Here is a 115,343-nt window from a genome sequence, read left to right on the forward strand (position 1 = left end):
CCGGGTTGTCAGAGGTCATGGAATGGATGGACATCGTGACGGTATCTGCTGCGGAAATGCTCTCGGAACATACGTACACGTCCATGCACTCGGTCAGCCTGAATGGGCCCGATGCATGATCCAAAAAGCCCGCGCGTACCGACAACGGAAATAGCAGTTCATTCCAATGCGCTTTAAAGGAGTAACACTCTGGGAACCTTTTTTGTAAATGGATTATGTCCTTAGTTCAGTCTGAGAGTCAGTTAGAAATTCGGATGTTCCTGGTCCGGCGGATTGGGGCCAATGTGGATCGGGTAGGGGCATCCCTTGTGGGTGCCCGGTAGCGACCGGCCTCCGTGCCGGTCATCCGGGACGGGCAGGCACGAGGAAAGTGTCTCAAAATTCATGAATGGACAAAGAATCGTGCCACGATCCAGGGTAAATTTTGACTTTTGAGACAGTCTCCGAGACCCGAGACCTGCCCCTACGGCGGCTGCGCCAGCAATGCCGAATGACAGTTGATAGAGCCGATGCTTTCGATTCGGAACTGAGCTAACGGCACAATCCATTGTAAAAAGATTTCCCTGATTTTACTTCTTTGATTACGCAGCGGGATGAACTGTATCTGGGGCGAAGGAACGAAATGGAAGTTCGCGCACAAATAGAAGAGATTCTCGGCAGAGACGGGATTCTGGCCCGATCCATGGAAGGCTATGAATTACGAAAACAGCAATTGGACATGGCATATGCTGTCTTCGATGCACTGGAATCCGACGACAGGCTGATTATCGAAGCACCCACAGGTACGGGGAAGACGCTCGCGTACCTTATTGCTGCCGCACTATCCGGAAAGAAGGTGGCAATCTCGACAGGAACCAAGAACCTTCAAGAGCAGCTCTTTTTCAAGGATATACCGTTTGTTCGAGAGAAAATCTTTCCCGATCTGAAAGCCGCGCTCCTCAAAGGTCGCGGCAATTTCGTATGCCATACCCGACTCAAAAAGTTTCTCAGGCAGCCGTATCTTGAAGGCTTTGCCCCGGAGGATTCGTTACAGAAGATTCTCAAGTGGTACAGAGCTACCCGGGATCATGGGGACGGAGACAGGGCGGAAATTGAAAACCTCCCGGATGACGACCCAATCTGGCCGGAGATCTGCTCCACTACCGAAAGTTGTCTCGGTCGCAAATGTGCGGATCGGGACGATTGTTTCGTCGTGAAAATGAAGGCGAAGGCTTATGACGTTCATGTGATGATCGTCAATCATCATCTGCTTACGTCGGATCTTGTCGTGAAGGAGTCCGGATACGCAGAGGTTATCCCGAGGTACGAAGCTCTGATAGTAGATGAAGCCCACGGACTGGAAGATGCAGCCACGCAACACTTCGGGTTTCATATCAGTCTTTTCAGGATCACCCGGCTCATCAAGGACATACGATCCGAACTTCCGCCTGTGGAGGCGGAAAAGTTTGCGAAACCTCTGTCGGAACTCGATGCTCTTGCTCGACAACTCTTTGCCCGATGCGCGGAGCTTTTTCCGTTTCGGTCACGTCTGGGCAGGCTCGGGCCGGAAATCGGCGAGCTAAAAGACAAGATTTGTTTGGGATTGGATTCCATTTCTCAGCGTCTGATGAATCTCCCGGCACCTTCCGACGACCTGAAAAGCTTAGCGCGGCGGACGAAGGCAGTCGGCTCTGAACTCTCCACAGTGCTTGCGGCGGAAGCAAACCAGGAATACGCGTGCTGGGCCGAGCGAAGAGATCGCAGTTTGATCCTCCATGCTTCGCCAATCAACGTGGGAGATCGATTTCAGGAATTGCTATACGACAAAGTGCCGGGAATCGTGTTCACTTCTGCCACACTCTCGTCCGGAGGCACGCTCGATTATTTTAAGTCCAGGTTGGGACTGAAGAGCGATCCGAGTCCCTCGGAGACGATACTCGATTCGCCTTTTGACTATGCCCGCCAGACACTCCTTTATATTCCCCGGTCTATTCCGGAACCCAATTCGCACAATTTTGCAGAAGCAACAGCGAAGCACGTGCACGAGATTCTTGAACGAAGCCGAGGGCGTGCGTTCGTGCTGTTCACCTCATACAAGAATATGGAAGAGGTACACCGGAGAGTGGCGTCCAAGCTTCCGTTCCCTGTGTTGATCCAGGGCGCAAAACCGAAAACGAAGCTACTTGAGGAATTTCGGGAAAAAACAGGTTCCGTGTTGTTCGCAACATCGTCGTTCTGGGAAGGAGTAGATGTTCAAGGAGAAGCTCTTTCCTGTGTCGTGGTAGACCGGCTCCCCTTTGCTCCACCGGACGAACCGATTGTAGCAGCCCGCATGGAGAAGCTCCGGAATGAGGGGACCGAACCGTTCTTTTCTTTTCAGGTGCCCATGGCGGTGATTTCTCTGAAGCAGGGCCTGGGACGGCTCATACGCACCCGTTCGGATAAAGGAGTGCTCTGCATTTTGGACATCCGTATACTAACCAAGCAATATGGCCGTACCTTCAGAAAAAGTCTTCACCAGAGCCCTCTCAGCAGAGAATTGTCGGATTTGGAAGCTTTTTTCGCTGTCCCCTGATTTTGTTTGCAGGAAATTAGTTTTTCGGCCGGTAAGCATCCATTCCTTCGCGAACTTTGCCATAATGGTGAAAGAATAATTCATCTTTGTTATTGCACGTACGGGCCGCACGTGATTGAAGTTATGCAGCCGGTGCTTCATCATAGTAGGAAGTTCCGGGATCTGAGGACGATTACCGACCTCAAATCGCAAGCTTGACAGCAGGTCCATGGCGCTCGACCGGAAGCACAGGAGTGCCTCGCTGCGGCTGCTGAACAAGCGACCATCCGGTAACAGGAAAAGCTTTCAGGTGGAGGCAGGAATCCGATAACACAGGGCAAACGTATCCATTCAGTTATTCGTGGGAAAAATCCCCCCTTCCCCCCTTTACAAAAGGGGGGTAAAGAAGGCACGTGCAATTCCCCCCTTAATAAAGGGGGGTTAGGGGGGATTTAGAAAGTGAGTGGTATTGTATCGCAGGAGAAGATCTTCTTTAATCCCGCGTGGCTGAACGGTTACGGTCAAACACATTCAGATCCTGAGAGCATGGAGTTACTTTTGAAGGAAGACTTCTCAGTTACACGCGAAGAAAAGGCATTCGATCGATTGCATCTGGTTATCTCCGGAAAGATCTGGATGAATAACGCGGACACGGTCCGTCGAACATTGATTGAACAGGTGCGGTCCGAACCATTGAAAAACATTGTCGTGGATCTGAAAAACGTCGAATATTTTGATAGCTCGGGGGCCGCAATTCTGTCGGAATTGAGTCTTCTGTGTAAGGAACTGGGAAACACTCTGAAGCTGAGTAATGTGCCTTCAAGAATCCAGAGTCTTCTGGATTTGATGGAATATCGACCTGTAGAATCTGAAGGAATTCTGTATCCTCCAAAAGAACCTAACATCATTGAACAATTTGGAGAGGGTGCACTCGTATTTCTAGAGAATGCACGTAATATCATAACCTTCATCGGCTCTGCCGCTGCTGGTTTTGTGGGGGATATATTAAGACCGAGAAAGCTGCAATGGGATGATTTGTGGAAACTTATCGAACGAAGCGGATCCGACGCCATACCCATTGTGACGATTCTCAGTTTTCTGACTGGTGGAGTCCTCGCTTTTCAGGCAGCGATTCAGTTGCGAAAATTCGGTGCGAACATCTTTGTCGCGGATCTGGTGAGCTTGTCCATCTTTCTTGAAATGGGGCCTCTCATAACCGCAATGATAGTCTCGGGGAGATCGGGCGCGGCATTTGCCGCTCAGATCGGTACGATGCAGGTGACGGAGGAAATCGATGCTTTGAGGATCATGGGCATCGATCCCATCCGGTATCTGGTTGTCCCTCGAATATTGGCTATAGCTTTGATAATGCCTTGTTTGACTTTGATTGCGGACATCGTCGGTATGGCAGGGGGGTGTTTTGTCGCAATCTTGTACCTTGATTTGACTCCCACGGCGTACTTCGATCAAGTTCAGAAGGTGCTTGAGATTTCCGATGTATTGAAAGGACTCACAAAGAGTCTTGCCTATGGCATCGAAATTGCCATGATCGGCTGTCAGCGAGGGTTTCAGGTCCGAGGCGGTGCCGAAAGCGTTGGTAATGCAACTACTTCTGCCGTTGTCACGTGTATCTTTGTGATCACGGTGACTGACGCGGTGTTTTCGGTAATTTTCTACTATCTTCCCTCCATTGGGTCTTGAGAATGAGCAGGGGTAATTTTGGAGCCTAAAGACACACTGATTTCCGTACGGAATCTCACGATGGGATATGGAAACGGAGTGGTGGTCAGAGACGTATCGTTCGATATTTCCGAAGGAGACATCTTTGCTATTCTCGGCCGCTCAGGATGCGGGAAAACCACCTTATTCAAAGCGATAATCGGACTTTTGAATCCCATCGAGGGCGAGGTGATCATCGACGGCGACAGAGTTCTTCCTGTTTTGGAAGGCGGTTCAGACCGGGTATTACGCAAAATAGGAGTCCTGTTCCAGTCGGGCGCTTTGTTCAGTTCCATGACCGTGGCCGAGAACCTGGCCTTTCCTTTGCGGCAATACACGTCACTCCCTGAAGGGCTGATTGAAAAGATAATTACGATGCGGCTTTCCGAAGTCGGACTCGATCATGCGGCACGGATGTTGCCGTCTGAATTGAGCGGGGGAATGCAAAAACGTGCCGCTCTTGCCCGTGCGATGGTTTTGGACCCCAAGATACTTTTTTTTGACGAACCTTCGGCTGGTTTGGACCCCGTGACCAGCGCGGAACTCGACAACATGATTCTCAAGATAAATGAGACGCTGGGTACAACCATCGTTCTTGTAACTCACGAATTACCGAGTATTTTCAAAATAGTGCGGCGTGCCGTGATGCTCGATCCGGAAGAGAAGACCATAATAGCTGACGGAAAGCCGTCAGATCTTCGTAAGTCCGAGGATTCCAGAGTCAGAGATTTTTTCACCCGTTTAGGGTCCGAAGAATAAGATACAGCATAGGCATGGACACCGTTCGCCCAAGCAGCTCGATTGAAGGAGAATAAGAGATGGCCGGCAGGGCCGATAAATTCAAAATAGGTCTCTTTGTGATCGGTGCCCTGATTCTGGGCATCGGTTTGATGATTTGGCTGGGAGCTTCACGCTATTTCGAAGAAACGCAAATGGTCGTAGCATACTTCAGCGAAAGCGTGCAGGGACTGCAGACGGACAGTCCGGTAAAATTTCGCGGAGTTCCCGTAGGGCGAATTAAAGCGATACGCCTGGCTCCGAACGGAAGACTTATCGAAGTCGTCATGAGCCTGGATAAGACTTTCCAGGTGACTCCGGATCTGGGCATCAAAATGAACCTGCTGGGACTGACCGGTCTGAAGTACCTTGAAATGGATACCATCAAACCTGAGCAACAACGAGAAGTCGTCCAGTTGGGTTTCGAACCGAAATACCCGGTAATTGCCACGTATCCGTCTGATATCAGCGAGATTGGAAGCGCACTTGATAACATTTTCCAGAAGATAAAAGGTGTGGACGTGGAGAGGATTTCAGATAACCTTATCCGCGTGTCTGGAAGGCTCGACAAGATGCTGGCCGATCCCAAGCTGGATCATCTGGGGACAGACACTGCCGATGCGATGAGAGAAGTAAAAGAAACTGCAAGGAAGCTCAATGAGGAAATCGGCAGGGCGCAGATAGCCAAAAATATGAACAAAGTGACGGAAAAGGCCTCGGAATTGCTCCAGGAAAGCGCGGAAACCGCACGAAGCGCAGATCGCATGATTCGAAGAACAGATAATAATCTTAACCGATTAACGCAGAAGCTCGATCGCAGTGCAGATAATCTTATTGATTTTACTCGAATGATTCGGCTAAAGCCGTCCAGTATTATCTTCGGTCCGGATGAGAAAACCGCCCCAAACCGGTAATGGGAAATGGGATGGTTGTGTTATGGTTCCCGGGGGATTCCCGTTGCATAGCAATGATCCTCCGGAATCATTGGCAGTCTCGGCAAGCTTTTGGCACGAGCGTAAATATGAAGATTCCCAAGCGGCTCTCTTTAAATACTGCACGCACTCTTTTTCTCATCCTGAGTATGTTTTTCCTGCAAGTAGGGTGCGCGCTCACAACACGGGACGCCATTACCTACCACACTTTTAATTATCCAAGCCCGCCCACGGAAAAGACCAGTGTTTCACCGGATACCCTCATGGTCTACCATTTTCTTCTGGATCCGGAGATAGAGATGCACACTCTCGCGATTTCATGCGAGAAAGGAAGCGAAAAATCGATCCTGAAGCACCGATGGCAAGAGAATCCCGCGGACATGATAACCGAGCTGGTACTCAGGGATCTGAAAGCTTCCGGTCTGTTCGCCCGAACCGTAGATCAGCTCAGCACCGCCCGCTATCGATATGCTCTGGAAGGACTGATTCGGCAGTTGCAGGGTGAAATCAAGAATGGAAAAGCTTTTGCACGCTTGGTAATTGAAGTGTCGCTCATGGATTTTGATGCACCATTGGGAATGGATAAGAGTCTTATGAGAGAGACGTACCGTTTTGAGGTGCCAAGTGTCGACAGCAAACCGGAATCGATTGTTGCCGCATTAAACCAGGCGCTAAAAGACTTCTCGACCAGGCTGAGAACCGATATCAGAGCGGCACTCGATCGCCATTCCGCCAAATCTAAAAGATAGCATCGCACGATAGCGAGAATGCCTGGAGCATGGAGAATCCATAGGTAGTTGAATCGCCGATACACTCTCCTGAATTCGTGAAAAAGTTGCTCTTTGGGGGCATCATTTGATATTCTGAATCCGCTGTTACATTGCAGAGTGACCGAAGTGAATGCGATCTTTCGCGAGGCTGGGACTATGAAGCACATTTTAGTAGTGGATGACGAAAAACATATATGCGAGCTTTACAGAAGTGAACTTGAAGATGAAGGCTATGCGGTCACAATAGCACATTCCGGGATAGAGGCTCTTGAAAAAGTTGAATCCGATCCTCCCGACCTTGTCGTTCTCGATATTCAAATGCCGGGTATGGATGGAATCGAGACTCTAGAGAAATTACTCGGCCGCGATAAAGGTATACCCGTAATCCTCAATACGGCGTACAGCCACTATAAAGATGACTTTACTACCTGGGGAGCGGATGCGTACGTTGTCAAATCATCGGATACAACTGTCCTCAAGCAAGAAATAAAAAGGTTGCTTGGTGATGAATCTTAGAAGTGAGATGAAAAAGACTTTATGCATTTTGATGGCGGGAGGGAAAGGCGAGCGCCTGTATCCGTTGACCAAGGCCCGAGCCAAGCCATCCGTCAGATTTGGCGGGATTTACAGAATTGTGGATTTTACCTTATCGAATTGCTTGAACTCAGATATCCGCAGGGTTTACGTTCTCACCCAGTACAGGTCGGTTTCACTGGATCGACATATACGGCTGGGATGGAATATTTTCAACCACGAGTTGGGTGAATTCATCGAATGCATTCCGCCTCAGCAGAGAAACGTAGACCGTTGGTATCGCGGCACTGCAGACAGTATCTACCAGAACATCCATATTCTCCAACGGGAACGACCCGAACGAGTCCTCATACTCTCCGGCGATCATGTTTACAAAATGAACTACAACGATATGCTCGCTTTTCATATCGAGAAAAACGCGCAGCTTACCGTTGCCGGCGTGGAAGTGGATCGCTCTGAGGCATCTGCGTTCGGTGTGATAGGAAGCGATGACCGATTCAGGATTGTGGATTGGGAGGAGAAGCCGAAGAATCCGAAACCCGTTCCCGGAAATCCTGATAAAGCGTTCGTTTCCATGGGAGTATACATTTTCAACACCGACATGCTGGTGAAGAGTGTCATAGCGGATGCCAAGAATTCAGCATCCTCCCATGATTTTGGGAAGGACGTAGTACCTTCCGCTATCACCAAGAGCGGTGTATTCGTCCACAGTTTCAAAGAAGCAAACAATGAGGAAGGCCGATATTGGAGAGATATAGGAACTCTGGACGCATACTGGCAGGCCAATATGGATCTCTGCAAGAAAGATCCTCCTGTTAACCTGTACGACCCCGAATGGCCTATCCGTACGTACCAGGAACAAGTGCCTCCAGCCAAGACCGTGTCAACGGATGATTCGGAAGGAGTCCTCAATGGAGCCGCATTGAACTCTATTATTTCCGGAGGATGCATTGTGTCCGGAGCAACCGTTCGCCGCTCGGTTCTGTCGTTAAACGTATCGGTTGGCCCCAAAAGCCTTGTGGAAGATTCGGTCATCCTGGAAAACGTGAAAATAGGGTCACGGGTGAAGATCAAGAAAGCGATTATAGATCAGGACGTGCATGTTCCCGATGATTTCGTGATCGGACACGATCCCGAGGCAGATAAGGCTCGCTTTACCATATCTAACGCGGGCGTGGTGATAGTCCCCAGAGGTATGAGTCTTTGATGCATCGGTGAGAGTGGCTTTGAAACCTTTTATCCAAAGCCTCTGAGATATTTCGAAAGAAAAGACAATCCTACTTGAATCGGGAAAAAACGTTTTTTCCTCGATAAGGTTTTTTATTCTTTGTAATTGAGGGACACTCCCATGCCCGAACGTACAATAAACGGAAGAAGACTCGGATTTGAGATTCAGCCCGAAAGCTTCGACAAAAACGGGCTTACGGTCGTGTTCATTCATGGAACCGGCGGTGACAGAGAGCACTGGCGGGATCAACTGAACGGATTATCTTCGACTGCTAGCATGTTGGCTCTGGAACTGCCGGGACATGGTACTTCGGAAGGTCCGGGTGAAGCAACTGTTCAGGGTTTTTCCCGGTGGGTAATCGATTTCATAGATGCAGTGGATCTCCGAAAAGTAATGCTTGTGGGATGTTCTCTGGGCAGTGCTATTACTCAATGGATTGCGCTGAATGCTCGTCAGCCCTGGCTTGTGGCTCTCGGTCTTGTTGGAGCGGGTGCCCGATTGAAGGTGCATCCGGCTTTTCTTGAGGGGCTCAGAGACAATAAGAATAAAGCACTGTCAATGTTGGCCGATTTTTGCCTGTCGGACAGTCCGGACCCCGTTCTTCATGCAAAACTACGGGAAAAGTTTCTGGATGCCGACGCTGAACTGATACTGGGCGATCTCGGTGCGTGCAACGAATTCGATGTAATGGGCAGGCTATCGGAAATCGATCTACCGACCTGTATTATCGTCGGTCAAGAAGACAAGCTCACTCCGGTGAAGTACGCCAAGTTTCTCAGTGAATCTATAAAAAATTCGTCATTACAGATTATTCCTGCAGCAGGACACCTGGTATCGATGGAACAACCGCTGAAGTTCAACGAGATCCTTTCAGACTTCATCCGTCGACTATAGCGTTTCCCGAAAGTCTTGAAAGAGTCGGCCTTATTCTTAGTCCGCTTCCGTCTTTGGCCGAACCCCGGCGAAGGAGGGCAGGAATATATAATTGAGCGTCTCTTTTACCAGCCTGATATATTCTTCTTTGGAAATCTTGAGCATGGATCTGAAAAAGTCTTCGCCTGAAACGAAATTGTGCATGGCGTTCATGAGTGCAAGCACCAGCATACGTACTTCGTTGGGCACATTTTTTCTATCTTTTGCCATACCCATGGACCGAGCGATATCGGTAATCACTTCCGGAACATGAAAATCCAGAGCGGATTCGTCCCGGGTTTTCGTAAAATAGCGAAATAGAATCAAATTGGAAATCTCCGAGTGCTCGAAAAGATAATCGATCATGATGTCGAAAGAGATTTCGATTCTTTTCGCCAGAGGCATTCCGTGTATGATATTTTCTACTTCCAATAGCTTGGTTTTGAGGTCTTCATTTATATCGAGAACGACTGCTTCGTACAGATCGCTTTTTTCACCCCAATGATAGTACATGGTGGAGATATCAATCCCAACCTCTTCTGCAATCATTCTCGTCGTAGCGCCATGAAACCCGTATTGACCGAAAATGATCCGTGCTTTATTGAGAATCCTGGCCTTCATGGAATCAGGATCTTTTCGGGCTTTTTCAAGAGGTGTTGGCATCGTAATGTTCCATCTTATTATTCCATCGATTGTTGGAATCACAATGCGGTATATCACAAAATAAGTCAAGGGAAAAATTACCCACTGTTTGTGCTGGTTTCCTTGTGTTCGCGGAACGTCAAGCCAGAGGCGCCGGGGGAGATGACGTACGCTATGCTTCTTCTCGACTCTACTGTACCTGTAGCGATTCATATAAAAATCTGACGTTTATCCCATGCTTCAAGACAAGATACTAGTGGGGACCGACGTCTCCCTGCCGAACCCATAGTTTATTATAGCAGTAGACATAATTTCCGACCTTTTGAAGACCGTTCCTTCTACAAGGAAGGGTAGAGTCCGGCGTCTCTGCCGGACCGAACCGGTCGGTTCATTATGAAAAATGTGCCGGCACGGAGGCACGGCACCCACCGATTATCCAGAAGCGCTTTTCGCAATCGGACAAAAAATGTGACATTTGCTATAACTCATCAACGAAATGGTATTAGATGGGAGTAAAAGAACCCGCTCGTCATTCCAACGTGTAGAATGACGAGACGTGGTTTTCGGACTCTCTCAGAGGGGGGAGGCGAATGATTCGATGAATTCCTGTCTCGTGTTGTCGCGATGGTCCACGAAATAAAGCACGGTACCCTTCTCCCTCATTTCAGCGAGCATTGCAGGTACTTGACTACGTTCGATGGAATGAGCCCTTATGTACACATGGCGATACCCGGCTGGTGCCCGCTCGCAGGAAGTGAGAATACTGACGAGTCGACCGCAGTGGACCCTGATTATTTCCAGAACTTCGCCTATTGCCCCGGGACGGTCTTCCAGTTGAAAGGCGAACTGCACACCCCGTTGTTCCAGTCCGCTTAGAGAAATCAGCGCTTGGAACAGCTCGTGATTGGAAATCAGGCCAATCACTTTTCCATCGCCATTGATTACGGGAGCTCCGGAAAAGTTGTTCTTCAGAAGAATCGATGCAGCCTCTTCCAACGTGAGATCCGGAGCCAGGGTTACGGGTTTTCGGCTCATGATATCTGAAACTTTGATTCTTGAAAGGAGATAGATGAGCTCGTGAATATCCAGAGAAGTTGCATCCGAAGCGGACGCCCTCTTCAAGTCTCTATCCGTCACTACTCCTATGAGTTGATTCTTCTGCATTACCGGCAAAAGAGCGACCTTATGCTCTTTCATACACACCATTGCATCCTGCATCGAAGCATTTACATCGATTGTCGGAACATCTTTTCGCATCCAATACTTAACTAACATCTTCGTACTCCTCTCCACATGAAATGCCCACGCACGATCGCTTCGCAGTGTCAGCAGATGCAGTCCTGATTTTCCTCACTCGAATCCCCCTTTCGACTCCAGGAGTGCTAACACTCTTGCATCTCAATGATCCAATTTTCGTGCCAATTCCCGGTAGGATTTACATTAACCTCTATGGGTAAGATAATTCTGAGGTTTATCCAGCGCTTCAATACGAGATATTAGTGGATGTCAGCACGGAGAAACGGTCTCAACATTCTCGATTCCACAAGAAGCGTGACACGATTCTCTATCTTCGTAGGGGTAGGCCTAGTGCCTACCCTTATTTGGACGGACACGAGGCCCGCTCCTACAATCAGGCCAGCAGGACCATGAGGACTTCGTTCCACGATCTGGGATAAATTTCGATTTTTGAGACAGTTTCCGGAGGCTGGCACCCCACCAGTACTTCTATCCACAACCAGAGATCAATTTTGATAATTCCTATATGTATCGGGAGGATATTCGAATATATGTTCTCGGGGGATTTTAGGGATTCCGGGGCGGGAACCGGGAAAAATGAGATCATATGGAGGGCGATATATGAAAAGTTCCCTCTCGCGTGTGGCCTTTCTCGTGAGCCCTCCACAATCTCTGTCCATTCGAAGAAGCAACAGTTGTGCCAAGTTAAGGCAGAAATGCAAGACCGTTCGCGTCCTCTCGCAGCGCTCCGGAAAGATCACTGCATTATATTGCTCCAATCATTCTTTGTATCAGGGATGTCAGTGTTCTTTACAACCTGTAAAAAAGCCTGCCAAAAAGCTCATTGACTCGTTTGGAAATCACAGATAGTCTGATTCATCTTCATCCTTTTTTACGAGTAGAATAAGAGACTGCTCTGAAGAGCCTGTCTCAAAGCGGTTCCGCTTTATAATCTACGGAGAAGCTCATGTGGAATCGAATAAGTCTGCGCACGCGTATCATATGTATGCTCGCGCTGCTGGTTCTGGTCACGGTTGGCGGTGGTATCACTTCCATGTGGTACACGTACATGATGGACAGATTCTTCGCGGCATTGGTCGAATCGGATATTGGAGCATTTCGTACGTCTCAAGAGCTCGAGAATGCCATTGTTATGCAGAAGGGCTACGTTACGTATTTCTTCCAGGACGGAGACCCTCAATGGCTCGAGAAACTCGACAAATATCGAAATTCCTTCGAATCGATACTCCTGAAAGCCCGTAAATCAACCGATTCAGATAAAGAAAGAGAAATACTCAATCGTATTGAATCACTCTATATAAAATACTCGTACTATCGGGACCAGGTCCTGGACTTGTATAAAGAAGGCAAGAAGGCTGAGGGCTTCAAATTACATAAAGAAATCCGAGATCAGTTTTTTGCCATTATTGATTTATGTCAGGAATTCACCCGAAAATATGAAGAACGTATCGCTGCTTCCCGCATGCAAATAGCAGATGAAGCACAATTGATTACTGTCCTTGCGTTTGCCGCGCTTGTCTGCGTGCTGGTATTAAGTCTGGTGCTCGCTTACATTCTTTTAATACAGGTGCTCGGACCAATTCGCCAGTTGACGCTGACCACCCAGGCAACCACCGATAACGTGGAGGATGAAGTCAAGGCGCTCAGTCTCAGATTCAGAGATCTCATTGAGGACGTGGATCAAACGAAAACGAAACTGAAATGGAGCCGTGAACACCTCCTCCAGGCAGAAAAATGGGCTCTTGTAGGAAAACTGGCCGCGGGCGTTGCTCACAGTGTCCGAAATCCCCTCACTTCAGTGAAAATGAGACTCTTCTCCATGGAGCGCACATTGGCTCTTTCTCCCAGTCAAAAAGAAGACTTCGAAGTCATCTCTGAAGAGATCAGACACATCGATACTATAGTGGGGAATTTCCTGGAATTTTCCAGGCCGCCCAAACTCAAGATGCAGACAGTAAGCCCGTCCGATGCTGTCGACATGGCGATTCAGTTGTTGCGGCATCGTCTGGAATCGTACGATGTAAAAGTGACAGTTCAGCGAGAAGAGCGCTTGCCTGAAATTCCCGCTGATCCCGATCAGTTGAAAGAAGTATTCGTAAATCTTATAGTAAATGCATGCGAGGCAATGGTGGATGGAGGATCCATCGACATCTCCGAAAAGCTGAATACATCAGAGAATATGGGGCGCTTCATCACCATTGCGGTCAGCGACAAAGGTCCGGGCGTTCCGGATGCCATTCAGGAAAAGCTTTTTCAACCATTTTTCAGTACTAAGGAAGAAGGAACGGGTTTGGGGCTGAGCATAGCAACTCGCATCGTGGAAGAACACGGAGGGTGGCTCGACCTGAAATCAAGAGAGAGTGAAGGTGCCACTTTCATCATCACTCTTCCGATCCGGGAGGAGGGCGCGTGGGAACAATCGTTATCGTAGACGATGACGCTCAGCTCAGGCACAGTTTTGAAAAGCTGTTGACTTCAGAAGGGCATGTCGTCCGCACTTCTGCCACAGGAGAAACCGGTCTAGAGCTTATCAAGGCAAAGCTCCCGGATCTCGTCATCATGGATGTGCGCCTGCCCGGGATGGACGGCCTGGAAACATTCCGAGCCATGCACGACATCGAGCCGAAGCTGCCGGTCATCATCATGACTGCGTACGGCAGTACGGATACAGCGATAGAAGCAACAAAGCTGGGGGCCTATGATTACGTCCTGAAACCGTTCGAAATTCCGGAGATGTTGAACACTATCGAGAAAGCTCTCGAAGCCGGAAGGTTTATGCGGTCCCGCGTATCAGTGGACGCGACCGCGGTGAACGATTCCTCAGATGCTATTCTCGGGCGCAGCAAGGCTATGCAGGAAGTCTTCAAAGCGATAGGCAGGGTTGCTTCGACTGATGCCACGGTTCTCATCCGGGGAGAATCGGGAACAGGTAAAGAACTCGTCGCACGAGCGATTTATCAGCACGGAATTCGCTCTGACAAACCTTTCCTGGTGATAAATTGTGTGGCCATTCCCGAAACACTCCTGGAGAGCGAGTTGTTCGGGTATGAAAAAGGCGCATTTACCGGCGCTGTCACCAGGAGAGTCGGGAAAATCGAACAGGCCAATGGCGGTACTGTTTTCCTTGATGAAATCGGAGATATGCCATTCAGCATTCAGGCAAAGATTCTCCGTCTTCTTCAGGAAAAGAGCATAGAGAGACTGGGCGGACGAGCCCCGATTCCCGTGGATGTTCGCGTCATTGCCGCAACGAATCGGGATTTGGAAGCGGCCCTTGCCGAAGGCAGATTCCGCGAAGATCTCTACTACCGGCTAAAGGTGGTGACTCTGCGACTGCCGCCTTTACGCGATCGCTCCGGTGACACCATCGTACTTGCCGATTATTTTCTCAAGAAATATGCGTCCGAAATGAACGTCAACAGTCCCGGTGTCACAGCGGAAGCCAAGACTATTCTCAACAATTACGCATGGCCGGGAAATGTGCGCGAACTGGGGAACACGATGCAAAAAGCTCTCATTTTCAGCAGAGGAGCCCCCATCAGCGCAGAGGAGATTTCACAGGCAATCAAGGGGGAGACTGCACGACGTGAGCCGATACAGAGTTCCGAAGACGAGCCTATACGGGATTGGGTTCGAAAAGTCCTGGCTTTGGGCGGCGGTGAAAAGACGTTCAACGATCTCATCGATAAGTTCGCTGAATTGCTTATCACTGAAGCCTTGAATCTCACCAGTGGGAATCGATCCCAGGCGGCAAAGCTTCTGGGGTTGTCCAGACCCACGCTTCTTGCACGTATTGAGAAATACGGCATCAAGATCGAAACCGCCATCAGGAGTGAGTAAGTTGTTTGCAGGGAGCCAGACGTGCGGAGCATTCCATTACGTTAGATATGGCTGATGATGGAAGGGTTTTCTGTGGGAACTCTTTTATATAAAGGATTTTCCCTTAGCTCCATCGTCCGACTCTTTCGAGTTAAAATAGTTTCGGGAGCCCCGGCGGGGGCGACCCAAAAGTAGCCGTGGGTGCGAACCCACGGAAAGGATCGTGACGGAACTATAGTCAAGACCCTGGAGGGGTCATACTTCGGGACGTTGTAGCAATGTCGACGTACACCCAAATTTTGTATCACATCGTCTTCTCGACAAAGGGCAGGGCACCGGTACTGGTCGCCACAGAGAGAGAGGCCATGTTTCGATATATCTGGGGTATTATCCGATTCAGAGACTGCCATTTATACCGTGTGAATGGAACCTTGGACCATATACACATCCTGATCCGTCTGCATCCAACCCAGGCGCTATCAAATTTGATCCGGGAAATTAAAGTGTCTTCATCTAATTGGATCAAAACAAACCGAATTTTCACGGAGTTTTCTGGCTGGCAAGCCGGATACGGCGCCTTCACCCATTCAGAGAAGGATAAGGAACGACTGATTCTTTATATCAAGAACCAAGAACAGCACCATAAGGCCCTCTCTTTTGGAGAAGAATTGAGGAATCTTCTGAATGAAGCAGGCATTCAGTTTGACGAGAAGTATCTTCTGAAATAGGGCACCTGTAGGTTGACCCCTTCAGGGTCCGGTTTCTTACGTTGTTATGCCATTTGACCACGGGTTTGCACCCGTGGCTACACTGGTTCGTCCCTATAGGACGATCAGAGTCTGTAAAGCGCTCAAAACCGTTTTGGGGAGAGAGCAGGTTACGCGAAAATCAGTTTGAGGGGGACGATGTCCCAGAGCTTCACCTCGGGATGCTTAGTGTTGTCGATTGCAAGATAAACGGAAACGGATTGTTCATCTAGCTCAGCTTTTAGCGCCATCCTGGCTGGGACGTGTTGGCCGGAGCCCCAAAGGGGGCGATCCAAAGGGTAGCCATTGGGTGCAACCCATGGAAAGGATTGCAGCAAAATCAGGCGGTGAGGACCCTGGCGGGATCCACCATCGTCTAACTCGAATTCAGATGCACCCAATGGTGGACCCTTTCAGGGACCAAGCCGTTATTGTGTGGCGGTAATTAGAGTGTAAAGTATTACATGGCACCCTTCCTTCAAGACATAGCCTTTTCCGACCTCCCTGTCGATCCATTTCGAGGACTCGATGCTTCGTTGCGGGAATCCATACTGCAAAAAAGCTCACTGAAGAAATACCCGAGAGATGCCGTTATTGCCGAGGCCGGTGACCCGGGAGATACCATCCGTTTCCTGATCTCGGGTCGAGCGCTGATCACAGTGCGAGAAGAAGCTGGACAGGATATTGCCGTGGAGACAATACAACCCGGAGACATGATCGGTGAGATCAGTCATCTCATCGGACGCCCCGCGCCGGTCCAGTCCGAAGTGGTGGCACAGGAACCGTGTACTCTCCTGGAATTGCCGTCCGCAGAATTCGATCGCATACTCCAGGATAATCCTGCAGCAGCAGTTACTGTGCTGAAAAATCTCGCGCGAAAGGTGATCCGGCTCGACGGCAGCGTGTATCGGAATATCCGTAAAAAGAGGGCCTTACAGCAGCTCATCAGCCGTCAGGAGCACCTGTTCCCGGACTTCTTCGTCAGTCAAACAGTCCTCCGGAGAACCAGCAAACGTCTTGAGGAACTTGCAGAATCCCGCAAGCCGGTCCTGGTGACCGGTGAAACGGGAGTTGGCAAAGAATTTGTGGCGCATGCCTTATACGATCTCAGCACCCATCACAAACGCATTTTCCTCTGCCTCGATCTCTTGAGACCGGTTCAAGGTTCATCTGTTTTGGATGCCTCCGAACTCCCCGACAGTCCGAGAAATCCCACGAGCGAACAGATGAAACTGTTCTTCGGCTCGGAAACCAATTCCTTAGGCAGGTCGCGGTCCGAGACTCCCGGATACCTGGAACTCACTGAAGAAGGCACGCTGCTCGTGCGGAGCGTCGAACAGTTAACCACCCCAGTGCAGAGAGAACTCCTTAAGACGCTTCAGACAGGGAGTTTCAAAAGGATTGGAGGAGAAGCGGAATATGCCCTGGATTTTCGCCTGATCGGGACCACCAATCTGGAACGGCATGAGATTTCCGAGGAAAAGCATCCGCTGCTGCATTGGCTCCTGGGGAATTCCCTCGATATTCCGCCGTTACGAAAGCGTCGCAAGGAAATTCCGACTCTGGCTCAGCATTATCTCAATCAGTACTGCCAGGAACTCCACAAGGAGGTGCCCCAGCTTTCAAAGGAAACGCTGAAATCGCTGGTGAGCTATTCGTGGCCGGGAAACGACAGGGAATTGGCTACTACGCTGAAACGGGCGGTTCTCCTCAGCGAAAATGGGGTGCTGAGACCTCAGGATATCTATTTCGACGTCCGCAAAATCGAGGACCGCGGCAAAGTCAACCTGCTGCGCATCTCGACCCTAGCTTCAGCCCTGCGAAGCCCCTTGTTCCCCGCCATATTTCAAAGCGCCGCCATGCCGTTCTTCTTTATTCTTCTGATCTTGCTCTTCCTGGGACCTGCAGATCCGTCAAAGAATCTCGGCGGACTGTTCAGTTGGGCTGTGGGTTGGCCCATGATGATCTTCGGCGCCTTTTTGTGGGCTCGATTCTGGTGCGCAATATGTCCCATGGGAACTGTGAGCAGTCTGGCAAAGCGGCTCGTGTCGTTCGACATTCCGTTCCCTCCATTTCTCAAGAATCACAGCGATGTCATTGTGGCAGGTTCCGCACTGTTCATCATATGGCTGGAGACAGCGACGGATATCAGGAACTCACCCCTGAACACGGGATTGCTCCTGCTGGTGATTTTCGGGATGGCAATAATTGTGTCGGTACTCTTTGAACGCCAATCCTGGTGCAGGTACATGTGTCCTCTGGGCGGAATGATGGGAGTCTTCGCCAAAGTGTCGCCCATCGAACTCCGGGCGGACCGCAATGTGTGCGGCTCCCAGTGCACCTCGAACGAATGCTACACCGGCACTGCCGATCACGAGGGCTGTCCCTTCGGGCAAATGGTTCCGACCCTCAGGAGCAACCGGTTCTGTAAGCTGTGTTTGTCCTGCTACAAGAATTGCCCTCACGGTGCGATCAATATCAATTTGCGCATTCCGGGCAGGGAGATCTGGGAAATCCGGCACGCTTTCGTCATAACGGCCTTTCTGGTTATCGGAATGCTTGGCGGATTGCTCAGCGATCTCTTGCACAAGAACGTACATTCCTGGTTCACAGCGAACGTACCCGGAATGCCGGAGATCGTCGGATTCACGATCTTCTTCATAGGGATGCTGGCCTGCACGAATCTACTCGTGCTGGCTGCTGCGGCAGTCTCCAGCCGCATTTCCGCGGACGACCTCAAAGAGAACTTTGCTCGATACGGACTGGCGCTGCTGCCTTTGGTGCTTACGGGATACATGGCTTTTCACCTGTACTATCTGATCAACTTGGGCGTGCACTTTCCACTTGTACTATGGCAGATGTTCCAGTTCGAAGTGTTCCATCAACTGGTGATTGAAGTCCCGCCCTCATGGACGCACTTTTTTCAAGAATTGTTGATCTGGACCGGAACCGCAGGATCGCTCGCTGTGGCGTATCGCGTGAGCCGAGGCAGGCAGGGGACCTTGAAGGATTCCCTCGGGGAGTTCATTCCGCATGGGATAGTAGCCCTGGGTCTCTCTCTTGTGCTTCTGCGGGCCATTGAGGACTTCTTCTATTAGTCCCGATTTCTGAATTCTTGCTGGTGTAGGATGCCGGTGAGCGTCAGCGAACCGCATCGGTCGCGAAATCACTCGAATGATGCGGTTCGCTCACACTCATCAGCATCCTATGTGAACCATTTGATCAGCAACTAGAGCGATTGAAAATTCTGACGTTTATCCCACGCTCCAATACAAGATGTTAGTGGGGATCGGCATCTCGAAACTGTCTCAAAATTCAAAATTTATCCCAGATCGTAGCACGAATTCCCCATCATCTTCTCGGCCTGATTGTAGGGGCGCCCCTCGTGGGTGCCCGGTAGTGACCGGCCTCCGTGCCGGTCATTGCGGGAGGGCAGGCACGAGACCTACCCCTACAAAGAAGGTGAATCGTGGCACGATTTCTTGTCCATCTGTAAATTTTGAGACACTTTCTTCTCCCTGTCGGTCCATTCTATTCGATATCATTGATTATATTGAAGATGTGCCGGCACGGAGGCACGGCACCCACCAATACTCCTATCCTCAATCGGACATTAATTCTGGCAATTGCTGTAAATCCGATTGGCTATAGCACCTTATTCAAAGAATACTCGATAATTCCTCGTGCGCCGGCTTTGAGCAGCTTGGGGATGAGGGATCTCACCACTTCTTCCGACACCACGGATTCCACTGCAAACCAGTCGGATTTGTACAGGCCTGCAACAGTTGGAGCGTCCAGCGACGGGAGAAGACCCACGATCATGTCGAGGTTCTCCTTGGAGACATTCATCTTTAAGCCAACCATTTTGCGGGCTTCAAGAGCAGCCTGGAGCAGCATATGAATCTGCTCGATCTTCTCGCGCTTGAAGGGGTCCTTGTAAGACCTCGGATTGCAGATGAATTGGGTATTCGTGGTCAACAGATTGTGGATAATCCGAAGACCGTTCGCCCTCAGCGTGCTTCCGGTTTCGGTGACATCAACGATGGCATCCACCACGCCTTCTTTTACTTTTGCTTCAGTGCTGCCCCAGGAAAACTCCACTTCCACGGGGACTCCCCGGTCAGCGAAGAATCGTGTGGTGAACCGTAGTAATTCAGTGGCTATCTTCTTCCCGGCAAGATCCTCCGGCGTGTGATAATCGGATTCGCCGTCCACGGCAAGAACCCATCGGGCAGGATTCTGCGACACTTTTGAATACACGAGATCGTCTATTACCTGCACATCCGATCCGTTTTCCAGTATCCAGTCCTTACCGGTGAGCCCAGCATCGAAGGTCCCGGCTTCCACGTATCGGGAAATCTCCTGGGCCCGGAGACGCGCCATTACTATTTCGTCGTCGTCAACCGTGGGAAAATAGTTACGCGGGGAAATGGAAATGTTCCAACCGGCTCGTTTGAATAGATCTATCGTTGCCTGTTCCAGACTACCTTTGGGAATAACCAGTTTCAAAGCTTCCTTATTCATCTATCTCCTGCAAATCTCCTTCTCGTGTGAATCTCCGAAAAAAACAACTCCACTTTTTTGTGTGGCATGCGCCATCTCCCTGCTGTTCCACAAGCAACAGTATCGTATCCAAATCACAGTCCACAAGCACGTCTTTCACGATCTGAATGTCGCCTGAAGTGTCGCCTTTCCGCCATAGCTCTTTCCTGGAGCGGCTCCAATAGCAAGCGCGGCCTTCTTTCAAGGTGGTTTCCAGTGCTTCCCTGTTCATGTACGCCATCATGAGCACTTTGCCCGTACGGACATCCTGGGCTATGGCCGGAACGAGCCCGTTTCCTTTTGCAAAATCGACCTGCGATATATCCTTAAATTGTTGGGGATTCCCCATTATTCCTCCTCAGACTCGGTCATGAACTCCTGTTCCATTGCGCGAAGAATCGCCATGACAAGCTGTGTGGATACTTCCGCGACCTTGGGATCGACGGTCCCGTTCAGCACCCCATCGAGAAGCTGATTGAGCAGGCGAACCGCATCTGAAGGATTGTTGACAAGCACGTTTTCGGCCCCTTTCTCTGCTGGTGGTCGAGCCTGATCCATCATGGAATTGCGAATCCGATCATATCCCCACGTATGCGCAGGGGCTGACGAATCTGTTTTTGCCGAACGGGCGTGTTGAACTCCGCTCTTCACGGAAACTCCGCGTTGGGAAAGGATTTCCTCGAATATCGTAATAGCTTCCGGAGCATAGTCATCGCGTTCTGTTCGCAGAATTCTGAGAATCTCTTCGGTAGATTTGGCCTCGAGAAGGGATCTATCGATTTTATACTCCATGAGAAACCTCCTGAACAACTTCAACGATCCGGCAAACACCGGAGTCAGTACCCTTAATTGTCCGGTGAATCGACTGATGCAACCAGTGACAGGATGGGGGAATAAGAACGAAGTATAAGTTATTTCGGCAAGAAGTCCATAATCCGTATGGTCTGATCGTCTCTCTCCCATTCCATTTCGTCAATCCACTTCCATATCTTTTTTGTGGAACAGCCGGAAATCATGATCAGTGCAAGGGCAAGAACGAGCCATTTTTTCATGTGATTCCTCGTGGAGCGTCATTCCCGGTATAGCCCGGAAAGCAAGGGAATTCATGATACATCCGTATTTGTTCCAGGGCAAGCGTGATATTTAATGAAAGTGATTTCTAGATAAAATATTCACCAAATTGAAATAAGGATCTTTTTATTGCTTTTTGCGATTCACTGTGATAGGATCGGCCCAGAGTAAGCGTACGTTCGGCAACAAACGATTCGTACTGAATGAGAATATTCCGGAGCAATAAAGGCAAACGGCGTTCCGATGTGGAGGATGCAACTATGAAGAAAATGCTGATTATGCACGCGGCCGTGCTCATAGCCCTGGCAATGGTATCGGCGACGTGGGCTTTTGAAACCGATTTTGACGATCTGCAGAAATTCGATCGCAGCCTGCCCGCGTGGAAATTCGGCAGAGGCCTGACCAATATATTCACTGCCCCTTACGAACTGCTGGTCAATCCCTCAAATGAAGCCATTCAGGGCGGTTATCACGGTGCGTACGACAATGGGCTTCAGGGATGGCTTGCCGGATCATTCAACGGGTTTATCGCAGGTACATTCTCCGGAACACTCAAGGCATTCCGCAGGATGACAACAGGCGCGCTGGAGATGGCGACCTTCTGGAAACCCGAGTACGGACCGACTGTGGAACCGGAATACGGGACAAGAAACATGGCATTCGGTTACACGGACTATTTCAACCCCGACCCCTTCTGGTACTGGGGACCTGAACGGATGGATCCCTGAGAATTGCTCGGGTTTGCATATACGTGCTAGCTTCTTTTTGAATCTTTTCTGCTGAAATAGGGTATGGATATAATAAAAGAGCACGAACATTCGTGCTCTTCTTTTTTCCATAACTGACTTTCAGATCTTGCGGTGCAAACTCAGCCGAGGCTCTCCGAAATAATCAAAAACAGCAAAAGCCGTTGGAAGATTTATGAAGCGCGATTACTGGTTCTGCGAAGGGATGAGGCGCCATGTTCCAAATAGTGCTGAGCACTATAAGCTGCTATTGCTCCATCTCCTATTGCGGTGCTGATCTGCCTGAGTATTTTTGACCTCACGTCCCCTGCCGCGAAAAATCCGGGAACAGATGTGACCATGCGTTCATCCGTGACGATAAATCCCCTTTGATCGGTCTCTACAAGGTTGGCGTACGCGGAGCTATTAGGATTGAGACCTACATAGAAGAATACGCCCGAGATCGGCAACACCGACTCTGTCTGGTCCGAGGCGGACCGTAATCTGATGCCGGTGACTTCTTTATTTCCGAGAATCTCAACGGGAATCGTATTCCAATGCACCAAGATCTTAGGTTCGCTGAACGCTTTTTCCTGAATTTCATGGCAGGCCCGCAACTGATCTCTGCGGTGGATAAGGTGAACCTTGGAAGCGAAACGGGTAAGGTACACAGCTTCTTCTACCGCGGAATCTCCGCCTCCTACGACTGCGAGCTCTGTTTCGCGGAAGAAGGGCCCGTCGCAGACGGCACAATAACTCACTCCGCGGCCCGCCAGTTCCAATTCACCAGGAATACCAAGCTTCATAGGAGACGCGCCGGTAGCCGCAATCACAGCCCGACAATGGAACGTCTCATCGGAATCGGTGATAATGGAAAATCCATCATCCACCTGGAGAACCGATTTGACGTCTCCATACCGAATATCGAGCCCGAACTTGACAGCTTGCGCTTCCATTTTCTTGGACAGATCCATTCCGAGGATAGGCTCTGGAAATCCCGGATAATTGTCCACATACTCGGTGGCAGTCATCTGGCCGCCGGGAATTCCTTTTTCCAGCAGCATAGTCGAAATACGCGCCCGAGTGCTGTAAATGCCGGCCGTTAATCCAGCCGGCCCGCCACCCAAGATAATAAGTTCTGTTGTCATGGGCATCAGACCTTGTCGAGTAACTCCTTGATGCGGCTTTTGGGGACAGCCCCCACGATCTGGTCCACTACCTGACCATTATGGAACAGCATGAGTGTAGGTATACCTCTGACCCCATATTTCATGGGAGTGTCTTTGTTTTCATCCACATTGAGCTTTGCAACTTTGATTTTTCCCGCATACTCCGTTGCCAATTCTTCGACAACGGGCCCTACGGTACGGCAGGGACCGCACCAGGCAGCCCAGAAATCCACGAGTGCAGGAACTTCCGATTTAAGGATTTCCTGATCGAAATCGCCATCCGAGACATTGAGAAGGTTCGGGTTATCCGACATTTATCAAACTCCTTTCTTAGGTTCACATGAATCTTGCCCGCAATGTTCCCTCAGGAAACGTCTTAGATTTTCCCTCACGTCATCCGGTATTTCCGCCGGCATCGATTTGGAACAAATCTCAACAGTGGTGGCAAGAGATTGATACATGAGCTGGCAAGGAGGACACCTGTCAAGATGGTCTTCCAGCAATCTGCACATATCCTCGCTCATATCTCCATCCAAATAGTCAGATATGCAATCGCAAAACTCTTTGCAGGTTTTCATAATTTAGGCCTCTCGTCGGTCCGAGGAAAGGTTTCTCTCCATATAATATGAAGTCAAGGTTTCCCGAACCGAATTCCTTGCACGATGCAGTCGAGATTTTATGGCAGCGATGGAAGAATCCATGATTTTTGACACTTCCTCGAGAGAGAATCCCTCAACGTCTCTGAGGACAATCACCGATCGATACAGTGCTGGAAGTTCGTCAATTGCTTCTTCAATTTTCTTTCTGCCTTCATTCGAAAGAAGAATTTCGAGTGGCGTGTTTACGAATTCCGAAGAAATCGGAGGGAGAGGAGAATTCGATTGATTACGAATTTCATCGTCATATTCGATACTGTCCGGCCTGTTTTTCCTAAGATACATTAAAGCCGTATTTGTAGCTATCCTGAAAAGCCAGGTGGAAAACGACGACGACCCCGTGAACCCGGGTAATCCTTTGTAGGCGCTGAGAAAAGTTTCCTGGAGCAGATCTTGAGCCAGATGGCCGTCTTTTACCATTTTTTTCAAATGTCGGTATATTCTGGCCTGGTATTTTTCCACCAGCCCCTCAAAAGCATCGTAATCGCCGTTCAGAACTTTTTCTATTGTTTCCCGATCTTCGTACATAGGCATTTCTTGTTCCTATCCGGAACGGACACAAATTCTTTACTTATCTTTTGAACATAATCTTGACCTCGCGCCTGTGTCAAGGGGTAACCATCTCTGCTGAAGCCTTCCTTCAAGAGAATCCGTATTGTGATAACGCGAATGCATCCAACAGTATACTTCCAACAGGTACAAAAATCTGATAACGTGGAAACAGTATTCTCATGGTCCGAGTGCCGTTTGAACGGGGTTTTCCGCGTATTATCGGGAAACGGATTTTTTCAAAAAAGAATAAAAACTATCTCATCGCACGTGATTGACTTTTGAATTTAAGTTACGTGCAAGGAGTTCTTATGGAAACAATAATACAGGAAGTTGCAGATTGCCTCGCCACCTCTGTCAATGCCGTTGTGCTCACTGGTGCCGGCATAAGCACGGAATCGGGAATTCCGGATTTCAGAAGTCCGGGCGGACTTTGGTCGCGAGTGGACCCGGGCGAATTCTCCATAGATCGGTTCTTGCAGAATCCCGGCCGATTTTGGCGTCTGCACCTTCAAATGAAGGCATCCGGTGATTTCGATCTCGCTTCGGCAGAACCGAATGCCGCGCATTTCGCTTTGGCCAAACTGGAGCAAATGGGAATCGTCAAATGCATTATCACGCAGAATGTGGACAACCTGCACCAGAAAGCCGGTTCGGTTGAAGTCGTAGAATTTCATGGTAATTTTCTCAGAGCCATCTGCATGAAATGCAAAATGGTCGAGCCGATTTCAAATGTGGAAAGCAGGCTGGATAATGGCGATGAGGATGTGCCCCGATGTACCCGATGTGGGGGATTGCTCAAACCCGATGCAGTTTTCTTCGGGGAGCCGATTGGCTCAAAATCGCTCATGATGTCTCAGGTACAATCACAAAAGTGTGACGTGCTGCTGGTAATCGGGACATCGCTGCAGGTGTTTCCCGCTGCCCAGATTCCTCTTACCGTAAAGCTCAAGTATCCGCCCGCCAAAGTCATTGAGATCAATATGGAACCATCGGCTATGCACAAACAGGTTACCGATATACTCATGCTGGGTAGCGCAGGTGAGATATTGACGCGGGTTTTCAACTGCGTCCAGGAAAGAATCCTGCAGCAAGGCGCTATGCAATCCGGAAGGAATTGAAGCAATCCTACGACAGAGGATCGCTAAGCTGATAGACACCGCTGAAATCATTCATTCCAGAGCATACAGCACCAGAAGGACAGCGGATACATTGTAGAATGCGCAACTCCGGACGACTCTCCTTGAGCAGTTGTCCGGAAAAACTCTCAGGTTGTTATCTGCGATTATTTTCAGAGAAAAAAGCGGGAAATCTCAAGATAATCATTGTCTGCTGAAGATACGAGGAAAGGCGTATACGCTGGCGGCTCAGAAGAGCAAAGTTGTCTCGAGAAAGAAGCCGTTGCGGTTCAAATCAACCGTATCCACCTCTCTTTTCATCTTGTTGTGCCAGAATCTGAATCCTCCGCTGAGTCCCCACGTCCACAGACGATTTATCGGAATATCTACCGCTGCTGCAATCTCCCAATCCCAGGACTCCAGACTTTCGTAATTCCACCATCCGAATCGACTTGAAAATTGAGGCCTTAAGGCGATGGAATCCATGACCGGGAAGAACGTGCCGTGAAGCCCTAACAAAGGAACAGCGCGAGTGCGTTTCTCGTTGTAATTGTAGGTAATGCCTCCGACGATCGCATCACTCACGTTGGTTTCCAGCGACAGAGCCGATACCTCGATGTTGCCGCCGAAAAGGATCTGAGGAGACATAAAGAAATCCAGATCATACCCGAACCGAAAATCCCGAATGGCCTGGTAAGAACCGTTGCTGGACTCATATTTGGTGAACGGTTCCGCGCGGAATCTGAAGACGTGGATATTGTCAATGCGCAAACTGCCGAATATTTCCCAGGCCAGCCGTTCTGTGCTCAGTCCCAACGCATCCGAGAAATCGATTTTGGAACGGTTTGGCTGGATCAAGTCGCCCTGGAGATTTGAAAACCACATACGAGCACCTGAGTTGATCCTCAGGTACGGGGGGATTTCCCAGGCGTGGACATTGCCCATGAGCATAAAGCACAGGAAGGTGAGCCAGATTGTTATGAGTAGTTTTTTCATCTTCATTTAAAGCGTTAGCGTGCTTTTGCTATAACCTACATAAGCAAAGTTGGCTAACCTATATATGATCCTAATATTTTTGTCAAGAAAAAGCCGGTAGATAACCCAACCATTCGAATCCCCCGAAAAAACAGTCAGAGACGGGAAATCTGGCAAGGATCACGAATCTAGCGAAACGCGATGCAAATCCGGTGTCTCTGCCAACGCCTGGTTTGAATTTCCTCGTGGTTTCCCTTGACGCACACCCTTTGCGACGCTAATGTTGTATGAACGTGGAAAAGCGAGGATGATTTCATGGGCCGTCTTGAAAACCGTTCGGAGCAGATCCTGAAAGCGATCGTTTCCGAATACGTTGCCACCGGAGAACCCGTAGGTTCCCGCACTCTTTCAAAGAGGCGGGAAATAGGGTTATCCGCGGCCTCTATTCGCAATATCATGAGCGACCTTACTGACTCGGGGTTTATCACTCAACCCCATGTGAGTGCGGGCCGTGTTCCAACCGATCTCGGGTACAGGTTCTACGTGGATGTCCTGCTGCGACCGGGAAAACTGGAAACCGAAGAAGAAGCCATGATCGAGACTCTGCTGGGCAATGCCGGTCTCGACATACGCGACGTCTTGAGGAAGTCTTCAGGGGTTCTGGCAGGCTTTTCGCGGCAGGCAGGCGTTGTTGCTTCTCCTCCTGCTGATTACACATTCAAATCTATTGATTTCATAAAAGTTGCCGAAGACAAAATTCTGGTGGTTCTCGTATCCACCGCGGGAATTATTCACAATAAGATTATTTTCGATGAGGACGGGATCAAGCAGGAGACTCTGGAGCGTTACAGCCGCATGTTGTGCGATATGCTGAAGGATCTGGACTTGCGGCAAGCCAGGGAGCGCATAGAGAATGAACTGAACCTGGAACGAACGAGAGTCGATGCCATGCTGGCAAAGGTTCTTCGTTTGGGACATTCCATTCTAATGGTGGGCGCAACCAGAGAGGTATTTATAGAGGGCCAGATCAACATTCTCGAAGACCCGGAATTTGCTCATATCGAAAAACTGAAAGCCGTGTTGGTCGCATTCGAGGAAAAGAGCAATTTTCTAAAAATTTTGGATAAGACCTTACAGGCAAAGGGAATTCAGATACTGATCGGTTCAGAGCACGGAGTCGGCGAGCTGGACACATGCTCTATCGTCGCTTACCCCATACGAACAAAGAAATCGTGTCTGGGAAGCATTGCCGTGGTGGGGCCGAAAAGGATGGACTACCAGAAGGTAGTTCCGGTTGTAAGCGCGACAGCGAGAATTATCACGAAAATAGTGAAACGCATTGTAGAGAGTGACGTATAGAGTGATTGCCGAAAATTTTTGAGGTTTATCCGATCTTCAATAGAAGCTACAGGTGGGGACCGGCGTCCCTGCCGGTCCATTCTATTGATATCATTGGTCATGTTGAAGATGTGTCGGCACTGAGGCACGGCACCTACCATTATTCCTAATCTTCAAGCCGTCACTAATTTTGGCAACTGCCACAATTGCCCATATCATGAGACGCAATTCTCGCTCCCCTGTACATACCGTCTTATCACGAATTGCCGTTCAAGAATGCTGCGGTCCGCAATTCCGACCAATACTGACGTGACGCGTTGAATGCTACGAACCCCACGTGGCCGCCATGCCGCGTAATCTCGAAAAAGAAGTTTTCGTTGCGCGCAGCTTCTTCCAGCGGATAACATTCCGGGGTAAGAAACGGATCGTCCTGCGCATTCACGAGCAAAGTGGGGACGCTGATTTCAGGAATGTACTGCTTGCAGGACGACTGGAGCCAATAATCTTCGGCATCCTTGAATCCGTGTAAGGGTGCAGTGTAGCGGTTGTCGAAATCCTCAAAGTCTTTGATGGATTCGTATCCGTTATCGTTAATGCGACCGGGCATGATCGCCATTTTGGCGCGAATCTTTTCTCGTAACATGCGGAGGAATCTACTCATATAAGGCCGGTTGCCCGAAGAACCGATCTTTCTCGCTCCTGCACACAAATCGCAGGGTACGGAAAAGACCGCCGATCGCTTGACTGTTTCGTGAACATTGGTTCCGCGCTCCCCAAGATATTTGAGGATGAGGTTGCCTCCCAGGCTGAATCCGATGAGAGCAAGCTCTTCGTATGCATCGATCTCTTCCACATTTGTTAAGACCGTGCTCAGGTCATCGGTATCTCCACTATGGTAAAACCGGGGAAGCTTGTTGGATTCTCCGCTGCAGCCGCGGAAATTCATAGCTATGGCGTCCCAGCCGTTCCTGGTGAGCACCCGTGCCATTCCCAGGACGTAGCTTCTGCCGGAATTCCCTTCCAGGCCGTGGAGTATTATTCCCGCTTTCCGAGCTCCCACGGAAGCAATATCGATGTCGATGAAATCATCATCGGGCGTAGTAATCCTTCTCCTGGTGTATTCAACACCGGTAACTCGACGAAACAGAGAAGGATATACTGTTTGCACATGAGCATTCCTGAATAAAAGCGGCGCGGTATAGGTGGAATTGGAGACAACAGGCATTCTGGCTTCGCATTCTCCCCCGTTGGAAAAACATACCGTATCAAAGGTGCAATTTAAGGAACGTTCCTGCGAAAAGGAGATTTCCCGATGTAATTCTTGAAACGAACGATCGGATTAATAGTGACCCAGGATGTGTTCCATAAGCGTATTACCGAGCTCGTGAAAGATAACGCGGTAACCGCCCGGCCAGGTATGTCGTATGGGGGCAGGAGGTATGTATCCGTAAAACATTTTTTGTTGCGCTGCCGTATTACCCGTGACTCTCTGAGGCTGATTCGACTGCTGATCGGGAAAATTCTGGGCCCACACAGTTGAGCCTGCGGCGAAAATCGCAATCACGAGTATAAGTACGGCACGTCTCATTATCACACCTCGTGGACGGTATTCTATCTATGGAATGAAGAAAAATCAAGTCAGAACTGATTTAATCGTAACCATACAATATCCATTCAGCTATGCGTGGGAAAAATCCCCCCTCCCGTAAGCATTCAGTTACGCGTGGAAAAGAGTTCTATAGCCCCGAAGGGGCTACTCAACAGTAGCCGTGGGTGCAAACCCACGGAAGTGATACGGCAAGTCCTTTGTCTTCAGGACCCTGAAAGGGTCTAACAATGACATTCGAGAATCCTTGCCTTTTGGTCGACCCTTTCAGGGTCGTTGAACCATGCCTGTGGGCGTGCCGGTGTCCACGGGTTGACCACCCGTGGCTACTATCGGGCCGCCCTTTCAGGGCGCAGAATTGCTAGTGCCCGCTTACAACTGAATGGTTACCCCCTCCCCTCTTTATAAAAGGGGGGGTTAAGAAGGCACGTGCCAATCCCCCCTTAATAAAGGGGGGGATTTTGAAAGTCAGTGTTATCATGAGCACAGGAGAAGATCTTCTCTACCCCGCGTAACTATTAGGTTTGTGAGAGTCGCGAAGAGGTGAAACACTACTCGCGTTCCCCGGGCAATTGCCCGAACATGTCGTAATTGGACTTTTACCAACAGACTACCAGTCCCGATCAGGAACCAATCTTCAACAAAACCTTCATACTTGAGGGTTCCTGCGATTTCACGAATGCGGTTTCCGCCTCAGTCAACAGAAATGTTCCGCTTATCAGGGGGGTCGGATCCACGAGGCCCTGGCTCATGACTCTCAATGCAGGGGCAAGCTGACCGCACCTCGATCCGACAACGGTGATTTCGTCGATCACCAGGGGCGCTGTGTTGAATTCCAGGGACCCGTGGTACGTGCTTTTCAGGACCAGGGTACCGCGAGGTTTCACTCGATCGAGAGCAAGCTTCCATCCTCCGGGACTTCCGGAAGCTTCAACGACAACATCGAATTTGTCCCGAGTGTCGGCCAATTCGTGAAGAAGCGCGGTTGAACCGCCCAGATCTTGAAAGTACTTCAGCTTCTCCGGATGCTTGCCCACGAGGAGCAGCTTGCATCCGGTCAATCTCAATACCATACAGACGAGCAGCCCGAGCTTTCCATCTCCAATGACGAGCACCTCATCTGCCGGTTTGACGTGGACCTGCTCCAGGATCTCAAGGGCAGCGGCAAGGGGTTCGGCAAAAACCGCCCTTTCGGTGGCAAGGTTCTCGGGAACGGAGATGAGATTGGATGGTGGCAGCGTCAGGTATTCTGCCATTGCGCCGTTCCGCCCGAGAATACCGAGGCACGTCCTGTTGGGGCAGTGCCGTTCCATGCCTGCTTTGCACCACGAGCAGGTTCCGCATCCGGCATTGATCTCGCCCACAACGCGCTCTCCCAGTTGTTCAGGGTCGGGAGACTGTTCCACAGTGCCGACGAATTCGTGGCCCAAAACCCCTTGAAAATCCATGTACCCGCGGCTGATTTCAACATCAGTCTTGCAAATACCTGCCGTGAGCACTTTGACGAGTGCCTCGTTAGGCGAAGGTTCGGGTACCGGCAGGTCTTTCAAAGAAAGATTTCCGTCGAAAACAAGTGCTTTCACGCTTGTGCTCCTTGCGCGCACGTACGGCTGTTGCGAACCATTATTTTCCCATCACCTGAATCATCACGGACCTGTTTCGAGGCCGGTTATCAAAATCCATGAGCACGATCTGCTGCCATGTGCCCAGGCACAATGTACCTTCGGTTATCGGAACACTGAGAGAAGGCTTCATGAGAGCTGCCCTCACATGGGAAAATCCATTTCCATCATGCCATCTCAGGTTGTGCGCGTATTCAATGTCTGTCGGAGCAAGTCGTTCCAAAGCTTGCTTCAAGTCGCTTATTGCTCCGGACTCGAATTCTATGGTAGTGATCGCGCCTGTGGAACCTGTCACCATTACTGTAGCCAGGCCTTCCCGAACACCCGAAGCATGCACTGCTTTTTCCACTTCCTCGGTGATATTCCGGCAATCCGAGAACCCTTCGGTCCGAAGACTGATTGAACTGTTATGAACGATCATACTTGTACTCCGTTCGAATGTGTACGCTATGCTACTCGATCACGACCGCCGGGAACAAGTCCGAGGCCTCGAATTTCCTTCTTTGCTTGCGGGACACAAGATGCGTATGATACACGACCACCAAAACGAATGAACGAACATGATTTCGAGAGGTTTGCAGTGATCATCGTAACCGGAGGCGCCGGATTCATAGGAAGCAACATAGTGAGAGCCCTGAACGAAGCAGGAGAAGACGACATCCTCATTGTCGATCGTCTCGGCCAAACTGAGAAATGGAAGAATCTCCTGGACTTGAAATTTGTCGATTACGAACACAAGGATGATTTTCTCGTGCGGCTCGAAAGGGGTCTCTACGACCATGGAATCTGGGCGGTTTTTCATCTGGGAGCGTGCAGTTCCACAACCGAAAAGAATGCCGATTATCTCATGGAAAACAACTTTCAGTTTTCTCAGAAATTAGCTTCCAGATTTGCCGGAAAGCGCGGCGTGAGATTCATCTACGCGTCAAGCGCGGCAACCTATGGTGACGGCGCTCAGGGATATTCCGACGATCATGAAGCCGTGGCCCGATTGCTCCCCTTGAATATGTACGGCTACTCAAAGCAGCTTTTCGACTGGTGGGCTCTCAGGACGGGAATCCTGAAGACAGCGGTGGGGATCAAATATTTCAACGTATACGGACCGTACGAGTATCACAAAGCCGATATGCGCAGCGTTGTCATCCGTTCCTTTTTTCAGATCAAGAAGACAGGAAAAGTGAAGCTCTTCAAATCATACAGGCCCGAATATAAAGACGGCGAGCAGGTAAGGGATTTCATCTACGTCAAGGACGCGGTGAAAATTACGCTCCATTTTCTGGAACGTCCCGAAGTAAATGGCATTTTCAATGCGGGAACCGGCACGCCGCGAAGCTTCAACGATCTGGCGGCAGGCGTATTCTCTGCGCTCGATCTGCCGGTGAATATTGAATACATAGATATGCCTGAAGGGCTGGAAAAGAAATATCAGTACCATACCTGTGCAGAAACAACGAAGCTGAAGTTTGCCGGTTTTCGAGACAAGCTCTTTACCCTGGAAAGCGGTATTCGCGATTACGTCTTGAACTATCTCGAAAAGGCAGATGCCGAGGCCTGATCGAAGACCGCTATCAGACGGTGGCGGCCGGCCTCCGTGCCGGCCGATTTTGGTCCTTATGAAGGATGCATATTAACTGACTGATACTTTCAAAGCATTAGATTTGGAGAACTTTTCTTGTAAATGGATTGTACTTTTTGCTCAGCCATTGTAATTTGGACGTGGGCGAGCAAATGGGCCGGCAAGAGCCCCAGAGGGGCGGTCTAATGGTAGTCCCGCGGGACGCGGGATGCAACCCATGGAAAAAAGTCGGTTTAACCAGCTCTGTGGAACCCTGGAAGGGTTCACAAACCATCAACATTCATGGATGCCAATCCACATCAAAATGTCCAGCTTGATGAAAATCCAGAATGGTCGACCCCTTTAGGGTCTCCGTCCTTCAGCGCCCAATGCCCACGGGTTTGCGAAACTGTCTCAAAAGTCTCGAACGCACAAAAATCGTGCCACGATTCATCATCCTTGTAGGGGCAGGTCTCGTGCCTGCCCTCCCGCAATGACCGGCACGGAGGCCGGTCACTACCGGGCACCCACGAGAGGCGCCCCTACAATCAGGCCGTGAAGATGATAAGAATTTCGTGCCACGATCTGGGACAAATTTCGACTTCTGAGACAGTCTCTTGCACCCGTGGCTACCGGTGGTACGTCCCTTCAGGACGTTAATACCTCGGCAAAACTTCATAACAAAGCTGTCATTGAAACTTGCTGAGGCAAAGAAAAAAGGTTCCCCGAATTTTCCTTCTTTGATTTCGAATCAGTATGAGGTCCGGCCCAACAGGCCTACTCATACGGCGAATGGGAACTCAGAGGAGTGCTGTGCAGCACTTGGACGCTGACCGAATCCCCTGCGGAAAAAGGTGAGCGCTCTGAAGGCAGCACCAACAAACCATCAGCGAGGACCATCGACCGCAACGCCCCGGAGCTTTGCGTTCCAGTGGCCACAGCCATCATTGTTCCATCCTTGTCGAAAAGCTTGCAGCGAACGAGATGGAGCCGCCCAGGGGATACTTTGATATCCTGAGCAAGAACCGCATTTACCAGAGGTCTGTACAGATTCGTGTGACCCATCATTTTGAGAAGTGCGGGCCTCACGAACTGTTCGAATGAGATCATGGCAGATGTCGGGTTGCCGGGAAGCCCGAATACCGGCTTGTTACCTATGGTCCCGAAGACAAGAGGTTTTCCCGGTTTCATGGCGACTTTCCAGAATTTGACGCGCATTCCAAGCTGGGTAAGCGTATCTTTCACCAGATCGTATTTACCAACCGAAACGCCGCCCGAAGTGAGGATCACGTCAGCTCGCAAACCTTCTGAAATCCGGGCACGCTGATCGGATTCGTTGTCCGTCGCTATTCCCAGGGAAAGGGGAATCCCTCCACACTCCGCAACCTGCGCTGCTAGACTGTAGGAATTAGAGCAGACCACTTTGCCGTCAGTGAAGGGTTCGTCCAGGTCGACCAGTTCATCGCCCGTAGAGAGAATTGCGACAAGAGGCCTTTGATGCACTTGCACGTATGCATGCCCCAGGGTTGCCAGCATACCGACTTCAGGCGGCCTGACAATAGTTCCTGCCGGCAAGACCACTTCGCCTGCTTGCACGTCTTCGCCACGAGGTCTGACGTGTGCGCCATTGCCCGGATCGTTGGAACAAATCACATAATCGCCGTCCCTGTCGGTATCTTCCAGCATTATCACCGTGTCCGCGCCCGGAGGTATCAGGCCCCCCGTCATAATGCGAACGGCTTCACCCGGTCCTATGGGTTCCAGGTAAGGTCTTCCTGCCGGAGAATCTCCTATGAGCTTCACTCTTTTAGGATTGGACGCTTCCGCCCCCGCGATATCTTCGTGGCGTAATGCATAACCATCCATTGCGGAATTGTTTGCAGAGGGAACATCCCTGATTGCTGCCACTTCCTGCGCGAGCACCCTTCCGAGTGCCTCGAGAATATGGATCCGTTCCCTGCCCAAGACCGGGATTTCTTCCAATACTTTCTGCTGGGCTTCTCCAATAGGTATCACTGCTACCTCTGTAAGCGTCATATGAGTTTTTTCAAATGGATTATGCCCTTAGTTCAGCCCGACTCAGTGAGAAGTTCGGGCGCAACGGCTGTTCCTGTACCGAGGATCCCTCCCGATGCGCATCTGTAGGGGCATCCCTTGTGGGTGCCCGGCAACGAACCGGCCTCCGTGACGGTCATCCCGGGAAGGGCAGGCATCCCCCGTGTTCGCGGGACCCCTACCGTGGCCGTGCCCGCCATGTCAAGATCACGTATGGCGGTTGGCAAAGCCGATGCTTTCATTCTGACCTGAGCTGACGGAATAAACCATTTTCTCATGAGATTACTACAAATCTGTTATTCGTGCAAAACCGACCGGCTGACCGGTGTGTCAATATATGATAATAGAATGAATAAATTCCTGGCTACGGGCACATACAATACTGCGCGAATCAAGCATCCCCCGGAAATCTCTGATCGCGTAGAGCCCCCCAAAGGATTAAGCACAGTGAGGAGGCACTTCATATGAGATGGTCATTCAGAATCGGCTCCATTATGGGAATACCCGTTAAGGTTCATCTGACGTTCGTATTATTGCTGATTCTCATCTATTTTGTGGGAGTTTCCGTGATCGGAATCGGCGGACTCGCGGGAGTAGTATTCGTCGTTCTGGTTTTCGCGTCAGTCGTTTTCCACGAACTCAGTCATTCTCTCGTAGCCCGCCACTACGGCATAGAAGTCGTTGATATTACGTTGCTTCCTATCGGTGGGGTTGCCCGTATGCCGAATCCGCCCGAAAACCCGACCCAGGAGATCCTGATTTCCGTAGCAGGACCGGCAGCAAGTATGATCCTGGGTTTCTCTTTATGGTTCTTTGCTGAACTCTTCGGAACGGGTGTGAGTCTGCGGGATCTTTCCGTGGAAAAAAGCCTGCTGGCTCAACTCGCCGCGGTAAATTTCGTGCTGGCGATTTTTAATCTCCTTCCGGCGTTTCCCATGGATGGTGGAAGGATATTGCGAGGATTTCTGGCTCTTTATCTATCCAAGTACACCGCGACACGAATTGCGGTGGGAGTCGGCCAGGTTTTCGCTATTCTCCTGTTCTTCTTGGGAATATTTACCATGAATTTTTTCATGCTGCTCATTGCTCTGTTCGTGTACCTCGGAGCGGAAGCTGAAGAACGTTACTCGGGCATTATGCTGTCGCTTGGGGAAGCATCGGCAGGAGCGGCCATGATCACTCACATAGAAGCGGTCTCGCCCGACGCAACACTCGGCGATCTTGCAGCACTGTTCACCAGGGGATTTCAGTCCGACTTTCCTGTGGTGGATGACCGACGTCTGGTGGGATTGGTTACTCGAGATATGCTCGTGAACGGGCTTCACGAACAGGGCCCGTCTGCTCCTATTACTAGTTTTATGATCAAGGACTTTGCCACCGCAGTGGAAGACACTCCATTGACAGAGGTTTTTCATAAAATGCAGAACACCGGTATCAGAGCAGTTCCTGTGCTACGCGGCGGTGAGTTGAAAGGTCTGGTAACACTCGAACAAATCGGCCGGTACAATATGCTGTGCTCAGGCTATTCCTGTGAATTCCTGCATCCCGGAAAATCTTCGAAGGTGGTTGCACAGTGAAATAAACCAACGGCTCCTCTCGACCGGAGAAATCTGCAATGTATCTTGTAACTGCTGAGGAAATGAGGGCTTTTGACGCTACTGCGATTCAGGAATACGGCATTCCCGGGATAGTGCTGATGGAAAATGCCGGTCGAACAACGTTTCACATTATGAAAACGCGACTCGGACCAGATCTTCAGGATTTGAAGGTTTCCGTTGTCGCGGGTCCCGGGAATAACGGTGGAGACGGCTACGTGATTGCCCGATATCTGATCAATCACGGAGCCGAAGTCGAGACATTTCTTCTGAGTCCTCGCGACAAAATCCAGGGCGACGCGCTGATCAACCTGAAAATCCTGGAGCATATGACATCGCGTATTTTTCACGTCACCGATTCGGAATCCATGAATGTGGCGGCCAGAAAATGGCGCGAGAGCGAAGTGATTGTGGACGCAATTCTTGGCACCGGCTTGAATTCCGAAGTCCGTTCTCCGTACAGAGATGCCATTCTTGAGATAAACTCATCGCAAGCAATTCGGGTGGCAGTCGATCTGCCTTCCGGATTGGATGCGGATACGGGCAAGATCCTGGGGTGTGCAGTCAAGGCCGATATCACGGCCACGTACGGCTTTAAAAAAGTGGGCATGGCCGTATACCCCGGAATTGCTTACTGCGGCGATATCGAAGTCGTCGATATCTCCATACCGCTACCCGCAATAGAGAAGAATCCTCCGCAAGCAATGTTGTATTCAAGTCCCAACGCGGCGACCTACTATGGCCTGCGCATGAACCCCGAAGCCCACAAGGGGATTTTCGGACATCTGCTCGTCATTGGAGGTTCGCCGGGCAAAACCGGAGCTCCTGCAATGGCCGCACATGCAGCTTCACGGATTGGGGCAGGGCTTGTCACCGTTGGAGTTCCCGCGGCATTGAACTCGATTCTCGAAGTAAAACTCACGGAAGAGATGACAGCGCCTCTTCCCGAATCTGTCCCGGGATTTCTTGGGATAACTGCTCTGGAACGCTTGCTTGATCTGGCTGAAGGCAAACGCTGCGTTGTTCTCGGCCCCGGACTTTCCACGGAATACGATATTCCCGAGATGGTGCAGAGATTCCTGTCATCCTATACAGGATGGCTGGTGATCGATGCGGACGGCCTGAATGCCCTTTCGGGACGTATGGATATACTCAAGTCCACTGAAGCAAAAGTAGTCTTGACTCCTCATCCCGGAGAAATGGCACGGCTTACTGGCAAGAGTCCGCGGGAAGTGCAAGAGGACAGGATCGGAACAGCACGGAAGTTTGCCGTGGATTTCGGGGTCTGGGTAGTGCTCAAGGGAGCGGGGACTATAACCGCATCACCTGACGGCATGATTGTGATTAACACCACCGGCAATTCCTGGATGGCTTCCGGCGGTCAAGGCGATGTGCTGAGCGGAATCCTCGGCGGGCTGCTTGTCCAGAATATCCCTCCCGAAGAGGCTATCCCCTTTGGTGTCTTTCTCCACGGTCTGGCTGCGGACAGCCTTCTGGAAAAGGTCGGAAACTCGCCGATGCTGGCAACTGACCTGCTGCAGGAAATCAGGATACTGCTGGGCGGCAAACGTGAAGAATAAGACTTGGGGAACCTTTTTTGGTAAAAAAGGGTCCCCAAACGCCTCCAAAAAACTTTTAATATTCGTCTGAGTTGTCGTTTTTCTAATCGAAAAACGACAACTCAGACGAAAGCACAGAACATTGAAACAATTTGCGGTCGAGCTTCAGAAGTGCACCGAATCCCCTTCTTGACAAAATCCGCTGCACTACTTACCCTAGACTTCCTATAATGACCAAAACACGCATACATTCTTCCATTCAGGTGGTGAAGCAATGACGGCAATCTGGAAAGCCGCTGCAGAGCAATTCGAGCAAGTCCAGGATTTCGTAGTGGCAACGATCCTCGGTGTTCGAGGGTCTTCTCCCCGGCATGTGGGGACTCGATTTCTCGTAAAAAAGGACGGAGGAACCGTAGGAACTATAGGCGGAGGCCTCTTCGAATCTCAGGTGCAGGAATTTGCACTTCACGCATTGAATACTGGGACTTCCCATCGAGCGCACTTCTCATTTCAGGGAAAAGATGCGCAGTCCGTCGACATGATCTGTGGCGGAGAAGCCGATGTGCTTATAGAATTCATTTCTGCCGATGATATAAAAAAACAGGAAATCTTTCGGAAAGTCTTGGAGATTAAAAAAGAGAGAGCATCAGGATACTTTTTCACTACTCTGCAAACCAACCCGGGAAGTACCGGAGGTGCAATAAATCATCTGCTTCTCGATGGCGCAGGAAAGAAATGGGGTGGATTCTCCGGAGAAGAATCGGCTCTGGAAGCCATGCCGGCTCAACGTCTCTTAAAGCCGGCTCAGCTATTGGACGTGTCGGACTTATCAAGTCCTGTATTTCTCGAATGGCTCCATCCCACAGGAACGGTCTATATCTTCGGAGCGGGTCACGTTGGGATTTGTGTAGCGCATTTGGCTGCGTACGTGGATTTCAAAGTGGTCGTCCTGGATGACCGCTCGGAATTTGCCTGCATCGAAAAATGTCCTGATGCTGACGAAATTATTGTACTCGATGATTATGAATCTGCTTTGTCCAAGCTTCAGATAAACGAGGACTGTTATCTCGTGATCGTCACAAGAGGCCATGCGCACGATAAGACAGTGCTGGCTCAATGCCTGAATACTCCTGCTGCATACATTGGCATGATCGGATCGCGAAGAAAGACACAGCTCATATTTGAGCTGCTGATGAAACAAGGATTCAGCCGTGAAAGCATCGAGCGCGTACATGCTCCCATCGGCTTGCCTATCGGAGGCGAAACACCTCAAGAGATCGCAGTATCTATAATCGCGCAGATGATTCAGATCAGAAACAAGAAGGATTCGCCTCTGACAACCAAAAGTGTGTGCATGGGATAATCCGGAGGAAAAGCGCCCGCCATGCTGAACGGGAAAAAGATCATTGTTGTTCTGCCGGCGTACAATGCAGCCGCAACACTGGAAAAGACAGTGTCTGAGCTGGATCGAGACGTTGTGGATGAGGTTCTTCTGGTCGACGATTTTTCTGCCGACGAAACAGTGTGCCTGGCACGAGGACTGGATATCCGCTGCTTTCTCCATGACCGAAATTACGGGTATGGCCGGAATCAGAAGACCTGCTATCGAGAAGCTCTGAAATCCGAAGCCGATGTCATTGTGATGCTGCACCCGGATTATCAGTATTCCCCCAAACTGGTTCCCGCAATGGCGGCAATGGTGGTGTCCGGAGAATACGAAGTGGTGCTTGGTTCCCGCATCCTGGGAGGAAAAGCGAGAAGCGGGGGCATGCCGTTGTACAAATATATCTTCAACAGAATGTTGACACTCGCTGAAAATCTTTTCCTCGGTTCCAAGCTTTCCGAATTTCACACGGGCTTTCGCGCGTTTTCCCGGTCCGTGTTGGAAGAACTGCCTATTCACGAGAATTCCGACGATTTCATGTTCGATAATGAAATGCTCGCTCAAGCCATCTATTTCAAATTCAATGTGGGGGAAATATCCTGTCCGACACGGTACTTTCCCGAGGCTTCTTCCATCAATTTCCGGAGATCTGTTGTGTACGGCCTGGGAGTCCTCTGGACGTCCGTTCGATTTCGTCTGCAAAAATGGGGGGTAGCGAGTTTTCGTATTTTCGCGGCTCGGGAACCCGCTCCTGCTCCTGATTATTACACCGAAATAGATTAATCTCGTCTCACCCGGATCCGCTTGTCTTCCCAGGGGGCTTTTAAAAAGAGATATAACTTGCTGAGATATCGTGATTAAATAGATGGTTCTCTAAGAGTCGAGCAATTTCTTCAAAGAAAATCCTCCTTCCAATAAGGCTTTCCTTTATTCCGTTTTGTAGAAAAAACCTGATATATTGATATGTTGCATAGATTTGTTTCTCAATTGACGAGCAAATCTTCCGGAAAGAGATCCGTGCGCCGCTCCGCGCTTGGATCAACTATGCTGCATAGTGGTTTGAAATTTTGGTTGATTTTTTGAGAACAAGAATTGCGGCGTAGTTTAAGTTAATAAGAATCGGAATATTAGGTAGTTATGTGATAGCTCCTTTCATTTATTTTAAGTATTTTCTAGTTTTTTAAAATAAATATTTGATTAACCAATATCTTTTTTCTTGACATTGTTGAGAATCTGTTTAAAGTCCACCCCAGCACGACATTAGAACCCTGAGGGAGGGTGTTATGTTAGGAAACTATCCGAAATTCGTGTTTGTACTCGCTCTTTTTGTGACAGTGATCGCTACTGTCGCGTGGGCCGAATCCTCGCCTACTGATTACGATCCTTGTATCGGCGCACGTCTTGATTGCCCCCCGGGAGCCAAAGGCATCACCAAAGTGAAGCCGACGACTCCTGAAGCGATTAAGGTCAGACCCTACCCCGGGGTGACTTCAAGGTTCGAGGCGCTTTCAAGGCTTAATCCGATGAACTGGTGGGCAGACTGCTTCTTACCCACACCAGCGAAAGGCCAGTTTATGGTCGGTCCCAAGGTGACCTTTGCAAGAATCCAGGGTGAAGTACGCCGCGGGCTTGATGTGGCGGGACTCCAAAGCTCCCTGGTGGACTTCGACGATCATCTGGGCCTGAAAAAAAGCGGTAACATAGTGTGGTCTGTGGATGCACTCTATCAGTTCAGACCCCGCTGGGGAATTCGGTACTCCTTCACTCCTATTTTTCAGGAAGCCACGAGCTTCCCGAGAACCTCTTTCAACTTCATGGGGACCACCTTTGCGTCGGCAACTGAAGTGCGGTCAAAATGGGATCATGTGGAGCATCGAGCGGGAATTTACTTTAACCTGAGCCAGACTCAGCACAGTCTTACCAACCTGTATGCGGACTGGCTGAATGTGCAGGACAAGCTGTCCATCGGAACCGGCGTAACCTCGCCCGTGGTATGGAACGATACCAAGAATATGGCGGTAACCGGACTCGAATTCAGCAGATGTCTCAAGAATTTTCACGGCAATACCCTGGCTTTCAGCGGCAAAGGCGGCATCGCCTTCCTGAATGACAGCATCGGCTATGAAGCTGAAGTAGGGCTGAGCTATCTGATACCGATTAAGACAGGACGTTTCGGCATCGTCCAAGGTGGGTATCGGTACTCTCATTTGAAAAAGGACAAACAGGCCGAGGTATTCGGCACCACCATAGACGGAGCCTTCCTCCAGGTCGGCTTCCTCTTCTAACCCCCGGTTGCCGGATACCCTTTCTCCCCCCGCATAAAGCTCGGCCGATTCGTCGGACGAGCTTTATCGTTCACCGGTAGATGAACATGTCTCTGCTAGATCGCATCCTCAGGTAATTTTCCTCCGGCCTTCTTGAATTCCCGATAGCATGCGTCCGGGCTCGGATGCCAGGCATCCCCAAGAATTGCATGTGCGGCAGCAGGACAGTTGCCGGTACAGAAATTTACGTACTCGCAGCCGTAGCAGAACTCAAAATCTCCCAGAGAGATCTCCTGCCGCTTGCGAAAACGCCTCAGTTCCGGATGTGTCTGCCAGATTTCCTTGAGATCGTCTTCATTGATCCGCCCAAGCTCGATATCCGGGAGTTGAGGGCAGGGCACGATAACACCATCGGCACGCACGGCCAGTTTCGATTCAGTGCCTCCACATCCTGTCAGAAATCCTCCACCGTGAATGTTGCCTGCATTTCCCGCTGCCGCTTGCTCCATCCCGCGCCAGAGGCGAGCTTCCGCAAGCGGTCCAGCCTGGGCCGATATTCTGCCGTCATATTTCCTGGAGAGCTCCATCAGCTTTATCATAGCAATCGAGCGTTCCGCTGCGGAAAGTTGAACCTGTTCTGAATTCTTCCTACAGAGTCCGAAATAGGATGCCGAATTCGTGGAGAATTCGGGTAACCCCAACTCCTCCAGCAAAAATTCAGCTATTCTCTCCAGCTCGTGCACGTTTTGACGATGGATAGTAACGCGTACGACCGCCTGAATTCCGTGTTTCAGAAGAAACTGCAGCCCGCGCAACGCACGGACGAAATTGCCTTCACCCCTGAATGCATCGTGGGTTGTCGGTATGGAACCGTCAATGGAAACCTGCACTGAATTACACCGGCGGGAGGCTTTCAAAAAGGACGCTATTTCATCGGTGATCAGGGTTCCGTTGGAAAGAATGGAATAACGCATGCGATTCTTTACGATTCCATCCACCAATTCGAAAAAATCCGAGCGAACGAACGGTTCGCCGCCCTGAAGACAGACGTCTATGACGCTGCACCGGTTGAGTTCTTCAAAAAACGTGAGCCATTCTGAAGTGGGTAAATCGTCGGCAACGTCACCGGCACTGGAGAAATGTGAACAGTACGCGCATCGCAAATTGCAGCGACCCGTTATGGACAGGTCCATCGATCGCGGGGTTTGCATCAGTTTCATGGGATTGATCGCATTAATTTTACGGAATTATAGTGGTTTAAGACGATCTTGCTTTTTGCATTCTCATCGTCCCTTTTGACATACGATTATTTGGGCTTATACACTTTTCGTGGGATATTTCAAAAGGTTGTCTTCTTGCGATTCTAAAAATCCCCTTTGTGATTAAGCACTCGTCACGCCCAGAAGGGGATGCCGGCTGCCGCTGTTTCCGGACCTTGCCTCGGAGATATTCAGTCTTTCCAGGAGTGCACGCAAACCCATTGCTGCATCCTCGGGTTGAACGTACGTGGGGATTCCCGCCTCATGGAGCCTCTTGCGATCCGGCTCGATTTTGCGGATCGTACCAATGAAGCATGCCACAATAGGCTTGGGAAAGCGATGTGCTAGCTCAATGAGTTCCTCAGAAGGATACACCCAATTCTTGTGTTCGCAAAATATTGCCAGGAGCGCGTCTACGGAATCGTCCATGAGAATTGCTTCTGCTATGTCGTGAAACGGTTTCGTCAGGAATGCTCCAGCAGCACCGTCCACTGGATTTTTGTGTACAACCGGAACGCTCGGCCCGAGAATCCCTGCTATTCTTTCCAGGGTAGACGCAGCCAATTCGGACAGAACGCACCCCGGTTCTTTCATGAGCACATCCCACGCGACGATGCTGGGGCCCGCAGTATGAGTGAAAATAGCAATCCTCTTTCCTAAAGGAATTCTCCCAATCGCAAGCGCCTTGCAGAGAGCAATCATCTCCCATACTGAGGAGACCGTTCTTGCTCCTGCTTGTTGAAGAGCGCCTTCCCAGATACGCATCTCTCCTGCTGCCGCACCGGTGTGAGTCACTGTCACACGGTCCGCATCACTGCCAAGACCTCCCTTGTACACCAAAACAGGTTTGTGCGGTGTGGTTTCGGCGATTTGTTTCATGAGGGCACGGGGGTCGGATGTTCCTTCAGTGAATAATCCGATCACCCGGGTGTCAGGATCGTCTTTCAAGTATTCGATAAGCGTGTGAAATTCGAGATTCAAGCGGTTTCCCACACCAATCCATTTGGCTATACCAAGACCTTCGTCGTCAGCGCGACCTTTGAATCCAAGGCCTATTCCGCCACTCTGGCTGAGAAAGGAGACGTATCCGGGATTGAGAACACGCGGATAAAAGGTCACATTGAGTTTTGCCCTGGCATTCAGGAATCCAAGGGTATTCGGCCCCACAATGGGCATGTCTCCCGCTGCTTGTTGCAGCTTTGCCTGAAGCTCGAGCCCATGCGCGCCCATTTCGGCATAACCGCCTGCAACAAGGCTTGCTCCGCCAACTCCCATGTCTCGTAGCCTGGCAGCAATGTCCACGCTGGAATGCTGATTCAGCGCGATTACTGCGAGATCCGGGACTTCGGGGAGATCTTCGAGTTTTTTGAACACCTTGTAACCCAGAATACTCTCGTGTCTGGGATGCACAGGGTAGACGTTGCCCGGAAATTCCCCGGTAACAATGCTGTCCATAATTGCATGGCCCACTTTATCGGGAGTGTCTCCTGCTCCGATTACCGCGATGGACCGCGGAGCGAACATTCTGTCAAGCCGCATTCGAAGAGACTCGTGCATATGGATTCCTTTTACGGCAACGATTTGATTATCCCTGCGATGAGATCGAAGGAAAAAGTACGCCGAACGTCGTTCCTCCAGAGGCTTTGCAGTCCCGGATTCCCGATATATGGGAGCAGAGTGAAATATCACCCGGACAATGATCGCCGTCCTCAGGAATGTAGCGACACCTGGCGCTTGAAAAAGAAATCTGAAAGAGACTCGCTTCGGCCAAAGTCTTCAACCGCAGCAGTTCGAGCCCTTTTCCACCGGCATTGAAGTCGTACGGTCGTTTGCTGGAATAGTCATCCGTGATTTGCGTGTTATGAAACCCGTCAAATATGAATTCCCGGTCACCGATGGCAATTCCCACTCCCCAGTCTTGCACCGTTAGGCTCATGCCGCCGGTCACGCGTTCGGCTGTCACAAGTATTTCTCCTCCGTTGGGAACCGCTTCCACGGAGTTTTTCACCAGAGTCTTAATGACAGTGACCAGCAGCGAGCGATCCAGCACAACCTGCAAGTCGGACCCTATGCACGTGCCGATTGTAACGCTCCGATGAAGGAAGTGGAGACGTAATTCCGCGAGAATCTCTTCGATAGTGCTCCGGACTTGGATAGTTTGCGGATCGATTACCGGTGGATTGAAGATTTCTTCGATGATACCGGAGAGTTCAGCGAGGCGCTTGATATTTCGTTCAACGCGGGCAAAGGCTTTTTGTTGCTTTTCCGTCGATCTTTCATCCGCTGCCAACGTTCCGACGGATGCAGTAATTATCGCAAGGGGAGTTCTCAGTTCGTGTGAAAGATGATTCACGGCTCTGCGTTTCATCTGCTCCAGGGATTTCAACGCGGTTACATCCCTGAATACCACGACAACGTTCTGTAAGTCCGGAACACATACATCATAATCGAGAAAGGACGGAGCAAGCGATAGATAGACAACTTGCCCGTCTGCACGAGTATATTCAACGTCAGGGTGCAACTGCCTCTTACCGGATTGGACTGCGTGCATGAAGGTATCTGCAAATTCACTATTCCGTGGATCGCTGAAGACTTCGTAGAACTGTCGTCCCACGAGATCTTCTTGCTCGAACCCAAGAATTTTCAGAGCTGCGGGATTGGTAGTATGTATCTTTCCGGTACACTCCAGAGTGATGACCCCTTCGTTCATGCTTTTCAGAATAATTTTTTCGATGGGATCGGGAACGAAGCGAGAATCCTGAGAGGGATCGGAACTCATGCTTACCTCGTTGTCGGCAGATAGGTTGGGCCGGATCTTAAAAATAGCAGAAAACACATCTCCTTCCTATGGTTTCGTTCGATTCTTGATGAAGTAGAGAGAAATTGAACGCCGGAACACTTGCGTACCCGTGGGGAAAGGGTTACCTATAACGAAGAATGCCTTGGGTATGCACATATAGGCATCCAGAACGCGTTTTGCCGCGAGAAATCGCGTCCGGAGCGCAACCGAGGAGGTTATCTATGGAGAAGGGGCCCGAATGTCCGCATTGCGGCGAAAAAATGGATCCTATTGAGACTCCCTTGGAGTCGTCATGGGGCGGAGAAATCCACTATGTGTGTTTCAACGACGAGTGCTGCTATTTCAAAGATAGCTGGCAGTTCCTTGAAAACCAAGGGGTAACCGGCACAGGTTATCGGTGCCGCATGGATCCCAGAGGTGCGTGTGGACCCCTTGCAGTCTGGTCTTCGGACGCAATCAAGAATCGAATCTGCAGTGATGTAGAAGGCAGCACAGAGAAATAGCGTAATCGACCGGTCACCCCCTGCCGGTCGTTTTTATTTTGAACCGACAAACCGCGGTCGGTTGATGATAAATACTGCTCCCTTGGAATTCCGAGCGATCCGGTTTATGCTGTATGGGCAAGAGTAAATAAATAAAATGACCAGGCTTGTATTATGCCCCAGAATCAGCTTCTTTCGTTTTCCACAAAGTTACTGTTGATTGGTGCGCTCGGTCTCTTCCTCCTTATTTTCTCGCTGGAATCAAGTGCACACGCACTGGAGAAGAAATCTGAGCGGATGAGCTTGTTTGAAGTGCCCACCACGGGCAAGATCATGGACGTGGAGTTTCGACCGGAATTCGACGAATGGTGGGTAAAGTGCCGCGAAGGGGAGAACATCTCGGTGTATACGTTCGACAGGAGAGCCAATAAATGGGGACGGGTTCAATTCATGCCCAGGAAAGCGGACGCCAAAACGCACGTAGAAGAGCCTGAAAAGCCCGCAATTCCGCAAAGTGCCCCGGCTCCCAAGCCCCCCGAACCGGTGAAACCACCTGAAACCAAGCCTGAACCCACAAAACCGCCGGAACAGAAAAAAACCGAGACCCGATGGTGGGATCCGCTCAATGTATTTAAAGGTGGAGAAAGACTTATCAAGTCTCTTGAAGGGAAGTAAGTAGCTCCGGGTGAACTGGAAGAACCACAAGGAGGAACTTCTCTTGAGAAGTTCCTCCTTGTTTTACACGCGGCAAAGAATGCAGCACCGGTTTTCGGATTCGAAGATCGGTTCCACGGATCTGAACCCTGCAGACCGGAATAGAGCCACCAGACCTTGCGTATTGGGAAACCACCAGTTGTAGCAGCGTTCTTCATGAACATGGGAGTAACCCGGGAACACGAATTCCCACAACGGCCTGTCATTCACATTTTCAGCATGCTTCATTACTGCAGATTCTATAATCGCGATATCGCGAGTAGCCGCCAATACGTTCTTCGCAGCCAGAAACGGATCGGAACAGTGGTAAATGACTCCCAGGCAAAAAACTAGATCGAATTGCTGCTCCAGCACCGGAAGCTCATATACACTCATCTGCCGATAATCGATATTCAGTCGGAGGACGTCTCGCACAAATTCGGCTTGTCTTAAGTATCCAGGAGACGTGTCGATTCCGAGCACGTACTGTGCGTTCCGATTCTTAGCCGCGACACTGAAGAATCCGGCGTTGCAGCCGATGTCCAGTACACTCATTCCGGTTAGATCGAGTGGAATATGCTTGTCCAGAATCTCCCATAGCGTTTGAAGGTGCTTCACCGGCTCACGCATGGTGAAAATTCCATTGCCCAGGTCGATGCAATGGAACCATTCTTCCTCGTTTCCCAGCTCGTTTATTCTGGCAAGTATCTCTTCGGGAGATGATTTCTGTATATCAGGCATGTCGTTCCTTTCTTTTTCCGAACTGAAGCAGAAGGAGTCGGATCACTCTCAGCCCAATACGAATTCCCTCTCGATGATTATTACAGTCCACGTTTATCCGACAAGTTAGTTGCTCTGTAAACCGATAGTACATTAGGCACATTTCATGCCAGAAGAACAGATTTTGCCGAGTGTTTCTCTCATTGCGAGATTGACGTATAAAACCTCTGCTACCAGCAAGTAAGTTTTGCCATCACATTGTCTCAAAATATCGGAGAGAATGCAAAGCAAGTCCTTCGAAAGAAAAGGGGCAAAAAATACCCCTTTATCGAAAAGAAAAGGTGCGCGAAGTGCCCGGATTTCGTGAAGAAGAAAGGAATTCATGAGAATTCTGGATGAATGGCAAGAAAAGTATTCAGCATGAGTGGATTCGGGTATGACTGCAATTCTGAACGCGTTCGGATTTGGATTTCTTCTCTTCGCGATGAGAATCGAATATTCTGCGAACTAGGTTCTTAATGCATACGGATAAGGGATAAATCATGCTAACTCGAGGAAGTGGTATACTCATTCATATAACATCTCTGCCGTCCCGCTTCGGAATAGGCGATCTTGGGCCATGGGCGTATAAATTCGTAGACTTCTTGGCTGAAAGTAGACAGAGTTTCTGGCAGATACTACCTCTGACAGTCACCAACCCGGGCCACCATTCTCCCTATAACAGCCCGTCCGCATTCGCGTGCAATCCGCTCCTGATCAGTCCGGAATTTCTCGTGAGAGACGGATATGTATCGAACGACGATTTGGGAACACCGAATTTTCGGAACGATCAGGTGGACTATTCCGCTGTCGAGCAATACAAAATTGGCTTGCTCTGGAAGGCCTTTTGGACATTCAAGAAAAAGACCGATTATGAATATGAGCTCTTTATCGAGAAGAACCGGATATGGCTTGATGATTTTGCCTTATTCATGGCTTACAAAAAGCGGGTCGACAACAGGGGCTGGAACGAATGGCCGTACGAAATCCGCGATCGTCATCCTGAAGCGCTCAAAGCCATCGCGAGAGACCTGAGCCAATATGTGGAAATGGAAAAGTTCGTTCAGTTCATATTCCACAAGCAATGGACCGCGCTTTCCGAATACTGTAAAGAGAAAAGCATCCAGTTGATCGGCGACATTCCGATCTATGTCGATTTCGACAGTGCTGATGTCTGGTGCCATCCGCAATATTTCAAGCTGGATGAGAACAAGAAACCGTACGCGGTGGGAGGCGTTCCTCCCGATTACTTCAGCGAGACCGGTCAACTCTGGGGAGTTCCCATATATCAATGGGGTACTCTCGAGCATGACGGCTTCAAATGGTGGATTCAACGTCTCGAGCGCAACCTGAGCCTTTGCCAGTTTCTCAGGATCGATCATTTCAGAGGATTAGTGGGATACTGGGAGGTGCCGGCCCACGAACAAACGGCAATCAACGGCAGGTGGATCGAGGGGCCTGCCGAACGATTCTTCAAGGCAGTGCTCAAGAAATTCCCCAAAATTCCACTTGTTGCAGAGGACCTTGGTATTATTACTCCAGACGTTCGCGAGGTGATGCGGACATTCGAATTACCCGGTATGAAAGTGCTGCTGTTTTCCTTTGGCGACGACCAGCCCACAAATCCATACACAGTACACAATTTCGAGAAAAACTACATTGCGTACACCGGGACTCACGATACCAATACGATTCGGGGGTGGTTCGACCATGAAGCTTCTCCCGAGCAAAAGCAGCGAGTCTGGGAGTATCTGGGACGGAACGAGGCACCCGACGAGTTGCACTGGGATATGATACGACTGATAATGATGTCTGTTGCTGCGGTGTCCATGTTTCCCATGCAGGATGTGCTCGGGTTGGGGAACGAATCCCGGATGAATTTTCCTTCGGTCAAAGAGGGCAATTGGCGCTGGAGGCTCCTTCCGGAGCAGCTAACCCCTGAGCTTACGAAAAAGCTTGCTCGCCTGTCGGTACTCTATGGGAGAGCATGAAAAGATTGCCACAAATATTCTGAGGTTTAGCAGACACTCGAACACGAGACATTGGTTGGGGATTGGCTGTCCCCGTCGGTACAATCTATCGATATCATTGGATATGAAAGATCACGGAGAAACTGTCTCAAATATCGAAATCTATCCCAGATCGTAGCACGTATTTCTCATCATCATTCCGGCCTGAGTGTAGGGGCGGACCTGCGAGTCCGCCCAATTGAGGGCAGACGCATTGGTCTGCCCCTACCATGACGGACAATCGTGGCACGATTTCTTGTGCATTCGAGACTCTTGAGACAGTCTCCGCAGGCTGGCACCCACCAGTATTTCTATCCTCAATCGGACGTCAATTTCGTGCAATTCTTATAGTTTCTGTTTGCTTCGCAAGACAACGTCTATTTAATCAATTCCGGGGGCTGTAGAAAGATAAATTCCCGCATGCATACCACTTGACAAACGTCCCCCCATGGCCATCTGTACCAGGGAAACCGGAGATAACTTCCGATTTTTATTCCTAAATTATGTAATTGCCGTATCTTCGTGTTTCTGACTATCAGGGGTGTGAGGCGGGAAACTGCCTGGTGAACCCTGTTGGGCCCCCGGGTAATCTTAAAATGGTCCGAGAGGAGGCAGATTTGACGGAACAGGATCGTAAGGAAACAAATATTTCGAATCGCGGCGAACCGGCTATTGAGCCGCGGCACCCCACTGCTCCGCAGGTGGTATCCAGTCCGGAAGAGAAAGAAAGCGGTTCGGAACCCGAGCCTGATCGGCAGCCAGAAGTGGATCCTCTCGAGAGTGCCCAAAAGGAAGCCGCGCACAACCGCGATAAATGGATTCGAGCCGTAGCAGACCTGGAGAATTATAAGAAACGAGCCATCCAGGAGAGAAGCAATCTTCTGAAATATCGAAATGAGGAACTGCTCAGAGACTTACTCGCGGTGATCGATAATCTGGAGCGTGCACTACAACACAGCGGCAACGAGGAAAAGGCTCATGCGCTCACTGAAGGAGTGGCCATGACCGCGAAGATGTTTGCGGACGTTCTCAAGAAATACGGAGTGACTGAAATTAAAGCCATCGGTCAAAACTTCGATCCACATGTGCATGAGGCTATCATGCGCGTCCCGGTTGCAGAGGGAAACAAACCCAACCAGGTGGTGGAGGAAGTCGAAAAAGGATACATGTACCAGGATCGCTTACTGAGACCTGCCAAAGTGGTGGTTTCCACTGGTGCGTAATATGGAGCAATCGTGCTCGAGAAATATTTTGAATGAGGTAACGAGGAGGAAACATGCCGGGAAAAGTAATAGGAATTGACCTGGGAACCACCAACTCATGTGTGGCCATCATGGAAGGTGGGGATCCCACGGTCATCCCCAATTCCGAAGGCGGACGGACCACTCCGTCAATGGTGGCTTTCACCGATTCGGGCGAACGTCTGGTAGGTCAGGTTGCCAAGCGCCAGGCCATAACAAACCCCGAGAACACGCTTTTTGCCATTAAAAGACTGATCGGACGCAAGTTCAGTTCCGGTGAAGTTCAGAACGATATAAAGGTCCTGCCGTATAAGATAGTTGAAGGAAAGAACTCAGACGCAGCCGTTAGAGTCCGAGGCAAGGATTACAGCCCTGCGGAAATCTCTGCAATGATTCTGCAGAAAATGAAACAAACCGCTCAGGACTATCTGGGAGAAGAGGTCACTGATGCTGTTGTGACGGTGCCCGCGTATTTCAACGATTCACAGCGGCAAGCTACCAAAGATGCAGGCAGGATAGCCGGTCTGAATGTCTTGAGAATCATAAACGAGCCTACAGCGGCTTCCCTTGCCTATGGGTTGGATAAGAAGAAGGAAGAAAAAGTCGCCGTTTTCGACCTGGGCGGCGGTACTTTCGACATTTCCATCCTGGAAATAGGTGACGGCGTTTTCGAAGTCAAATCCACCAATGGCGACACCCATCTTGGCGGCGAAGACTTCGATCAGCGATTGATCGATTATCTTGCGGACGAATTCCGAAAGGATCAAGGAATAGATCTGCGCAACGACAAAATGGCCCTGCAACGACTAAAAGAAGCGGCGGAGAAAGCAAAAATAGAACTCAGCTCGTCCATGGAAACGGACATTAACTTGCCGTTCATCACCGCGGATGCCTCCGGTCCGAAACACATGACCATGAAATTGAGCAGGGCGAAACTGGAAGCCCTGGTGGAAGATCTCATCGAAAAAACTGCCGGTCCCTGCAGGACAGCAATGAAAGATGCCGGCCTTTCAGCGAATGACATCAATGAGGTCATCCTGGTGGGCGGCATGACACGAATGCCCGCGGTGCAGGCCAAGGTGAAGCAACTCTTCGGAAAGGAGCCTCATAGAGGAGTAAATCCGGACGAAGTTGTCGCCATCGGCGCAGCCATTCAGGGAGCCGTGCTCAAGGGCGAAGTGAAAGACGTGCTTTTGTTGGACGTCACTCCGTTGTCTCTTGGAATCGAAACTCTCGGGGGCGTGTTTACGAGGCTTATCGACAAGAACACCACGATCCCCACGAAGAAGAGTCAGATCTTTTCGACTGCGTCGGACAATCAGCCTTCGGTCTCTATCCATGTCCTGCAGGGCGAGCGGGAGATGGCAGCGGGGAACAAAACCCTCGGTCGGTTTGAGCTGGTGGGAATTCCACCTGCACCGAGAGGAGTGCCCCAAATCGAAGTTGCCTTTGATATCGACGCTAACGGCATTGTGCATGTCTCCGCAAAAGATCTCGGCACAGGGAAAGAGCAGTCCATTCAAATAACCGCTTCAAGCGGCCTGACTGAAGAAGAAATCCAACGTATGGTCAGGGACGCTGAATCCCATGCTGAAGAGGATAAAAAGAAACGGGAGCTTATTGACGCACGTAATCAGGCGGATTCACTGGTCTACATGACTGAGAAATCCTTGAAGGAACACGGCGATAAGGTGGATTCTTCAGTCAAGAGCGCGATTGAAGCTGCGATTACGAAGACCAAGACCGCAATGGAAGGCTCTGACGCTCAAGAGATAAAAACCGCTGTCGACGAACTGCAGACTGCCTCTCACAAACTGGCCGAAGCCATGTACCAGCAGGCTGCCGGACAGGCCGGAGGTCCGGGAGGTCCCGGAGCTGGTGGCTTTGAAGGTGCCGGTCCGCAGGGTGGCGCACAGAAGAAACCTGATGAAGACGTCGTAGACGCAGATTTTGAAGAGGTGAAGGAAGAGCGCAAGAAATAGACTCGTCGGTGTTCCAACACGTTGAAATTTCAACTAAGTCCCCCTTAAGTCCCCTTTGAGAAAAGGGGGACTTATAGTCAGTGCAAAAAATTCTGTCGTTTATTCCGCGAGTGAATTACAGGATATTGGTAGAGACCGGCGTCCCTGCCGGTCCATTCTATCGATATTATTGATCATATTGAAGGTGTGCCGGCACGGAGGCCGGCACCCACCAATACTCTTTTTGTGAATCAGACATTAGTTTTGGCACTGACTATAGGAGGAGAGTATGCGTCGGTCTTGCCATTTTGAGCGTTCCGGCACCCTTCGTCTTCGGTTCGAACTCGCCTCATTTACTAGATGATGATTGCAATCCTATTTGTTTTTTGTCCGGGGTATTGACCCTTGAATCACTGCGTGTTACACAATTCGGATAGCCTTCGGCCCCTCGTTCGATTCACGAGCGAAACTTCAGCATGATCTTCCGCTATGCAGGTCCTGTGAGAAGTTATTCGTCGTTTCGAAATCCCGCGTGATCGCGCCCTCACTGAAACTCTCCGGAAAGGGGATGTATGGTGAGTTCGGAAAACGATGCAGTAAGCATTGCCTGTATATCGAACGCGATCTCGGAGTCGGGGGACCTGAAGTTGACAAACAGAGGTCTCAAGAATGCCACAGATAATACCCTTCAAAACAACTCACTACAGCGATCGGTACTCGGCCGAACTCGATAAACTTATAACTCCCCCGTACGACATCATCTCTCCGGCCGAGCAGGAAGCTTTTTACAAAGCTCATGAACTCAACGTTATCCGACTGGTACTGGGCAAGGAACTCCAGAGCGACTCCAATGGGAGCAATCGGTACACCCGCGCTTCAGATACCCTGAAAACCTGGCTCAAGGAAGGCGTGCTCGCTGTTGACGAACGCCCGGGATTTGCCGTGTACAGAATGGATTTCGAGCAGCCCGGCGGAGGTCGGCGTTCCATTGACGGATTCGTGGCCCTGGTCAAAGTTGATGATTATGGCAAAGGCAAGGTGCTGCCTCACGAAAAGACTTACAAGGGGCCCAAGGCGGATCAACTCAATCTTCTTCGCGCGTGCCGGGCACATTTCACGCCGATTCACAGTCTTTTCCCCGATGATGATGCTACTGTGGTGAATACCTATTCCCGCTTCATTCAGGGTAAGCCTTTTCGCGAAACCGTGGATGCAGATGGAACGATTCACCAGGTCTGGATCATTCATGACGAAGATGCCATTGCAACTATTCAGAACGCCCTGGAATCGAAAAGTATATTTATCGCAGACGGGCATCACCGGTACGAAACGGCACTGGCTTACAAACAGGAGCGCATAGCAGCCGGAGATTCGAGTCCCGACGGCCCCCATGAATGGGTCATGATGTATCTGACCGCAATGAACCATCCGGGCCTGCTGATTCTTCCGGCTCACCGCATGGTTACCGGACTGAAGAACTTCGATCCATCCCGGATGGAAGAAGCGCTGGCTGCGTACTTTGAGATCGAGATGGTGTGCTTTTCAGAGCAGAACCGTGAAGAAGTGTCTGCGCAACTCGTGGAACGTATCCGGTCCTACTCCGATATTGGCGGGAAATTCGGTATGGTCATACAGGGCGAGAATTGTTTTCGTCTCTTGAGACTCAAGGATTTCGGCAAAGTGGATGCAGCCATGGATGCGGACATCCCGTCTTCTCTCAGAGGGTTGGATGTGACGATTCTTCGTGAAATCATAATGAATTTCGGTCTCGGCATGGACAAGGAGAATTGCGAAGGACAAATAGCGTATACACCGCTGATATCCGAGGCTCTCAGTAAAGCATTGAACGGGGAATATCAGGTCAGTTTTATCCTGAATCCCACTCGGGTCGATCAGATGCGTACGGCAGCGGAGTTGGGACATAAACTGCCGCATAAATCAACGTACTTCTTCCCCAAGATATCTTCGGGGCTGGTGTTCAACGTCTTCCGATAAGGGGCACTCCTCGAAGCAAATTGCGGATTGTTTTACGTGGACACCATCAAGACAACCGAGTCCGTAGACGGTCTACTCAGACACAAAATCCGAGTGGTCCAGGCAAAGAAAGGGTACCGCGTCAGCGAAGATGCAATCATTCTGACCTGGTTTGCCCGGCCCGAACCTGGCGATTGGGTCCTGGATGCAGGATGTGGCTGCGGAGTGATAGCCTTCGGTCTCGCTGCTCGAATGAGCGGAATCCGTATTGTCGGTCTGGAAATTCAACCGGCCCCTGCTCACAGAGCGGCACGAGGGATCAGGTTGAACAAAATGGAATCTGAAGTATTCATCATTCAGGGAGATTTTCGCCACGCGGATCGCTTCTTCAGATCCCAGTCGTTTGATTCCATTGTCTCGAATCCTCCGTACCACGAGCCGGGTCGCGGCAAGATAAGCACTCAGGAAGAAAAGGCTCTTTCCAGGCATCAGATGATGCTGCCCCTGGAAGACCTGTTTCGCGTTTCCGCGTGTCTCCTGAAAGCTTCCGGTGGATTGACGTTTGTTTATCCTGCTTCCCGCTGGGAACGCATTAAGATTGCCATGAAAGAGACTGGCTTTGGAGCGGTTCGTGTGCTATGGATTCACTCGCAGAAGGATGCGGAAGCAAGCCTGGTGTGCATTGAAGCCAAACGTAAACAGTACAGTACCAACCTGACCCAGATGCGTCTGGTCCTCTACAGTTCTCCGGGTGTGAGAACCCCCGCGGCTGAGGCCATACTGGCGGGAGAAGATCTCCCTGAACTGTGTGAAAGGAGCGACTTTTCATCCTTGCCGATGAACAGTATAGCGTAGAGCACAAATGCGGAAAGAGCGGGTGCGCGATGCATGTGCCCATTAACGGCAGGAGACCGGGCGCTTGAGGGACGCTGTACGTTCGGAAGCGGACTGTCACATAGCGTGACCGGGTCCGGTATGAAGCAGAGTCGGGATGAAACCGACCGGAGGTGAATGTGGAACAGTTTGAAAGAATAAAAAGACTGCCGCCGTACGTTTTTCAGGTGGTGAACGAATTGAAAATGAGACTACGGCGCGCAGGCGAGGATATTATCGATCTGGGAATGGGCAATCCTGATATCCCTACTCCCAAACACATTGTCAGTAAGGTGATGGAAGCGATCCAGAACCCCAGAAATCACCGATACAGCGCATCCATGGGGATACCCAAGCTCAGAGAGGCTTTTGCATCCTGGTGGAAGAGGCGCTATGACGTGGATCTCGATCCCGTCACGGAAGTGGTTGCAACCATGGGAGCGAAAGATGCGCTGGCCCATCTTGTTCTTGCAACTATAACTCCGGGCGATGTAGTTTTCGTGCCTTCTCCCACGTATCCGATTCACCCTTACTCGGTGGTAATCGCCGGTGGCGACCTGAGACACATTCCGATCAGACCGGATCACGATTTCTTTGAGGATCTAAAAGCTGCAGCACGGCTCACCTGGCCTCTGCCGAAAATGTTGATCATCTCGTTCCCTCATAACCCGACAACAATGGTTGTGGACCAGGACTTCTTCAAGCGTATCGTTGAATTCGCCATGGAATATAAGATCATGGTGATCCACGATTTCGCGTATGCAGATCTTACCTTTGACGGGTACAAGGCTCCGAGCTTTCTTGCTGTCCCAGGCGCGAAAGAAGTGGGCGTGGAAGTATTTTCCATGTCCAAAAGCTATTCCATGGCAGGCTGGAGGGTAGGGTGTGCAGCCGGGAATCCCCAGATGATAGAAGCGCTTCGGCGTCTCAAGAGCTATATAGATTACGGAATTTTTCAGCCGGTTCAGATTGGTTCTATCATTGCACTCAATGAGGATCAGTCCTGCGTTCGAGAAATCGTAGACGAGTACAAAGAACGCAGAGACGTTTTGTGCTCGGGACTGAATGACTGCGGCTGGTCTTTGACACCGCCTTTGGGAACCATGTTCGCGTGGGCCAGGATTCCTGAACAATTCAGGGGAATGGGCTCCCTCGAGTTCTCAAAGCTAATGACAGAGCAGGCAAGAGTTGCTGTAAGTCCCGGAATCGGCTTCGGTCCTTTCGGTGACGAGTACGTGAGATTCGCACTGGTCGAGAACAGAATGCGCATTCAGCAGGCTGTTCGCGGTATCCGCCACTTCATGCAGCAAAACGGCCAAAGCTGCGCGGAGCCCCCCTTGGCTCAGTCTGCAGCAGTCTAGGTACTCGAGAGAAGATCGTCAGGCAATGTCGGTACGGCGAAAGCTGTACCGCATCATCATTCCGGCGGGCGGCTTCGGACAATATTTGCCGTCTTCGCCGGTTTCTGTTTGAAGGAACTCGTTTCGAAAAACGTCGGACTGTAAAAAAACGGCCTTTTTCAAAACCGCGTTACCGTGGATCATACATTTCGCAGTTACGCACATAAGACAGCGAAGGCTGGAGTGTGTCCTGAGCGGAGTGATTAGACGGCTTTGCGTCGTCCGGAGCGAAGGATACCTTCAGCCTCCCAGATTATGAAAAGAAAAGCGAATGTATTACAACCTGTTCCACTGACTTCGATACCCGTGAGGTTTGGTTATGAAGGAAGTTTCCATAGGATTGATTGGATTCGGCACGGTCGGTGCAGGCGTCGTGCAAATTCTCGAAGAAAACCGTGACGTGCTCGAAGCTCGAGTTGGGGTTCCCGTCCGCCTGAAGCGAATCGCAGATCTGAATATAGAATCCGATCGCGGCGTAAAAGTGGATCGGAGTCTTCTCACTACAAATGCGATGGAAGTGGTAAGAGATCCTGAGATTTCCGTTGTGGTCGAACTGATTGGAGGGTACGAACCCGCGAAAAGCCTTATCCTGGAAGCCTTCAAGAATGGTAAACAGGTTGTCACTGCAAACAAAGCACTTCTTGCGGAACACGGTCCGGAGGTTTTTCAGGCTGCGCATAAAGCCGGAGTCGATATTGGATTCGAAGCAGCGGTTGCGGGAGGTATTCCCATCCTTCGATCCCTGAGAGAAGGGCTGGTTGCCAATCGTTTTGACAAGATACTCGCTATACTAAATGGCACGTGCAATTTCATTCTTACTGCCATGGATTCCACTCCTGGTGTTTCTTTTGACGAAGTATTGAAGAAAGCTCAGGAACTTGGGTATGCAGAAGCAGATCCCGCTCTGGATATCGATGGTATCGATTCGGCTCATAAGCTTGTGTTGGTTCTGAGCCTTACCCACGGGATTCGGGTTCCTCCCAGGAGTATCCATGTGGAAGGCATTCGCAATATCGATCCTTTCGATGTGGCAATGGCGCACGAGTTCTCGTATAAGATCAAACTGTTGGCCATAATCCGGAGAGATGGCGACAATGTGGATGCCCGATTGCATCCTACCTTGCTTCCTGAGGATCATCCCCTGGCTCGGGTTGACGGAGTGTTCAACGGGATCTTTCTTCATGGGGACATGGTGGGAGATCAGCTCTTCTACGGCCGTGGGGCCGGCAGAGAGTCCACCGCGTCCGCGGTTATCGGTGATGTGATAGAAATGGCACGGAGCGCTGCCCGAGGAGAAGCGGGGCGCGTTCCCCCATTGGGTTATCCGGAATCCTGGAAAGCGTCCGGAAAACTGAAAAACATAAGCGAAATAGTCACGAATTACTATCTTCGTATTAAGGCGATGGATCGACCTGGAGTACTCTCAAAGGTGGCGGGAATTCTGGGGGAGCATCAAATAAGTCTCCATTCGGTCGTGCAAAAGAGCAGACAGAGCTCCGCCGCTGTGCCGGTTGTATTCTTGACGCATCTTGCCAAGGAAGCTGACCTGCAAATTGCTTGCGAGAAGATCAGCCGACTGGATGATGTCGAAGGTGCTCCGGTCATCCTGAGAATAGAAGACGAGACGCTTAACTAGGATCTTTTGGAGATAAACATGTGGAAAGGCATCATAAGACAATATCCGGACTTCTATCGATTCGCATCCGATAGTCACGTGATAACGCTTCTGGAAGGGAATACTCCGCTTATTCCGGTTCCACGATTGGCAGCCAAAATTAAACCGGGGATCTCGCTGTACTTGAAGTACGAGGGACTCAATCCCAGTTCCTCGTTCAAGGACCGGGGCATGACTCTGGCTGTTTCCAGAGCAGTGGAGGCTGGGTCGAATTCCGTTATCTGCGCGTCTACCGGCAATACGTCTGCTTCGGCTGCGGCATACGCGGCAAGAGCCGGAATCAAGGCTTTCGTGCTCATTCCGGAAGGCAAAATAGCTCTGGGAAAGCTTGCTCAGGCTATGATTCACGGTGCCATCGTCATTAAAATCCTCGGAAATTTCGACGAGGCATTGAAATTGGTACGTGAAATATCTGATAATTATCCGGTAACCTTGGTGAACTCGGTGAATCCTCACAGGATCGAAGGTCAAAAATCCGCGGCATTCGAGGTCTGTGACGCTCTTGGCGTTGCACCTGATTATCACTGTCTGCCCGTTGGCAATGCAGGAAATATCACCGCGTACTGGGCAGGTTACAAGGTATACAAGGATGCGGGAAAGATAAACGCATTGCCGAAAATGTTCGGATTCCAGGCAGAAGGAGCAGCTCCCATTGTGAGAGGTCATATTGTGGAAAATCCTGAGACTGTGGCAACTGCCATCAGAATCGGAAACCCGGCTTCGTGGAAACCGGCGGAAGCCGCCCGAGACGAATCCGGAGGTCTCATCGATATGGTAACTGATGAGGAGATTCTGGAAGCGTACAAGATGGTTGCATCGCTTGAAGGAGTCTTCTGTGAGCCCGCCTCTGCCGCTTCTATAGCCGGTCTGATCAAAAAGAGCCGCGAAGGCTACTTCGAGACAGGATCGACAATTGTATGTACTCTCACGGGACATGGACTCAAAGATCCCGATAATGCCATAAAGGTGTCAACCGATCCGGTCACTTGCGAGCCGGATATGAAGAAGGTGCTGAATGTCCTCGGATTCTAAGACAAAATACGTAATACTCGTCCCGGATGGGATGGCAGACTCGCCCATGAAAGAGCTGGATGGGGCAACTCCGCTGCAAGCAGCAAAAACTCCCTGGATGGACAGCATGGCTGCAACCGGTAATCTGGGAACCGCACGAACGATTCCGCATGGAATGGAACCGGGCAGCGATGTGGCCAATCTTTCAATTATGGGATATTCCCCTGATACTGTGTATACGGGGCGTGCTCCGTTTGAAGCCGCTTCCATGGGGGTTCATCTCAGACCGGAAGATGTGGCTTTCAGGCTCAATCTGGTGACGCTTGAGCGGAATTTCACGCTCATGGTCGATCACAGTGCGGATCATATAGCCACTCCGGAAGCACACGACATCATTGAAGAGATGTTTCCCGTTGCAGAAGCTTTCGGTCTGGTGATTGTGCCGGGCGTTTCCTACCGGAATCTGCTGGTATGGCGTGACGGACCGACGGGGTGCCTCACCCATGCGCCACATGATTTCCCGGGAGAATCCATAGCGACTCGGCTGCCTACAGGTGAGGGAGCAGACGTACTGCTCCGGTTGATCATCAAATCATGGAAGCTCTTTGAAACGCATCCGGTAAACCAGCGTAGGAAAAGGCGCTGCCAGGGAGCTGCCAATTCTGTCTGGCCCTGGGGTCAGGGAAGACCTCCGAAAATCCGGACATTGACCCAGAGATTCGGCATTTCGGGAGCAGTTGTCGCTGCTGTTGATCTCGTGCGCGGCATCGGCAAATATGCCGGTTTGGACATCATCGACGTACCTGGAGCGACAGGCTACCTGGACACCAATTATCAGGGCAAAGTGGACGCCGCTCTGAGTGCTCTTGAAGACAAGGATTTCGTTTTCCTCCACGTGGAAGCACCTGACGAGGCTGCGCATTCAGGACAGTTGGATCTGAAGATCAAAGCAATCGAAGATTTCGACGAGAAGGTTGTAGGCCCGGTGCTCAGCGGGCTCCAGAAGTTTTCCCACTGGCGTGTTCTGTTGATGCCCGATCATCACACGCCCACGGAGAGACGGGTCCATACAGGCGAACCTGTGCCTTATGTCTTGCAGGATTCCGAGACCTGGAAGCCTCCCGCCGCAGAGTCGGTAACCGGGTTTTCAGAAAAGCGAGCATCCGAGGGCCAGGCGGTCGAAGACGCTGCCAAAATGATCGAGATGCTCTTACAGAAAAATTAGTATTTGCCCTGCCGACTCCCGGGCAGGATGTGCCCGGGAGCACAAGCAACCGGAAAGGCTTTTTCATCATCGATTGCGTGTTCACATCTGCCTTGAATTGGATCTGCCGGCACATTCAATTTCATTCCATTTTCACATACTGTAATTGATTGAAATATCATATGATTGTTCGGTAGGGGCGGACCCGCGTGTCCGCCCAAAATCAGGCTGACGCGTCGGCCTGCACCTACCGTACTTCAGCATTTTGCCGATAGTTCGGGTTCTCGGGATCTTTGGGCCACTGACCAGGGTTCGCTTCAATATAGGTTCGTATTGCATGAAGTGCCTTTTCATTTCGAATCACGTGTTCGTAATAATTTCGCTGCCAGAGTTTGGCCTCAGATAAACGGTTCTTCTTTGCGTGACGAATGTACTCGTTGGTAGTCATTGTCTTAAACCATTGTATGATTTTGGGTAGATGCGCACCTTCGTGTGCGCCCAAAATCGGGCAGACGCGCCGGTCTGCCCCTACTATGACAATGATTCCATGAAAATGGTTGGGCATGATCACATATGCATCTGTCTCAATGTATGAAAACTTGCTTTCTATAGTGTTTCTCAAAAGTTTTGAAGCAATCCGATACCAGCACTGAAGAGTATCAGTAGCGCCCGGCGTCCCTTGTATGTTTCTGTCCATGAAGTACTGAATCTCTGGAACCGGTACCGAGCTGAGGGGAGGGGCTGATACTGGATCAATGATACGAGGTACTTCAAAAAATAGGACTCTTGGTTGCCAAGATATAAGAGTCCTGATAGAGGGGGGATGCACGTCTGTCAGACTCTCTGCAGGAGTCGGGCAGAGGCACCGGTAGATCGTTCGTCCCTTGGTCCTCTGAGACTGCCCGGCAGCTGGATCACCGGAGGCCTTCGTGTAAAAAGCCCGAACAGTCGCCTGGACTCGTTGAGAAGTCCGTATCCACAAGGGTGGGATGTTACACATGCATGAAGAAGTTTTTGTTGGCATAGATATCTCTAAAGATCAGTTGGATGCGCATGTGCTGCCAAAAGGCATGCACACCACCGTCAAGAATGACACTCAAGGCATCGACTCGCTGATTGAGATCCTCCACGCAGAGACCCCCATGGTAATCGTGATGGAAGCCACCGGAGGCTACGAGATAACCGTTGCGGCCCAGTTAGGTCTCGCCGGCCTGCCGATCGCTGTCGTCAACCCTGGTCAGGTGCGGGACTTTGCCAAAGGCATCGGAAAACTCGCCAAGACAGACGCCATCGATGCTTATGTGCTGGCACGCTTTGCCCAAACGGTTAGGCCCATACCGAAGCCGCTGCCAACGGAGGACGAAAAGCAAATCAAGGAACTCGTAACACGTCGAAAGCAGCTTGTTGATTTGCGTGCATCAGAAAAGAATCGCCTCCATCGAGCCCGTTCCAATCGCGTGCAGCGCAGCATTCAAACGGTCATAGCAGCCCTAGATAAGGAAATCGAAGACATCGATAAAGATGTCGATGACCTTATCAGGAAATCGCCTCTGTGGCGTGAAACAGAGGAACTCCTCCGAACCTTCAAAGGCGTGGGCCCCATAACTGCCAGAGTGCTCATGGCAAAACTGCCCGAACTGGGACATGTCAGCCGTCATGAAATCAGTCGCCTCGTCGGCCTGGCGCCTCTCAACAAAGACAGCGGAAAGAAGAAAGGCAAGCGCGAGATTTCGGGTGGACGGGCGGATGTACGCTCAACCCTGTATATGGCTGCAGTCGCGGCCATAACGTCCAATGTAGTCATCAAGCCTTTCTATCAACGCCTCATTGAGGCTGGAAAACCTTTCAAGGTTGCCATCACGGCTTGTATGCGTAAGATGATCGTCATCCTAAACGCAATGCTCAAGAAAAAACAGCCTTTCCAGGTAGTTTTTCCTTGACAAGAAACACAGTCGCTGCCGGGCAAAACTAGTTGATTTGTTTGCATATTGTCCACCGGCACGGAGGCCGGTGGCTACCAAATTCGAGGAATCGCTCTTCGCAATTCGCGATTACTTTTGAGAATCAGTATAATGCCTGCCACCATTTTTGAATTATATGCCCCGGCTCATTCAATATCATCTCACCATCAACAATCTCTCCGAACATGCACTTCTTGTTATGCGCGCAAATAGTAACGAAATAAGCCCCTTCCTGGCCATAATCATAATAGCGAAGGCGAATCGACCGCCTGCAATGTTTGTCCTGATCGAAAAACATTCCTGTCCTGATCGGTTTCTCTGCCGGAACCGACTCTCCTTTCATGCAAGAGCTGTCCGGAGAGAGTATTTCGTAATTTTGGTCCTGATTGCCAATACACTATCAGATGCAATGTGGCTTCCTCCAGCACAAGATTTCACTCGCTTATTCCCCTGATAATTTTTCTTGACATCTGATCCTCTCATTGCCATGGTAATGTTCTTCTGAGTGGCTGGCTTACAGAGCAGTTTCAGCACTCTTTGATTGGCTTATATGCGGGGGAATGCAATGCACATGCAATGTGACCAGAGATCATGGAAGGGTGGGGTACGCGCACTTTTCCTCGAACAGCTTGAAGACCGGATCGTCCTCGATGGAGCTGTGGCTGACACTCAAGATATTCAAGAATCTCAAGATACCGGCAATACAGTAGACACACTCGGATGGATTTCCGCGGGCAACGGCTGGTGGTACGAAGATACCGGCAGCGGCTGGTGGTTTAACGACCAGACTCATTGGTGGTTCAATGATATCACCGGCTGGTGGTGGAACGAGAGCGATGGCTGGTGGTTCAAGCCGGATAATGGATTCGATTTCTGGTATCACGGGGAGCACCAGTACTGGGCCCATGAGATTTCCACAGGATTCTGGTTCTGGTGGGATGATGTAGACAATACCGGCTGGGAAAAAGCCTGGGAGTGGTTTTACGATTATGACCTTTGGACCTGGGTCTACAATGACTGGAACGGAAGCCAATATTTTTCGGATGACGACCATTTCTTCTATCAGGATCATGCGAATTCGGAGTGGTGGCAATGGGGAGGAGTCAGTTGGTCGCAGGTCCACAATGAGATGCAACAGATTCCGGACCAATGGGACATGAATTTCTGTGAAAGCTATATGACAGTAGTCGGGGGCGATCTCTATCTTAATGCTTATGACAATTACCACTGGGGAACTTGGAAATACGACCCTCAAACAGGTAACTTGACTGAGATATTACAGGGCAACAAACAGTACCTGGCCGAATTAGGCGGAGACCTGTACTTCGTCAAGGCTGCCTCTTACGATTACAGACTTGCTAAATATGATCCGGAGTCCGGCACAGTGTCAGAAATCGCTGGGGGACACACGTGGATTGACGCAGTAGAAGATTTGACAGCATTTGACGGCGATTTATATTTCAGCGCAGTTGACGCTGCGCACGGGCGTGAGCTTTGGAAATATGACTCGGAGACAGACACCGTTTCATTGGTAGCCGACATACGTCAAGGTTCAACCGGTTCCGGTCCTGGAGACTTCATAGTGTACGACGGTGATTTATATCTCGCCGCGGATGACAGTTGGTATTCCAGTCAAGATGACAGCTTGCATGGCCGTGAGCTTTGGAAGTATGACTCTGTGTCCAATACAGTCTCACTGGTAGCTGACATAGAGCCGGGATACTATGGTTCCAATCCTAAGGCATTTGCGGTATTCGATGGAGATTTGTATTTTACTGCCTGCTACTTGGGCGACCAACAATATACTCATTCTTATCTCTGGAGGTATGATGCTCAATCGAATGTAGTCTCCCAGTGCGCTGATTTTGGGTACCACACAATTTGCGGACTTACCGTGCTAAACGAAAAATTATATTTCATAAACGAGTACAGCCAGTATTTGTGTGAATATGATCCTGTATCTGACACCGTGTTCCGGATAGAGCCAATCCCAAATGTAAAATTTACATATGACGACATGACAGCGCTTGACGGGGATCTGTGTATCTGGAACGGTGACTCGCTCTGGAAATACAGTCCGGATCCTCAACTGAGCCAGTCACCTGATTATGAAGTCTTCTGGGATGACCATCGTTTTTGGAAGGAGGTTTCCGGCGAATGGTTCTATAGCGCGAATTTGTTGGATTGGACACAGTATACGGACGGGGACGTTCACTTTGCGCCGGGACTCGGACAGATCCTGGGCTCAAGTGATGGCGTCAATCTTGAAGCCGTAAATGGAAGCCTATTCTTTACCGATGACCAATATGGCTCGACGGGCTGGCACAGCACTTCCGAATTCGATCCTCGCCTGCATGACGGCTGGGGGTACGAGGGAGAGCCGGTGCATCACGATTTCTTGTGGTCCGATTTTGATGGAGACGGAAACGTAGAGATTAAGTACCAGATTATCGGCAACTGGACCAACAATCTCAAACTCATTTACACGGTTTGGAACCCAAGTCCTGATTTTAACGAACAAGTCTGGCTGGGGACAGACACAAATAGTATAAGCATATTCTTCATGTCTTCTGAAGCCTGGGATGACGGTCACGGAGAGTATAATTATGTTCAACAAAATGTGCGGGTGATCAAATACGATCCAGCAGATTGCGACGGATACAACACATTTAATACATATACAATGGTCTATTATACCGAACTTATCTCCTACGCTGAAAGCGCGTGGATAAAAGACATAGGGTTTTTGGAACATGGAAATCCCGATCAGTTCAATGTCGGCGAAGACACTATTACTCATACATCCATTGACGGTTACGAACCTCTTTTCCGGCGGCTTGCGGATGTGATGAGTCCAGGGGCCGAAATCCAGATATGGCATTGTTCCGTGGCGGGAAATCCAGACGGCCGCACAATGTTGCAGGACATAGCTCTGTGGACAAATGCATATGTTTATGCCAGCGCAGACCTGACCGTTATGCCTTATGGAGATTCAACATCGGCGAATCCGTATGGCGATTGGACACTGGAAGTATGCTATGGACCTACAGGACAAATTAACCAAAACACTATTGATCCATTGTTTGATATTAGTGGTTTCAATGCGGCTTTTGAGGATTTTAACCAGTACTCATGGCCGGACGGATACGGATATTGCGTGCACGAGGAAATGCCCTATCAAGGAGATGACTACTGGTGGACTTTCAATTACTCCAACGGGAAGTGCACTGCAGTAAGAGACGGAGATAGTTTTACATTGCAATGGGAATATTACGGGGCAGAAAACCCTCAGTAATTACTTTCCGGTCCCACAAAAGCCGGACTTGGCTCGACTGCCATCTTTGCCACTCGAATGCATTTGCCCGTAGTAATGAATTTGAATGCACCGATGACATCGCTCAATGTAGGGGCAACCCTCGTGGTTGCCCCATTTTCATGATCTGAGGCACCCACCAGAGGGCGCCCCTACCAGTCGAATAGTGACATGGATGATTCTTTCTCAATCAACTCTGCACGAAAATCCTCGTGACCCGCGGGGAAATCTTACATGCTATTTCATAGTTAATGGTGTTACCGTTCGCAGCGATATCGTCCGGGAGAATCTCTTCGTCCCCCTGTTTGCCTATGAGCACCACTTCATCGCCGACCCGTGCCTCGGGGATCTCAGTGACATCTATCATGATAGTGTCCATGCAGACGGTACCCACTACAGGGGCTCTCTTTCCATGTACGAGGACCTCTCCTACATTGGACTGAAAGCGTGGGTATCCATCGTTGTACCCGACATGCAACGTAGCTATGCGGCAATTCCGGCTTGTGACATATCGTCGATTGTAAGAGATGCATCGGCCCGGAGGGTGTTCCTTCAATTGAGCAATCTTGGTGGTAAACGCGATTACCTGTTCCAGTTGAATGTATGATTTGACAGCCTCAGACGGATACATGCCGTAAATGGCCAAACCGGGCCGAACCATTGTGTAATGCGTCTGGGGAAATCGTACGAGAGCAGAGGTATTCGCTGCGTGAATATACCTGAATGAATGCCCGCGTTGCTTCAGTTCGGAAAGCAAAGCTTCAAATGCGGTAATCTGCTGGAGTGTATAATCGTCGCTGGCTGGATCGTCTGCAGAGGAAAAGTGAGTCATGATACCTTCAACTGCCAGATTCCGGAAACAAAGGACCTGCTCGATAAAAGGAACCGCATCTTCAACCCAGATTCCGGAACGTCCCATGCCGGTATCGATTTTCACGTGGACCGGTATTTTCCTGCGGCCGGTAGCTGCACGATCGAGCGCTGCCGCGGTCTCCAGGGATGCAACCACACATGAAAGATCGTGTTTTATGATTTTGTCCACTTCCTCGGGCAGCACGTTGAAAACCAGAATCGGGGCATCGATCCGATTTTCGCGTAACGTTGTGCCTTCATCAGGAAAGGCAACGGCAAGATAATTTGCTCCGTTTTCCAGAGCCACTCTGGATGTCCTGATGGAATCGTTGCCATAGCCGAAACTCTTTACTACAGACATTATGGCGACGTCTTCACCCACAATGCCCCGTATCTTCTTCACGTTTGCCGCAATGGCATCCAGGTTCACCAACAGGCGGGTTGCACCAATGGAACCGACAAGCTCCTTTGCGATACGTTCCAGCCGAAACCAGCGCGAACCTTTGAAAAGCACCACATCACCGCGGTTCATGATCTTCTCAAGTTCCAAAGCCGCTTCTTTGTGGCTGCGAGTATGAGTGATTCTCTTGGGATTCATGCCTTCCGTGGCAGCGGCATGACCGATTATTGCCGCGTTTTCTCCCACCGTAATTAGTTGATCCACCTGACTGCGTACCACTTCTTTGCCCACAGCAAGGTGCTCTTCTCTGCTGTGGAGACCGAGATCGAGCATTTCACTGAGTATAGCTATCTTGCGGCGGCCTTTACCGACCTTTGCCAGGACGTCCAGAGCGCCTTTGACGGACACAGGGTCCGAATTGTACGTGTCATTGATGAGAGTCACCCCGGTCACGGTAGTGTGCATCTCGAGCCGCATCGGGGATGGTCGGAAATCCTTTAATCCCTCTGCAATGGCTTCAGGAGAAGCTCCCAGGAGTGTGGCGGCTGCAGACGCGGCAAGAGCATTCAGCACGTTGAATCTTCCCGCCACGGGCAACATGATCTGCTGCGCATTGCCGAAAATCTGCATAATGAACTGATGCCCTCTGTCCGGGATAGAAGTGATATTCTCCGCCCTTACGTCCGCTTGCGGGGACATACCGAATGTGACCACCCGAGCTTTACTGTCCTGCGCGAGCTCCATGCTCAAAGGATCGTCTGCATTCAGCACGAGAAAGGAATCTTCCTTGAGATTCTTGAATAATCTCCGCTTTTCCGCGATCGTATTCTCAAGAGTCCCCAGACCGCCGATATGCGCTTTGCTGATGATTGTCAGAATTCCATGGTCCGGACGGATCATCCGTTCCAGCCGGTCCATTTCCCCAGGTAGACTAATTCCTGCCTCAATGATCGCCACCTGGTGTTCCGGTCGCATCCCGAGCAATCCCAGAGCTGCACCTATCTGCGTATTATACGAAAGGGGAGACCTGTAGGTTTTTCGCTCAAGGCAGAGTATAGAAGCGAGCATTTCCTTGACGAGAGTCTTGCCGTTGCTCCCGGTGATTCCGATAACAGGATATCTGAACCGATTTCGGTATGTGGCCGCAAGGTCCTGTAATGCCTGCAAAGTGTCCTGCACCTGGATCAGTGTGGCATCAGGCCAGGAGCCGTTTTGAAAGCAATCGTCCCGACTTGCCACAACGGCGCGTGCTCCGGCAGAAAGAGCATCTTCGACAAAATCGTTTCCATTGAAATGCTCGCCTCTGATTGCCCAGAAGATGAAGTCTTCGCTCATGGGTTTACGAGTATCGATGGATATGCCGGAAATCGGGCCGGCAAGCGGTCCTTGAACTCGAATCGGCTTAAGAATCCCTATTAATTCACTCAGATCCAAAAAACCCGTGTTGGCAATTCCCTGTTTCTCGACGCTATTGGATCGGGCACACGCGGAGACCGGATCGACACACTCAGCGTCTGCGATAGGCGTCGAATTCTTGGTGGTTTCTGAAATCATGATCGAAATTATCCCCTCAAATCTTCCACCGCTGAAAAACAGTGAAAAAGAAGCGTTATGATGAATGTACAGACACAAGCCGCTCCTACGGGCAAGCCCTTACCATACTGCGGCTGAAAACACAATGTCGGCAGTTCCCGTCCAGCCAGAGCGACTGGAAAATACAGTGATTATGTAGGGGCAACCCTCGTGGTTTCCCCAATGTGGTTATCCAGGGCACCCACAAGGGGCGCGCCTACCAGCCAGATGCACCTTTTAGCCGTTATGCTCTCACCGATGCCACGAGTAGTCAAATGTGTCGACCAATTCGAGTCATTCTTGTCTAAGCAATAGAGACGAAGCGTTCTTTTTTGAAGAGCTGCACAAATGTTGCATTTGCGGCTTTGGTAAAGAGTGGCGACAAATGCCAACTCTTTCTCAATGCTTGTAACTTTTTTCGATGAGAGAATCCAGAATGACCAAGACTCGAATGGAAGCATTCAGCGATGGAGTGATTGCCATTCTCATCACGATCATGGTGCTGGAGTTGAAAGCACCGCTCACGCACGATTGGTTTGCGTTGATCCCTCTCATCCCGGTATTTCTGAGTTATCTCATGAGCTTTATGTATCTCGGGATCTATTGGAATAATCACCATCATTTACTTCAAGCTGTTAAGCATGTGGACGGCCGAATTCTGTGGGCAAATCTGCATCTCCTTTTTTGGCTGTCCCTCATTCCGTTCGTGACGGCTTGGATGGGTGAAACTCACTTTGCTGCTCGGCCGGTAGCCCTTTACGGACTGGTGTTGCTCTTGGCAGCGGTTGCGTACTATATCTTGAGCCGCTCTCTGATCGTTTTGCACGGACGAGATTCCGTTCTGGCAGGAGCCATTGGTCGAGATTTAAAGGGCAAAGCGTCAATCGCAATTTACGGGATGGGAATTGCCCTCTCCAGTGTGAACTCGTGGTTGGCCTGTGCGCTGTACGTGTTGGTGGCAGTGATGTGGTTGATACCCGACCGGCGGATCGAAAAAACGTTAGTTCGTCTGGGATCGTGACATGCGACAATATCTGAAACTTGTTACGAGAGGGATTCTCGAGTTCTAATTTCAGGAATCCAAGAGAGGAATACAAATGGAAGTAGTGAAAATACTCGGTTTTGCAGGAAGCTTGCGAAAAGCTTCCTACAACAGATCTCTTTTGCGAGCGGCTCAAGAACTTGTTCCCATCGATGCCGAACTTGAAATTTTCGACCTCGATGGGATCCCTGTCTTTAACCAAGACCTGGAGGATCACCCCACCGAAACGGTGAGATTGTTTAAGGCGAAGATTAAAGCAGCCGATGCTGTTCTTATTGCGACGCCGGAATACAACTACTCAATTCCGGGTGTTCTGAAGAACGCCATCGACTGTGCTTCCAGACCGTTCGGAGACAATGCATTCGAACATAAGCCTATCGCGATCATGGGAGCTTCAATTGGGATGGCCGGGACCGCCAGAGCCCAGTATCACTTGCGGCAATCTTTTGTCTTCTTGTCTTGTTTTGCTCTGAATCAGCCAGAGGTTATGGTTCCCTACGTTCATGAGAAGGTTGACAAGAACGGCAATTTGACTGATGAGAAGACTCTGAACAGGATAAAAGAATTGCTGGAGAGCCTGGTGACCTGGACAAGGAAACTGAGAAGCTAGCTGGCAAACGCGAATCGGGCTGTGAATGGGGCAAAACTCATTATTTTAAGTTCTGCCGATGCGTCTCACATTAGCATACCTTGATATTGCCCTCATTCCTTCGCTCCAACAGTTGAATAGAGGCTGGTTTTGCTCTTATTAAGCCGTCCATCCGACCTGCTGCTCATTTCCTTGTGCAAGCTTCGGTCGGCCGATCGTGAGCGTCAGCTTGCCGAGCCCGTCATTGAACCTAAACGGTGCTCGTAGTCACGATCGTCCGCCTGCGTCCGAGTGTCCGTCACCTCACCAACTCAATCTCGCTCGGACGCCATTCCTTCGTGAAGAATGGTTCAAGTGGGCTGTAGAGGCGCAGGATCGTGAACCAACCTTTCCCGGGCATCGTCTGGATCCAGTTGCCCCGCTTGACTCCGTCGGGTTGTTTCGGGCCGAAGTAAACCGTCGTGGAGCCGTCGGCGTCGGGCTCGGCTGCGGGCGACGGATAGCTCTGGCTGCCCGCGCGCGGATATTTTTGAGGCGTCTGCAGCATCGAGCGCGTCTGATTGTCGTAGAGGGTGAAAGACCAGAACCTGGCGGCGGGGATGCCCTTGGGCAGCGTTACCTTGTAGGACTTAGCGCCGTCGAAGAGATTGCCCTTTGAGTCGAGGAAGCTCATCAGATACTGCGAGCCGATGCCAGGGAGCCGCATGATCATGGCTGGCGAGTCGAACGTGTAGGCGTAGTAGAACGCCGTCCGCGAATCGAGCGTCCGCGCTCCGGTCCGCGGAAACGGCTTGAACATGCCACCCTCGAAGAGCGGTGGTGGCGTCTCAAAGGTGTAGCCGCCCTGCCACAGCATAGTGCCCCACTGGGAGTTGGGATAGTAAGCCCAGTCGGGATGCGCCATGCCGTACCGGAAGTTAAGCGCACGCCCGGCCGCATTTCCCACCGCGGCCGCGTCTGTCAGGATCTTCTTAATCCGCTCGTCCGGGTTGAATTCCTTGCCTTTCACGATTCCGACGGCTTCCAATTGCCCGGCGAGTTCTACATCGTAGCTGTCCCTCGGTTCCTGCTGGACATTCTCGTTGATTATCTCGAAAAACGAGTAGTCACTGGGCGGGATCGTGTTGAACGATTTCCCGCTGGCCTCGACGAACTTGGTCTCGGGAACCGCCGGATCTTTGGCGAGGCGGACCTTGCCCGTGACCGCCGTGGCGATGCTCGTGCCGTAGCCGCCCGGCGTGTAGGGGTAGATCTTCATCGACCTCTTGATCAGGTCCACGGTCGGCTTCGGGTCGTTGTCCGTGAGGAAAGCGCGGGCCCCGTAGATCACCCGATTGGTTCTGGAACGCGCGACGAAGAAGCCGCCGTCGGGAAGCGGCCCGTCATAATCCGTGGGCACGATCAAGTACTTTCCACCCTTACCCCGATCCGGGCCGGGAAAGCCGATGTCGATCACCCATGTGAACCACATATCGTTGATAGTGCCAAGCCCCATCGGCGGCTGCTCGATCACCATAGGACCCTTCGTCAGGTCGATCGCGGCCACGTAGTAGATGGTGTCGGCGTTGCCCGTCAGGAAAAGCGAGCTCGAATCCATCAGCTCGGAGAAGATGACGACGGTGTTGTCCTCGGCGCCGATGCTCTGGAAACCCTTCCGGATCGCATAAGCGGACGCGCCGCGGAAACTGTTGTTGTACGCTGTGAGAGCTGCCGTGAAGGCCAGGATGTCATACGCCATCTCGGCAGTTTCCACGCTTGGCGCGCCGTCCTTGAATTCGAGCGCCCCGATACGGGTCTGGATTTTATTGGACGTCGAAAGGGATTTCAACGTCTCGCTGGAAACCTGAGCCAGTGCCGGGAAGCTGGCGGTTGCGAGCACAAGCGAGACTACGACAAGATACGATCTGTTCATGATTCTCTCTCCTCGGTACTCAGTCTATTTCACAAGCTCGGTCTCACTCGGTCGCCACTCCTTACTGAAGAATGGCTCGAGCGGGCTGTAGAGGCGCAGGATCACCCACCAGCTTTTGCCAGGCATGGTCTGAATCCAGTTGCCGCGCTTGACTCCGTTGGGTTGTTTTGGGCCGAAGTAAACCCTCGTCGAACCGTCGGCGTTCGGTTCTGCCGCCGGCGAGGGATAGCTCGGGCTAACCGTGCGCGGATAGCGTTGCGGCGTGTCGAGCATTGAGCGCGTGATGGTGTCGTAGACAGTGAACGATCAGAAGTTCGCCTCTGGAATGCCTTTGGGCAGCGTCACCTTGTAGGTCTTGGCACAGTCCAAGTAGTTTTTGTCGGTGTCCAGAGCCTCTTACAAAATATACATTGTATACCTTGCGTGGTTCCTCTCTCTTTTCGGATCAATTTCGATAATCCTGTCTACGCGCCAGCGAAGTCGCTGGTCGCGCCCGGACAGGCGGTCCACGTGGTTCACCATCAATTCTGCTGTTGCTAGCCGATCTCGTTATTCCGCGTGGCAGCTACAATCTTCTTGACACGCTCTGTTCTCGCATCCATAATTCGCTTCTCCTTGCAGACAGCATATGAAACCTCAATATTGTTTGTGTAGTCTCCACGTCATTTCGTTCGATTCTATTTCGTTCGACTCTAAATAATATATATTTCGATCTGATGCATGGTGCAAAGAATGAGACGAATATGAACACCTTCGATCCGGAAGAGCCCATACAAATTCCCATAGATGGAGTGCTGGATCTCCACACTTTTTCCCCCAAAGAATTGCCGGCTCTTCTGGACGACTATATCGAAGCGTGCCTCCAGGAGGGAATTCGTGAACTGAGAATTATTCACGGAAAAGGGAAGGGCATACTTCGGGATCGTGTGCGCAGCCTGTTGTCGAAACATACAAGCGTGGAATCCTGGTCAGAAGCTCCACTGGACGCGGGCGGTTGGGGAGCCACACTGGTCCGTCTCCGGTATACCGGTGTGGAAGGAAAATAAGGTTTTTCGCTGCATGGGATAACGTTGCTTGCGATCATTGAACAAAACGATCAATGATTCCTTTATCCAAATGATGAGATGCCAAAGATGAAAGTCCGGCGAGCGCCAATAATGTTCTTCGTATTCGCTCTATGTGCGGTCGCTGCTTTGGCGATCTTGTTCTCCATCTTTCCGGATCATGCAGCTTCAGTGGGATGGCTGATATACGGAATGGGAAGCATGCTTATCTTTTTAGTTTTGCTCAGAAGATACCGTGCTGAAGGAACGAAGACCCCGAACGCAAAGATACACTCGTCGGAACCCGTCGGTGCCAACCGGAAAGAACTGGATGGAATCGGATCGCGAATTCGAAACCTGAAACGAGAGAAGAGAGAGAAGCGGGAACATGAGCGGCAATAGCCTGTATCAGGAAGTCAATGGAGGTCATGAGAAAAATTCCTCCGATTTTCTTCTCAACGCATTTTCGAGAGAAGCATCAAACCGATAGTCTCTTCACTCTCCCTTCTGGAGCGCTTGGGCCACCTTCTGCTCGAGAGATTCCAGAAGCTCCAATTCTCGGCCGTATCTGTTCCCGATTTCCAGGATGGATTCGATCCATTCTCGAATTACCTTGCCTTCGGTCGTTACGTACGTGATGCGGGTATCCATCATGCGGGTTAGGGTGCCCATAATATCCAGGAGCAGATCGAGTTTGTGGCAATCGGATTCCATGTTAACCAATGGCGTATGCAATTCCTGACTCCCATACGTGCTCCAGGTCATTTCATCCATAAGAGTTAAAGCAGCTTTTGAGAGAACGTGGATGGCTCGGAAATCCATGCTCTACACCTCTTGTAGTTTGTAATACCGATTCGCTTTTCACAATCCGGGAGGCTGGAGGTATCCTTCGCTCCGGACGACGCAAAGCCGTCTAATCACTCCGCTCAGAACACCTCAGCATTCGCCATCTTATATGCATAATTGCGAAATGGAATAACTCTCTCAAGGAAACCTTTGTTACTCCCGTGCTCGTTTCACCAGCAGTTTTGCACAGGTCATGATATTGTCTTCCGTGTACATCGTGAGTTCGTCTTTATAAAACTCCTGGAAGATTTCCGCTGCAATTTCATGGTCCGGGCGGGAATCGTTCATAATACGGTTGCGCATCTCTTCAGCTCTCGTACGTGACTGGTGGAATGCTGCCGAAATTTCATCTCCCATGAGCGGTCCCTGATGAGCTACGCCCACTATTCTGGGCCGAAGACTTTCCAGACGGTCGAGTCCCTCCACGTATTCGGCATAGCTCGTCAAGAAGAGCGGGAACACGCCTCGACCGGGGAATCTGAATCCCAGGGAATCCGACAGGATGAGTGCTTCGATTTCAGGGATATGAACGACGATCTTTCCAGGAGAATGTCCTTTGATAGAGAGGAAGCGTAACGTTAATCCTCCGAGATCCATTTCGTCACCATCCTGTGCCACAAGAGCATTCTCAAGGGATGGCGGCTCCTGCACGGGCGGTCTTCCCGGCGGCAGATCGTGACCTGCTAGAAAATCGCTCATGTGGCGGTCTTCCACAATGAGGTTAGCGATTGCTTTGGGATGCATGAGAAAGTCCCGAGCACCTTCACCGGTCACTACGAGGGCCTGGGGGTACTTCTGCTGCAGCCCTTCGAGTCCTGTAATATGGTCCGAATGCGGATGGGTCACGACCAGAAAGCTCGGGCTCAAGCGCAGAGTATCCAGTTGGGACATGACCGAATCCACAACAGCGGAGACTCCCACCTCAATGAGGGCAATAGCCTGCTCACCCTTGACCGCATACAAGTTGAAGTAATAATTCCCCACTACCCACAGGCCATCAGTTAATTTTTGCGGAAAGCTGTTGTTCATGGGATCGTCCGTACGAACTCTGTGCATTCACCGTGTACTTGGGACATGGATTAACACGCTCGGCTACTGATTGGGCGACCTTTCGGGTCTTGCATCGTAGCGCGACCGAATGCTTACTCGATCTTTCTGCTCTTTTGGGGAATCGGAAGTCATCGGTGGTTCAACGTGGCCCCATTCTTCTCATATTGCATCCGGAACTGTATTGATCGAGCTTCTTTTTGATTCTATCCCTGTGTTTAGTCGTTGCCTGTACAAGATTTCCCAATGCCCGAAGATGTCGAGGATTATTCGCTTTCACGACGTCAAGATAGTCCAATTCAATAATGGTTCTTTCAAAATGATATGCTATCAACAGAGCGCCATACATGGTCAAGGTCCCGGATGCGAGTTTCTGTTGATCTGCGTGTATGCGGGAGAGAATCGTGCGAACTGCAGACATGGGAAACTGCTGTCCAACATCGAACTGTTCGGGCTTGCGAGATACCATTTCGGAAAGCTTGAGAATCACGTCAGCGTGCAAGAATTCCTCGTGTGAAAGTTTCGTCCAGAGTTCCGACTCTCCGTCAAACGCTTCGGCGCAACTCGCGTAAAAGTATCCGATCGCTTTTTCAACCTCAGCCATAAGTTCAAAGAGACGAACAATGTCCTGAATCTCTTGTTCCCGCATAAAGTAGTAACCCCTCAATTGTGCAGCTCCGGATCAAATCCTCTAAGACGAGCAGCATTAGCTTATCAGCTTTGCCGCTCTCACTATAGAAAATTTGCAGTGAAATACAATCCAAGAAAAAAGTCACACGCCATTTTGTTTGAAGATGTGTGGATGACTCATACTGATTCGCTTTTCTTTTCATAATCCGAGAGGCTGGAGGCATCCTTCGCTCCGGATGACGCAGCCGCCTAATCACTGCGCTCATACCGATGTGCTTTCATAGAGGGAATATTGAGACACCTGTTATTTGCCGGTCCCGGCATGCCTCCTTCGCTACGAACGGCACGGCCTGACTTCGCTTCGGAGGCATGCCGGGACCGGGCTTGCTCCCGCCGGTGGCGGGATTACTTATTTGAACGCACATTGGTATCAGGACACCCCAGCCTTCGCTATCTTATGTGCATAACTGCGAAATGGTTCTCAATACATTTTTTTCCGCGTACCTAGAATCAGATTACCACGTTCCAACCAAGAGGAGTGCCTCGCTCAAGGTCAGTGGCAGCGCGGCGTCCCAGAATTTCCGGCAGATATTTGGGGGCGAGTCCGTGAGCCGGTCGGATGGAACGCACGTTTTGCTCAGTGAAAGTGTCACCTGCTTTCATATCTTCAACAACGAAGAGAGATCTTCGAAATACTCTGCTTTCCAATTCTTTCCCGTTTACATCATAACTGATTCTGCCCAGTGCCTTTTCTGCGGTTTGCACGGCATCGACCATTGCCTTGAACTCATGGGGCTCGAGAGAGAATGCTCGATCTGCTCCTCCGAGATTTCTCGAAAGCGTGAAATGCTTCTCAATGATGGACGCTCCCAGAGCCACAGCAGTCACGGGAGGAGCAAGCTCGAGTGAATGATCCGACAAGCCCACCGGCACGTGAAACGCTTCAGCCAAATGCGGGATGGTGCGAAGATTCATTTCTTCCGGAGGAGCAGGGTAGGCGCTGGTACATTTGAGCAGAGCCATTTGCACGTTCCCTGCTGCACGAAGAACACGGACAGCCTCATCTATTTCCGCCAAAGTAGCCATTCCTGTGGACATGAACACCGGCTTCCCTGTTGCCGCGATTCCTGCGAGCAAAGGATGATCCACCAGTTCAAAGGAAGCCACTTTGTAGCAGGGCACATTCAGCTTTTCCAGGAAATCCACTGCTGTCAGATCGAAAGGCGTTGAAAAAAACACCAACCCCATTTCTTCGGCACAACGTTTCAGTTGGGGATGCCATTCCCACGGAGTGCACGCTTCTCCGTAAAGATCATAGAGGCTTCTTCCTTCCCATGATGTTCCTTTGATCTGAAAATAGTCTTTGTTGCTGTCAATGGTCATTGTATCCGGTGAATAGGTCTGCACCTTGACAGCATCAGCTCCCGCCTTGCGAGCTTCCTCAATGAGTCGTAATGCAGTATCAAGACTCCCGCAATGATTTGCCGATAATTCCGCTACGATGAAGACCTGTCGGTCTGTTCCTATGGAACGATCATTCACATTGAGATGGTACATTGCCTGACCTCGATAATGCTTCTTCGATGCTGAAGGAATTCTTGCGACCCGATCTGATAATTTCAAGGGAACGTTCACCTTCGTTGAACAACAGATCGATGACTGAAGCATACGGAATAAAAGGCTTGAACAGTTGCCTGTACTCAGGATGCTCATAGTGGTGAATCAAAAGCTTCACACCATGTTCATCGAAAATTCCGTATTCCTGGGACAGATAGGCCAGCGATCCGAACGTGGAGAGATACGTCCTTGCGCAGACTCGCTTACAAAGATCGACCAGGAGATGGGAACGTTCGCCGGTGACACCCAATTCGGATGCCAGCACCAACGTAGTTTTGATGCCAAGTATCTTTGCCACCCACGTGACAAGTTCGATGTTCAGCCGACAGAGAGATTTCTCCGGTGCACTCAAGAGGTCGCGGAAATCCGGGAAAAAAGTGGCAAAATGACGTGTTCTTGCATAATTAAGTTCAATTGAACGAATATGATCCTTGGGAAAAGCCGGTGATCTGATCACTTCCACTTCTGAAATATACTGTTTGGGGATTCCTTTATTCCGAACGGGAACCGTCAACCATTCCAAACCTCGGGACGTCTTCACACGGTTTCTCTGCTGCCACGATTGTTTGGAAAAGAGAACATTATCGAGAAATACAAACACGGAGCACTGGTCCATAAGGTCGAAGTAGCCCAGCCACGGAAGGTACGTCGGTTGCATCACAACACAGGTGATCTCATCGTTCACAGATGTTCTCCCGTCTGACAGAAGAGAAATCGGGGAGCAATCGTTTTGTTTGGAGACAGATATAACGATTGCCAAAAATAACGATCAGAACTCGGTCCGGGTAGTCCGTCGAAAACCCTCAGCCCCCCTAAAAAAGAGGGGTAAAGGAACTGTACTCCCCGTAAACGTTAAAATAAGGGCATCCGCTCTCAACTTTCCTGGTAGGGGTCGGCGTCTCTGCCGACCTATGTTGATGGAACGAATCCACCATTTACAACAAATTTGATGATTGTCATTACGAGGAGCGAAGCGACGTGGCAATCTCCCGATTTGTGCCTGTACCTTCAGGAGATTGCTTCGCTTTGCTCGCAATGACAGCCATCAAACGCTCTGGAATCAATGATGCGGTTCGCTTCGCTCCACCAGCATCCTTCGCGTTCGAACCCCGTCTCAAGATCGCATCCGAAAAATAACTTCTTACAATAGGTTTTACTCGCATTCCGGAATGACACGCGGTGAGATCACCTGGAAAATCTTCCGACACGATGATTGATAAACGAGTTTCAAATGCGGGTTTTCCCTCAAATTGCCCGCTTCGCCCCAGTAAAGGTCCGAAACCAGGATGTAGTCGCACTCCGTTTGGCCTAACGTTCTCCAGATTCGGCCGTCATACCAGCCAATGACTTTTTTGACGAAATCGAAATCTACACGGCGGCCGTCCTTTTCAGCGAGAGGAACGCCATCGAGGCTTCCAATGAACGGCCAGTATACAAGACCGTACACAAACATTGCGCTCTCAAACGCAACCCGATCGAAAGATTGCGGGCGGCTCATTCCGTAGAGCGGCCAATATCGAATGAGATCCGAAGCATGCGCAACCGATTCATTCACGAGTCTTTTCAGCCGGGAGTCCGGCAAGCCAAGCATATTCCATGCTTTCAAATATCGAGCGACTTCCTCGGCCGGACTCCTATTATCCACGATCAAATGCCCGAAGAACAAGTAATTATCAGTGTACATGGGGATCAAATTAACATCGTCCCAATCCATTGCCAGGACGACTGAACCCTTTGGGCTGTTTTCTCGTAACCATTGGTATGCTCCGTATTGTCCATCTTCGAGATAATGACTTGAATCCTGAAGATTTTTCCATGCAAATTGGGAAAATCCCACGAGCGGAACGACAATGACCAGAAGAATCGATAAGACGGAAACGGCTCTCTTAAGTCGATTTTTCCACAGAGCAGATCCAATCCATTGCTCAGACGATCGACTAAGCCATCCGATGAAGGCTGCTGCAACAAAACATAGCCATACCAGGGAATGAGCCCTGTACAAAAGCCGGTACGAGACCAACGAGTTGCTCGCGAAAAGATCGAGAATAACAAACACGAGCCCGATCGATCCAAGTACGATCAGCCAACGGCGCAATTCCCGATTACTTCCTGCAGCATAGAGAGACACAGCGATTATCAAAGCGTATTTCACAAAAAGGAACAGAGCGTCGAAAAATGTAGCACCCTCCCGCAGTTCCGAAAAGGAGATATTCCAGATAGAGCCGAATGAGTTCGTGTCGCTTGAATAGCTGAGAACAAGATTCGGATAATTCATCAGCGCCAGTGCTGCCAAGATACTCAGTCCCAAACCGAAGAACTCGAATCCCTTTCGCGGTTCTTTTTCAAGGAAGAACATCGCTGTCAGTCCAGCGAGTATCAAGTACCCCACAATGGTCTGCGGAGGATAATTGAAGGCCAGCGCAACAGATAAGATGAGAGCAAGGAAAAATGCCCACCATGTCTGCCGCCGCTCCAGGGTAACGAAACTCCACATGGTTGCGAGAAAGACGCAGCTCGACACAGAGGTGACAAGAAACCTGAAATTAGTGCTGTAATCGTACTCGTTTACCGTGAGAATAACAGCCCAATATCCGAGGAATACCTTGAGCGGTTTCATGATTTCAGGGGAGGACGTAAAGATGTACCATGACGGCAAATAGAAGAGAACATATAATGCCGCAAACACGCATACTCTTGGATTGTCCAAGAAGAGCCGCAGTAATAAATAGCACAGGAGAAAGATAATCCCCGGGAAAATGCAGCGGCTAATGACGATGGAGACACGCCTATCCGATGCGATCCAGGAGGGGACCGCTGCAAGCGCAGTCGACACAACCTTCAATAATTCTATGGAACCTCGTTGTGACTTCTCTTTTGCTGTGGGACTTCCACTCAGGAGGTTTCCTTTGACGGCTCCCATGACCAGAGCCCCGTACTGATACGTATCACCCGAACGGAAACGCTGCGAATTAACAGGGGTCCAGACGTGACCGTCAACGGGCCTCATTATGGGGGCCAACTCCGGTAATGCGGAGACAAAAACGCAGAACAGAAATCCGATCAAAGCGGCTAGAGGAATGCGATCGATAATAGTGTGTATTTTTCCGGGCACCTGAAAATCAGTCATATCGATTCGCTTTTCTTGTCATAATCTGGGAGGCTGGAGGTATCCTTCGCTCCGGACGACGCAAAGCCGTCTAATCACTCCGCTCAGAACACCTCAGCCTTCGCCATCTTATATGCATAATTGCGAAATGGTATCATGGGATGCAGACCGCAAATCAAAGCGATTGAACGATTGCGACTATGGATCTGAAGTCCTTTGTTTTCATGCTCTTTCCGATATCATGAAGAGCATTCTGCAGATATGCGGGATGCTTTCTCACTATCAGGAAGAAATACCCGAAAATGGCATTCAACAAATCCGAGAGTCTCGGATCGACAAGATAACAGGTGTTGCACGCGGGAGGCAGCTCCTGTGCCAAGCCCTCGAATGAAGCGTTTCTCATCTTTCCGAGAATTGAATTGTTGTAAGCCGATTCCAGATCTTCATGGACAGTTCCGAAAATTAGTTCTCCATGATAATCCCTGCAACACGCGCTGATACTCCCGTCTCTCAATATGTGAAATCCGCCCCAGAGCTGATGGCACGGCATATTTAACGAGAAATCATCCAAATAGTTTTTTTCGAGAAAATACTCGTTTTGAGGCGCAAGTGAATTGATGAACCCGAACGAGAAATTTTCCGGGCCGGTCAGATAGGAAAAAACGAGGGGAATGAACGCGAGTTCGTGAAAATTGTCCTGTGACACAATGCTATGCACCGATACCGGAAAAGGCGATGAACTCGCAGCATTTCTCTTGGAGAAAGCCAGCAGAGATCGTTGGAACTGTTCCCATTTTCCACCGCACCGAATTTTTTCGTACGTGGGTTTGCTTGCAGCATCGATGGAAGGACGAATACTGACGATAACATCCCGAAATTCGAAGATGGTGTCGAGCTGCTTTTCACCCAGCAAGAAGTTCGACGAAAGAAAGCCCACACGGAGCTTCTTCTTACGCAATATTTTCAGGTAGTCCGCGAGATTCCTGTTTGCAAGCGGTTCGCCGATAGTATGGAGTGAACTGATGTTGATTCTTAATTTCGAGAGCTTGTCCGTAATAGATTCGAAAAGATCCGGATCCATAAGACCTTTGGGTCTGGTGGAGAGTGACGTCCGGCACATGGCACAATCGATGTTGCAGGTATTGTTGATCTCCAGCACAATTTCCCGGGGCACAGGGATCGGCTTTGTCGGATCGCCCAGAGGGACTGTCTGCTTCAGATATTCCCGGAGATTCAGGTTTTCGAGACTTTCTATAATATCCGCAATCCTGTTGAGGTTTGCCTGCTTTCTCGTGTTGTATCGGGCATAGTATCGATACCATCGAGTAAAGTAGAATCTTTCTTTGACAGGTCTCGGGACGATTTTTTTTATCAGTTGCAGCAAGCCGTTCCCCATTCTCATGGAAATCAGGCACGAAACATGATTGATTCGATTTTGTATTGATGAAGAATAGGGGAGAGAGACTCCTGCAAAGTTATCCCTGAATGGATTATGTCGTTAGCTCAGGTTCGAATTGAAGCATCAGCCTTATCAACTGACGTGGTGGTCTTGGCATCGCGGGTACAGCCACGGTAGGGGCAGGTCTCGTGCCTGCCCACCCGGAATGACCGGCACGGAGGCCGGTCACTACCGGGCACCCACGAGGGATGCCCCTACCTGATTCGCATTGGCCTTCATTCGCCGGACCAGGAAGGTCTTTGCCAGAAATCTTAGACTGACTCTCTGCTGAACTAAGGACACAGTCCTTCTCCGAGTTTTCTTCATAGCGTCATCGTATCACAGGCGAAACGATCGCCAAAATAGCATACGAAATTAATGGAATCCAAGCTGAATCGAATGTTCTCAGGATGGCGGGTTGAGTAGAGTGCGGCAGAAATCCTGAATCGAAGCCATTACGTCAAGAAATGCGTCCAAGTCCTCTGGTTTGCGATAGAAAAGACTGGCTCCTAGTTCAAAGCTGATCCGGGCATCGCTTTCCGCGTCCGAAGTAGTCAGCACAATGACAGGAATATCTGAGGTGGCGGGGACCTTCCGTATCTCAGCCAGGACTTCGCGTCCGTTTTTTCTCGGAAGATTCAGATCCAATATAACCAGATGCGGCTTGACGGCTTCGGCGTAATCGCCTCTCCGGAACAGGTAATTCAGCGCTTCTTCACCATGACGTGCCACACGCAGGTTGATTTTGATCTCCCACGTCAGGATTGCCTGTCGCATCATGTGAATGTCCACAGGATTGTCTTCGACCACCAGAATTTCAAGCGTGTCGGTATCCGCTTGAGGAAAATCCATGGTCATGGCTGTCTATCCGGTATAGTGAAAAGGAAAGTGGATCCTTTTCCTGGTTCAGACTCTACCCATACGCGTCCGCGATGCCGTTCGATGATTTTCTTGACAATGGCGAGTCCCATGCCGGTGCCATCAAACCGTTCTTGACCATTCAACTGCTGGAATATTACAAACACCAGATCGAAGTAATCGCTGTCGATCCCTATACCGTTGTCTTTGACCGAAAAAATCCATTCATTCCCCGACCGACTGGCAGAAACATGAATTCTCGGCGGTTTGGCAGTCCGATATTTTATCGCATTCCCGATGAGATTCTGAAATACCCGTATCATCTGTATTGAATCGGCATGAATCGGAGGCAACGCATCGTGAGTGATCGTTGCCTCACTCCCATCTATGAGTGTTCTTAAATTGAGAAGGGCTTGCTTCAGAACTTCTTCGGTATCGAGGATTTCCAGTGAGTCGCCGCGAGTAGAGATTCGAGAATACGCGAGCAAGTCTCTGATAAGAGCATTGGTCTTTTTGGCAGAATCTACTGCATAGCCTATCAGGTCATTTGAAGTCTTTCCTAACCCACCCTCGTGTTCTTTCTGGATCAGTTGCAGACAGTTCACAATATTGCGCAACGGCTCCTGAAGATCGTGCGATGCAATATACGCAAACTGTTCGAGATCCTGATTGGAGCGGGTCAGGTCTTCCGTCCGCATTTGCAGGAGTGCTTCATTCCGTTTGCGATCCGTAATGTCCCGAATTACCACGACAGATAGTCCATCGCCCTTTGGATCGCAAAAAATGCTTTCCGATATTTCTGTGGGGAACACTGTTCCGTCCGCACGGCGGCAATTCAGTTCACCCACCGCTTTCCTTTTATTTATCTTCTCTTCCAGGAAGGAAGTACGTCTCGAATCGGATTCATCCATTAAATTGGAGAGCTTCAGCGAACACATTTCCTGTTCCGAACGATTGAATATCTGGCAAGCGGCCGGATTTACAGCCAGGATTTGTTCGTCCGAAATCCTTGCAAGCAACAGGGCATCAATACTGTTTTCGAACACCAATCGGAATTGCTGCTCGCTTTCGACAAGAGCTGCTTCCGTGAATTCGTGTTCTTCGATCTTCTTCTTGAGTCTTTCGTTCAGTACGGCCAGTTGTGCCGTTCGTTCGACTACTTTTCTTTCGAGATTTGCATTGAGCAGCCTTATCTTCGCTTCTGCCTGCTTGCGTTCGGCAATATCGACATCAATGCAGTACATCTCTTTTTCGCCATGTATGTTTTCGAACATTACGTGGCTGGAGAATACGGGTACTACCGTCCCGCTCTTGTGCATCAATTCCAATTCTCCAGGAGGCACGCGTTTACCGTATTTGATCCAGTTCTCAATCGCGCTGACAACCTGCTCGCGCATACGAGGGGGAATAATTAATTCTTCCAGCTTCTTACCAATGACATCTTCTTTCGCATAGCCGTAAAGTTGTTGACTGGCGGAATTCCAAAAAATTACCTCTCTATCTGCATTATAACCTTGAACGGCAATATTTGGTATGTCTTCGACAAGAGAGCGGAACCGCATCTCGCTCTCCAGGAGAACCTGCTCGGCTTTCTCCTGATCTGTAACGTCTCGAGCCGTAATTTGAACCAATTTGTCATACTGTGTGATAACGGATTTCAGATCCACCACAAAATCTCTGACCTCTCCGGTACTCATCGGCAACCTGGTCTTAAAAGCTCCGTGATGCCGATCAAGCGTTTCGACAAAGTCCTGAAGAATCTCTTTTGTGGCAAAGATCGCCTGAATTTCAGGAATGCCGTGCTTGGGCAGGTCTCCCCGACTACAGCTCAAAAACTTGAGAGCCTTGTCATTACAGTCCACAATTTTTCCGGAATGCGGGTCCACAAGAAAGGTCATGTGGGCACTTTGCTCAAAAAGGATACGATATTTTTCCTCATCCGCCTTCAGCGCTGTCTCAACAGTTTTGTTGTGAGTAATATCACGGAATGTGATCATGTATCCGGCAGGCATTCCTTCATCGTCTCTGAAGGGCACGGAACTGAGTTGAACATCCAGTATCGTTCCTTCTCGAGTGATCCGTTTGGTTTCGAAGGTCGGAACCGAGCCTCCTCTCATCAAAATCTCGATCATCTCATCGGTCTGGGAAGTAAAATCTTCAGGGACATCCTCGATGATCATTCCGATCGCTTCTTCGGGGGACCAACCGAAAGCTGCAGTAAAAGCCGAATTGAGAAACAAAACATGTCCGTGCTTGTCATACAATGCCGATGGATCGGAGAGATCCCTTACGAGAGCTCGCAAAACAGTCTCGCTTTTCCTGCCGGACAATCTTGCTTGCACCCGAGTCTGTTTCGTCTTTTCATTTTTCTCAGGCAGTCGGCGTAAGGCGAGTGGTTCTTTTTGGACTATCCCATGCTCTTTTTTCCGGGTTTTCATAACTTTCCCAGCCTGACGTTCTAATTAGGAATGGTAACCTTTTACGACCTGATTCGCTTTAACTGCCGCTACTTGGCCTCTCTTCCCGAGAAATTTCGATGAGGCAAGCATCGGCGGTACCAAAATTTTCTGGTAGACAAGAATTACCCTATTATTAATAGGAACATACCTCATCGCTGGTTGGCAATCAACTGTCAATTTTCCCTTATCCCACCGACAAACGATGCAATCTGCCGCATGTCCCGCTCCGCGGCACCACTGGAGATTCTAAATGTCATTCTGATTCTTCTCTCTCTTAATGAGGAGTGGATGCCCATCACAATAGTCATCTTGAGTGGAAATGAAAGAGAACAAGAGAGACACCAAATGCGCAATTTATGGCAGATCCAGTATTCATCTTTTGAGACAGTCTCGCAAACCCACGGGAGCGATACGGGAAATCCCTTGTCTTAAAGATCCTGAAGGGGGCGACCGACGATATTTGAGCATTACTGCTTGTTGGTCGACTCTTTCAGGGTCGCTCAACTATGCTTTGAAGCGTGCCGCCGTCCACGGGTTACACCCGTGGCATCGGGACGCCCTCCCAGGGCGTGCCCGCTCATGACTGAACGGCTGCCCGACCCATGTTCTTCCCGTATGGAGACACGTTAATAAACCGTACACTGGAAGGCTTTCCCTTTGAATTGACATTCCGATATTGTATACTCCTGTGCGTTTTCGAACCCTGGAGAACGGTGAACAGAGTCCGGTTTTCCTGCGGCAGGATCCAAAAAGTCCGTTGAAATTTGACTTTACACAACTCTTCTCGACAGGCGAATTCTCAATGCAAGACCCCCTTCAACAGAGAATTTATGTGGCCGGACACACAGGAATGGTTGGCTCGGCAATCTCTCGTAGACTCAAGCGTGACGGTTATCTCCTGGTAGGTCCGAAGTCTCGAGTCGATCTGCGCGACCAGCGCAGAACCATGGACATGTTCAGCGAACTCAAACCGGACCTCGTGTTTCTTGCTGCAGCAAAGGTCGGAGGAATTTATGCCAATTTGACCTATCCTGCTGATTTCATCTATGACAACCTCATGATTCAAACAAACGTGATTCATGCGTCATGCCAACATAGTGTAAAAAAGCTCCTATTCTTGGGCAGTTCCTGCATTTATCCGGCGAAATCTCCCCAACCCATAAAAGAGGAATATTTGCTGAGCGGATACCTGGAGAAGACCAATGAAGCTTACGCATTGTCCAAAATTGCCGGAATCTTCATGTGCCAATCGTATAACCGACAATACGGGACAAATTTTATTTCCCTGATGCCGGCAAACCTGTACGGTCCCGGGGACACCTTCGATCCATCGAATTCGCACGTAATTCCGGCGCTCATCCGAAAGATTCATACGGGAAAAGAATCTGGAGCAGAATCTGTGGAAATCTGGGGCACGGGAAATCCGCGACGCGAATTCCTGTACGTCGACGATCTCGCAGACGCGTGTTTATTCCTCATGGAAAATTATGATTCCAGTGAAATAATCAATGTGGGAGCAGGAAAAGAGGTGACAATCAGGGATCTCGCACACCTTATAGGAGAGGTGATCGGTTACAGAGGAGAATTCACGTTTAATGACGACATGCCGGACGGAGTACCTCAGAAATTGCTCAATACGAGCAAGATCGCCAAAATGGGATGGCAACCCTCTACTGCGCTACGAGAAGGACTCGAGAAGACCTATCAGTGGTTCCTTGACAACGTTGCAGGATCCGGCTGATACCATTTGGCTGTTGTGCACATAAGATAGCGAACGCAGGGGTGTCCTGAGCGCAGTGATTAGGCGGCTTTGCGTCGTCCGGAGCCAAAAATTCTGTGGCATATCCCGCGTGTGAATTACAGGATATTGGTAGGGACCGGCGTCTCTGCCGGTCCATCAAAGTGATATCATATTGTTAATATTGAAGATGTGCCGGCATGGAGGCCGACACCCACCAATGTTCTTTTTCTGAATCAGACATTAGTTTTGGCACTTACTATAAGGCACCATCTTCGGCATGGTAGGATGCCGCCAAAAAATTCGTCAAGAAATGTACTCAAGCATTATTGAATGAAATTATGCGGTTCTCTGAAGTGTGTCTTCCGGTGCAGCATATGTCGCAGATTAACGGCTTTCGAGAGCGTTGGAAGCTCTCCGCTAATCGCGACTCAGTCGATGAGCTTTCTCAATTCCCCTGAATCCAAAGATGAGATGTAAGTAATTTCAAATCCTGCGAAAGCGACTCTTCCTGTCATGGGATGTCTGTCCACCCATCGGCATTTGCCCTCGAAAACCATTGTGGAACTGTCGCCAAACGCACCAAAACGGATGATGAAATTCTTAACGTCACCAACGGTTGCATCGATACCTTCGATGCATACTCCTTTTTCCGAAACGTCTTTCACGGTTCCGGATTTAAAAGGATCGCCACCGTCATAAATCTTCAGGGGAAAGACCATTGGTTTCCGCGGATGTCGCCTGAGCCCCTGAGTAGAACCGTCATGCAGCGACGTATGTGTGTTCAGTTCATCCTTGCTCATGGCCCTGGCTTCCAGAAGTTTTTGAAAGATTGTTCTGAGATTCTTTGCGTTGAATTGATACTTCTCCAGCAATTCGGAAGCTGCCATTCCGGTTCGAATGTCACTGATAATCTCTTTGGCCTTGATCTTACGTTTCGGGTTCATTCCGGGACTCCTTGGGTGAAGCAGCAATTTTCGTCACCTCGGTGATACAGGACAACAATTACGGGGATTCTCTCGCTTGATACCAAGCTCATGAGGGTCGGAGAATTCACAGCGTAATTCTGAGGCACCGAGCGAGAAAATTCAACTGAAAACATGGTCAAATCGGAACCGCGCCTTTAAAAAGTTCTTTCACACTTTTAAGGACAACAAGCAGTCCCTACATTCAGTTTGAAAGATTTGAGATAAGCTCTTATCCGAATCGACACCAGATTGGCTATCTGGTTCCGAATTCCGATTTTTTTGCCCCTGCAACTATATTGAGACGTTCACCCGCTCTGCCGATAAAACGTGCAAAACGGACGATTCGCAGGCATGAGCAGAAAATCTACTCTCATCAGCTTGCTTTCTCCAATATGCTTCGGAGTTCCATAAATCTCATGAGACCGTTCCTGGTAATCATGCCGGTCATGCGGTCACCATCCATGACTACCAGCCTTCCCGACCCGGTTTGCAGCATTTTCCGAAGTGCGTCAACGAGCGAAGCCGATTCGGACGTTATTCTATCTGCGTCCAGGGGGACCATAATGTCTCTCACTGTCTTAAGATGGAAATCTTCATTGTTGATCTCGCCGAGTTGCGCCAGATTGATAATTCCCACGGGCCGGCCGTTCTCGACGACCGGAAATCCACCGTACCCGTATTTCAGAAAGTATTGCTCTGCAATCTGGTTCAACGGCAAATCGACAGGTACAGTTACAACATCTTTGACCATCACCTCCTGCACTGAGACGCCTCTCAGAGCCTGTTGCATGAGAACCTCCTGATAGCCGCCGGCAGCTATCCCTCGAAGGAACATACCTATGAGAATTAACCAGAATCCCCCTACGAGCGATCCGGTAAAGATTTGCAGCCCGCCCAGAATCATGAGAGCCCAGGCAAACCCCACACCAATGTCGGAAGCCCATTTGGTCGCGAGGGTGAGTGAGCCCGTGCGCCACCACACGAGCGCTCGCAAGATCCGACCGCCATCCAGAGGGAATCCGGGGACCAAATTGAACACTGCCAGGGCAACATTGATCCACCCGAGATAATTGAAAACTGCGAAGAGAGGCCCGCCGGTCACAATTTTTGTTAGTACCCAAAAAATCAGGGCAATAACGAGACTGCACAGAGGTCCTGCAGCAGCGATCTTCAATTCTGTTTGGGGGTCTGAGGATTCTCGGGAAATTTTCGCAATTCCCCCGAATATGAACAACGTGATTTCTTTTATTTCAATGCCGGATCGTATTGCGGTCAGTGAATGTGCAAGCTCGTGGGTAACGATGCTCGAGAAGAAGAGAACGGTCGCAAAAAAACCGATGATCCAGTACCCCAGCGTGGTGTATCCCGGATAATAAAAGGGAAAATAGCCGCTGGACAGACTCCAGAGTACGAGGAGAAATATGACGATCCAGGAATACTCCAGGGAAATAGTGATCCCAAAGACTTTGAAAAGCTTTATAGCTCCTTGAGAAGGTCTACTCTCAGTGGGCTCCAATGCAGATTCCTGAGTGCTTGACGTCATCGACACAACCCCCGTTCAGCAAATGTGAATCAAGTCCGGGAAGAACGACTCATCGTTCAAAAAGTACTTACCTCTATTGTTTGGCCCCGCATCGAATCTGTCAAGATGACCTGCTTGTCACCGGAATTCCAAGGGTGCTCGTTTCGTGTATCCGTTAAGATTGAAGTAAGGAGCTTTGCCATTTACTTATCGTAGTCGGAGACTATTCCCGCGGATAAGGTGAAGCGTTCTTGGAGGCTACAAAAAAAGTTTGTTCCGTGCTGAAGGACGAGATTCTCAATCAAAACGCGGCAGCCCGAATTTTCGCCCCGCGACTATAGCAGATGTCAGAATTGTTGTCCGATTGCGAAAAGCGCTTCTCGAAAATTGGTGGGTGCCGCCTCCGTGCCTCCGGAAAGTATCTCAAAAATCGAAGTACCCCAGATCGTGGCACGAAGTTTCCGTCATCTTCCCGACGTAATTGAAGCTCACGTAGCGATGTGGTAAGCGAAGCGAACCGCATCGGTCGAGAAAGACCTCGACTGATGCGATTCCCGCTGGTCATCGCATTCTACATTAGCTGCGCTGTCTGCCCTGCAGGGATGGCGAATCGTGGCACGATTTGTCTGCATTCGAGGATTCTGAGACCGTCTCTCCGTGCCGGCACATTTTTCAAAATGGATGAACCAGTTCGACCATGCAGAGACGCCCGCCCCAATTATTCCAATCCGGTACAATCGGTTTTAATTGAGGAATCTCACGTTCCCGGAGCACACAAGACACCTGGAATTTCCGACTTTCCGCAAGATCTGCTGCGGAATCAGAACAAGACTACTTTACGATTTTTGCCCGTTTTAGGACTTCACTCGGAATGGTGAGGTTCAATGCCTTCACCACAGTTTCGTTTATGATAATGTCAGGGTCCGTGTCCAGTTTTACTGGTACCCTGGAAATCGGGATACCTTTCACAACTACTTCGACCACCGATTCGGCCAGCATTTTTCCCATTTTTTCATCATTCGCGGCCATTTCCGCTGTCGCCCCCTTTTCCGCTCGATCGCCCGCATAGGAAAAGATCGGCTTCTTTGCCGGGTTGGCAACGCCCTGAATGCTGGAGAGATTATCTAACACCAGGGCAGTAGTGCTGATGATGAATAAATCCACCCGATTTACCTGTTGCTTAGCCCCTTCCACCAACTGGGTCACGTTTTCTGCAACGACTTCATTATAGGTTATCTTGAAACGTTCGCATTGAGCCTTTGTTCCTGCTTGCTCGATAGGTGTCGATGGGTGGCCTTTCTGGACGAGAAGGCAGACACTCTTTACATTGGGAAAAATGGACCGTATTGCTTCAAATCGTTTGGGGTAGGGGATGAAATAGGTGACTCCCGTTATCATTCCTTCAGGAGCGTTAAGGTTCGTTACGGCTCCAAGCTCTGTGGGATTGTTGCATCCCCCGACAAAACAAGGGACTTTCGGGGGGGAAGCCAGTTTACCGAGAAACTCGGCCCCATTGGAACGCAGAAATATGATCCCGTTCGAGCCGGTCTGGGCTTCATTGAAGATCTTCTCTGCGCTATTCATACTATCGAGATCTCGATACTGAACCAACTCGACCTGGGGTGCCAATTCCTTCATTCCCCATATAAAACCTGTGGAAACGCGTTTAGCCATTGCCGCTTTTCCCACCCACATCAATACCACTTTCTTCTCGGCAGACCAGGCCGCGGAGCTTCCTAGTACCAGAACGGCGGCCAACAAAGTGGTAAGCGCCAAAAAGCCTCTCATCCGTCTCTTCTGACTCATAATAGCCTCCTAAACGATACGGCAGTGTGCAATTTCAATAGGTTAAGTAAGAATGGATCTGAGGGATAAAACTAACCCCGGGACTCCGAAAAGGGCACCGAATGTTTACCTCTCAGGACCTAATACCGAATGCCCTTTCACGCAGGAATACTGAGAAAGAACATTCTTGGCTGGTCCCGGCAAGTCTCCTCCGCTGCGAACGGCGGGGCCTGATTTCGCTTCGGAGACATGCCAGGACCGGATTCAACCGAAGTTTTGGTCGCGCATCGGTATAATGCAGCACAACTGTCAACACGATAAGCAGAATACGGTCCTATAACCGTACCATCCCATTCCGTGTCAAGTCAATTTGAAACATTGCAGTCGAATTGCACCTGAAGAAGGGTAATCCAACAGCATGAACAGAATGTTGGCATTTTGAGCATTATTTGGCGAATCTTCGATCTGCGGGCTGATTTTTCGCGAAAAATATTTCATTCAGGGAGCAAAGATTCGAAAAACGAACGCGCACTGTTGAAGCATTGCTCCGGAACCAGAAATGTTCTTCTCTTCCCGACTTCCTATGCTATAATCCTTGCGAACAACTGTTCGGGAGAGCTAAGTTGCCGAAATTCGAAATTAAGCACGAAAAAACTGGCGAAGTTCTTTTCTCGGGAAAAGCGAGTTCCCTGAAAGAGCTCGTTCAGCGGGCGGTGCATTTTGGATCGGATGCATCACTGCTTCAAATGGCCGTAACGAAATTAGGTCTGAAAAAAGTTGGCAAGATGCGATTATATGGCGCAAATCTCGCAGAAGCCGATCTTTCCGAGATCGATCTCACTGAAGCTGATTTTTCAGGATCGAATCTTTCCAAGAGCAAACTGGAAGGTTCGTGTCTGAAAAAGGGTATTTTTTCAAGATGTAATCTTTCCAATACGGATATGACCCGTACCACACTCAGTGACTGTAATTTGACGGAAGCCAACCTTTTTAGGGCAAATCTGAGCAAAGCAATAATCGATACGGCCAATTTTACCGGTGCAAATCTTAATTGCGCAAACCTGGCCGGCAACAAGCTTTCGAAAGCGAATTTCACGAAAGCCGATCTCTCGGAGGCAGTATTGACGTCCTCCGATATGTCAAGAATTCAGTTGAGCGGAAACAAGCTCACCAAAGCCGATCTCTCCTGGGGTGTTTTATCCAAAGCAAGAATAGAACGGGCAGATCTTACCGGAGCAAATCTCGAACGGGCAGATCTCTCTGATGCCAAGCTAATCGGGGCAACACTTGTGAACGCGAATCTCAAGGAGGCTAATCTTTCGGGGGCGGATCTTGCCGGAGCGGATCTCACGGGCGCAGATTTGTCTGCAGCGAACCTGTCGGGCGCAAAATTGACGAACGCCAAACTCCCAAAAACGAACCTGAACGGATCGAAGCTTATCCGAGCTGAGGGATTCAACTGCGACCTGTCTGGAGCGGCTGTGCGTGATTCGGATCTGACCGGGGCAAACTTCTCATCATCACAATTGGTCGAAACCGATTTTTCAAAATCCATACTCGTAAGCGCAAATTTCTCAAATGCCCAGATGCAGGGAGCGGTACTCACCAGAACAAATCTCCAGGAAGCAGACTTTCAGAAAGCCGCAGCCCAAAATGCCGATTTCTCCCAGGCATCCGGCGAGAAGGTTGATTTTTCGGGAGCGGTCTTGCAAGGAGCAAACCTGCAAGAAGCTAACTTCTTCAAGGCAAAGCTCGAACGGGCGGACCTCAGCTCCGCGAACGTGAGTAAAGCTTCTTTCCGGGATGGAGATCTTACCCGTGTTATTGCGCTTGCTACGATCTTCGTCTCTGCTGACCTTCAAAACACATCCTTCAAAGATGCTGATGTGTCTGCGGCAGATTTCACGAACGCCAATTTTTCCGGAGTAACGATGTCCCAAGTGGCAGCCGTGAACGCCAATTTAACCGGAACCGATTTCTCTTGGGCTTTCATTGACAACACGGATTTCTCGGGAGTCAAGATCTCGGGGACCAAGATGAGAGGAGCAAAATTAACCGCTGTGAAAGGTATCAAACTCAAGAAAAAAGAAGCATGACGATTCGTTTTTCCTGAGGGGCGAATCTGGTTACAGCAATAAGACGATGACAATAATTCATATAATCCAAGTACCTATACCTTACCCGGTAAAATGGGTGAACTGCTACTATTTTGAAGACTCTATTCCGACGCTAATCGATACCGGACTCAATCTTCCCGAGTGTTACGAATCATTGGTTGAAGGCATTCGTAATTCCGGCGGTGCTGCTTCCGGACTTCGAAGGGTAGTAGCCACACACGGCCACATGGATCACGCAGGCCTCGCAGGCAAATTGCGCGATCTGAGTGGCGCCGAGATATTGGTCCACGCGGACGATCAAACCAAGCTGTTAACCGATAAGGAAACAATCGAATCGAAGATCGCTGCTTTCGATCGGATACTCCTGGAGACGGGCTGTCCGGAAGAAAAAAGAGCTGAAGCACTCGAGCCCCTGTCCGAACGTTTCAGCACCTTCATGAGCCATGCTGCTGAATGTGTCCCGCTCAACGGCGGAGAATCGATCCAATTTGACGATTTCAACCTTCGGGTTCTTCACACACCCGGTCACAGTCCGGGGTCTACGTGTTTGTTGAATGAAGCGAACGGAGATCTCTTTTCGGGAGACAGTCTCATCGACGAGCTTTATGTCGATCCAAGTTCCTCCATGGAACCTCTTTCCACGCATTTGGCATCACTGGATATGCTCGTGCATTTGCCTGTTCGCCGCGTGTATCCGGGACATGGTTCATCGTACGCGAATTTCAAGAATCGCATAAAGAGAATCCGACAATATCACGATAGACGCACTGCCAAGGTAAAAGAAATACTGCAGAATTCTGAAGCCCCCCAGTCACCGTATGCCATCGCGTCTCGGCTATTCGGTGTCGAGCAGGGTATCGATTTGCTCTGGGCCGTATCCTCCGTTCGTTTTCATCTGGAGCGTCTTGAATCCATCGGAGAAGCTGTTCGCATCAGTGCGGGGAATTCGGCATACAACTACGTTCCGGCAGTTGCGAATTCATGACAAGCCTCACAGATCCTGCCCCACATAGCATGCGACGATGGGCCATCTTTGTGGTCGGCAGCATAAATTTCGTGATATCCATGTTCTACCGGGTATCCACTGCGGTAATTAGCCCCTCTCTCGTGCACGACCTGGGCTTTACGAGCAGCCAGCTCAGCGATCTTTCCGCAGTATTCTTCTATGCATTTGCATTCAGTCAGCTTCCCATGGGAGTGGCACTCGATCGATACGGAACCAGAAGAACACTATTGGTTCTATCAACTTTCGGAGTAACCGGGGCGATTCTCTTTTCTGTCGGCGAGACTCCCAATCATCTGATCGTTGCACGCACGTTGCTGGGCATCGGGGTAAGTGGCAACCTCATGGTGCTGCTGACGCTCTTCGCTGCGTGGTTTCCCGTGAATCGATTTGGTTTTCTTACGGGTCTGGTGGTATCCATAGGGGTTCTGGGTAATCTTCTCGCAGCGACTCCTCTTGCCCTGATGAATCATTGGATCGGGTGGAGATCCAGCTTCCTGGTATTCGCACTGCTGAATGCCGCAGTAGTTGTCATATTTCTCCTGATAGCCCGAGAAAGACCTCCCGGCAGTGCTCCAAAAACGGTCAGATCCGGCGAAATGGAAAACGGGCTTTACAGCCTGTTTCGTTCTTACGGTTACTGGGCCATCAGTCTGTGCAGCTTTGTGCGGTACGGGTATTTTGCCGCTCTACAAGGTTTGTGGATTGCCCCTTTTCTCATCTACGGTCTCGGGCTTACTGAAATTGCCGCTGGAAACGCACTGTTTGTCATGGGACTGGGTTATATGATCGCTCTTCCGTTAGGAGGGTCTTTGAGCGATCTGGTGCTTCGCTCCCGACGGCAAGTCGTGATACTCTCTATGTCTCTCATGTGTCTTCTTACCTTTTCAATAGTCTTGTGGACGAAACCCGTTCCGATGTGGCTGGTCATGACGACCATGTTTGGGCTGGGTTTTTGCTCTGCTCCGGGAAATATCGCGTATGCTCACATGAAAGAACTGCTTCCGCCCGACATGGTTGCTCGTGCTCTGACAGCAGTCAATCTTTTTACAGTCCTGGGGGCAGGGGTGATCACTCACATTCTTGGTATCGCGGTGGGACCGGAACCGGCAAAATTGACGTGTCCCGAGGACTTCAGAGCGCTTTGGCTCATTGGCGGATTCAGCATAGCCCTAGTCGTCGCAGTGTATTATCCTGTTCAGGACAGCAACGTTTTGAAGCAAAAGAGAAGCTGAATCGGGAACACACCTGGTCTATTACCACAAGCCACTCCCGCGGTTCGGCCGGAAATTGACATGTGCCTGAAGGCTTGGTAAGCTCCTAGAGAGGCGAATCGTTGAAGAAATTACTCGGTCATAAGTCAACGAGAGAAGACAGCCAACGGGTCGTCATGGACGAGCCGATTTGCCGAGATTGGCGTCCGAATGTGCTCGATATTTTCATATCAATTTGCTTTCAAAGTTGGACGAAAATCCCCTCTCACCCCCCTTTATAAAGGGGGGAATGGGGGGATTTTGAATGCAAAGTGTTATGAACCCTTCACGCACACCTATCTGAAAGCGAGATCGTGAAATGCTTGGTATGCAAGAACTTGTAATAATATTGCTCATTGTGGTTCTTATCTTTGGAGCAAAAAGAATTCCCGAAATCATGAGTGGACTCGGAAAAGGAATCCGATCTTTTAAGAAAAACATGGAGGAAGATGACACACAGATCGCTCCCACAACTCCTCCTCCGCAACTGGATTCCACCACTGCAAAGGGGGAATCCGGTACTGCAAAAGACAAAATCGAACCGAAATAGTCTGCTGTCTATATTTTCGAGATCATGAGCAAAGAACGTGAATTAATGACAAATGAGTCGCTCTCGTATTGTTATATGAATTCGTTTGTATCCTTCGGAACCGGGATCGTAAAATTGCGAATAGGCATATATATCAGATGAAATTAGTAATTCTTCTATTGCGCAGCATTGCCGGATTGTCACTGAAGTATCCGCGGTCGGTAATTGCGATTTTCTTCCTGATTTCCGTAGCAGGTTTTGCCACCATACCATTCATCGTACAGAGCACGAATCTCCTCGCGGGAGTGGGAGAATCGAATCCTATCATTAATCTTACCCGGGAGAACACTGAATTTTTCGGAGAGCAGGATTCCCTTATTGTAGTTCTTCAGTTCCCCGAACCGCCCGGTGACAAGAGACTGCCGTTCATCCGTAGTCTTGGTGAGTCCATTGGGGAAATTCCCGGTGTGAAGCGAGTCCGATATAGGCTGCTCGACCCTGACGATCAGGCTCAGGTGGAGATGCTGTTCAAACAGTTCCTTCTCGGGATGAGCCCTCGGGAACGCGAAGGCATCCAGAATATTCTCAGTCCGGACGGAATCAGCGATGCGGTGAGACGAACTCGCAACCGCCTGTTTCTAACTGAAAATCCTTATATCCAAAGGAAGCTGCTCGAAGATCCGCTCGAGCTGGGACAGTTTGTCTCAAAAGCCATGGAGCGTCGCATCGGCGCTATCAGTCTGGGTGATCTTTTTCTCCTCATTTCAAGTCCTGACAGCACTATGTATCTCATTCAGGTAACACCTGAATTCCCAAGCTCGGATGTGGTAAAGGCAAAAGAACTGGTGGAGAGCTTCAACAGGTTTATGCCAAAGAAACTTGCCGAGCTCTCGAAGTCGTCCCCAGTTATAGACCGGCCTGAGGATTTGCGCTGGTACTTGACGGGAAAAACCGCTTTTCAGTATGAGTCGGATGTCATTTTCGACAAAGAAACATCCACTCTGCTCCTGGTTTCATTCGCATTGGTCGCTAGTATTTTTCTCTCGATTTACCGGAGCATTGTATCTTCCTTTATTCTGATGATCCCTCTTCTGGCCGGAATTGGACCGAATTACGGCATGTTGTTTCTTGCCTACTCCGAAGTGAATCCTGTCGTCATGGGAGCCACAGGGGTTTTGTTGGGACTGGGAGCGGAATACGGGGTACATCTCTGGGGACGTTTCCGAGAGGAATACGAAGTAAGCGGATTATTCGAACAGTCGATTTTTACTGCATACGAGCAAACCGGACCTCCGGTTATGTTAGGAGCCGTGACAGGCATTATCGCGTTCCTGTGTCTCTGTTTCTCAAAACAACCTGCGTTGGTCCAGTTCGGTTTTTTCGGTGCAGCCGGTCTGGCTTTGACTATGCTGTCCACTTTTTTCCTTGTACCTGCACTGGCAAAGCTCCTTTCAGGATTCAAGAGAGACTTGTTTCCCAGGCTGCAGGTTTCGTTTGGAATCCTTGCCCGGATGTTCGATCGCAGGTCGGCCGCCATTATCGTCATATCGTTTGTTGTTGTGGGGTGCAGCGTCTTTTTTGCGGCTCGGGTCAGCTATGAAAAAGACCTGTTCAAGGTGTTTCTCGCTCGAGACATGGAATCCATGGCAGTGTCCCAGAAGATTTCCGGTAAATTTCACTCGAATTTTTCTCAACCTACGCTCTTGAGCTTCGACGTAGACGATTTCCAGGAAGGACTGTTCATCCAACGCAGTATTGATGAAAAGATTCAAGGCCTTATGAGCAAACATCATGAGATAGCCTCGTTTGACTCCATATCCTACCTGATGGCACCTGATAAAATTCGAGATGCAAATATAGCTGCGCTTTCTCAGGTCGTTGACTCTTGGCCAAAACTCAAAAGCGTCTTTAGCCATCGTCTTCAGGTCTCGGATTTCTCGGATTCTGCGGAAAAGCTGGCCGAGAATTCCTTTGATACGATCGGCTCGCTGATTGCGGATCTCAAATCCGAGTCATCCCGGGACCGTGCAGATACAATCGCATTGGAACGTTCGTGGTACACGGCAAAGATTAGGGGCAAAACACGTTTTTTGACGCAGATCAGATACGCTGACACCATAACGGATTCCGCTGCATTGAAAGCTGCCGACGCGAGACTCCTGCAGGCTCTTTCCGATCTCCCGGTTCATGTACAGCTTTCGGGAACGCGGCAAACGATGGAAGCAGTGCTCTCGAGCCTCGTGAGTGAGTTGTTGCGGCTCGGATCCTACGCTTTTGTTTCGCTGATCCTCGTGTTCTATCTTGTTTTTCCCAATCCGCTCGGGGTAGGGCTTTGCCTGGTGCCCATGATAGGCTCCTTCTCCATCACTCTTGGGGTCATGGGATTATTGGGCCTGGGGCTGCCGTTTTCGATTGTCTGCGTTGCTCCTCTCGTATTCGGATTCAGCATTCACAATGGAATACACGTCGTAATGGGCAGTCTTCACGAAAAGGGCAGCACAGTGGCCACAACCATGAAGAGAGTAACCCCTCGCGCCGTGCTCACATCTTTGACTATCATGGCCGGTTTCGTGGCGATGATTACGTCAGAGCATTACTCCATGGAATTTCTGGGCTGGGCGATGGTGGTGGGCATGCTTTCTGCGGTGCCTCTTACTCTCGTAACATTGCCGGCCCTGTTGAAAGTAATCTTACAGCGATTCTCACCTCAGAAAGCCGCTTAACCGGCATCATATTTCCACAGGTTGCTGTCGCTTCCATTGTCGACTGAGGATTCTCTCATCACAATGCGTATGCCAGCGAAATGGAGCGATTGCCAAAAATCTTGCCGTTGATCCGACACTCCAATACAAGATATTGATGGGGACCGGCGTCCCGCGTCCCGAAACTGTCTCAAAATTCTCGAATCCACAAGAATCGTGCCACGATCTGGGTTATAGCTGTTATCGAAAGTCTTGACGGAATCCAATGCCTGCAATGGGAAGAATCAGTAGCGCCGGCGTCCCTGCCGGCGATAACTTATTGCTTTGTTTGGTGAATTGTTCGCCGGCACGGAGGCCGGCGCTACCAATTGCTGGGAACTGCTCTTCACAATCCGTGATTACTTTCGAGAATCGGTATAAATTTCGATTTTTGAGACAGTCTGTCCTCGTCGGTCCATTCTGTTGATATCATTCATCATATTGAAGAAGTGCCGGCACGGAGGCTGGCATCCACCAATATTGCTAATCTTCAATCGAACAGTCAACGGCCATAGCATCCCGAAACAAATCCTCGCAATCGGCATCCCAGTTGTTGGAAGCAATACCAAACTCAAGTACTATCGGCTCATTGAGCGGATAGTACTTGAGTTTGGTATTGCTTCCCGAGTCACCACTGTCTAACGTATAGGATAAAGTATAATCTCAACTAGTTATAAGGAAATACGATGTCTTTTGCAGATCAAAGCGCATTAACGGATCGGACAGTGCAGCCTGTTGGAACACCTGTGCAGCAAAGCATAGAAACCGCCACCTTTGCCTTAGGCTGATTCTGGGGTCCTGACTCCCGGTTCGGGAGCATCAAAGGTGTCATTCGTACTCGTGTAGGCTATACGGGCGGGACAAAACCCAGTCCCACATATCACAGTCTCGGCGATCACACGGAATCTCTACAAATCGATTACGATCCCAAAGAAATTTCGTATGAAGACATCCTGAATGTCTTCTGGAGAAGCCACGATCCCACTCAACGGGCGTGGTCGAGACAGTACAAGGCAGCCGTGTTTTATCATAATGCACAGCAGAAAGCTTTAGCCGAGAAGACCCGAGATCGCGAAGCATCTCAAAGAAACGGTCAGATAGTGACGGAGATTCTTCCTGCAACGGCTTTTTATAACGCAGAACCGTATCATCAGAAGTTCAGACTCCAGCAGAATAGGGAATTGATGCTTAGAATTCTTGAGGTGTATCCATCATTCGAAGATTTTGTCGATTCAACTGCGGCCGCACGGTTAAATGCATACCTCGACGGCTACGGTACGGCGGAATTTCTTCGAGAAGAGCTGGAAAAAGCGGGGCTGTCTTCTGAAACAATAGACGAATTCATGACATATGTGGAGCCCAGGAAAAAGTTCCAGAAATGAGGTTTTTTGCCACATGAAACCAATACTGATGTTTTTGAGCATATTCATATTATTGGCAGCCGTACAGAGCGTTCAGGCCAAGAATGAAACAGCAATATTCGCGGGGGGATGTTTCTGGTGCATGGAACCGCCTTTTGAGAAGCTCAATGGTGTAGTGGACGTTACATCAGGGTACACGGGCGGAAAGGGTGCAAATCCGACGTACGAAGATTATGCGAGAAAAGGATACATCGAAGCGGTTCAGGTCACGTACGATCCTTCAATTGTGCCTTACGGTCGACTTCTCGATGTTTTTTGGCGGCAAATAGATCCCACCGATGCCGGCGGACAGTTTGTCGATCGCGGAGCCGAATACCGTTCCGCAATCTTCTATCATGACGAACAGCAGAAGAAACTGGCGGAAGAATCCAAAAAAGCTCTGGCCGAATCCGGCAGGTTCGACAAGCCTATTGTTACCGAAATTCTTCCGGAAAAGCCCTTCTTCAAGGCAGAAGCATATCATCAGGATTACTACAAGAAGAATCCTATTCGGTACTCGTACTATCGATTCAGATCCGGAAGGGATCAATATTTGGCTAAGGTCTGGGACCAGGACAAGGACGGAACAGAAATGAAGCAGACTGCTTTGGAATTCAAAAAACCAAACAAAGACGATCTGAAGAATAAGCTGACTCCGCTGCAGTACAAAGTCACTCAGGAAGAGGGCACTGAACCGGCTTTCCGGAACGAATACTGGGATAATAAGAAACCGGGAATTTACGTGGACATCGTATCCGGCGAGCCTCTCTTCAGTTCTCTGGATAAATACGATTCGGGTACAGGATGGCCGAGTTTCACGAAACCCCTGGAACCCGACAATATTGTGGAAAAAGAGGACAGAAGCTTTTTCACGACACGAACGGAAGTCCGGAGCAAACATGGGGATTCTCATCTGGGGCATGTTTTCACTGACGGCCCGAAACCAACCGGTCTCAGATATTGTATGAACTCTGCTGCGCTCCGTTTCGTGCCCAAAGATGACCTTGAAAAAGAAGGCTATGGTAAATACAAGATCATTTTTGAAAATGTGAAAGTTGAGATGTGATACCATTTCGCAGTTATGTACGTAAGATAAGGAAGGCTGGAGTGTCCTGAGCGTAGTGATTAGACGGCTTTGCGTCGTCCGGAACGAAGGATACCTCCGCCTCCCAGATTATGAAAAGAAAAGCGAATCGGTAGGAATACAACGATATGAGGAATACGGTCCTCTGCCTTGCGAAATTACACCTTGCTCGCAATCACAAGAGGCCGTTTCCTCTATTCAGTGCGAATTGTGGATCTGTCCGGCTGCATGAAAGCTATCCGCAACCTGTTAACGGCAAGATTATCTCAACCGACATAATTTCTGACCTTGGAACGCCTTACCCTTTATAAGAAACGGTAGGGTCCGGCGTCCCTGCCGGACCGAACTGATTGATTTGTCTTGGAAAATGTGCCGGCATGGAGGCCAGTACCCACCAATTTTCGAGAAGCGCTTTTCGCAATCGGACAAAAATTCTGACATTTGCCATATTTCAACCGATCATAACAAGAGAGATCTCAATGCTTCTTCAATCGTCGGATAATCAAATTTGAAACCGCTGTCGAGAAGCTTCTTCGGGATGACTCGCTGTCCGGTCAGGACGAATTCCGCAAACTCTCCGAGGACCAGCCTCATCATAAAACCGGGAGCCGGCATAAATGAAGGTCTGCCCAGCACTTTCCCTATGGTGTCTGCTAACTCGGCATTTCTGACCGGAAACGGGGACGTGCAGTTCACAGGTCCGGTCAGGTTATCGTTTTCAGCGGCGAAAAGGAGGGCTCGACAAAGATCTTCGATATGGATCCACGAAAACCATTGGCGACCGCTTCCCAAGGGACCTCCGGCAAAAAAGCGGAAAGGTCGCACCATTTGATTCAGTGCGCCGCCTTCTCGGCCAAGAACGACTCCGAAGCGCGTTCGGACTACTCGCACCCCTTTATCTTCTGCTCTCGTAGCTTCCGATTCCCAGTCGCGGGCAAGATTTGCAAAAAAATCGGTCCCCGCTGGAGAGGATTCGTCTAATTGCTGGTCTTCGGTCATTCCGTAGTATCCGACTCCTGAAGCGCTGATAAGGACGACTCGTCCTCCTGTTTCGGAAGCTATTGCATCAACGAGGTTCCTGGTGGTCTTTACGCGGCTATCCCGAATAAGGCGCTTGTAGTCTTCATCCCATCTCCTAAATGTCGTTGCACCCGCCAGATTGACGAGTACGTCGTGGCCTGCCACTTCCCTCTGCCAATCCCCCGGCTTTGAGCCATCTGCAGCAATCATCTCAACGTTCTTTGGAAGATCGGCCCGGGCTTTGGGGGTACGAGCCAGAACTGTCACGTTATATCCCCTCGCTGTCAGAAACGTGCTCAGGTAAGTGCCAATAAACCCGGTCCCTCCTGTGATGAAAGCTCTCATGGCTCAATCCTCCCTGTAAGCATTGCCAGGCGGACTATGAATGGTTTGACGGGATTGCGTCTGTCCATCCTTGGGACTATTAATCTTTAGAATAGTTCTTCCATTGCTCACATACCATAAGTCTAAGCCGGATTGCTCCGGCAGCCATCGCACCTTGAAATTTCGTCACCACATGAGGATTCACTTAAGTGCGGCATTCGATGAATGACCCGAAGGGGCAACCCAGTAGTAGCCGTGGGTGTCAGAAACTGTCTCAAAAGTCGAAATTTATCCTAGATCGTGGCACGATTTGTTACGTATTCGAGACTTTTGAGACAGTCTCGTCAACCCACGGAAAATGTTGTGTCGAAATCCCTAATTCTTGGGGACCCTGGTGGGGGTTCCCAATGACATTTAGGCCTTGGGCGACCCCGCCAGGGTCGTTTATCAAAGATTATGGACTACGCTCTGTTCCACGGGTTTCACCCATGGCTACTGTTGGTTCGCTCCTCTGGAGCTCGAAATCCCATTTTTCCCCGAATAGCGGAACTTATCTCACAACGGAGGCACGGCACCTACCAGTTTCCCAAAGCGCTTTTGGCAATCGGACAACAATTCTGACATTTTCTATAGACATCTCTTTCGAGTTTTTCAGTCGATCTACAAGAAATGTATCCCACACTGGCATATTTTCGGTCACACTGTTCTGAATCCAAACGTCAAAAGAAGGGAAGGGCACATTTGTGCTAAACAGTTCAGACACGATAGCCGGAGTATACGGAAGGAAGGACTAAGAGCATATGAACGTATCGACCGAGGAACTCGTACGTGAGGCTTTGAAAGGAAATTCCGATGCTCTGGAATCGGTTGTCCTGAAGATACAGGACCGAATTTACGGATTGGCGATACGAATGTTGTGGCACCCGGAGGATGCCGAGGATGCGTCTCAGGAGATACTCGTCAAGATCGTCACCCACCTGGGGAGTTTCAGGTTCGAGAGTTCGTTCGAAACGTGGTGCTTTCGAATTGCCGTGAATCACCTGCTCACCACGCGAAAACGAAGAGCGGAATTACTGAATTTAACGTTCCCTCTGCTGGAACAGGATATCGATAAAGGCCTGGAATACTGCAGCAACCACTCCACTCCGGAACCAGAGCAGGATCTTCTGGTGAAAGAAGTCATGATCGGCTGTGTGCAGGGAGTAATGCTCTGCCTGGATCGGGCACATCGCATCGTCTATGTCCTGGGAGAGGTCTATCGGGTGGACAGCCAGACAGGATCTCACGTACTGGAAATAACACCCGAAGCATTTCGCAAGCGCCTGTCCAGATCTCGAGGCCTGGTGAGAAATTTTCTCGCACGACATTGCGGTCTCGTAGACACGTCCAATGAGTGCACGTGCAAGCGACAAATTCCCTATGCCATAAAAACCGGGATAGTAAATCCGCGGCGATTACTCTTCGCTGGATATTCCTGCCAGTCTTACACTTCTGCTGAGTCCGACGTTTCCTGTGATACCGACGAACGAGTTGCAGCACTGCTTCGTCAACCTCAGTACGAGGCTCCCAACCGATTCGTCGAAAAGGTAAGGGCTCTCGTCCGTGCAGAATTTCAAACTGTTCGTCCGCACCATTAGACATTAGAAACAGGCCGGATTCGATAAATACACCGGACTGCATGTATCACTCACAAGAAAGATGAGGAACACAAAAATGGAAATTCCTGAGAATGTCTGGACTTCACTTCAAGAGCGGCTCGGTTATTCCGATGAAGAGCTGAGCAAATTCAAAGAAAACGCGAACAATCAGAGAGTCCTGAAGTGCGCTCCGGAACTTATGGCGAAGACCATTGTTGCGGAAGTTGTGTATTCCCACGGGTGCAATAGTCAGCACAAAGTGGGCGACAAGTTTTACATGGACGGATCGGGCAATCTGCTTTCCAAACTGTGTCCCAGCAGGATGTGTGTGTACGCTGTGAGTGCGCTCAGACCGCTTGTTTATGCCGCACATGAATTGTTCTATAACGGCGTGGATCCCAACAAGATGGTTTTCAATCACTGCGGGTGCGTGGATGTCGGCCTGGAATGCAGTGGCTGGGGCCGTGTCGTAATGGAAGTGAGAATGGAAGATCGTGCCACAGAAAAGACGTGATTGACGTTGTCTTCTGATTGCCACGATTTTCAGATTATGGGAGAATTCGACGACCGAATTTTTCTGGCAACTAACTGAATCGGCGATTCGGATGGATTCGAGATCTACGTGCCATATCCCGCGTGTGAATTGCAGGATATTGGTAGGGACCGGCGTCTCGAAGCTGTCTCAAAAGTTGAAATTTGTCCCAGATCGTGGCACGAAGTTTTTATCGTGCTGTTGGGCTGATTGTAGGGGCGGGCCTCGTGTCCGCCCAAATAAGGGTAGGCACTAGGCCTACCCCTACGAAGATAGCGAATCGTGGCACGATTTGTATGTTTTGGATAATTTTGAGACAGTCTCTCTCTGCCGGTCCATCATGCCGATATCATTTACTAATATTGAAGATGTGCCGGCACGGAGGCCGACACCCACCAATACTCTTTTTCTGAATCAGACATTAGTTTGGCACTCACTATATACCCTAACAAAGAGGAATACGGCTCCTGTTCATTCAGGTCCGTACAGAAACTTTCAATTTAGTAATCAATCAATTATATGCTGCACCTTTCAACTCTGATATACTCCGCACTCGAATTTGAGGGCATCTGGTGCGGTCTGCGTCTCGCGAGCCGAATTGCCATGGATGATCCGGCCCGATCGGACAGCAGAAATCTCAAATTCCTGAAGGAGTTTTCACGCTGGTGTTTTCTCTGCATGAAGAAAACCTGTTTACTCCCGGTATGAGACATCGCCGAGCACTCTCTTTTTTCCGACTCGCTCTCCTGTTCCTGTTTCTCTGTTCCTTTGCATGCACAAAGAATGCTGTTCCCACCCCTTTCGCCACCAAATCGATGGAGGAATCGTCCGCCAAGAAGACCTCTGAAGAGACTGCATCTGCAAAGAAAACGGACGGAAGTTCGACCCGGGAAGACCAGACGCCGAAAGATCTTCATTCGGACAAAGACTCGAAGACCAAAGATTCTGATGGAGGCCGGTGGGAAGCTGTTCAACGTTTTCCTTTGAAAACTTCAGCCGATGAAACGGAGAAAGCTGCACTCCTGAAAGCGGCTTCGGACATCGCGCGCACATTCAATGCAGTACATGCAATAAAGCTCTGCCGCAACGAGCAAAAGGCAGAATGGTGGATAGTTCTATACCTGGATCACGGTCCTTATTATGAGGTGAAGCAATTTGTCTGGACTCCCGTGGAAGAAGATCCCCAACCGTTCACGATTCTGGAGAGAGTCTCACGGGGCGGGCTGAAAGAACACTTGAGCAAATGCAAACGTGGGGCCATTTATCAGGTGTTGGAAAGGAGTCACCCGTCTGTATCCGAAAAAAATGCCGCTCAGCCATCTTCCCGTGAAGCAAGTCCAGTAAAAGCAGAACCCAAGGTCCGCAAAGATGCCGAAGAAGAAAATATCGTCAAAAAGCCGACTCCACCAGCCCGATCGCAACCGGCCGAGCATCCGGAGAAGTTGACGAAACCTCAAGTACTGCCGCCTCAGACAAAGACCCCATCAAGCGGAAGCGCATCCGAAAAAAATCAAGAAAACCTGAGAACACGGGAGCAACCTCGGCCGGAAAGAAAAACAGCGCCTGTCAGGGATACGTCAACTCATTCCACGGCATCGAAAATCGACGAGCATCTGAGGAAAGTGGAACAATCCGATTTGCGGGTTGACACTCCAGGAGCCGAGCCCAAGAACATCAAGGAACCTTCGGCTGGAAAGAATGCTCGCACGGAAAGACCGACGTACTACGTATTCCTGTACGGCTCGGATATGAATCATTCGGAACTGCTGGATTGGCTCGAGAACAACGACTATGACGTGAAGCGAGCCGTTGATGGTAGTCCGGGAGTTCTCAAGGACTATGATTTTGTCTGGAACTACTATTCTTCTTCACGAAAAGGTGGAGCCGTCAATATTCAGCCAAAACCGAATTCACAGATATGGGGCGTGCTTCTGGAAGTGGAAGATACTCTTTTGCAGGCGTTTGATGAAAAGGCCGGACATCCCCGGTATTACTCGAGAGGCGACCAGAGGCTGCCGATAAAACGTCTTGATGACGGAAAGACAGTATTCGCCTGGGTTTATAAGGCTCACCCATCTCACGGCAAAAAAACTGACATATGGCCGACGAGAGAATATAAGCAGAAAATTATTGAAGCGGCCAAATTCTGGGGTTTTCCGAACGATTATCTCAATCGAATTGCATCCTGGCCGGTGAGATGAACTGAAATCGAAGAGGTAAAACCGGGGAAACTCTTCCTGTAGGAAGCGTTTCCCCAAGCCTTTTTTGCATATGTATTATGTCCTTAGATCAGCCTGATTTTCTAACTCTGCTTTTGGCGCCAGTCGGCTCAAGGCTCTAGAGTCCCGGAGGGACGAAACATAAATAGCCACGGGTGCGAACCCGTGGGCACCCGCGCCACATTACAAAGATTGGACCCTGAAAGGGTCTGCCATTGGTTCCATCTGAGTTCAAGTTGAACTATGGTGGGACCCCCGCCAGGGTCCTCACTTATTGGTCTTGCTATAATTCTTTCCATGGGTTGCACCCATGGCTAGTATTTGGATCGCCCCGCTGGGGCTCCGGCCAGCACGTCTTAGCTGCATCGGCGCTAATGGCTGAGCTAGGGGAACAATCTATTTGCAGAAAAAAGGTTTCCCCAGATCTTACTGCTTTGAAGGCGCATCGGCACGAACCTTTTAAGTCTTGCCTAATTACCGGCCGGTATGGAGACTGCCCTGAGCCGGAGGCGCAGGCGGAATTTCCCGCCAATTTACGGAATCGAATGGATTGTCGGGGCCGGCAGGTGCTGCAGCGGGGACTGCCCGTCCCTGTGCTTTTCTTTTACTCTTCCAGTGTTCTACATAGGATTCAACTTTGTCGAAAGGATAACTCAAGACTTTTCCAAGAACCCAGAACACGTACAACTGGTCCCTTGGAGAAGGCAACTGCTCAGCCTCACTGGGGGGCGGGGGCGTGTACGTGGGCTGTTGTTGAGATGGAAAAACCGGTATGAGTCTGTTATCCGCAGCTTGAGCGAAACCCGCGGAAATGGCACACAAACCAACCAATAACACCGCAATCATTTTGCGCATTTATCACGCTCCTGCTTTTATTGGGGAATCCTCTATCAACAACCGGTCACAAAATCCAGCATTTTTTGTCAAAATATCGATTTCGGTTACATGTCAGATGACATAATTTCTGACCTTTTGAACACATTGAGCTCAAAAGAACGGTAGGGGCCGGCGTCCCTGCTGGCCCGAACCGGTTGATTTGTATTTGAAAAATGTGCCGGCACGGAGGCACGGCATCTACCAATTGCCGAGAAGTGCTTTTCTCAATTGGACGCTGTTTTTATACACTTACTATGAAGTCAGGGCCTTTCGCCGACAGATTTCTTCTCCTGTGTCGACTTACCATTCCGGAGCGCTCGGCGAACAGATTTCCCCGTCTTCTTAATGCGTTTCCATGGGTCGAATAGAAACTCCTGTTGACAAAAGGGGCGCCCCGGAGTTACAGTGTCGATAATAGAAAAGGAAGAAAATCGTGACATTCATGAGCACAGCCTATTATTACTTTTATTTTAGCAGGAGGATACCCGCGCTGCTGCGCTGAGTGTAGCGAGTCATCATCGAATACAAAGCGGAGCAGCTGCTCCGCTTTTTTATTTTGGGCACTAGAGGGTACTCATGATCAATACCCCCGGGCATCGGACTTCCGAAACGGAATCGCAACGACTGAGCTTGAACGGGAAACTTGCCTTGATCGGCCTTATTGAAGAGGGTGTGCGGCTGGGTTCCACCGATGCGCCTATGGTGGCCGATCTTTTCAAGGATCTCGGTGATCTGGTAAACGCGACCGTTTCCGGATCGAAGGTAGACCGTCTGAAATCGGATAGCCGGAATAACGGATTCAAGATTCTCGAAATTAATGCTGAAACCGGCGAGAATCTGGGGCGGCTCAATATGCTTTACTTGAAGAAGCCGATTCCCTGTTATTACCTGGTTTATGTCGAAGTTGCAGTACCGTTTCGCAAACGAGGTCTTGGAAACCGTATTCTAAAAGCGTTCCGGGATTTTCTCATAGAAAAATCCGCTGTCGGCATCCTGGACAATATTATCCCTCAGGACGATCCCACATTCGATATCTATACAAAACTTGAATGGCGTTCCATTGAAGAGGTCACAGGATCGCCCGCAATAAACGGTGACGGCCTGTACATGGTGTACATTCCGCCCACTCTTGCCGACAAAGATCTTCGCGATTCCATTCTCAGGCTCGTCCATCACATAAAGCGAAGACGGCCTCATATAGACATGCGCGACAACGAGCTCATGGTGAAACGGACGATAGAGGAATTCAAGGATCTCTATTCCGCGCTGATGAGCTATTTCGAGAAGGATTTGGAATCCGGCGAAAATCATGCGCTCGCACGGTTCATGTTCACGCGATTCATGACAAAACTGCTGGGTTTTCAGAGAAGAATTTCCGAACTGCTGGGGTACACGGGCGGTGAATCGCTGCAACAGATCGATCTTGACCCGAGAGTCCGACGACTCAAAATCAAGTCGTACGCACCGAAAGAACTCGCGACCAATCCTTTGTTCCATTCGGGGGATAAAGAACTGTGGATGCATCTTGATGAGGCTCTCAAGCAGAATCCCGCCCGTTCCATTGAGGGACTGCCGAATTACCGAAGACCTGCGCTCAAAGCATGGCTCGAAAAAACAGGAGCTACTCCGACCGATCCCATAAATATTGGCGACCTTCTGGACCTGGGGTTCGATCCCACCCGACTGAAGGAACTCACCATTGACGGGACCGAACATATTTTCGAACGCATGCAGCCACGCATGCTCTTGCAGTTGGATGAGCGGAAGACCGTGCTGCTGCGACTTGCAGAGGGATCTCCGGGCAAGAGAATTCGCAATGCCATGATAGCGATGAACCCGCCGCTCCTGGTCATCCGTGACAGGGGCAACGGTTATGTTTTACGCAAGAAGGTGCAAGGAATTCACTGGGAAGAGGCTGTAGAGCAACTCCAGACAGTTCCGGAGCTAAAAAGCATCAATGCTTCGGTTAAGCTGGATAAAATCATCCAGACGACCGTAAGGAAAGCCCAGGACTGGGTAAGATCCAAAACTACTCCCGAAGAACATGCGCTCCTGGATCAATTCACGTTTTTCGTCTCGTGGGATTTTGAAGCCAACCGGCCGCGCATTGTAATCGACCCTAGCGGCTCCTTTTTGGAATCACTCTGGATCGCTTAAGCAACTCCTGCCGACCGAAAGCCCACGTTGCACACGGTCCAGAGTGGATTCCTGCTTTCCGTGTTTATGGAGGAGCCCATAGCGGTTCCTGAGTTGATGCTCGATTGACGATAGGAGTATTGGTGGGGTGCCGGCCTCCGTGCCTCCGGAGACTGTCTCAAAAGTCCCGATTTATCTTGGATCGTGGCACGAAATTCTCATTACCTTCTCTGCCTGAGTGTAGGAGCGGACCTGCGAGTCCGCCCAGATGAGGGCAGACACACAGTAGGCTGTCTCAAAATTATCCGAAACATACAGATCGTGCCATGAATTTCTTATCGACCTGCTGGTCTGATTTTAGCTCACGTAGGATGTGATGAGCGAAGCGAATCGCATCGGTCGAGAAAGACCTCGACTGATGCGGTTCCCGCTGGTCACCGCATCCTACGCTGGCCACCAGGAATCTTCAGTGCCGACCAAGGACAGCATACCATATGGTAGCAATCGTGGCACGATTTTGTTGCTCCAAATAGTTTTGCGACAGCCTCCACAGGTCTGCCCCTACCCGGATGGCGAATCGTGGCACGATGTTTCTATACCGATTCTCGAAAGTAATCACGGATTGTGAAGAGCAGTTCCCAGCAATTGGTAGCGCCGGCCTCCCAATGCTGTTGAATTAAGGAAAGGGTTCTTGATTTTTCACGTTTAACCTCCGAGAATTCAGAAGGAATTGTGTTGACATGCGGGTAGTTACGCGCGATAAATTCTTTCAAAACAAGCTGCTGAAAGGATTTTATTATGGCACGCATTATGCTTTGAAGAACCATGCCAACTTAGCGCGTACGCTGAAAAATTTCTTCACATTATTCCCGGACAAATCGACCCTTCCAAGAAACGCTCGCCTCAGGACTTTACTCGAAACAGAAAACTCGCCTTTGGAAAGCTTATCACCTTCATCTTGTCCATTGCCGCCAGTGGAAAGGGTAAAGGAGTGGACATGAAATCCGGTGAATTCTTTCGACATGCCAGAATTCTTGGCCTTTGGCCTGACGCCGAGGCGATCCATCGAAGCGCGCTCACCAAGGCGCGCAAAAAGGTGGATTGGAGGATCTTTCGGCAAATACTCGATGATGCGGTTGGTCTGGCTTATGAGTGTTGGCCTAAGAGCCCGAAGGACGAGTGGCATGGTATGTCCACTCATGCGATAGATGGCTCCGACTATACGCTTCCAGCCGCCGATGAGCTCAGGGCCGAGTTTGATCCTGAGAGCGGACTTGGGCAAGCGGGCAAAGGACATTATCCTCAGTGTCTTGTATGCACGCTCTATGACGTCTTCAGACGTCTGCCCATCGCAAGAACTGTGGTCCCGGTGAATTCTTCGGAGCGGGACCAAGCCAAACATCTCCTGCCCCTCGTGCCTGAGGGAAGTGTCTTGCTCCTGGATCGAGGTTACCCAGGATATGAATTTCTCAGCTACCTTTTGGACAAGTTCAAAGGCTATTTCGTGATACGTTGCCCCGCAACGTCCACCTTCGCCACAGTAAAGGAATTCATTCGGAGCGGGAAGAGCGAAGCCGAAATCGTGATTCCTCCGACATCGAACTATCTCAGCCAGGTGACGGCTGAACAACGAAAGGCCGCCAAGCCCATCAGAGTGAGAGTCATCAGACTGTCCAATCCTGACGGAACCCTCTCGGTTCTCCTGACGAATCTTTACGACAAGGTGGAGTTTCCGAGACAGGAGATCACTGACCTCTATTTCAGGCGATGGGAAATCGAGAGCTATTTCCGGGATGAAAAGATTGGGCTCGAAATCGAAAAATTTCATGGCAAAACCTGCAACAGCGTCCTGCAAGAACTCTTTGCAGCTGCGATCATGGCTGTGATCTCAAGAACTCTCATGGCCATTTCCACCCAGTTACTCGGTGGAGAGCTCGGAGAACCTCAGTTCAAGAATGCGGTCATGACGCTCGCGTCTGAAGCCGCCGTGCTCGCCGCAGACGATCCTGAAAGAGCCATCGAAATCTTTCAGGATATTCTCAAAGAAATCTATCGTGTCAAATACTATCGACCAAACAGTCAGCGACCACCCCAACCAAGGGTGAACAAGCAAAGCAAAAACAAATGGCTTTACCGCAGGTACAAAAATGTCCCCGCAGCTTAAGTCAACAGCATTGCGCCGGCCTCCGTGCCGGCGAACAATTCACCAAACAAAGCAATAAGTTATCGCCGGCAGGGACGCCGGCGCTACTGATTCTTCCCATTGCAGGCATTGGATTCCGTCAAGACTTTCGATAACAGCTATAGATTCTTGAGTTTTGAGACAGTTTCTCCCCGCTGGTCTATTTTAGCGATATCATTGATCATATTGAAGACGTGCCGGCACGGAGGCACGGCACCTACCAATGATCCTACCCTCAATCGGACATTAGTCTTGGTAATTCCCCTATGTAATATTGCATCGGCTTTTCGTCTGAAAAGAAAATCGGGGAGCAACTTCTGCCAAACAAGTCGCTCCCCGAATTCCCACTTCACGGATTGCTCAAACTCGCTTCACGCCACAAGTTTTCTTCATGAAAGCGGGATAAACCCCATATGTGAACGATTACCACCCATCAGGAGGGAAGGTGGTCATCCAAAAAAACTGTCGTTGTCATCCGATCATTGCTCATGGCCTCGATGACAATCTTCCGTCTTATTCACGAGAGATCGTTTGGAGCGAATGTCAAGGATTCTGACGTCTATCCCACGCTCCGATATAAGACATTGGTAGGGGCCGGCGTCCCTGCCGGTCCATTCTATCGATATCATTGATCATATTGAAGATGTGCCGGCACGGAGGCCGACACCACCAATACTCCGGTCTTCAATCGGATGTTAATTTCGGCAATTCTAAGAGCCGGACAGACGGATCTCACAACACCTGTGTCACTTTGCCGACGGCTTTGTCAGTGCTTTCCAATGCTTCCGCATAACGTTTTCTCAGCAGGTCCGACGCTTCGCCCACCTTTCCGAAATGCAGGCACTGGGTCAGACAACCTGTTGCGCACGCAGGCTTGAGCCCCTTATCGATGCGATCCATGCAGTAGTCGCATTTGACGATCTTGCCGGTTTCGGGATTCCACTGGGGGACACCCCAGGGACAAGCCGCTATGCAACATTTGCATCCGATGCAAAGCTTTGAGTCCACAAACACGATTCCGTCTTTAACGCGCTTCTGAATAGCGCCGGTCGGGCATACATTCGCGCAAAAAGGGTTTTCGCAGTGGAAGCACGGAAGGAAATGGAAATCCATCTTTAATGTATGTTGACGTGTTCTCGGGCCTATTTCGATAATCCTGCACAGACGCGGCCCCACGGGAAGATTGTTCTTCATCTTGCAGTGAAGCTCACAACTGTAGCAGCCGATACATCGTTCCGAATCATGGAACAGGTGGACTCTGTCCAAAGTTTCTCCGGGCTGTGATTCAGGTTTTTCAGGATTCGACATTTGATGCCTCCGATATATTAAGAGCTTTGTGTTTCATATGGTGTGCGACCTGTCGGACGATCACATCTTCTCGATTTCTACGAAGCATTCCTGCATGGCAGCGCTTCCACCAACAAAATCGGATACTACTCCCTGTAATTCGGAATCCGCGAGACCCACTCCGTACGCGTATTTCTGAGCCTTGGCCTTCTTTCCGAATCCGTGAGGCATGAATACGGCTTCCGGATGTATTCCGTCCGTGGTGAAAACCGTAGCGGTTCCCGATCCGATCTCGTTTCGCACCAGAACGCTGTCACCGTCTTTCACGCCCAGGCGGGCTGCAACATCCTTGTGCATCCAAAGAGGATGATTCCAGAGCACTTCCTTGATGAACTTGTTGTTGCTCATGGAACCCTGGGTGTACAGGGGATTTCTTCCGATGATGAGGCGTAGCTTTCCTTCCGGAACCTGAAGATTCTCATACGGAGGAAGCGACTCAAGACCGTTTTCCTCCATTTTTGAGGAGATAACCTCAATCTTCTTGGAAGGAGTCTTGAACTTGAGGCCTGTCTGGCGGTCGTAATAGATCTTATCCTTCGCCAGATTGACCACACCCGTCTTTTCGAATTCGGCAAGCTCTATACCGGTTTCCGACAGTTTCCACGCGTTGTAGTCGTCGATATCCGTGTAGAAGAATTTGTCACCGAACCCGAGCCGTTCAGCCAATTCTTTGAAGATCTGCCATGCGGGTCGCGTATCGAGAAGGGGGTCCACCACTTTCTTACGGAGTGCAAGTATCGGTTTGAGCCCTTTTCGCTCCTGAATGGGATCTCCCCGCTCGAGGAAATGAGTTTCAGGAAGCACTACGTCTGCATACCAGGCAGTGTTGCTCCAGTTCACATCGACTGCCACGATGAGATCGAGTTTGTCGAGCGCATGAATAAGCCTTTTCGTATCAGGGACCGAATATAAGGGGTCGAAGCGGTAGATCATGAGCCCTTTCACGGGATAGGGCTGCTCGGTTTCAATCGCTTCGGCCAGCATGTGAGCTATTCCCTGAGATTTCTCGACAATGGGAAACTTCTTTCCGGGCCCGATGCAGTCGAATCGATCGCCTTTCGGTGCTTCTATGGTGCCGGGCAGCTCTTTCATGCCCTTTCTGCCGGTATCTCCAAGCCCCTTCTTGAAGAACAAACCTCCCGGGGTCTCGTAACTGCCCATGAGCGCGTTCAGGAAGAGAATGGATCGTCTCATGTGGAATTCGGTTACATAACGAGCGGCAAACCATCCGATATGGAAGATCACCTTGGGT

The 115,343-nt window shown here is 50.1% G+C and carries 91 protein-coding genes and 1 pseudogene (2 of these 92 running past the window's edge); 52 read left to right on the forward strand and 40 right to left on the reverse strand.

The features are described 5' to 3' along the window. The 9 genes from DESTI_RS08200 to DESTI_RS08240 all read left to right on the forward strand — a co-directional run. Nucleotides 1-154, forward strand: partial view of a cobyrinic acid a,c-diamide synthase CobB gene (locus DESTI_RS08200; RefSeq protein WP_014809499.1) — the 3' portion only. The gene continues 1,256 nt to the left of window position 1, outside the view; 154 of the gene's 1,410 nt are visible here — the last part of the coding sequence; the start codon falls outside the window, past its left edge; it ends in the stop codon at nt 152-154. A 468-nt stretch (nt 155-622) separates the two neighbouring features. Further along, nucleotides 623-2,554, forward strand: coding sequence for a DNA repair helicase YoaA (yoaA, locus tag DESTI_RS08205; protein ID WP_014809500.1), 1,932 nt, complete (start codon nt 623-625; stop codon nt 2,552-2,554). Nucleotides 2,555-2,992: 438 nt separating this feature from the next. Next, nucleotides 2,993-4,234, forward strand: coding sequence for an MlaE family lipid ABC transporter permease subunit (locus DESTI_RS08210; protein ID WP_014809502.1), 1,242 nt, complete (start codon nt 2,993-2,995; stop codon nt 4,232-4,234). Nucleotides 4,235-4,252: 18 nt separating this feature from the next. After that, complete coding sequence (locus tag DESTI_RS08215; RefSeq protein WP_014809503.1) at nt 4,253-5,011, forward strand: ABC transporter ATP-binding protein; 759 nt, start codon at nt 4,253-4,255, stop codon at nt 5,009-5,011. 59 nt (nt 5,012-5,070) lie between these two features. Continuing rightward, nucleotides 5,071-5,943: an MlaD family protein gene (locus tag DESTI_RS08220; protein WP_014809504.1), complete on the forward strand. Its 873-nt coding sequence runs from the start codon at nt 5,071-5,073 to the stop codon at nt 5,941-5,943. A gap of 107 nt (nt 5,944-6,050) precedes the next feature. Beyond that, nucleotides 6,051-6,710 carry an ABC-type transport auxiliary lipoprotein family protein gene (locus tag DESTI_RS08225; protein WP_157212125.1) on the forward strand — a complete coding sequence of 220 codons (660 nt, stop codon included), beginning with the start codon at nt 6,051-6,053 and terminating at the stop codon, nt 6,708-6,710. Between the two features lie 177 nt (nt 6,711-6,887). Then, complete coding sequence (locus DESTI_RS08230) at nt 6,888-7,247, forward strand: response regulator (protein ID WP_014809506.1); 360 nt, start codon at nt 6,888-6,890, stop codon at nt 7,245-7,247. 7 nt (nt 7,248-7,254) lie between these two features. Continuing rightward, nucleotides 7,255-8,472, forward strand: coding sequence for a glucose-1-phosphate adenylyltransferase (glgC, locus tag DESTI_RS08235; protein ID WP_041286053.1), 1,218 nt, complete (start codon nt 7,255-7,257; stop codon nt 8,470-8,472). 141 nt (nt 8,473-8,613) lie between these two features. Next, nucleotides 8,614-9,387, forward strand: a complete 774-nt coding sequence (locus DESTI_RS08240) for an alpha/beta fold hydrolase (protein WP_014809508.1) — start codon at nt 8,614-8,616, stop codon at nt 9,385-9,387. Nucleotides 9,388-9,423: 36 nt separating this feature from the next. Here the strand turns inward: DESTI_RS08240 and DESTI_RS08245 are convergent, their stop codons facing one another. Both DESTI_RS08245 and DESTI_RS08250 read right to left on the reverse strand, forming a co-directional pair. Beyond that, nucleotides 9,424-10,068, reverse strand: coding sequence for a TetR/AcrR family transcriptional regulator (locus DESTI_RS08245; protein ID WP_052316014.1), 645 nt, complete (start codon nt 10,066-10,068; stop codon nt 9,424-9,426). Between the two features lie 552 nt (nt 10,069-10,620). Continuing rightward, complete coding sequence (locus DESTI_RS08250) at nt 10,621-11,322, reverse strand: CBS and ACT domain-containing protein (protein ID WP_014809510.1); 702 nt, start codon at nt 11,320-11,322, stop codon at nt 10,621-10,623. Nucleotides 11,323-12,250: 928 nt separating this feature from the next. On the opposite strand from DESTI_RS08250, the gene DESTI_RS08260 reads away from it, so the two are divergent. The 4 genes from DESTI_RS08260 to DESTI_RS08280 all read left to right on the forward strand — a co-directional run bounded on the left by DESTI_RS08260 (nt 12,251) and on the right by DESTI_RS08280 (nt 18,967). Further along, nucleotides 12,251-13,735, forward strand: coding sequence for an ATP-binding protein (locus DESTI_RS08260; protein ID WP_014809512.1), 1,485 nt, complete (start codon nt 12,251-12,253; stop codon nt 13,733-13,735). Next, the gene (locus DESTI_RS08265) at nt 13,714-15,144 is read left to right on the forward strand and encodes a sigma-54-dependent transcriptional regulator (RefSeq protein ID WP_014809513.1); all 1,431 of its coding nucleotides are present in this window, start codon (nt 13,714-13,716) and stop codon (nt 15,142-15,144) included. Before DESTI_RS08260 ends, DESTI_RS08265 begins: the two co-directional genes overlap by 22 nt. Before the next feature lie 257 nt (nt 15,145-15,401). Next, a complete protein-coding gene (gene tnpA / locus DESTI_RS08270; RefSeq protein WP_014809514.1) occupies nt 15,402-15,851 on the forward strand; it encodes an IS200/IS605 family transposase in 450 nt (149 codons plus the stop codon). A gap of 482 nt (nt 15,852-16,333) precedes the next feature. Continuing rightward, the gene (locus DESTI_RS08280) at nt 16,334-18,967 is read left to right on the forward strand and encodes a sigma 54-interacting transcriptional regulator (RefSeq protein ID WP_014809515.1); all 2,634 of its coding nucleotides are present in this window, start codon (nt 16,334-16,336) and stop codon (nt 18,965-18,967) included. Nucleotides 18,968-19,514: 547 nt separating this feature from the next. On the opposite strand, the gene hisG is transcribed toward DESTI_RS08280, so the two are convergent. From hisG to DESTI_RS30675, 4 genes are all read right to left on the reverse strand, one after another. Continuing rightward, nucleotides 19,515-20,393 carry an ATP phosphoribosyltransferase gene (gene hisG, locus DESTI_RS08285; RefSeq protein ID WP_014809516.1) on the reverse strand — a complete coding sequence of 293 codons (879 nt, stop codon included), beginning with the start codon at nt 20,391-20,393 and terminating at the stop codon, nt 19,515-19,517. Next, complete coding sequence (hisI, locus tag DESTI_RS08290) at nt 20,386-20,760, reverse strand: phosphoribosyl-AMP cyclohydrolase (protein ID WP_014809517.1); 375 nt, start codon at nt 20,758-20,760, stop codon at nt 20,386-20,388. Before hisI ends, hisG begins: the two co-directional genes overlap by 8 nt. Next, the gene (locus DESTI_RS08295) at nt 20,760-21,203 is read right to left on the reverse strand and encodes a hypothetical protein (RefSeq protein WP_014809518.1); all 444 of its coding nucleotides are present in this window, start codon (nt 21,201-21,203) and stop codon (nt 20,760-20,762) included. Before DESTI_RS08295 ends, hisI begins: the two co-directional genes overlap by 1 nt. A 119-nt stretch (nt 21,204-21,322) precedes the next feature. After that, a complete protein-coding gene (locus tag DESTI_RS30675; protein WP_014809519.1) occupies nt 21,323-21,463 on the reverse strand; it encodes a Prokaryotic membrane lipoprotein lipid attachment site in 141 nt (46 codons plus the stop codon). 279 nt (nt 21,464-21,742) lie between these two features. Between DESTI_RS30675 and DESTI_RS08300 the strand changes: the two genes are divergently transcribed. Further along, a complete protein-coding gene (locus DESTI_RS08300) occupies nt 21,743-22,210 on the forward strand; it encodes a hypothetical protein (RefSeq protein ID WP_014809520.1) in 468 nt (155 codons plus the stop codon). A 191-nt stretch (nt 22,211-22,401) separates the two neighbouring features. Here DESTI_RS08300 and trxB read toward each other — a convergent pair whose 3' ends face one another. From trxB to DESTI_RS08320, 4 genes are read right to left on the reverse strand one after another with little or no spacing between them, the layout of a single operon-like run. Continuing rightward, the gene (trxB, locus tag DESTI_RS08305; RefSeq protein ID WP_014809521.1) at nt 22,402-23,361 is read right to left on the reverse strand and encodes a thioredoxin-disulfide reductase; all 960 of its coding nucleotides are present in this window, start codon (nt 23,359-23,361) and stop codon (nt 22,402-22,404) included. Then, complete coding sequence (gene trxA, locus DESTI_RS08310) at nt 23,361-23,690, reverse strand: thioredoxin (RefSeq protein WP_014809522.1); 330 nt, start codon at nt 23,688-23,690, stop codon at nt 23,361-23,363. Before trxA ends, trxB begins: the two co-directional genes overlap by 1 nt. Before the next feature lie 3 nt (nt 23,691-23,693). After that, entirely contained in the window at nt 23,694-23,954 is a 261-nt protein-coding gene (locus tag DESTI_RS31715) for an anti-sigma factor family protein (RefSeq protein WP_014809523.1), read from the reverse strand. A 3-nt stretch (nt 23,955-23,957) separates the two neighbouring features. After that, entirely contained in the window at nt 23,958-24,566 is a 609-nt protein-coding gene (locus DESTI_RS08320) for an RNA polymerase sigma factor (protein ID WP_014809524.1), read from the reverse strand. 326 nt (nt 24,567-24,892) lie between these two features. On the opposite strand from DESTI_RS08320, the gene DESTI_RS08325 reads away from it, so the two are divergent. Continuing rightward, nucleotides 24,893-25,702, forward strand: coding sequence for an SIR2 family NAD-dependent protein deacylase (locus tag DESTI_RS08325; protein ID WP_014809525.1), 810 nt, complete (start codon nt 24,893-24,895; stop codon nt 25,700-25,702). A gap of 246 nt (nt 25,703-25,948) precedes the next feature. Here the strand turns inward: DESTI_RS08325 and DESTI_RS08330 are convergent, their stop codons facing one another. Then, nucleotides 25,949-26,695, reverse strand: a complete 747-nt coding sequence (locus tag DESTI_RS08330; RefSeq protein WP_041286056.1) for a hypothetical protein — start codon at nt 26,693-26,695, stop codon at nt 25,949-25,951. A gap of 294 nt (nt 26,696-26,989) precedes the next feature. On the opposite strand from DESTI_RS08330, the gene hrcA reads away from it, so the two are divergent. Further along, a complete protein-coding gene (gene hrcA / locus DESTI_RS08335; RefSeq protein ID WP_014809527.1) occupies nt 26,990-28,033 on the forward strand; it encodes a heat-inducible transcriptional repressor HrcA in 1,044 nt (347 codons plus the stop codon). A 235-nt stretch (nt 28,034-28,268) separates the two neighbouring features. Here hrcA and DESTI_RS08340 read toward each other — a convergent pair whose 3' ends face one another. The 4 genes from DESTI_RS08340 to DESTI_RS08355 form a co-directional block, all read right to left on the reverse strand. Further along, nucleotides 28,269-29,180: a YheT family hydrolase gene (locus DESTI_RS08340; protein ID WP_237671468.1), complete on the reverse strand. Its 912-nt coding sequence runs from the start codon at nt 29,178-29,180 to the stop codon at nt 28,269-28,271. Between the two features lie 171 nt (nt 29,181-29,351). Then, nucleotides 29,352-29,600 (reverse strand): hypothetical protein, encoded by a 249-nt coding sequence (locus DESTI_RS08345; protein WP_014809529.1) that lies wholly within the window; start codon nt 29,598-29,600, stop codon nt 29,352-29,354. Between the two features lie 641 nt (nt 29,601-30,241). Next, nucleotides 30,242-31,201 carry an MDR/zinc-dependent alcohol dehydrogenase-like family protein gene (locus DESTI_RS08350; RefSeq protein ID WP_014809530.1) on the reverse strand — a complete coding sequence of 320 codons (960 nt, stop codon included), beginning with the start codon at nt 31,199-31,201 and terminating at the stop codon, nt 30,242-30,244. Between the two features lie 40 nt (nt 31,202-31,241). Further along, entirely contained in the window at nt 31,242-31,661 is a 420-nt protein-coding gene (locus DESTI_RS08355) for a secondary thiamine-phosphate synthase enzyme YjbQ (protein WP_014809531.1), read from the reverse strand. A gap of 159 nt (nt 31,662-31,820) precedes the next feature. Between DESTI_RS08355 and rfaD the strand changes: the two genes are divergently transcribed. After that, nucleotides 31,821-32,795: an ADP-glyceromanno-heptose 6-epimerase gene (rfaD, locus tag DESTI_RS08360; RefSeq protein ID WP_014809532.1), complete on the forward strand. Its 975-nt coding sequence runs from the start codon at nt 31,821-31,823 to the stop codon at nt 32,793-32,795. A gap of 777 nt (nt 32,796-33,572) precedes the next feature. Here the strand turns inward: rfaD and DESTI_RS08365 are convergent. Then, nucleotides 33,573-34,811, reverse strand: coding sequence for a molybdopterin molybdotransferase MoeA (locus DESTI_RS08365; RefSeq protein WP_014809533.1), 1,239 nt, complete (start codon nt 34,809-34,811; stop codon nt 33,573-33,575). A 503-nt stretch (nt 34,812-35,314) separates the two neighbouring features. On the opposite strand from DESTI_RS08365, the gene DESTI_RS08375 reads away from it, so the two are divergent. The 5 genes from DESTI_RS08375 to DESTI_RS08395 all read left to right on the forward strand — a co-directional run bounded on the left by DESTI_RS08375 (nt 35,315) and on the right by DESTI_RS08395 (nt 41,673). Continuing rightward, nucleotides 35,315-36,427: a site-2 protease family protein gene (locus tag DESTI_RS08375; protein ID WP_014809535.1), complete on the forward strand. Its 1,113-nt coding sequence runs from the start codon at nt 35,315-35,317 to the stop codon at nt 36,425-36,427. Between the two features lie 38 nt (nt 36,428-36,465). After that, nucleotides 36,466-38,025 (forward strand): bifunctional ADP-dependent NAD(P)H-hydrate dehydratase/NAD(P)H-hydrate epimerase, encoded by a 1,560-nt coding sequence (locus DESTI_RS08380; protein WP_014809536.1) that lies wholly within the window; start codon nt 36,466-36,468, stop codon nt 38,023-38,025. A gap of 253 nt (nt 38,026-38,278) precedes the next feature. Beyond that, nucleotides 38,279-39,367, forward strand: coding sequence for an XdhC family aldehyde oxidoreductase maturation factor (locus DESTI_RS08385; RefSeq protein WP_014809537.1), 1,089 nt, complete (start codon nt 38,279-38,281; stop codon nt 39,365-39,367). Nucleotides 39,368-39,388: 21 nt separating this feature from the next. Further along, nucleotides 39,389-40,171: a glycosyltransferase family 2 protein gene (locus DESTI_RS08390; RefSeq protein ID WP_014809538.1), complete on the forward strand. Its 783-nt coding sequence runs from the start codon at nt 39,389-39,391 to the stop codon at nt 40,169-40,171. A gap of 500 nt (nt 40,172-40,671) precedes the next feature. Then, nucleotides 40,672-41,673, forward strand: a complete 1,002-nt coding sequence (locus DESTI_RS08395) for a hypothetical protein (RefSeq protein ID WP_014809539.1) — start codon at nt 40,672-40,674, stop codon at nt 41,671-41,673. 95 nt (nt 41,674-41,768) lie between these two features. On the opposite strand, the gene scmE is transcribed toward DESTI_RS08395, so the two are convergent. The 3 genes from scmE to DESTI_RS08410 form a co-directional block, all read right to left on the reverse strand. Beyond that, complete coding sequence (gene scmE, locus DESTI_RS08400) at nt 41,769-42,863, reverse strand: SynChlorMet cassette radical SAM/SPASM protein ScmE (protein ID WP_211213806.1); 1,095 nt, start codon at nt 42,861-42,863, stop codon at nt 41,769-41,771. A 171-nt stretch (nt 42,864-43,034) separates the two neighbouring features. After that, complete coding sequence (locus DESTI_RS08405; RefSeq protein WP_169316375.1) at nt 43,035-44,450, reverse strand: CoA-binding protein; 1,416 nt, start codon at nt 44,448-44,450, stop codon at nt 43,035-43,037. A 46-nt stretch (nt 44,451-44,496) separates the two neighbouring features. Beyond that, nucleotides 44,497-45,690, reverse strand: coding sequence for a sensor histidine kinase (locus DESTI_RS08410; RefSeq protein ID WP_014809542.1), 1,194 nt, complete (start codon nt 45,688-45,690; stop codon nt 44,497-44,499). Between the two features lie 242 nt (nt 45,691-45,932). On the opposite strand from DESTI_RS08410, the gene DESTI_RS08415 reads away from it, so the two are divergent. Continuing rightward, nucleotides 45,933-46,214, forward strand: a complete 282-nt coding sequence (locus DESTI_RS08415) for an ogr/Delta-like zinc finger family protein (RefSeq protein ID WP_014809543.1) — start codon at nt 45,933-45,935, stop codon at nt 46,212-46,214. 153 nt (nt 46,215-46,367) lie between these two features. After that, nucleotides 46,368-46,868 (forward strand): hypothetical protein, encoded by a 501-nt coding sequence (locus DESTI_RS08420; RefSeq protein WP_014809544.1) that lies wholly within the window; start codon nt 46,368-46,370, stop codon nt 46,866-46,868. Nucleotides 46,869-46,931: 63 nt separating this feature from the next. Here the strand turns inward: DESTI_RS08420 and DESTI_RS08425 are convergent, their stop codons facing one another. Continuing rightward, nucleotides 46,932-47,627, reverse strand: a complete 696-nt coding sequence (locus DESTI_RS08425) for a class I SAM-dependent methyltransferase (RefSeq protein WP_014809545.1) — start codon at nt 47,625-47,627, stop codon at nt 46,932-46,934. A gap of 521 nt (nt 47,628-48,148) precedes the next feature. On the opposite strand from DESTI_RS08425, the gene malQ reads away from it, so the two are divergent. The 9 genes from malQ to DESTI_RS08475 all read left to right on the forward strand — a co-directional run bounded on the left by malQ (nt 48,149) and on the right by DESTI_RS08475 (nt 61,014). Then, on the forward strand, nt 48,149-49,636 hold the full coding sequence (malQ, locus tag DESTI_RS08435; protein WP_014809546.1) for a 4-alpha-glucanotransferase: 1,488 nt from the start codon (nt 48,149-48,151) through the stop codon (nt 49,634-49,636). Between the two features lie 635 nt (nt 49,637-50,271). Beyond that, the gene (gene grpE, locus DESTI_RS08440) at nt 50,272-50,877 is read left to right on the forward strand and encodes a nucleotide exchange factor GrpE (RefSeq protein WP_014809547.1); all 606 of its coding nucleotides are present in this window, start codon (nt 50,272-50,274) and stop codon (nt 50,875-50,877) included. Between the two features lie 53 nt (nt 50,878-50,930). Next, complete coding sequence (dnaK, locus tag DESTI_RS08445; RefSeq protein WP_014809548.1) at nt 50,931-52,877, forward strand: molecular chaperone DnaK; 1,947 nt, start codon at nt 50,931-50,933, stop codon at nt 52,875-52,877. Nucleotides 52,878-53,525: 648 nt separating this feature from the next. Further along, complete coding sequence (locus tag DESTI_RS08450) at nt 53,526-54,851, forward strand: DUF1015 domain-containing protein (RefSeq protein ID WP_014809549.1); 1,326 nt, start codon at nt 53,526-53,528, stop codon at nt 54,849-54,851. 36 nt (nt 54,852-54,887) lie between these two features. Further along, nucleotides 54,888-55,685: a tRNA1(Val) (adenine(37)-N6)-methyltransferase gene (locus tag DESTI_RS08455; RefSeq protein WP_014809550.1), complete on the forward strand. Its 798-nt coding sequence runs from the start codon at nt 54,888-54,890 to the stop codon at nt 55,683-55,685. Nucleotides 55,686-55,843: 158 nt separating this feature from the next. Beyond that, nucleotides 55,844-57,064, forward strand: a complete 1,221-nt coding sequence (locus DESTI_RS08460) for an aminotransferase class I/II-fold pyridoxal phosphate-dependent enzyme (protein ID WP_014809551.1) — start codon at nt 55,844-55,846, stop codon at nt 57,062-57,064. A gap of 358 nt (nt 57,065-57,422) precedes the next feature. Continuing rightward, the gene (locus tag DESTI_RS08465) at nt 57,423-58,739 is read left to right on the forward strand and encodes a homoserine dehydrogenase (RefSeq protein WP_014809552.1); all 1,317 of its coding nucleotides are present in this window, start codon (nt 57,423-57,425) and stop codon (nt 58,737-58,739) included. Nucleotides 58,740-58,757: 18 nt separating this feature from the next. Then, nucleotides 58,758-59,810 carry a threonine synthase gene (gene thrC / locus DESTI_RS08470; RefSeq protein WP_014809553.1) on the forward strand — a complete coding sequence of 351 codons (1,053 nt, stop codon included), beginning with the start codon at nt 58,758-58,760 and terminating at the stop codon, nt 59,808-59,810. After that, complete coding sequence (locus DESTI_RS08475; protein WP_014809554.1) at nt 59,794-61,014, forward strand: cofactor-independent phosphoglycerate mutase; 1,221 nt, start codon at nt 59,794-59,796, stop codon at nt 61,012-61,014. The genes thrC and DESTI_RS08475 overlap by 17 nt, the downstream gene beginning before the upstream one ends. A gap of 226 nt (nt 61,015-61,240) precedes the next feature. Here the strand turns inward: DESTI_RS08475 and DESTI_RS30680 are convergent, their stop codons facing one another. Beyond that, the gene (locus DESTI_RS30680; protein WP_014809555.1) at nt 61,241-61,690 is read right to left on the reverse strand and encodes a transposase; all 450 of its coding nucleotides are present in this window, start codon (nt 61,688-61,690) and stop codon (nt 61,241-61,243) included. 301 nt (nt 61,691-61,991) lie between these two features. On the opposite strand from DESTI_RS30680, the gene DESTI_RS08485 reads away from it, so the two are divergent. Together DESTI_RS08485 and DESTI_RS08495 are read left to right on the forward strand one after the other, a co-directional pair. After that, the gene (locus DESTI_RS08485) at nt 61,992-62,933 is read left to right on the forward strand and encodes an IS110 family RNA-guided transposase (protein WP_014809154.1); all 942 of its coding nucleotides are present in this window, start codon (nt 61,992-61,994) and stop codon (nt 62,931-62,933) included. 586 nt (nt 62,934-63,519) lie between these two features. Further along, entirely contained in the window at nt 63,520-66,249 is a 2,730-nt protein-coding gene (locus DESTI_RS08495; protein WP_014809557.1) for a DUF4347 domain-containing protein, read from the forward strand. A 208-nt stretch (nt 66,250-66,457) separates the two neighbouring features. On the opposite strand, the gene alr is transcribed toward DESTI_RS08495, so the two are convergent. Beyond that, nucleotides 66,458-69,073, reverse strand: coding sequence for an alanine racemase (gene alr, locus DESTI_RS08500; RefSeq protein WP_014809558.1), 2,616 nt, complete (start codon nt 69,071-69,073; stop codon nt 66,458-66,460). Between the two features lie 454 nt (nt 69,074-69,527). Between alr and DESTI_RS08505 the strand changes: the two genes are divergently transcribed. Next, entirely contained in the window at nt 69,528-70,112 is a 585-nt protein-coding gene (locus DESTI_RS08505; RefSeq protein ID WP_014809559.1) for a TMEM175 family protein, read from the forward strand. 76 nt (nt 70,113-70,188) lie between these two features. Beyond that, nucleotides 70,189-70,743, forward strand: coding sequence for an NADPH-dependent FMN reductase (locus DESTI_RS08510; RefSeq protein ID WP_014809560.1), 555 nt, complete (start codon nt 70,189-70,191; stop codon nt 70,741-70,743). Nucleotides 70,744-71,020: 277 nt separating this feature from the next. On the opposite strand, the gene DESTI_RS08515 is transcribed toward DESTI_RS08510, so the two are convergent. Both DESTI_RS08515 and DESTI_RS29810 read right to left on the reverse strand, forming a co-directional pair. Continuing rightward, nucleotides 71,021-72,634, reverse strand: coding sequence for a DUF1254 domain-containing protein (locus DESTI_RS08515; protein ID WP_014809561.1), 1,614 nt, complete (start codon nt 72,632-72,634; stop codon nt 71,021-71,023). 24 nt (nt 72,635-72,658) lie between these two features. Then, a pseudogene (locus tag DESTI_RS29810) lies at nt 72,659-73,024 on the reverse strand (DUF1214 domain-containing protein); the annotation flags it as partial. Nucleotides 73,025-73,377: 353 nt separating this feature from the next. Between DESTI_RS29810 and DESTI_RS08520 the strand changes: the two are divergent. Both DESTI_RS08520 and DESTI_RS08525 read left to right on the forward strand, forming a co-directional pair. After that, entirely contained in the window at nt 73,378-73,680 is a 303-nt protein-coding gene (locus tag DESTI_RS08520) for a Smr/MutS family protein (RefSeq protein ID WP_014809562.1), read from the forward strand. Nucleotides 73,681-73,767: 87 nt separating this feature from the next. After that, nucleotides 73,768-74,079: a hypothetical protein gene (locus tag DESTI_RS08525; RefSeq protein ID WP_014809563.1), complete on the forward strand. Its 312-nt coding sequence runs from the start codon at nt 73,768-73,770 to the stop codon at nt 74,077-74,079. Between the two features lie 93 nt (nt 74,080-74,172). Here DESTI_RS08525 and DESTI_RS08530 read toward each other — a convergent pair whose 3' ends face one another. The 9 genes from DESTI_RS08530 to DESTI_RS28600 form a co-directional block, all read right to left on the reverse strand. Beyond that, a complete protein-coding gene (locus DESTI_RS08530) occupies nt 74,173-74,499 on the reverse strand; it encodes a hypothetical protein (RefSeq protein WP_014809564.1) in 327 nt (108 codons plus the stop codon). A gap of 177 nt (nt 74,500-74,676) precedes the next feature. After that, nucleotides 74,677-75,552 carry an MBL fold metallo-hydrolase gene (locus DESTI_RS08535; protein ID WP_014809565.1) on the reverse strand — a complete coding sequence of 292 codons (876 nt, stop codon included), beginning with the start codon at nt 75,550-75,552 and terminating at the stop codon, nt 74,677-74,679. A gap of 160 nt (nt 75,553-75,712) precedes the next feature. Then, nucleotides 75,713-76,219, reverse strand: a complete 507-nt coding sequence (locus DESTI_RS08540; protein WP_014809566.1) for a hypothetical protein — start codon at nt 76,217-76,219, stop codon at nt 75,713-75,715. Between the two features lie 491 nt (nt 76,220-76,710). Continuing rightward, the gene (gene pseI, locus DESTI_RS08545) at nt 76,711-77,757 is read right to left on the reverse strand and encodes a pseudaminic acid synthase (protein WP_014809567.1); all 1,047 of its coding nucleotides are present in this window, start codon (nt 77,755-77,757) and stop codon (nt 76,711-76,713) included. Continuing rightward, nucleotides 77,735-78,502, reverse strand: a complete 768-nt coding sequence (locus DESTI_RS08550) for a WbqC family protein (RefSeq protein WP_014809568.1) — start codon at nt 78,500-78,502, stop codon at nt 77,735-77,737. The genes pseI and DESTI_RS08550 overlap by 23 nt, the downstream gene beginning before the upstream one ends. 468 nt (nt 78,503-78,970) lie before the next feature. Continuing rightward, nucleotides 78,971-80,944 (reverse strand): glycosyltransferase family protein, encoded by a 1,974-nt coding sequence (locus tag DESTI_RS08555; protein ID WP_014809569.1) that lies wholly within the window; start codon nt 80,942-80,944, stop codon nt 78,971-78,973. Nucleotides 80,945-81,098: 154 nt separating this feature from the next. Next, the gene (locus DESTI_RS08560; protein ID WP_169316376.1) at nt 81,099-82,307 is read right to left on the reverse strand and encodes a radical SAM/SPASM domain-containing protein; all 1,209 of its coding nucleotides are present in this window, start codon (nt 82,305-82,307) and stop codon (nt 81,099-81,101) included. A gap of 459 nt (nt 82,308-82,766) precedes the next feature. Next, entirely contained in the window at nt 82,767-83,219 is a 453-nt protein-coding gene (locus DESTI_RS08565) for a response regulator (protein WP_014809571.1), read from the reverse strand. Beyond that, a complete protein-coding gene (locus DESTI_RS28600) occupies nt 83,216-85,657 on the reverse strand; it encodes a PAS domain S-box protein (protein ID WP_014809572.1) in 2,442 nt (813 codons plus the stop codon). Before DESTI_RS28600 ends, DESTI_RS08565 begins: the two co-directional genes overlap by 4 nt. Nucleotides 85,658-86,480: 823 nt before the next feature. On the opposite strand from DESTI_RS28600, the gene DESTI_RS08575 reads away from it, so the two are divergent. Beyond that, nucleotides 86,481-87,419: a GDP-L-fucose synthase family protein gene (locus DESTI_RS08575; protein ID WP_014809573.1), complete on the forward strand. Its 939-nt coding sequence runs from the start codon at nt 86,481-86,483 to the stop codon at nt 87,417-87,419. Nucleotides 87,420-87,847: 428 nt separating this feature from the next. Here DESTI_RS08575 and DESTI_RS08580 read toward each other — a convergent pair whose 3' ends face one another. From DESTI_RS08580 to DESTI_RS08595, 3 genes are all read right to left on the reverse strand, one after another. Then, complete coding sequence (locus tag DESTI_RS08580; RefSeq protein WP_014809574.1) at nt 87,848-88,363, reverse strand: PilZ domain-containing protein; 516 nt, start codon at nt 88,361-88,363, stop codon at nt 87,848-87,850. A 394-nt stretch (nt 88,364-88,757) separates the two neighbouring features. Continuing rightward, nucleotides 88,758-89,927: a site-2 protease family protein gene (locus tag DESTI_RS08585; protein ID WP_014809575.1), complete on the reverse strand. Its 1,170-nt coding sequence runs from the start codon at nt 89,925-89,927 to the stop codon at nt 88,758-88,760. 810 nt (nt 89,928-90,737) lie between these two features. Next, on the reverse strand, nt 90,738-91,712 hold the full coding sequence (locus DESTI_RS08595) for an ABC transporter substrate-binding protein (protein WP_014809576.1): 975 nt from the start codon (nt 91,710-91,712) through the stop codon (nt 90,738-90,740). Nucleotides 91,713-92,314: 602 nt separating this feature from the next. On the opposite strand from DESTI_RS08595, the gene DESTI_RS08600 reads away from it, so the two are divergent. The 7 genes from DESTI_RS08600 (at nt 92,315) to msrB (ending at nt 101,800) form a co-directional block, all read left to right on the forward strand. Then, the gene (locus DESTI_RS08600; RefSeq protein ID WP_014809577.1) at nt 92,315-93,787 is read left to right on the forward strand and encodes a pentapeptide repeat-containing protein; all 1,473 of its coding nucleotides are present in this window, start codon (nt 92,315-92,317) and stop codon (nt 93,785-93,787) included. A gap of 46 nt (nt 93,788-93,833) precedes the next feature. Further along, on the forward strand, nt 93,834-94,793 hold the full coding sequence (locus DESTI_RS08605) for an MBL fold metallo-hydrolase (RefSeq protein WP_014809578.1): 960 nt from the start codon (nt 93,834-93,836) through the stop codon (nt 94,791-94,793). Further along, nucleotides 94,790-96,046: an MFS transporter gene (locus tag DESTI_RS08610; protein ID WP_014809579.1), complete on the forward strand. Its 1,257-nt coding sequence runs from the start codon at nt 94,790-94,792 to the stop codon at nt 96,044-96,046. Before DESTI_RS08605 ends, DESTI_RS08610 begins: the two co-directional genes overlap by 4 nt. 337 nt (nt 96,047-96,383) lie before the next feature. Further along, nucleotides 96,384-96,614: a twin-arginine translocase TatA/TatE family subunit gene (gene tatA, locus DESTI_RS08615; RefSeq protein WP_014809580.1), complete on the forward strand. Its 231-nt coding sequence runs from the start codon at nt 96,384-96,386 to the stop codon at nt 96,612-96,614. A 137-nt stretch (nt 96,615-96,751) separates the two neighbouring features. Beyond that, nucleotides 96,752-99,316, forward strand: coding sequence for an efflux RND transporter permease subunit (locus DESTI_RS08620; protein WP_014809581.1), 2,565 nt, complete (start codon nt 96,752-96,754; stop codon nt 99,314-99,316). 743 nt (nt 99,317-100,059) lie between these two features. After that, nucleotides 100,060-100,716, forward strand: coding sequence for a peptide-methionine (S)-S-oxide reductase MsrA (msrA, locus tag DESTI_RS08625; RefSeq protein ID WP_014809582.1), 657 nt, complete (start codon nt 100,060-100,062; stop codon nt 100,714-100,716). Nucleotides 100,717-100,729: 13 nt separating this feature from the next. Continuing rightward, nucleotides 100,730-101,800 (forward strand): peptide-methionine (R)-S-oxide reductase MsrB, encoded by a 1,071-nt coding sequence (msrB, locus tag DESTI_RS08630; RefSeq protein ID WP_014809583.1) that lies wholly within the window; start codon nt 100,730-100,732, stop codon nt 101,798-101,800. A gap of 477 nt (nt 101,801-102,277) precedes the next feature. On the opposite strand, the gene DESTI_RS08635 is transcribed toward msrB, so the two are convergent. Next, nucleotides 102,278-103,183: a TIGR01777 family oxidoreductase gene (locus tag DESTI_RS08635; RefSeq protein WP_014809585.1), complete on the reverse strand. Its 906-nt coding sequence runs from the start codon at nt 103,181-103,183 to the stop codon at nt 102,278-102,280. Nucleotides 103,184-103,962: 779 nt separating this feature from the next. On the opposite strand from DESTI_RS08635, the gene DESTI_RS08640 reads away from it, so the two are divergent. The 3 genes from DESTI_RS08640 (at nt 103,963) to DESTI_RS08655 (ending at nt 107,532) form a co-directional block, all read left to right on the forward strand. Next, a complete protein-coding gene (locus DESTI_RS08640; RefSeq protein WP_014809587.1) occupies nt 103,963-104,799 on the forward strand; it encodes an RNA polymerase sigma factor in 837 nt (278 codons plus the stop codon). 76 nt (nt 104,800-104,875) lie between these two features. Then, entirely contained in the window at nt 104,876-105,313 is a 438-nt protein-coding gene (locus DESTI_RS08645) for a TIGR04076 family protein (RefSeq protein WP_014809588.1), read from the forward strand. 683 nt (nt 105,314-105,996) lie between these two features. After that, nucleotides 105,997-107,532 (forward strand): gamma-glutamylcyclotransferase family protein, encoded by a 1,536-nt coding sequence (locus DESTI_RS08655; protein WP_014809589.1) that lies wholly within the window; start codon nt 105,997-105,999, stop codon nt 107,530-107,532. Between the two features lie 492 nt (nt 107,533-108,024). Here the strand turns inward: DESTI_RS08655 and DESTI_RS08660 are convergent, their stop codons facing one another. Beyond that, complete coding sequence (locus DESTI_RS08660) at nt 108,025-108,405, reverse strand: hypothetical protein (protein ID WP_014809590.1); 381 nt, start codon at nt 108,403-108,405, stop codon at nt 108,025-108,027. Nucleotides 108,406-109,002: 597 nt separating this feature from the next. Between DESTI_RS08660 and DESTI_RS08665 the strand changes: the two genes are divergently transcribed. After that, nucleotides 109,003-110,583, forward strand: a complete 1,581-nt coding sequence (locus DESTI_RS08665) for an N-acetyltransferase (RefSeq protein WP_014809591.1) — start codon at nt 109,003-109,005, stop codon at nt 110,581-110,583. Nucleotides 110,584-111,508: 925 nt separating this feature from the next. After that, a complete protein-coding gene (locus DESTI_RS08680) occupies nt 111,509-112,726 on the forward strand; it encodes an IS4 family transposase (RefSeq protein ID WP_237671475.1) in 1,218 nt (405 codons plus the stop codon). Between the two features lie 750 nt (nt 112,727-113,476). Here the strand turns inward: DESTI_RS08680 and DESTI_RS08690 are convergent. Together DESTI_RS08690 and DESTI_RS08695 are read right to left on the reverse strand one after the other, a co-directional pair. Further along, nucleotides 113,477-114,052 carry a 4Fe-4S dicluster domain-containing protein gene (locus DESTI_RS08690; RefSeq protein WP_014809593.1) on the reverse strand — a complete coding sequence of 192 codons (576 nt, stop codon included), beginning with the start codon at nt 114,050-114,052 and terminating at the stop codon, nt 113,477-113,479. Nucleotides 114,053-114,112: 60 nt separating this feature from the next. Beyond that, nucleotides 114,113-115,343, reverse strand: partial view of a molybdopterin-dependent oxidoreductase gene (locus tag DESTI_RS08695; RefSeq protein WP_014809594.1) — the 3' portion only. Its footprint extends 851 nt past the window's final position; only the last 1,231 of its 2,082 coding nucleotides appear in the window; its start codon lies off the right edge, out of view; its stop codon occupies nt 114,113-114,115.

Source organism: Desulfomonile tiedjei DSM 6799, from assembly GCF_000266945.1.
Taxonomy (GTDB): domain Bacteria; phylum Desulfobacterota; class Desulfomonilia; order Desulfomonilales; family Desulfomonilaceae; genus Desulfomonile; species Desulfomonile tiedjei.

What these genes read in the sequence shown, in the direction of transcription:
- DESTI_RS08665 (WP_014809591.1), top strand. Translation starts at nt 109,003, where the DNA reads ATGATCAATACCCCCGGGCATCGGACTTCCGAAACGGAATCGCAACGA.
- DESTI_RS08515 (WP_014809561.1), bottom strand. Translation starts at nt 72,634, where the DNA reads ATGAACAGATCGTATCTTGTCGTAGTCTCGCTTGTGCTCGCAACCGCC.
- DESTI_RS08355 (WP_014809531.1), bottom strand. Translation starts at nt 31,661, where the DNA reads ATGATCGTTCATAACAGTTCAATCAGTCTTCGGACCGAAGGGTTCTCG.
- DESTI_RS08485 (WP_014809154.1), top strand. Translation starts at nt 61,992, where the DNA reads ATGCATGAAGAAGTTTTTGTTGGCATAGATATCTCTAAAGATCAGTTG.
- DESTI_RS08240 (WP_014809508.1), top strand. Translation starts at nt 8,614, where the DNA reads ATGCCCGAACGTACAATAAACGGAAGAAGACTCGGATTTGAGATTCAG.
- DESTI_RS08540 (WP_014809566.1), bottom strand. Translation starts at nt 76,219, where the DNA reads ATGCGGGAACAAGAGATTCAGGACATTGTTCGTCTCTTTGAACTTATG.
- DESTI_RS08510 (WP_014809560.1), top strand. Translation starts at nt 70,189, where the DNA reads ATGGAAGTAGTGAAAATACTCGGTTTTGCAGGAAGCTTGCGAAAAGCT.
- DESTI_RS08580 (WP_014809574.1), bottom strand. Translation starts at nt 88,363, where the DNA reads ATGAACCCGAAACGTAAGATCAAGGCCAAAGAGATTATCAGTGACATT.
- DESTI_RS08565 (WP_014809571.1), bottom strand. Translation starts at nt 83,219, where the DNA reads ATGACCATGGATTTTCCTCAAGCGGATACCGACACGCTTGAAATTCTG.
- DESTI_RS08520 (WP_014809562.1), top strand. Translation starts at nt 73,378, where the DNA reads ATGAACACCTTCGATCCGGAAGAGCCCATACAAATTCCCATAGATGGA.
- tnpA (WP_014809514.1), top strand. Translation starts at nt 15,402, where the DNA reads ATGTCGACGTACACCCAAATTTTGTATCACATCGTCTTCTCGACAAAG.
- DESTI_RS08425 (WP_014809545.1), bottom strand. Translation starts at nt 47,627, where the DNA reads ATGCCTGATATACAGAAATCATCTCCCGAAGAGATACTTGCCAGAATA.
- scmE (WP_211213806.1), bottom strand. Translation starts at nt 42,863, where the DNA reads ATGCAAACCCCGCGATCGATGGACCTGTCCATAACGGGTCGCTGCAAT.
- DESTI_RS08465 (WP_014809552.1), top strand. Translation starts at nt 57,423, where the DNA reads ATGAAGGAAGTTTCCATAGGATTGATTGGATTCGGCACGGTCGGTGCA.
- DESTI_RS08225 (WP_157212125.1), top strand. Translation starts at nt 6,051, where the DNA reads ATGAAGATTCCCAAGCGGCTCTCTTTAAATACTGCACGCACTCTTTTT.
- DESTI_RS08495 (WP_014809557.1), top strand. Translation starts at nt 63,520, where the DNA reads ATGCACATGCAATGTGACCAGAGATCATGGAAGGGTGGGGTACGCGCA.
- DESTI_RS08395 (WP_014809539.1), top strand. Translation starts at nt 40,672, where the DNA reads ATGTTAGGAAACTATCCGAAATTCGTGTTTGTACTCGCTCTTTTTGTG.
- DESTI_RS08410 (WP_014809542.1), bottom strand. Translation starts at nt 45,690, where the DNA reads ATGAGTTCCGATCCCTCTCAGGATTCTCGCTTCGTTCCCGATCCCATC.
- DESTI_RS08260 (WP_014809512.1), top strand. Translation starts at nt 12,251, where the DNA reads ATGTGGAATCGAATAAGTCTGCGCACGCGTATCATATGTATGCTCGCG.
- hrcA (WP_014809527.1), top strand. Translation starts at nt 26,990, where the DNA reads ATGGGCCGTCTTGAAAACCGTTCGGAGCAGATCCTGAAAGCGATCGTT.
- DESTI_RS08390 (WP_014809538.1), top strand. Translation starts at nt 39,389, where the DNA reads ATGCTGAACGGGAAAAAGATCATTGTTGTTCTGCCGGCGTACAATGCA.
- DESTI_RS08415 (WP_014809543.1), top strand. Translation starts at nt 45,933, where the DNA reads ATGGAGAAGGGGCCCGAATGTCCGCATTGCGGCGAAAAAATGGATCCT.
- DESTI_RS08660 (WP_014809590.1), bottom strand. Translation starts at nt 108,405, where the DNA reads ATGCGCAAAATGATTGCGGTGTTATTGGTTGGTTTGTGTGCCATTTCC.
- DESTI_RS08300 (WP_014809520.1), top strand. Translation starts at nt 21,743, where the DNA reads ATGAAGAAAATGCTGATTATGCACGCGGCCGTGCTCATAGCCCTGGCA.
- DESTI_RS28600 (WP_014809572.1), bottom strand. Translation starts at nt 85,657, where the DNA reads ATGAAAACCCGGAAAAAAGAGCATGGGATAGTCCAAAAAGAACCACTC.
- DESTI_RS08345 (WP_014809529.1), bottom strand. Translation starts at nt 29,600, where the DNA reads ATGAGACGTGCCGTACTTATACTCGTGATTGCGATTTTCGCCGCAGGC.
- DESTI_RS08325 (WP_014809525.1), top strand. Translation starts at nt 24,893, where the DNA reads ATGGAAACAATAATACAGGAAGTTGCAGATTGCCTCGCCACCTCTGTC.
- DESTI_RS08320 (WP_014809524.1), bottom strand. Translation starts at nt 24,566, where the DNA reads ATGCCTATGTACGAAGATCGGGAAACAATAGAAAAAGTTCTGAACGGC.
- DESTI_RS08405 (WP_169316375.1), bottom strand. Translation starts at nt 44,450, where the DNA reads ATGCGGCTTGACAGAATGTTCGCTCCGCGGTCCATCGCGGTAATCGGA.
- DESTI_RS08620 (WP_014809581.1), top strand. Translation starts at nt 96,752, where the DNA reads ATGAAATTAGTAATTCTTCTATTGCGCAGCATTGCCGGATTGTCACTG.
- dnaK (WP_014809548.1), top strand. Translation starts at nt 50,931, where the DNA reads ATGCCGGGAAAAGTAATAGGAATTGACCTGGGAACCACCAACTCATGT.
- DESTI_RS08555 (WP_014809569.1), bottom strand. Translation starts at nt 80,944, where the DNA reads ATGACTGATTTTCAGGTGCCCGGAAAAATACACACTATTATCGATCGC.
- DESTI_RS08475 (WP_014809554.1), top strand. Translation starts at nt 59,794, where the DNA reads ATGTCCTCGGATTCTAAGACAAAATACGTAATACTCGTCCCGGATGGG.
- DESTI_RS30675 (WP_014809519.1), bottom strand. Translation starts at nt 21,463, where the DNA reads ATGAAAAAATGGCTCGTTCTTGCCCTTGCACTGATCATGATTTCCGGC.
- DESTI_RS08385 (WP_014809537.1), top strand. Translation starts at nt 38,279, where the DNA reads ATGACGGCAATCTGGAAAGCCGCTGCAGAGCAATTCGAGCAAGTCCAG.
- DESTI_RS08575 (WP_014809573.1), top strand. Translation starts at nt 86,481, where the DNA reads ATGCAAGACCCCCTTCAACAGAGAATTTATGTGGCCGGACACACAGGA.
- DESTI_RS08220 (WP_014809504.1), top strand. Translation starts at nt 5,071, where the DNA reads ATGGCCGGCAGGGCCGATAAATTCAAAATAGGTCTCTTTGTGATCGGT.
- trxB (WP_014809521.1), bottom strand. Translation starts at nt 23,361, where the DNA reads ATGCCCATGACAACAGAACTTATTATCTTGGGTGGCGGGCCGGCTGGA.
- DESTI_RS08380 (WP_014809536.1), top strand. Translation starts at nt 36,466, where the DNA reads ATGTATCTTGTAACTGCTGAGGAAATGAGGGCTTTTGACGCTACTGCG.
- hisI (WP_014809517.1), bottom strand. Translation starts at nt 20,760, where the DNA reads ATGGGGAATCCCCAACAATTTAAGGATATATCGCAGGTCGATTTTGCA.
- DESTI_RS08640 (WP_014809587.1), top strand. Translation starts at nt 103,963, where the DNA reads ATGAACGTATCGACCGAGGAACTCGTACGTGAGGCTTTGAAAGGAAAT.
- DESTI_RS08530 (WP_014809564.1), bottom strand. Translation starts at nt 74,499, where the DNA reads ATGGATTTCCGAGCCATCCACGTTCTCTCAAAAGCTGCTTTAACTCTT.
- DESTI_RS08280 (WP_014809515.1), top strand. Translation starts at nt 16,334, where the DNA reads ATGGCACCCTTCCTTCAAGACATAGCCTTTTCCGACCTCCCTGTCGAT.
- tatA (WP_014809580.1), top strand. Translation starts at nt 96,384, where the DNA reads ATGCTTGGTATGCAAGAACTTGTAATAATATTGCTCATTGTGGTTCTT.
- DESTI_RS08645 (WP_014809588.1), top strand. Translation starts at nt 104,876, where the DNA reads ATGGAAATTCCTGAGAATGTCTGGACTTCACTTCAAGAGCGGCTCGGT.
- DESTI_RS08230 (WP_014809506.1), top strand. Translation starts at nt 6,888, where the DNA reads ATGAAGCACATTTTAGTAGTGGATGACGAAAAACATATATGCGAGCTT.
- DESTI_RS31715 (WP_014809523.1), bottom strand. Translation starts at nt 23,954, where the DNA reads ATGAAAACCTGCAAAGAGTTTTGCGATTGCATATCTGACTATTTGGAT.
- DESTI_RS08420 (WP_014809544.1), top strand. Translation starts at nt 46,368, where the DNA reads ATGCCCCAGAATCAGCTTCTTTCGTTTTCCACAAAGTTACTGTTGATT.
- yoaA (WP_014809500.1), top strand. Translation starts at nt 623, where the DNA reads ATGGAAGTTCGCGCACAAATAGAAGAGATTCTCGGCAGAGACGGGATT.
- glgC (WP_041286053.1), top strand. Translation starts at nt 7,255, where the DNA reads ATGAAAAAGACTTTATGCATTTTGATGGCGGGAGGGAAAGGCGAGCGC.
- DESTI_RS08605 (WP_014809578.1), top strand. Translation starts at nt 93,834, where the DNA reads ATGACAATAATTCATATAATCCAAGTACCTATACCTTACCCGGTAAAA.
- pseI (WP_014809567.1), bottom strand. Translation starts at nt 77,757, where the DNA reads ATGTACCATCTCAATGTGAATGATCGTTCCATAGGAACAGACCGACAG.
- hisG (WP_014809516.1), bottom strand. Translation starts at nt 20,393, where the DNA reads ATGAATAAGGAAGCTTTGAAACTGGTTATTCCCAAAGGTAGTCTGGAA.
- DESTI_RS08250 (WP_014809510.1), bottom strand. Translation starts at nt 11,322, where the DNA reads ATGTTAGTTAAGTATTGGATGCGAAAAGATGTTCCGACAATCGATGTA.
- msrB (WP_014809583.1), top strand. Translation starts at nt 100,730, where the DNA reads ATGAAACCAATACTGATGTTTTTGAGCATATTCATATTATTGGCAGCC.
- DESTI_RS08295 (WP_014809518.1), bottom strand. Translation starts at nt 21,203, where the DNA reads ATGGAGTATAAAATCGATAGATCCCTTCTCGAGGCCAAATCTACCGAA.
- DESTI_RS08595 (WP_014809576.1), bottom strand. Translation starts at nt 91,712, where the DNA reads ATGAGTCAGAAGAGACGGATGAGAGGCTTTTTGGCGCTTACCACTTTG.
- DESTI_RS08450 (WP_014809549.1), top strand. Translation starts at nt 53,526, where the DNA reads ATGCCACAGATAATACCCTTCAAAACAACTCACTACAGCGATCGGTAC.
- DESTI_RS08585 (WP_014809575.1), bottom strand. Translation starts at nt 89,927, where the DNA reads ATGACGTCAAGCACTCAGGAATCTGCATTGGAGCCCACTGAGAGTAGA.
- DESTI_RS08610 (WP_014809579.1), top strand. Translation starts at nt 94,790, where the DNA reads ATGACAAGCCTCACAGATCCTGCCCCACATAGCATGCGACGATGGGCC.
- thrC (WP_014809553.1), top strand. Translation starts at nt 58,758, where the DNA reads ATGTGGAAAGGCATCATAAGACAATATCCGGACTTCTATCGATTCGCA.
- DESTI_RS30680 (WP_014809555.1), bottom strand. Translation starts at nt 61,690, where the DNA reads ATGGACAGAAACATACAAGGGACGCCGGGCGCTACTGATACTCTTCAG.
- alr (WP_014809558.1), bottom strand. Translation starts at nt 69,073, where the DNA reads ATGATTTCAGAAACCACCAAGAATTCGACGCCTATCGCAGACGCTGAG.
- DESTI_RS08505 (WP_014809559.1), top strand. Translation starts at nt 69,528, where the DNA reads ATGACCAAGACTCGAATGGAAGCATTCAGCGATGGAGTGATTGCCATT.
- DESTI_RS08635 (WP_014809585.1), bottom strand. Translation starts at nt 103,183, where the DNA reads ATGAGAGCTTTCATCACAGGAGGGACCGGGTTTATTGGCACTTACCTG.
- DESTI_RS08525 (WP_014809563.1), top strand. Translation starts at nt 73,768, where the DNA reads ATGAAAGTCCGGCGAGCGCCAATAATGTTCTTCGTATTCGCTCTATGT.
- DESTI_RS08330 (WP_041286056.1), bottom strand. Translation starts at nt 26,695, where the DNA reads ATGAAAAAACTACTCATAACAATCTGGCTCACCTTCCTGTGCTTTATG.
- DESTI_RS08375 (WP_014809535.1), top strand. Translation starts at nt 35,315, where the DNA reads ATGAGATGGTCATTCAGAATCGGCTCCATTATGGGAATACCCGTTAAG.
- DESTI_RS08690 (WP_014809593.1), bottom strand. Translation starts at nt 114,052, where the DNA reads ATGTCGAATCCTGAAAAACCTGAATCACAGCCCGGAGAAACTTTGGAC.
- malQ (WP_014809546.1), top strand. Translation starts at nt 48,149, where the DNA reads ATGCTAACTCGAGGAAGTGGTATACTCATTCATATAACATCTCTGCCG.
- DESTI_RS08535 (WP_014809565.1), bottom strand. Translation starts at nt 75,552, where the DNA reads ATGAACAACAGCTTTCCGCAAAAATTAACTGATGGCCTGTGGGTAGTG.
- DESTI_RS08245 (WP_052316014.1), bottom strand. Translation starts at nt 10,068, where the DNA reads ATGCCAACACCTCTTGAAAAAGCCCGAAAAGATCCTGATTCCATGAAG.
- trxA (WP_014809522.1), bottom strand. Translation starts at nt 23,690, where the DNA reads ATGTCGGATAACCCGAACCTTCTCAATGTCTCGGATGGCGATTTCGAT.